We start from the raw sequence: 111,957 nt of genomic DNA, 5'->3' as shown, positions 1-111,957 counted from the left end.
ATCACCACCGAGAACTTCAGCGAGACCATCGAATCCAACGACATCGTGCTCGTGGACTTCTGGGCGGACTGGTGCGGACCGTGCAAACAGTTCGCTCCCATCTACGACAAGGTGTCCGAGGCGAACCCGGACGTGACGTTCGCCAAGGTCGACACCGAGGCTGAGCAAGCCCTGGCGGCACAGGCGCAGATCACCTCCATCCCCACCCTGATGGCCTTCCGCGAGGGCATCCTGGTGTTCAACCAGGCCGGCGCGCTACCGGAGAAGTCGCTGACCGAACTGGTCGGCGCCGTCAAGGACCTGGACATGGATGAGGTCAAAGCCAAGGTCGCCGAACAGCAGGGCAGCCAGCAGTCCTGATCCGGGGTGGTGCTGGGCGCGGTCCGTGCCGCGTGGCCGCACTAGCACCATGCGAGTAGCCGCAGTTTAGGCGGCGTGATCGCGGACCGACCCCCAGGGCGTTGCCGCAACTCGGCGCCATTGCCGGGTTGCGGCCTCGCGTCCCGGGGGGTGAATCCCCGGTGCGCCCGAGGGCGCATACCCATGCAGCCACGTTTCGGCCCCGGATTCCACCCTTAGCGACGTAGAGTTACAGATTCGTGATCTCCGGCACAGTACGCCGGCCCGACCAATCAAGGCCGCTGGGTTGGTTCAGGCAAGTACTGCCACCGGGCACGGGGCGTGGTGCAACACCCCGTGACTGATGGAACCGAGCAGCATCGATCGGGCGGTCGACCGTCCCCGCGAGCCCACCACCAGCATCGAGGCGTCCTTGCCGGCCTCGCGCAGCGCATCGGCCGGATGGCCCCGCATCACCGTGCGATGGACCTGCAGGTCGGGGTACTGGGTACGGATCGGGCCCACCTGCTTCTCCAGGTCGTTCTCGGCCTCGACCACAATCCCCTCCAACCAGGAGCCGTAGGTCTCGACCGGTCCGAACCACGGCGGCTCGGTCACCACCCGCACCGGCTTGAGCGCGACCCCCCGGGAGTGGGCCTGCGCCGCCGCGAAAGCCAGCGCGCGATCCGACTGCTCCGAGCCGTCGACTCCCACGACGACCGGACCCGAACCCGCACCCTGCTCGGGCACGATCACCAGTGGCGCACCGGAGGCGATGGTCAGGCTCCGGCTCGTCGACCCGAGCACCATACCGGCGAAACCGCCCCGGCCCCGCGAGCCGGTGACCACCAGGTGGGCGCCGATGGACTGATGGGTCAGTTCCTCGACCGCATCGCCCACCCGGAGCACCGCCTCCACCTCCAGGTCCGGATGCTGTGCCTGCGCCGCCTTCTTGGCGTCGGCCAGGACACCCATGGCGCGCTCCTCCTGCTCGGTGTGCACCTCGGCGTCGTGCGGGCGCACGTCCGCCCACTGCTCGAACACCGTCACGATCCGCAACGGCATACCCAGCCTGTGTGCCTCACCTGCCGCCCACGTCACCGCACTCGCCGCGTGGGGTGATCCGTCGGTCCCGACGACGATCTGTTTGCCAGCACTCATGATGGCCTCCCTCTCCCAAGGTCCTCGAGAAGTTCAGATGCTTCCATTGCATCGTGGCGGCAACGGCGGCGCCAGTGTCGAAGGTCCCGGTCGGTGATCGGGCAGCCCGGTTACTCCCCCGCCCGGCAGCGCTCCTTCAACTCCGCCACGCTCAGGTCCGGGGCGCTGAAGCCGAACACTCGCCGGGCCGGCTCCAGATCCATCGGGACCTGCCGACCGGTGAACTCACGCGTGCGCGGCACGTCCGGTAGATACGCGTCGAGCAGTTCGATGGTGTCCTGCGGCATGCACGTGGTCGGTGCCGCCACATAGGCCACGTGCACCCCGGGTTCGCGGGGTTGCAGGGCATCGACGGCGGCGCGAGCACCGTCCTCGGTGGTCAGGTAGGCCCACAGGTCCGCTGCGCCCTCGGCCGGATCGTCCCACTGCCCGGCAAAGGCGTCGGGCAGTCGATCGCCGAACCCCCCGGTGAGCGGGTACCGCAGTGCCACGATGTCCAGACCGTGACGCCGGTGAGCCGCCCGTGCGGTCTCCTCATCGACCCACTTCGACAGCGAGTACGGGTCGGCTGCCTGGGTGGGCGCCAGGTGGTCCACCGGAACATACGGCGGCTGCACCGGGTGTGGGCTGAACCGCACCCCCAGGGCGTTGATGCTGGAGGCGATCACGACCCGGGAGATGCCAGCCGCCGCTGCCGCCTCCAGGGTCACGTAGGTGCCCGAGACGTTGCCGGAGAAGACCACGTGGTCCTCGTCCACGTCCGGAGTGGGCGCGGCCGCCAGGTGGATCACCGCGTCGGCGCCCTCGATCGCCTCGGCGACAGCCTCCGGGTCCGCCGCCGAGCCGACCACCGCTCGGTCGGTGTCCAGATCCGGGTGCTCGCGTCGATTCAGGGACGTGGAGCCGATCCCCCGCCGTCGCAGTTCCGCCAGTACCCCGGTGCCGATCAGCCCGGAGGACCCGGTCACCAGGACATGACGCGGTTCGGGGTGTCGTGTGCCCATCAAGATTCACCTTCCTGCTCACTAGGGTCCTGGGAGGTCGCCCGGTGCGGGGTGACCGTGGAAGTCAGCAGCACCACCGCTTCCTCCAGCGCGCCCAGGTCATGCCGCACCGGCGGGATCACCACGTACTCACCGGTGCGCCCCACCCACACCTGCCGGTCGGTGCAGTGCAGGCGCACCTGTCCGCTCAGGACCTGCAAGGTGGCCTCCTCCGGGGTGTCGTGTTCACCCAGGTGTCGCCCGGCGGCCAGGGCGATCAGAGTCTGGCGCAGTACGTGCTCGCGACCACCGTGGATGGTCCGCGCCGCGCGGCCGGCCTTGTTGCTGCGGGCCTTCTGCAGCAGCGTGGTGCCCAGATCGGCCAGCGAAACACTGTCCATGGATCCTCCTCGGGCTCCATCATGCCTGCTAGCACAGTCCCTCGCCCGGGCAGGAGCCCGATCGGCGCCTACCCGCGGGAGGGACCCGGCGCCAACGGACGCAGGTGCGCCACGCACAGATCCGGCTGGGCGAACGGGACCAGCTCGGTGACCTCGGTGCCACTCTTCCACTCCCCCATGGCCCCCTGCATCAGGCCCAGATGCAGAGAACAGACCACGGTGGGGAACTCAGCAACCAGATCCAGGAACGGACAGTGCCGAAGGCCTACCGAACCGGGCTGTCCCGGTTGCAGGCCGGGATCGAAATCCATCTCCTCCATCAGGTGCATCAGGCGCTCGGTGCCGGGGGCAGCGCCCGCGCCAGGTTCCTCATCGGAGGCAGCCGGGCCCCCGAGTTCCTCCGCGTGCGCGGCACCCCACCGGCGCCCGGCCTCGATCGCCCGGGACCGAGGATCCGGCCCGGCCGCGATGTCTTGGGCCAGGATGCGCGCCAGTATCCGGTACTGGGTGGGCCCTGAGGGATCCATGCCCGGCACCGCGCGGAACAGTGCCGCGGGACGGCCGGGCCCGGTGGGCTTGCCCGCGACCTGCTCCACCTGGCCGGTTCGGCTCAATGCCTCGAGGTGGAACCGGACCGTGTTGGGATGGACGCTGAGTTGCTCGGCGATTCCGGCGATGCTCAGCGGTCCCTCGGCACTCTTCAACGCCCGGAGCACCTGCTCGCGCCGGCCGGGGCGGGCGGGTCGGGGACGCTGGATCGCCGCCCGGGCGGGCTCGGCCGGCTGGGCGGGCTCGGCCGGCTGGGTGGGCTCGGCCGGCTGGGTGGGCTTCATGACAGACCCCCCGGGGTCTGCGGGAGACTCCGGACCAACGCGGTGTCGCCGTCGAGCGCCCCAACTCGCGCGGCGCCGCCGGGTGAGTGCAGTGGCTCGGGCTGACCGGGCAGAGTCTCGGTGAAGAAGGCGGCGTTGTCCTCCAAGTAGGCGGCGAACGCGGACGGCAGATCGTCCTCGTAGTAGATCGCCTCAACCGGGCAGACCGGTTCACAAGCCCCACAGTCCACGCACTCGTCGGGCTGGATGTACAGGCTTCGGCCACCCTCGTAGATGCAGTCGACCGGACACTCGTCCACACACGAGCGGTCCATGACGTCCACACACGGCTGTGCGATCACGTACGTCATTGCCACAGTTTACACAATGATCCTTGGAGGAACTCGGGAGCGGCACCCCAACGGTGAGCCGGCTCACCGGCACTTGGCGTGGGCCGGGTTCAGCAGCCACAGTGGGGGCATGCCTGACGATCTGATACAACTGCTGACCTCCGCCGGCATTGCCCTGGCCATCGCGCTGGCGGTCGGCGTCGGCGTGCCCGCGCTGGCGTTGCGAATGGTGGGGCGATGGCCATCGGTGAAGTACCTGGTGCGGCGCACCCGAGTGCCGTTCCTGGTGCTGGCGCTGGTGATCGCCGCGAACGCCGTGGTAGCCGCGAACCGTCCTCGGGGGGAGGGGGCCGAACGGTGGGACCTGGTCGCCCACGTCCTGCAGGTGCTGTGGATCATCAACGTGGCCTGGCTGGTCACCGCGATCATCCTGTTCATCGTCGACGGTGTCGTGCACCGGGCCGGCAAGCGGATGGGAACCCGCGACGCGTTGCGGATGCAGACCCAGATGCACGTGACCCGCAGGGTGCTGCTGGTGCTGATGGTGGTCCTCACCGTGGCAGCAGTCCTGCTCACCTTCGAGGGCGTGCGTGCGGTCGGGGCGGGCCTGCTGGCCTCCGCGGGCCTGGCCTCGGTGGTGGCAGCGCTGGCGGCACAGTCCACGCTGGGCAACCTCTTCGCCGGCCTGCAACTGGCCTTCAGTGACGCCGTCCGACTCGATGACACGGTCATCGTCGAAGGCGAGTACGGCACGATCGAGGAGATCACCTTGACCTACGTGGTGGTCAAGATCTGGGACGAGCGCCGTCTGGTGCTGCCGTCCACCTACTTCACCGCCACCCCGTTCGAGAACTGGACCAGGCGCGATGACCGCATCACCGGCACGGTGTTCTTCGACCTCGATTGGCGGATCGACCTCGAAGGCCTGCGCGCGGAGTTCCACCGGGTGGTGAACGCCTCCGATCACTTCAACGGCCGCTCGGCGAACCTGGTCATCACCGATGCCAGCGCCGGCTACGTGCAGGTGCGCGCGAGCGTCAGCGCCGACGACCCCGACGCGGTGTGGTTCCTGCGGTTGGACGTCCGGGAATCCCTGGTGAAGTGGCTCCAGGAGCACAACCCCGAGGCGCTTCCACAGACCCGCGTGCGCATGCTCCCCGAACCCGGCCGCGCGACCGGCGCCAGGCAGGACGCCACCACTGCCGGAGCAGCCGGGAACACCGGTGGCCGCACGGGTGGGTCCATCACCCGGGGCTGAGTTCGACCCCGGGCTGAGGTCAGTGGCTCGCCTCCACGATGTAGCGCAGGAGCGCTGGATCGGTGGAGGTGATCCGCTCCACCTCCTCGCCCCCGTCGCATCGGCACAGCGCGATCCGCACCGATGTCTCTCCGCGAGCCACGACCTCCCAATCGCCGCCGGCGTTCTCCCAACGGCGCAGTACCGCCAGATCGTGGGAATCGCCGCTGGGTACCTGCGTCATCGCTGGTTCCTCCTGGACCGTCGCATCGTCGCTGTCGAACAGACCCGAGCCAACCGGGTATCGCACCACCTTACGCCCGCTGGGAGCCCAGGTCCCCCGAGTTGTCCCGAGCGTTCGGCCGGTCTGGCTGGATTGCCTCACTCTCGTCGTTCATCTTCACTGACCGCGCCCGGTGCGGGCGCATTTCACCGGGTCGGCTCGAGCCGGACCACCACCGACTTGTAGACCGGGGTGCCCGAGTCGATCGCGGTGTCATCCAGCGGCACCAGTACGTTCGTCTCGGGGAAGTAGGCTGCGGCGCACCCGCGCGGGGTGTCATAGACCACCACCCGGAACCCGGGGGCCCGGCGCTCCGAACCATCACGCCACTCCGAGACCAGGTCCACCAGGTCACCGTCGGCAAGTCCGAGTTCGGTCAGGTCGGCCTTGTTCACCATGACCACCCGTCGCCCTCCGGTGATCCCCCGGTAGCGATCATCCATCCCGTACACGGTGGTGTTGAACTGGTCGTGGGAGCGCAGCGTCTGCAGCAGCAGCCGCCCCGGTGGGACCTGCGGCCACCACAGGTCGTTGCGGCTGAATGTTGCCCTGGCGGTCTTGGTGTCGAAGGTGCGCACGTCGTGGGGACCGTGGGGCAGGCGGAATCCGCCGGGGTGGTCCAGCCTGGCCTCGAAATCGGTGAACCCGGGTACCACGGCCTCGATGTGGCGCCTGATCAGCCGGTAGTCAGCCGCCAGGCGCTCCCAGTCCGCCTCCGGCGCACCGGGAAGGGGACGGCCCCGGGAGTCGGTGAACAGCTCCCGGGCGATCCCGCACACGATGGCGATCTCCGAGCGCAACTGCTTCGACGGCGGCTGCAGGTGACCGGAGGAGGCGTGCACCATCGACATCGAGTCCTCCACGCTGACCCGCTGCCGCCCTCCGGCCCGGACGTCCAGGTCCGAGCGCGCCAGACAGGGCAGCAGCAGCGAGGCCCGTCCCGGCACCAGGTGGGTGTGGTTGAGCTTGGTGGCTACGTGCACCGTCATCGCACATGAGGCCAGCGCGGCCTCGGTGACGGCGGTGTCCGGGGCGGACTTGACGAAGTTTCCACCCATCGCCATGAAGAATCGGACCCGCCCGTCGCGCATCGCCCGCACCGCGTTCACGGTGTCCACCCCGTGCTCGATCGGTGGGGTGAAGGAGAACTCGGCGCCGAGTGCGTCCAGGAAGGGCTGGGGCATCTTCTCGTAGATCCCCATCGTGCGGTCCCCCTGCACGTTGGAATGCCCGCGCACCGGCAGCAGCCCGGCCCCGGCCTTGCCCAGGTTGCCCTGCAGCAGGGCTACGTTGACGATCTCGGTGATGGTGGGCACCGCGTGCCGGTGCTGGGTCAGGCCCATCGCCCAGGCGAAGACGGTGGCCTCGGAGGCCAGCAGCAACCCGCCCAGTTCTTCGATCTGGTCCCGGCTCAGGCCGCTGGCGGTCTCGATGTCCGCCCAGTCGGTTGCTGCCAGACCCGCGGCGTAGTCCTCGAAGCCGTGGGTGTGCTGCGCCAGGAACTCCTCATCGATCGCCCCGGCCCGGCCCGGGGTGCGCCGGCCGGCCCGGTGGGCGTCGAGTAGGAACTTGCCCAGCCCCTGGAACAGCGCCAGGTCACCGGCCAGGCGGACCGGGAGGTGCAGATCGGCCAACTGGGTACCCCGCCCGAGCAGGCCCCGGGCGCTCTGCGGGTTCTTGTACCGGCCCAGGCCGGCCTCACGCAGCGGGTTGATCGACACGATCGTGGCCCCGTTCCGCTTGGCCTTCTCCAGGGCGGTGAGCATCCGCGGGTGGTTGGTGCCGGCGTTCTGGCCGGCGATCACGATCAATTTGCTCACGTGCACGTCGTGCAGCGTGACCGACCCCTTACCGATCCCGATCGTGCGCCCCAGCGCCTCCCCGGAGGACTCGTGGCACATGTTCGAACAGTCCGGCAGATTGTTCGTGCCGAATCCGCGCACCATCAACTGGTACAGGAACGCTGCCTCGTTGGAGGTGCGCCCGGAGGTGTAGAACGCCGCCTGGTCCGGATGGGCGAGGGAGCGCAGTTCGGTGGCGATGCGCGTGAACGCCTGCTCCCACGTGGTGGGCCGGTAGTGCGTGTCCCCGGCCTCCTTGAGCATCGGGGTGGTCAGGCGGCCCTGGCGGTTCAGCCAATAGTCGTCGCGCCGGGCCAGATCGGCGATGGAGTGCTCGGCGAAGAACTCCGGGCGGACCCGTTTCCGGGTGGCCTCACTGGCCAGGGCCTTGGCGCCGTTCTCGCAGAACTCGGCATGACTTCGCTCCCCTGCCTCCGGGTCCGGCCACGCACAACTCATGCAGTCCACGCCGTCGGGCTGGTTGAGTTTCAACAGGCCGGCGGCGCCGCGCACCGGGCCCATCTCGCGCAGCACGTGCCGAAGTGCCGTGGTCACCCCCGCCGCCCCGACGGCGCTGTCCGGCGGCGTTGTGACCTTGAGCTCGTCCTCGGTCATGTCCGCACCGCCCTATCCTCGGGTGTGCGGTTCATCGTAGGCGCCTGCGCCTGCGCGGACCCGACGAAGCGGGAGGTGAGTTGCCGATGGCGCGGATCGTAAAACGATGGCCGGTGCTGCGCCTGGACGCCGACGGCGGGCGGCGGGAGCGGGCCGACCAGATCGCCGGTGAGGAACCGTTGGAGATCCGGGTGGGGGCCAGCGCATTCTCGGTGACGATGCGCACGCCGGGCTCCGACCTGGATCTGGTGATCGGGTTCCTGGTCTCCGAGGGCGTGATCCGGCGGTCGGACCAGGTGCGCCAGATCGCCTACGACGGCCTCACCCCGCAGGGAGAGCGTGACTACAACGTCGTCAGTGTGCACCTGAGCCAGGACGTGGTGCTGCCCGACCTGGCGCGGCACGTCTACACCACCTCCAGTTGCGGGGTGTGCGGGACCGCCTCGATCGAGGCGATCCGCAAGACCTCGGCGTACCCGGTAGCCGACGACGACGTCCGGTTCACCCTGGCCGACCTGCTGGCGCTGCCGCAGCGCCTGCGTGAGCGCCAGGAGGTCTTCGGGCGTACCGGTGGGGTCCATGCCGCGGCACTGTTCACCGCAGACGATGACGGTGCCCCGTCCGTGCTCTGCGTGCGGGAGGACGTGGGTCGCCACAACGCGGTGGACAAGGTGGTGGGCTGGGCGTTGCGAGAGGATCACCTTCCGCTGCGCGCCACGGTGCTGCAGGTCTCGGGGCGGGCCTCGTTCGAGTTGGTGCAGAAGGCAGCGATGGCAGGGGTCCCGGTGCTCTCGGCCGTCTCGGCACCCTCCGCCCTCGCGGTGGAACTGGCGCAGGAGGTGGGCCTGACCCTGGTCGCGTTCAACCGCGGTGACCGGCTGAACGTCTACACCGGAGCCCACCGGGTGGTGTCCGGCACGGACACCTGAGACAGCAGGTCAGGGCTGCTCGCGCATGCGCCTCAGTGGGCGATCCGTGTCCCTGGATCGCGTTCCTTCGCGCGCCGTAGCCGCCTGCGCCCGGCGCGGACGCTCACATCAGCGCATGCGCAACATCTCTTTCGCAATACCCCTTGCGCAATGCTCCTTTCGCAAGTAGTGTTGTGTTCACACCCACCGAAAGGACCAGCACCATGCGACGCATCGCCCCCACCTGCCTCCGCACCACTCGGCGCTCCCAGATCGCAGCCGAGGCCGCCCAGCACCGCCACGACCTGCACCGGGCCCAGGCCTCCCTGCACGCACGGCCGGTCTGATTCGGCGGCGAACCTGCCGGACTCGCCGGCAATGCGGAGCCCAGTCCGCGAGCGGCTCCCCCGCCCCACGCTCACAATGAACCTTTCGCAATACGTCTTGCGCAACGTCCCTTTCGCAAGTACTGTTGTGCATGAGCCACCAGAGAGGACGCAGATTATGCGCCGCACCACCCCGCACCTGAGCACCATCCGCCGCGCCACCACTCGACGCAGCCAGATCGCCGCCGAGATCGCCGAACGCCGGCAGGACCGCTTCCGCGCCCAGGCGACTCTGCACACCCGGGGTGCCTGAGGTGAGCGAAACGACCGCCTCCCCCGAGGACCAGGACCAACCCGGCCGGGCCGAGTACCGCAGCACCGACCCTGCGGTGATGCGGGCGCTGGCCCACCCGTTGCGGATCGAGATCATGGAGATCCTCGACGAGGTCACCGAGGCCACCGCAAGTGAGATCGCCGCCAAACTCGATCAGAGCGTGGCGAACTGCTCCTTCCACCTGCGGATCCTGGCTGGCGGCCGCTTCATCGAGCGGGCCGAACCCCGGGGCCGGGAGAAGCCGTGGCGTTCGATTCACAAGTCCCGCGACATGCGCCCTGATCGGGATGATCCCACCGGGATCGCAGAGTCGACCGAACTGGGCGCTCTCTACGTCCAGCGCGAGGCCGCCCGGGTGATCAAGTTCCTGCGCGAGGCGCCCGCCTATATGAAGGACCGCACGTGGGTGCCGGCGGTGACCGTGAACACCTCCACGTTCTGGGCCACCCCCGAGGAGATGGCCGAGCTCGCCGAGGACATCAAAGAACTGGTGGACCGGTTCGAGGGCCGCCGCGACCCTGCGAATCGGCCCGCCGGCGCCACCAAGGGTAGGTTCTTCGCCACCCTCAACCCGGACCTCGACGAGTTGCTGGCCCGAGCCCAGGACGTCGAAGCCGCCGGCGACAACGCCGACGGCAGCAGCGATCAGGCCCCTTGATCAGCACGGGCACCCACACCACACGCGACTTCCACCCGGCCCGCTCCGGATTCGGCTGACCCCATCGGATCCGCCCACGCCCGGCGCGCACCGGAGGTCGTCAATGCCGCCGACAGTTCCCCGAGGATGAGGACACCGATCCATGAGTACCCCACGCCCGGATGACGCCGAGACCGAGGCTCCGACCGCCGTCGCCGATCCCCCGATCGGCATCCAACCGGCTTCGCCCACGCCTGGTCAGCACCCCCCGGTGAAGCCGTCGCTGCGCGAGCGACTACCGCTGGCGATGCGCCACCAGTCCTTCCGGCGACTGACCCTGGCCTGGGTCAGCACGAACATCGGGGACAGTGCCCTGTTCCTGGTCCTGGCCATCTGGGTGCGGGAACTCACCGGCTCCGACAGCGCCGCCGGGCTGGTCTTCGCAGCACTCGGGTTGCCCGCTCTTCTCGCCCCCCTGGCTGGACAACTGGCCGATCGCGTCTCGCGGCGCCGGCTGCTGATCGCCACCAACGTGGGCGTCGGCCTGGTCGTGACCAGTCTGCTCACGGTGCAGGACGCCTCCGGCTTGTGGCTGATTTACGCGGTCACGTTCTGCTACGGTCTGGCCGCCTACCTGACCTCGGCTGCCCAGTCCGGACTGCTTCGCGACATGCTCAGCGATGACGAACTGCCCGGCGCGAACGGACTGTTCACCACGATCGACCAGGGCCTGCGGCTGATCAGTCCGCTGCTGGGCACCGGCCTGTTCGTCCTGACCGGCCCGCATGCCGTCGTGGTCCTGACCGCGACCTGCTTCCTGGTCACCGCCGCTGTGCTGACCACGGTACGCCTGAAAGAGTCGCCAGCACCGCAGGCCACCGATGCTCCCGGGGCGTTGCGACAACTCGGCGCTGGTTTCGGCGTGCTCTGGGGCGACCCCACCCTGCGCCTGATCACCATCGTGCTCGGGATCGCGGTGGGCATCACGGGATTTCTGAATGTGCTGGTCTTCCCTATCCTCGAGCAGGGGCTGGGGGTGGGCTCCCAGGCGCTGGGCATCGTCGTCACCGTCCAGGGTGTGGGCGCGGTGATCGGTGGGGCCACGAGCGCCGCGATCCTCAAACGCATCGGGGAGCGCCGCCTGGTCGGCGCGGGGCTGGGCGTGCTCAGCGGTGGGTTGGTCGGCTCCCTGGCGATCATCACGATCGTGCCCGCCGATGGCGCCTTCGGTCTGCTGCTGATAAGCCTCACCCTTGCCACCTCCGGGCTCGGCATCCCCTGGTTCGTGGTCGGGGCGTCGAACTACCGGATCCGGGTCACCCCTCCGGGCATCCAGGGCCGGGCGAGCGCGGCAATGAATATGGTCTTCAATGCGCCTCAGACCGCGGCCACGGTGGCCGGTGCGGGGATCATCCTGGTGATGGATTACCGGATCCTGCTCGCCCTCTGCGTGGTGGCCCTGATCGGGTGCGCGCTGGCCTGCCGGCCGTGGGCCGCAACGGCGCAGGTCATCGATAATTCCCGGTAGCAACGCTCACTCCTCCGTGGCGCGGTTGCGCCGGTAATGGCGCCGGACCTTGGAGCGGTTCCCGCACAGCGCCATCGAACACCACCGGGCGGTGTTGGCGTTGCTGCGATCCAGCAGGAACCGGCAGCACTCGGGGTTGGCACAGGGTCGCAGCCGCTCCGGGCTGCGCGCATGGATCGAGGCCCAGGCGAGCATCGCCCGGGCGGCGAGCACCTGGTCGGCAGGGACGCGTAGGTGCCAGCTCAGGCCGCTCTCGGACAACTGCGGATGGAGTCTGACCTGGCCCAGATCCGCCTGGAGAGCCTGCGCGGGTGAATCCCCGCGGGAGACTGCCTGGATGGCGTCGCGTACGCGGCGCAACTGCTCGGCCTCTGCGGCGGTGCCGACGCCTCCCCGGGCCACGGCCCAGTCCTGCGCCTGCGGGAGGCTCCCGAACTCGTCGACCCGCACGCCATCCACCACGGGGGTGGTGTTCAGCAAATCCAGCAGCAGGTCCTCATCAACGCGCGTCACGATCTCCATGCTAACCACCTTAATCGAGTTTGACAGGTTAGCACTCGACTGCTTGAGTGCCCTAACCACCTAAGCGCAATTGAGAGGGTTAGTACTATGGTCGCTGTCCACCACCGGTTCGCTGAAGTCGATGGGTACCGGATCTTCTACCGCGAGGCCGGCCACCGCGATGCCCCACCCGTTGTGCTGCTGCACGGCTACCCGACGAGTTCGCACATGTTCCGCCACCTCATTCCCCGCCTCGCCGACGAGTACCGGGTGGTGGCGCCGGATCACCTTGGCTTCGGGTTCTCCGATGCTCCCAGCGTGGAGGAGTTCGACTACACCTTCGACGCGCTGGCCGCCATCACGGCCAAACTGCTCGAGGACCTGGGCATCACCGAGTACGCCATGTACGTCATGGACTACGGGGCCCCGATCGGTTGGCGGCTCGCGTTGGCGAACCCGTCGGCGATCACGGCGATCGTCAGCCAGAGCGGCAACGCCTACCAGGAGGGTTTCGTCGAGGAGTTCTGGGCCGGACTGTGGGAGTACACGACGGATCAGAACAAGCAGACCGAGGCCGCGGCCCGGGAAGCACAGACGCTCGAGGCGATCAAGTGGCAGTACCTGAACGGTGAGGCCGATCCGACCCTGGTGGATCCGCTGACCTGGGTACATGATCACGCCCTGGTGTCCAGGCCGGGAAACGACTTGATCCAACTGCGCCTGTTCCGCGACTACGCCACCAACCCACCGCTGTATCCGGCGGTGCAGGAGTACTTTCGTTCCTCCCAGGTCCCGTTGCTGGCGGTATGGGGACGTGGCGATGAGATCTTCCGGCCCGAGGGGGCCAGAGCGTTCGCCAGGGACCTTCCTGACGCCCAGATCGAGTTGCTGCCCGGCGGACACTTCCTGCTGGAATCGGCCCTGGACGAGGTCACCGCACTGATCCGCGGCTTCCTCGCGCGGACACTGACCCGTGGCGCCGACCTGGCGCAGGAGGGCTCAGGACCAGTTCGCCAGGGCCGCGGTGCGGGACTCGATCACCCGGGCGCAACTGCGATCCCGGTCGCGCGGGAGTCGGAACACGCCGGTGCGGACCTTTCGTAAGGAGAACGCAAGTGACCACCATTGGCATCCTCGGCGCCGGGCAAGCCGGCGCTACCCTTGCCCGCTCGGCGATCGAAGCAGGCTATAGCGTCCTGATCGCCAACTCGCGTTCGCCCCAGACGATTGCGGATCTAGCGCGTTCTCTCGGTCCACGCGCCCGTGCCACATGGGCCGCCGACGCCGCTGCGGCGGCCGACTTCGCTGCCCTTGCCTTCCCCTACGTTCCCGGCCACGCACTTCCCGCGGAGGAGTTGGCCGGGAAGGTCGTGCTCGACAACAACAACTACATGCCCTGGCGGGATGGCACCTTCTCGGCTGTTGATGCCGGCACCAGGACCGTGCACGAACTGCGGCAGGAGCAACTGCCTGCTGCGAAACTCGCGAAGGCGCTCAGCCACATCCAGTTTCACGGGCGTGACCAGGTGCGGGTACCGGGCGATGAGGCGCCCGCGCTGGTGCGCCTCGCCCGCCCAGCCGGAGCGCCAGATCGCTCCGCCCTTGTCGTCTCGAGCAACTACCCCGAGGCGGTCGAACTCGTGAGAGGTTTCTACGATCGCCTCGGGTTCGACACGGTCGATAACAGCCCCCTGAACGAGTCGTGGCGCAGCACCCCTGGCACACCGATGTGGCAGGCATCCTTCGATGGACAGTCCCGGGAGGAACTCATCCGCAACCTGCAGCGCGCCGAGCGCACTCGGCCGTCATCGTCCAGGAGCCCTGCCGGATGACGGTCAGCGGGCCTTCGTCGTCGGTGGGTGGCTCGAAGTGATCGAAGTACGACGCGGCCCGCTCGTCGCTCAGCGTGCAGTCGTCACCGTGGGCGAGCCTGCGCGCGCGGATCCGCTCCAGGGCGACCTCGCGCGGAGTCGCCACGTAGATGGTTTCGGGCTCGACCCCGAGCGGTCGCAGCAGGTCGCGGTACTCATCTCGGGTGCGGCGCGACCAGAACGAGTAGTCCAGCACCACGTCGCTGCCGTCGGTCACCAGCTGGATGAGCCGGTCGCGCAGTTCGCTCTCGATCTCGGCGTGAACGTCCGGTGGTAGAGGCATCGAGGGGATGCCCCGTCGCCACGCCTCCTGATCGAACGACAGTCTGGACATGCCCTCGGCCTCGAGCCGGCCGGCGACGGTGGACTTGCCCGACCCGGCCGGACCGCACATGAACACGACCTTGACCACAGTCCCGACCCTACGAGCGCCTCCCGCACGACCGGCTCGCACCCGAGGATGCGATCGAGGTGCCATTTCTGGCGTACCGATGAGTCTGCCGGTGGACAGGTATCTACCTCTGTGACACCGATGGTCTGTGGAGGATGCCCGATGGTTCGCACGGAAGTGAAGACGGTACGGCGCTGGTGGGTGCTAGCCGTTGTGTGTATGGCGATGTTCATGGGGGTGCTGGATTCCACGAGCGTGTACGCAGCCCTGCCCGCGATCGCACGCGACCTCGGGTTCACTCCAGCGGAGGTCCAGTGGGTGATCACCGCTTATGGAGCCGCTATCGGCGGCCTGTTGCTGTTGGGAGGGCGGCTGGCCGACCGTCTGGGCCGGCGGATGGTGTTCATGGTCGCGGTCGCAGTGTTCGCGGCGGCCTCCCTGGCATGCGGACTGGCTGCCACCAGTGAACTCCTGATCGCCGCCAGGGTGCTCCAGGGCGCTGGCGCGGCGGTGATGACCCCGGCGGGGTTGTCGATCCTGATGAACGCCTTCCCCAATGGCCGGGAGCGACATCGGGCCCTGGGCATCTGGGGCGGTCTGGGCGGGACGGGGGCTTCGGCTGGGCTCCTGCTGGGCGGTGTGCTGACCGACTGGGTGGGCTGGGCCTGGGTCTTCTACACCAATGTCCCGGTGTGCCTGATGGTGTTGGTGCTGTGCCCGATCCTGCTGCCCGAGAGTCCTCGGAACAACCAGCGGCTCGATCTGCCTGGCTCGATCGTGGCCACCAGTGCGCTGGTGCTGCTGCTCCTGGGACTGTTCAGGATCACCGAGCACGGGGTCGACCTTCCTGCCGCGGTTCTCGGTACCGGCGCCGCCATCGCGGCAGTGCTGTTCGTGGTCGTGGAGCAACGCAGCCCGGCGCCGCTGGTGCCGATGCGGATCTTCGCCGGACGCACCCTGGTCGGTGGCAACCTGGTGATCGTGATCGCCGGTGTCTCGGTCGATGGTCTACTGATCGTCGTGACGCTGTACGCCCAGCAGGTCCTGGGCTTCTCCGCACTACAGTTCGGACTGACGATGGCGATCATGACCGTCACCTCGGTCCTCGGCGTCCTGGTCGGGCAGCACCTGGTCACCCGGTCCGGGTTCCGGAAAGTAGCTGGCGAGGGTATGGCCCTGTTGTCGGTCGCGTGCGTACTCCTGGCTCGTCTGCGGCCCGAGGGCGGCCTCGTCGAAGACCTGCTCGGCGGCTTGGTGATATTCGGTGCCGGTATGGGTGCGGCATTCGTCGCCGGTCAGATTGCCGCCTTGGCCGACGTCGCCGAGCACGACGCCGGGCTGGCAGCGGGCCTCGAGGAGACCTCCTTCGCGCTCGGGACCACGATCGGTGCGGCACTGGCCTCGGCGGCCGCCATCGGTTACGCGACACGCGCATCCGCCATCGAGGCACCAGTCGTTGCGCTGACCGAGGGGATCCAGTTCGCTCTGGCCGTGCTGGCTGGCGTCGCAGCACTCGGTGCCCTGCTCGCCGTGCTCCTGCTTCGGCCGCAGCAGGAGCAGAGCACCGGGGAAAGGATGTGGACTTCGTGAGTACGCAAGAACTCGGCCATGACTTCGATCGCCGGACCCGCCCATACCGGTCCGAACTGCTCGCCCACAGTTATCGGATGCTGGGCTCCATCCACGATGCCGACGACGCCGTCCAGGAGACCTACCTGCGCGCCTGGCGCGGCTACGCCGGTTTCGAGGAACGCTCATCGATCCGTACCTGGTTGTATCGGATCGCGACCAACACCTGCCTACGCGCCCTGGAGAACCGCGGGCGTCGCGCCCTGCCCTCCGCCCTGGGTGGCCCAGCACAAGACCCCACAGCGCAACTGGGGCAATGGCCCGAGATTCCGTGGCTGGAACCTCTTCCGGACACCATGCTCGGCGCCTCGGCCGCCGAGGATCCCCTCGCCGAAGTGACGCAACGTCACAGCGTCAGGCTGGCGTTCATCGCCGCGTTGCAGCGCCTTCCCCCGCGCCAGCGCGCCGTCCTGGTGCTGCGCGAGGTGCTCATGTTCAGCGCAGCCGAGGTTGCGGCCATGCTGGAGACCACCCCAGCCGCGGTGAACAGTCTGTTGCAACGTGCCCGTGCCCAACTCGATCATGATCGGGTCGACGAGGATCAGGTCACCGAGCCACCCACCCCACACCAGCGCGAACTTCTCGACCGCTACGTCACCGCGATGCACGCCAACGACATCGACGGACTCGTCGCGACCCTGGCCGCTGATGCCGTCTGGGAGATGCCGCCCTATCCGGCCTGGTTCCACGGCGCCTCCACGATCGGGCGGATGGTCGCTGCGCAGAGCCCCGCCCGCCGGTCGGGTGATCACCTGCTCGTGCCCACCAAGGCCAACGGGCAACCCGCCTTCGGCCTCTACCTCCCGGACGAGCGGGGTGTCCACCGTGCGTTCAACCTGCAGGTCCTCACCCTGACCCCGGCCCGGATCTCACACGTCGTCGCGTTCTTCGACCTACGCCTCTTCGGCCGGTTCGGCCTTCCGGAGACGAAAGTGCCGAACTGAGACAGCCCCGGACCGCCGGGATGGCTCCCTCCTGGTCAGTGCCGACGATGGATCAGGCGGCGCGGGGTCAGTACGTGGACTCGGTCACAACGCCCGGTTTCAAACCAGCGACCAGGTTGAATGCGCCGGTCAGGACGTTGAGGGAGACGACGCCGACGACATCGGCGATCTCCCGATCACGGTAACCGGCGCCACGGAGACGCTCGATCTGTTCATCGGTGATGGCGGTCGGCTCGCGGTAGACCTGCAGCCCGAGTTCGATGATGGCGGCAATCGCGGGATCTTCCGATGTCCCGGCGCGGGCGCGTTCGATCTCGTGGTCGTCGACGCCGAGCCCGCGCGCGGCGTCGATGTGCGCTTCGAGGCACAGGTCGCATCCTTGCTGTTCCTGGATTGCGATCGAGATCCGCTCACTGATCTTCCTGTCGAGCTTGGCTCTCTTCATCGCGCGGCTCAACTGCAGGTAGCCACCCAGGACTGCTGGCGAGTGCGCCATGGTGGCAACCATGTCGCTGACTCGGCCGTGCCGGGATACGAGGTCGCCCAACAGGTCGCGGGCTGCGCCAACCGCCGTGTCGGGGGCGAGACGGGTGAGTCGAGGCATGAGCGTGCTCCTTAGTTGTCCTTCCGGTGGCACTGGTCCCGCGCCGATGAGCCCGGGATCCAGTGCACGCTATACCCCCCTGGGGTATAAATCAAGTGCCTAGTGCCGGCGGTGGACGGGGGCCAAGCCCGAATCCGAAGCCTGGGAATACCAGCAGGCTCGATCGAATTACCCATACCCCCTACCCGTATGGAGTACACCATGACTACTACAGTCAAGAATCAGCGGAGCACCACCAGATGGTGGGCTCTGGCTCTGATTGCCACCGCACAGTTCATGGTCATCATGGACACCTCGATCATCGGCGTTGCCCTGCCACGCATGCAGGCCGACCTGGGATTCACCCAACACAACCTGTCCTGGGTATTCAACGCCTATGTCATCGCCCTGGGCGGGCTGCTGTTGCTCGGCGGCCGGCTGGCGGACCTCTTCGGCGCCCGTCGCATATTCGGCACCGGATGGTTCGTCCTACTCGCCGGTTCGCTCGTCGCGGGCCTCGCCGGCAGTGTCGGCGTCGAACTGACCGGTCGCGCCATCCAGGGTGTGGGTGCCGCACTCATCGCCCCATCTGCGCTGACCTTGCTGATGATGATCTTCGGGGCTAACCCCAAGGAACTCACCAAGGCTCTCGCGTTGTACGGGGCGGCAGCACCGGCCGGCGGTACTGCCGGCGTGTTCCTGGGCGGCGTGATCACCGAGTACATCTCGTGGCCCTGGGTCTTCTACATCAACATCCCCATCGCCATCATCGCCCTGATCGGTAACCGGGTCCTGATGCCGGGCGGTTCCTTGGGTTCCCGGGGATCGGTGGACGTCTTCGGCGCCCTCACCGTCACGCTCGGCCTGGCCGCCGCGGTCTACGGAATCGTCCGTGCGCCCGAGGCAGGCTGGGGCTCTGGTGAGACCTGGATCGCGTTGAGTATCGCCGCCGTGCTACTGGTGGCGTTCGTGATCTCTCAGGGTGTCCGCCGCGAGCCGCTGATGCGACTTTCGATCTTCCGCACCCCCAACCTCGGTGCCGCCAACCTCGCTCAGGTGCTGCTGGGTGGAGCGTGGATCCCGATGTGGTTCTTCCTCAACCTCTACCTGCAGCAGGTTCTCGAATACACCGCATTCCCGTCCGGCGCGGCACTACTGCCGATGACAGGCCTGATCATGCTCGGCATGATCGTGCTGGCACCGCGCGTAATAGGCAAGTTCGGTCCCAAGGTCCCCATCGTGGCCGGACTACTGACCCTCGCCGTCGGACTTGGCTGGCTGTCGCAAATTCGACCGGATGGCAACTACTGGGCAGACGTCCTGCCGGCATCGTTGGTGGCGGCGCTCGGTATGTCGCTGGCCTTCATCCCCTCGTTGGGAACGGCGATCTCCTCAGCCCGACCGGAGGAAGGCGGACTGGCCGCAGGCATCGTCAACACCAGTTACCAAGTCGGTTCCGCCCTCGGTCTGGCTGCGATGACAGCGGTAGCCGCCGTGTACGGGGCAGATCGACTCGGCAACGCCTCCGCGCTGACGAACGGCTTCTCGGCGGCATTCATCGGTGCGGCTGGGATCGCCCTGGCCGGGGCAATCCTGGCGTTCGTCACACTGCGTATGTCGGCCGCTGCCGGCGAGCCAGAGCCCGCCGGGGCGGGCAGCGCCGAGCCAGGTGGCAACTGACGTCAACCACTCGCCCGGCGGGAGGCGACTCCCGCCGGGCTCAACGCTCAGGAGTGCAGAACCATGATCAAGCAGAGTTCCCCCCTTCGCGCCGGTCTGGCCACGGTCGGAGGTTCCGCTATCACGCGCAGCATCGTGCGCTGTCTGATCGCGTGCGGCCTCACCGCACTGACGGATCCGTTGGAATCGCGCGAACGAAAGCAGCGAGCACTATGCGTCTCGGGGGGCGATTCACCTTGACGCGCACATCGGTCGCTCAGTCAACGTGAGTGGAGCTAGGGGGATTCGAACCCCCGACCTCTTCCATGCCATGGAAGCGCGCTACCAACTGCGCCATAGCCCCGGGTGCCTGTGCAGGCGAGAGATACTCTAGACGATCCTGGCCCCTTGGGGAAAATCGACCAGACCCCCGCCGGCGTTGTGCGCGGTCATCCGCCAGCCCGGCTCGGCGCCGTCGTTCGGGCGCACCACACTCCAGTGGCAGTTGCCGATTCCGGTGATGCCGTGCCAGGTCTCCGGATCGTGGCCCAGCAAAGCCACTAATCCCGCGCTAATCGCGGCCCCATGGGCCACCAACACGACCACCCCGCCTTCCTCGTAGCCCGCGGATGCCTCCGCGGCTGCCTGCGCCACACGCTGCCCGAGCGCCGAACGAGTCTCGGCCCCGATGCCCGCAGGGTGACCACCATCACGCCATACGGCGAAGGCGTCGGCCCACCCGGCGCGCATCTCCTCGTGCGTCAGACCCTCCCAGGCACCGAAGTTGCGTTCCCGCAACCGCGCGTCCGTGCTCACCGCCACCCCGGTCCGTTCAGCGAGGTACTCGGCGGTATCGCGCGCCCGCATCAGGTCCGAGGAGATGATCGCGACGGGTTCGATCTGGCTCAAAGCCGGCGCGGCCGCGAGCGCCTGGGCCCGGCCCACCTCGTTCAGAGGGATATCCACCTGGCCCTGCAGCCGCCCCTGGGCGTTGTAATCGGTCTGGCCGTGACGCCAGAACAGGATGGTGGCGCTCATGCCTGCCCGGCACCGTCACCCTGAGCGCCGGCCCGGACCTGCTCGGGCAGTTCGATGACCGGGCAGTCCTTCCAGAGCCGTTCCAGCGCGTAGTAGACCCGGTCCTCGGCGTGCTGGATGTGCACGACGATGTCGCCGAAGTCCAGCAGCACCCAGCGTGCCTCAGCCACACCCTCGCGGCGCACCGGTTTCGCGCCGTGGTCGGCCAGTGCCTCCTCCACCGCATCGACGATCGAGCGCACCTGCCGTTCACTGCTGCCCGAGGCCACCACGAAGACGTCGGTGAGCACGAGCCGCTCGGAGACGTCGAGGGCGATGATCTCCTCCGCCTTGAGGTTCGCGGCCGCGAGTGCGGCCACCTCGGTCAGTTCGATGGCTCGTTCGTCAGCGGGCACGGTTCTCCTCGGGTAGACGCCCTGGTCGAACCCAGTCTACGGCCCGGGCCGCCTCAGCGGCCCGTTGACCAGAGGACGGAACCGGACAGTCCGAGGACAGCGGCGTCGTCGTCCCCGAACAGGTCCCCGGTGGCGAACAGGTACACCAACGCCCCGAGGATCGCGATCACCAGAACCAACACCAGCATCTGCAGCGCGAACAGCCAGCCGGGCGTCTTGCGTGCCTCGGCCTCGTGGAGTTCGTCCTCGGGGGCCTCCTCCTCCGCAGGGCCCACCGGCTGTACCGGAGGTTCGCCGACTTCAGCCGAGCGCATCGCCGAGGTGCGCAACGGTGGCGTGGGGCGTGCCGCCGGCTCGGCGTCGGCCCTGGCCCGCAGGGCCGCGGCCCGCTGCAGCGACTCCCAGCGCGGCGTCATGTCGAAGGCGCCGTCGTCGTCCTCGGTGTCGGCGCTGGCTACCGAAGGGGCCGACGACGGCGAGTGCGGCTCCTGCGGTGAGGTCACCTCGGGCGCTCGGGACGGTGTCGGCGCGGAAGCCGCGGCCGGTCCGGAGTCTGCGCTCGGTGCGGAAACCGCGGTGGGACCGGAGTCGGTCGTGGGCGCGGAAGCCGCGCTCGAACCGGAGCCAGCCGTCGGTGCGGAAACTGCGGGAGGACCGGAGTCACCGCTCGGTGCGGAAACTGCGGGAGGACCGGAGTCACCGCTCGGTGCGGAAACTGCGGGAGGACCGGAGTCACCGCTCGGTGCGGAAACCGTGTCAGAGTCCGAACGGGCCGTCGGCGCGGAAGCGGCGGTGGCCCCGGGGCGCACCGTCTGCTGGCTCACCTCGTAACTGACCGCCGGGATGTCCACAGCCGAGTGCCAGGAGGTCGGGGACGAGGATTCACCCTGCTCCCCCACCGCGATGCCCTCGGCCGCGGTGTTCGCCTCGCGGACCGCGCGCTGGATGGCCGTCAGTTCCCCTGATCCGTCGACCCCGCGGCGGGCCCGCACCGAGGCCGGTGGCCGCACCACCGGACGCCGGCCGGTACTGGTGCGTTCGGCCGGCCGGGCATCCATCGTGGGCGGTGCCGGCGCCGCGGCTCGCTTGTCCCGCAGGGACTTGCGGGACACCGGCACCATCAGCGCCGTCGCCGGGCCGCCGTCGGGCGAGGGCGCGCTCGGCATCGCCGGACTCCCCTCCCGTTGCTCGGGCTCGGACCGGGTCTCCTGATCCTCGGAGGTACGCCCGGCCGCAGGCTCCTGCGGCTCACGCCGCTCCTCGGCCTCCTCCGAAGCCCGGTCAGCCGCGGCCTCCTCCGGCACGCTCCCCGCCGCAGGCTCCTCCGGCTCACGCTGGGCTGCCGTCTGCCCGGGATCGCTCCCGGCTGTGGGACCGTCAGGCTCACGTCGACGCACCGGTTCCTCGGTCCGGTCTGTCTTCGGCTGTGCGGGCGGCTCGGTCGCCGACGGCGCGGACAGTGCCGACACAGCCGAGGCCGCGGTGGCGGCCCGCTCGGCTTCCCGGCGCGCCCGTCTGCTGCGGGGCGGCGGATCCGTAGCCGAGGCCGCTGAAGCAGCGCTCGCCGGTTCGGCGGCCGAGGCGGCCGACAGGCTCTCGGCCTCGATCCGCTCGAACTCCGAGGTGGGTACCAGACCGTCGGGCCCATAGGTCAGGGCACCGCTGGCCAGCGCCTCATCACGGGCGCGCCGTTCGCGCCGTGTCAGGGGACGCTCCTCCGCCCGGCCCGCCGCGCGGGCGCGGGCCCGCTCGGCCTCACGCCGTCGGCGTCGCTCCCCCAGACCGGCCGTGGTGGTGTCCTCGTTCGGGTCGACAGGCTGGTTCACGCCGAGGTCACCGCCACCGCGTCACTGTCCCTCCCGTCAGTGCTGACACCCAACTCCGGCCGGTGGAACGTGGCTGGGTCGCGGTACAGGCCGTGCTTGGCGATGTACTGCACCACGCCGTCGGGTACCAGGTACCACACCGGCTTGTTCTCCGAGACCCGTGCGCGGCAGTCGGTCGAGGAAATCGCCATCGCGGGAATCTCCAGTAGGGAGTACTCACCATCGGGTAGGTCCTGACCGCTGAGTTCGTGCCCCGGGCGGGTGACTCCCACGAAGTGGGCCAACTCCCACAGTTCCGGGGAGTCCTTCCACTGCAGGATCTGGCCCAGCGCATCGGCGCCGGTGATGAAGAACAACTCCGCTTCCGGGAAGGTCTTGTGCAGGTCCCGCAACGTATCGACGGTGAAGGTCACCCCGCCGCGGTCGATGTCGACCCGCGAGACCGTGAACCGGGGGTTGGAGGCGGTAGCGATCACGGTCATCAGGTACCGGTGCTCGGCCAGGGTCACGTCGCGGTCCGACTTGAAGGGCTGCGCGCCGGTGGGCACGAAGATGACCTCGTCCAGATCGAACTCGTCGGCCACCTCGCTGGCGGCAACCAGGTGACCATGGTGGATCGGGTCGAACGTGCCGCCCATGATCCCGATCCGGGTGCGCGTGGGTGTGCTCACGTCAACTCCGACACTGTGTAATCGGGCAGTCTCACTTGTGACGCTGGCGGGTACCAACCGAGCGGAAGGCGAGCGTCACCAAGAGCAGGAACATCAAGATGGTGATGGACACTACTCCATACCCCACGGGCGGCATGGGCATGTTCGATGCCTCAGCGGCCAATGCGGTGAAGGTCAGCAGCGAACTGCTCATCGACTCCGGTCCTCTCTGTTCCTGGCTCTACAGCCACAGTTTCGCACGTTCCCGCCCGGGTTCCTACCACCCCGGTGACGCGCGCCATACCAGGGGCGCTGCGCCGTCGATCATCCGAGACACAACTCTACCGCCCAGCTGACGCCGACCACCTGCCGGGCCACGCCGCGGTCCGGGCAGGCCTGCGCGGATGCGCCTCACCGTCAGCCGCTCAGGTTCGGATGTGCCCGTCTCCCTCCACCACCCAGGTGGTGGTGGTCAACTCGGTCAGGCCCATCGGTCCGCGTGCGTGCAGTTTCTGGGTGGAGATCCCGATCTCCGCGCCGAGGCCGAGTTGGGCGCCGTCGGTGAACCGGGTGGAGGCATTAACCATCACGGCGGCTGAATCCACCTCGGTGGTGAACCGTGCCACACTCCGGGTGTCGGTGGTACAGATGGCGTCGGTGTGCCCGGAGGAGTAGGTGCGGATGTGCTCCAGGGCGGCATCGATGTCATCGACCACGGCCACGGCCAGGTCGGCGCTGAGGTACTCGGTGGACCAGTCCTGCTCGGTCGCCGGGAGCACCTCGACGTTGCCCGGGGCCAGGGTGCGGGTGCGCTCGTCACCGTGGATCCGCACCCCGGCGCCGTCCAGGGCGTCAAGGGCCGCGGGCATGAAGTCCGCAGCGGCTTCGGCGTGGACCAGCAGGGTCTCCAGGGCGTTGCACACCCCTAACCGGTGGGTCTTGGAGTTCAGCAACAGGGACAGCGCCTGATCCAGCGGCGCGCCGGCATCGACGTACAGGTGGCAGTTGCCCACCCCGGTCTCGATCACCGGCACCGTGGATTCGGTCACCACCGTCTGGATCAGTCCGGCCCCGCCGCGGGGGATCAGTACGTCGATGAGCCCACGGGCCCGCATCAGCGCCTGGGCGCCGGCGCGCCCGTAGGCGTCAATGGACTGCACCAGGTCAGCGGGCAGGCCGGCCTGCTCCAGTGCCTCACCCAGGACCGCCACGATCTCCTGGTTGGACTGCGCGGCGGCCGAACCCCCGCGCAGCACCACCGCGTTCCCGCTCTTGAGTGCCAGGCCGGCGGCATCGACTGTGACGTTCGGGCGTGCCTCGTAGATCATGCCCACCACGCCCATGGGTACCCGCACCTGCCGCACCCGCAACCCGTTGGGCAACGTGGAACCGTGCAACACCTCTCCCACCGGGTCCGGCAGGGCGGCCAGGTCCCGCAACGCCTCGGCGATCCCCTCGACGCGGCCGGCGTCCAGGGTGAGCCGGTCCAGCAGGCCCGGGCTCATCCCGCCGGCCTCCTCCCGGCGCACGTCCACATCGTTGGCAGCCACGATCCGTTCGGAGGCACCCACCAACGCATCGGCCATCCGGTGCAGCGCGGCGTCCTTGGTGGCCCGGGTGGCCCGCGCCAGGTCGCGGGCGGCCACCTTCGCGTCGGTGGCCACCTGCTGCACCTGCGCCGTCACGTCCGCAGCGGGCTGCGCCGTCGTCTGAGTCATGCAGCCAAGCCTACGCCGCCGCCGCGCTCCCAGGCCGCGGCCGGTGCGCTGCGGCCGTCGATCCGGGCCCGTCCGCCACGGGAACCGGCGAGGGCTGCCACACCGGTTCCCTCTAGGATCGTGCCTATGGACACCGCGTCGTTCTCCTCCCTGATCGCTTCGGCCCAGGAATACCTGAACCCCAGCGAGGCGGAGGACCGGAAGTCGGGTGATGTCGCAGCCACCCTGGTGACGGCCGCCGGAGCGCGGTACTCAGGGGTGTGCATCGACACCCCGTGCGGAACCGGCTTCTGCGCCGAACACGCCGCTATCGCCGCGATGGTGACGGCCGGAGAGTTCCGTATCGCCCAGATCGTGGCAGTGTGGCGCGATGAGGCCGGCACCCTGCACGTGGTCTCACCGTGCGGACGCTGCCGCGAGTTCATCCGACAGATCGACCCGGCGAACATCGACACCCAGGTGATCCTCGGCCCGGGGCGCTCGGCACCGCTACGCGACCTGTTGCCCGAGAACGACTGGCCGGCCGGACCGCCTGAGAAGGACGGCTCATCGCACCCGCACCGGGGCACGCCGGGAGCGAGCAGGCGTCGCCGCGGGCGTGACCGGAGCCGTCGCCGGCGTACGCAGCCCGAGTTCGGTCAGCGCCGGCAGCAGGTCCTGGGCCAGAGCCACCACATCGGTGGGTACCGAGGCCGGCACCACGGTGAACCCGTCGGCTCCGCCGGCCCGGACCCACGCGTTCCAGAGCGTGGCGAGGTCCTCGGCGGTCCCGATGGTGCGCAGAGCCGGCAGCCCGGAAGGCAATTCCAGTGAGGACAGCAGGTCCCAGCGTGCCTGTGCGCTGGCCCGATCGGCGGAGATCACCGTGTGCACATCGACCAACACCTTGACGTCACCGGGTGCCCGGCCCCACTCGATTGCCGCTTCACGGATCGCAGCCCGGGCGGCACGGGCCTCCTCCAGGGTTGCCACCGACAGCCGTGCCACGTCAGCGCGCGCCGCAGCCAGCTCGGCGTCCACACCGTTGCGCACCGGTACCACCACCAGTGGACGGACCGGTTCGCGAACCACATCATCCACGGTGCGCTTGCGGGGGGCGGCCACCGGCGCGTCCAGCACCGCATCCACCGTGCGCGCACCGGTGCCCTGGGCGGTGGCGCCCTGCTCGAGCTGCCAGCCCGCGCGCTGGGCACTGGCCCGGTGCACCGAGGCGATGGCACCAGCGACGTGTTCGGGGCGCGTGATGCCCAGCGGAACTGTGGCCACCAGGGCGGCCCGGGTGGTGTGCCGGGCAAGGCGGGAGGTAGCCAGCGCCCCGTCCAGCCAGGCGTCCCGGCGCCGCTTACCACCGAGCCGGAATGTCTCATCCAGCGAGATCAGGTCCACCCCGCCCCGGTCGGCGAGGGAGGCCAGGCCGGCCAGGCGGCCCATGATGAATTGCTCGGTCTCGGCGTTGCGCTCGCGCTGCCAGTCCCGGGGCGCGCCGGCATTGGACAGATCCAATCCGACCAGGGACGCGGTCTCGTTCACAGATGCAGGTACAGCAGACATGGGGTGCTCACTCTCGGTGCAAGAAAGGGCTCAACATTGCTGCCTCAGCGCGGGTCGCACGCCCGGTGTGTCACGCATCGGGCTCAGGTGCGCACCGACCGGCTGAGGGGTGGCGCCGAGGGGCCGTCAGAGGGCCCGAGGCTGCCGGTTGAGGTGTCGGCTCAGGCCGACATGAAGCAGCAACACATCGCACACATCACACAGGAGACGTGGCGTCGCTGGTACGCAAGGGTCCTGTCGGTGTGCATCGCTGTCTTCATCCTTCTGTCTGCACCGCGGGGAGCGGTGATGCGCTTGCCGGGGGCCATGTGGCCCGCGGCCAGGTCATCTCCCGGAGCACCCCGCCGCGCGGGGGGTTGCCGGTCAGCAAGCCGGGACTTGGCGCTGACGCTCTGAACCTGGGATCAACCTATGAGTCGGATAGTTGCCGTGTCAACTATCTTGCCGTGTCAACTACCTAAGGGCTGCGCATTCGGTCGCCACGACGCGGTCCCAGTCCGAGACGCCGGAGCGCGCCGTCGGCTGATGCGACCGCCTCGCCGGCCTCAGTCGGTGCGGTCCAGCACCACCAGGTCATCCCGGTGCACCACCGCGCGGGCACTATCCGGGCCGAACTGCTCCCGCATCTGCACCGAGGTGCGGCCCAGACGCGCAGGGAGTTCCTCAGCGCTGTAGGAGGCCAAGCCTCGAGCCACCACCCGGCCGGCTGGATCCAGCACGTCGATCGGGTCGCCGGCGTCGAACTCCCCCGTCACGTCCACCACGCCGGCCGCCAGCAGCGACTTCTTCCCGGCAGTGATCGCCTGCACCGCACCCTCGTCGACGCTGATCGAACCTCCGGTGTGCGCGGCGTGGGCCAGCCACAGCCGCCGGGCATTGGTGCGCCGTCGGGCCGGCTCGAACCAGGTGCCCACGTCCTCACCGGACAACACGGCCCCGGCATTGTGTGCCGCGGTCACCACCACCGGGATCCCGGCGCCGGAGGCGATCGCGGCGGACTCCAACTTCGAGACCATGCCCCCGGTGCCCACCGCCCCGCCTCGTGCGGTGACCTCGATGCCCTCCAGGTCTCGTCGGTCCCGCACGCGTGCGATCCGCCGGGCACCGGGCAGCCGGGGCGAGCGATCGTACAGGGCGTCGACGTCGGTGAGCAGCACCAGGGCGTCGGCTTTGGACAGGTGCGAGACCAGAGCGGCCAGCCGGTCATTGTCACCGAACTTGATCTCCTGGGTGGCCACGGCGTCGTTCTCGTTGATCACCGGCACCACTCCCAGCGCCAGCAGTCGTTCGACGTTGCGCTGGACGTTGCGGTGATGTGCCCGGCGCACCACGTCCTCCACGGTGAGCAGCACCTGGCCGACGGTGAGCCCGTGGGCACCGAACGCGCGCGTGTAGTGCGCCATCAAGAGCCCTTGCCCGACGCTGGCCGCGGCCTGGGCGGTTGCCAGGTCCCGGGGCCGGCCGCTGAGCCCGAGGACGCCCAGCGCTGAGGCGATGGCCCCGGAGGAGACCAGCACCACCTGCCCACCCGCGGCTCGGCGACCGGCCAGGACCTCGACGAGCGCGGTGAGCTTGTGTACATCCAGCCGCCCAGCCGCGTCGGTGAGCGAGGAGGAGCCGATCTTGACCACGACTCGTCGGGCGCGACCGGGGTCCCCCAGTTCACGCCGGTCCGTCACGGTCTTGGTCACGGCACCATTGTGGCGCACCCGATCACGATTCGGACGGGACCGTCCATGTACTGGGCGCCCCGGGCCCCGTTCGGTGCGCGCCGATGAGGTGACCTCACTGCTCCCGGTCGATCCACAACTCCTCGCGAGCGGCAGCCTTGGCGTCCATCCGGTTGTGGAACTCCTCGCGTTTCTCCGCCCGAGTAGGCCGCTGCCGCTCCTCCAGACGCACGTCGGAGCCGCGAGCGCCCAGGAGTTCGGGGCCGGTCATCATGGTCGGCTCCCAGTCGAAGACCACGCCCTCGGGGCCGTCACCGATCACGACCTCCGCACCCGGGGTGGCGCCCGCTTCGAACAGCGCCTCCTCCACTCCCAGGCGGGCCAGCCGGTCGGCGAGGTAACCCACGGCCTCATCGTTGGCGAAGTCGGTCTGGCGCACCCAACGCTCTGGTTTGGTTCCGGTGATCAGAAAGTACTCGTGGTCACTCCTGCGCCGGGTGACAGCGAACCCGGTTTCGTCCACCGCGCGGGGGCGCAGCACCGTCGGGGTTGGCTCCGGCGGTGGGGCGGCATCGCGGGCCTGTTGCACGATCTCGGCCAGTCTGAAGGACAGCGGCCGAAGGCCCTTGCGCGCTACCGCGGAGACCTCGAACACCTCCAGGCCACGGGCCTCCAGGTCGGGCCGCACCAGATCGGCCAGGTCCTGGGCCTCGGGCACGTCCACCTTGTTCAGCACCACCAACCGGGGGCGCTGCGCCAGCGGCACCCGGCCACCTTCGATTCCGACGTCGGCACTGTAGGCATCCAGTTCCGCCTCGATCGCGTCCAGATCGCTGATCGGGTCCCGGTTCGGCTCCAGGGTGGCGCAGTCCAGCACATGGACGATCACGGCACACCGCTCGATGTGTCGCAGGAACTCCAGGCCCAAGCCCCTGCCCTGGGAGGCGCCGGGGATCAACCCGGGCACGTCGGCCATCGTGAACCGGGCCTGTCCGGCCTGGACCACTCCCAGGTTCGGTACCAGAGTGGTGAACGGGTAGTCGGCGATCTTGGGCCGCGCCGCGCTCATCGCCGCGATCAGGGAGGACTTGCCCGCCGAGGGGAAGCCGACCAGAGCCACATCGGCCACGGTCTTGAGTTCCAGTACCAGGTCCCGCTCCTGCCCGGGTTCCCCGAGCAGGGCGAATCCGGGAGCCTTGCGTTTGCGCGAGGCCAGGGCGGCATTGCCGAGCCCGCCGTTACCCCCGGCCGCGGCGACGTACTCGGTGCCGTGGCCGACCAGGTCGGCCAGGATCTCGCCCTTGGCGGTCTTGACCACGGTGCCGTCGGGGACAGCGAGGACCAGGTGCTCACCCTTCTTGCCGGTGCGGTTGTCCCCCATCCCCTGGGTGCCGTTGCCGGCGCGGCGGTGCGGAGAGTGGTGGTAGTCCAGCAGCGTGGTGACCTGGCTGTCCACCCGCAGGATCACGTCACCGCCAGGTCCGCCGTTGGCGCCATCTGGGCCCCCCAGAGGCTTGAACTTCTCCCGGTGCACCGACACGCAGCCGTTGCCGCCGTCACCGCCGCGAACGTGCAGCATCACGTGGTCGACGAAACTGGCCATCACGACCCTCCTGGCGGTGGTTGTGGATCGGGCGCCGGAACCGGCTGGGAATACGAAAGCGGGGGCGCCCCGACTGCTAGCCGGTGCGCCCCCGCCGATGTCGAATCTCAGGCGTCCACAAGCGTGACGTCGACGACCTTGCGGCCCCGCCGGCTTCCGAACTGAACCTGTCCTGCGGACAGCGCGTAGAGGGTGTCGTCCCTACCGCGAGCCACGTTGATGCCGGGGTGGAACTTGGTGCCGCGCTGCCGCACCAGGATCTCACCGGCCTTGACGTCCTGCCCACCGAACCGCTTGACTCCCAGCCGCTGTGCGTTGGAGTCGCGGCCGTTCCGGGTAGAGCTCGCGCCCTTCTTCGTTGCCATGACGTACCTGCTTCCTGGGAGTGTTAGGCGATGCCGGTGACCTTCAGGCGGGTCAACTTCTGGCGATGACCGGCCCGACGGCGATAACGGGTCTTGTTCTTGTACTTACCGATCGTGATCTTCGGGCCCTTCTCGTCCCGGACGATCTCGGCGGAGACTGTCACCTTGGCCAGTGCGTCGGCGTCGGTGGTCACCTTCTCGCCGTCCACCACCAGCACGGGGGTGAGTTCCACGGAGTCGCCCGCGCCACCGGAGAGCCGGTCCACGACCACGATGTCACCCACGGACACCTTCTCCTGCCGGCCACCGGCCTTGACGATCGCGTACACCACGTTTGCTCATTCCTTCTCGCGGACAACATCTGAGGTCCTTCGAGGCTGGATATCTGCAGCCGGCCCCGGCACGAAGCGGGCGGGCACACGAGGATCACAGCGCATGCGAAGGGTTGCGGCGCACGAGGCACCGACGCCCAAGGTTACGCGAACGGGGCAGTGCGAGCAAACCCCACGCCCTGTGATGTGGGCCTCTGACTGTGAGGTTCACCGCTCCGGGCCCACCGGGCACCAGCACACGGGGCAGCGCCACGCAATGGGCTGGTCTGCCCTTTGCTGTGGGGCCGGTTCGGCACTGCCGGGCGCTAATCTTGGCGGGCGATGCCTGACTCAACGATGGATCCGCTGCGCCCTCCGGTGCTGCCGGCTCACTACCCGCGCACGACGACGCAACTGCTGTTGGCACTTCCCGGTGACCCCTTCGTGCACGCCCGGGAGCGGGTGGCACGGGCCTGGCAGGCCCTGTCCGAACTGATCGAGTTCCTCCCGGCCGAGCAGGGCAGACTCCGCGAGGAGTTCACCAATCTGAGGCGGCAGCTCGAGCAGTTCGAGATCCACGCCCGGAACTGGCGCATCGACGGGGACCAGTTGCGTACCGTGCGCCGCCACCCGCCGCCCCCCTGGGGTGAGGAACGGGTGCGGGGCGGAGCGCCGGTAGCATCCGAGCCGGCGCCGCACCATCACCAGGACGAGCCGGTGTTCGGTTTCGCCGCCACCCTGGTGACGGTGCGCGATCACCTGGCGGTCACCGCTGGGGCGCTGACCGGCACCAAGGTCGGAGCGATGGGCACCCTGCACGCGCTGTACCTGGCCGGCCGCGTCGTGTACGGCGCCGACGCCGCCTTCCATCTTGCCGCGATGTTCACCGCGGCCGTGTGGGACTTCGAGCGTCCGGGGATGCCACCGCTGCCCTCGGCTGCGGGCCGGATCGAGTTGCGCTCCTCGCCGCGGGCGATCCCGCAGACCCGCTGGGCCCGCTACGCCCGGTTGATGTTCCTGCAGAACCGGGTGGAACTGACCACTGACGCCGGTCACGAGGTGATCGGCGGGTCCGAACCGATCGCCTTCCTCATGCACGTGGCGCCACCGACGCCGGGCACCGCCGAGTTCCTGGCCGATCCGGCCCAGAGGTATCTGCCGGTCGACCGGTTCGAGGACCTGGGGATGATCCACTTCTGTAGCGCGGACGGCTACTCCCTGGGTGCGGTGGCTGTGGCGGATTGGCTGGCCCAGCCCGGCGTGGTGGTCGGCCAACCCGAATGGACGTCCCTGGCCCCGGTTGAGTTGTCGGTGCACTCCCAGGTGGTCTGGGCACTGGAGGCCGGCGGGTTCGTGGCCGGTGCTGCGGTGCTCAGGGCACCGATGCGTCGGGGCGTAACCCATCCCCCGCTCCACCCCAGTATCGCCGCACGCTCGCGCCGCTCACGGGCTGCTGCCAACGCTGCCGACGCCCCTGGGTCCGGCCCCACCGGGCCAGACCCGCACCCAGGGGTGCACCTGCTGCGTCCTGCCCCGCACCTGCAGCCCTACCTGGGGCAGGCTGCGAGCCGGAAGCAGGCCGCCCGGCGCCGCACGCGGAACCGGCTCGAGGTCGGGCCCGCCTCGCCGTTGCAGCCGTGGCTGCAGTATCTGGCCGCACCGGCGATCGTGATCGCCGGCCTGGGCTTGGCGTTGTCCGACTCGGCCGGTTGGGTGGTGACCATCAGCATGCTGGTCGCCATGCTGGCGGTGATCGAACCGTGGGCGTGGTGGGCCGGCCAGTGGCTGTTGGACCGCGACTGGCGACGGATGGTCGCGGTGTACAGGCCGGGTGGCTCCCCCGAGGCGACCAGGCAGTTCGCCCAGCGGGCAGAGTTGCGCTTCGACGGCGCGAACATCGGAGTGCGCGGAGCCGGTGGGCATGAGGCGTGGCTCGCCGCCGGTTCCGATCAGGACCTCGGCGTGGTCACGTTGGTGCGCCTCACACACGAAGGTCACACATGGGCTTTCGCCTTCGCCGATCGCTTGGAGCGGTGGCGCCTGGTGCTCCCCGCACCCGAGTGGGCCCCCGGCGGGGACGTGGAAGGCCTGGCAGCGTTCGCACGGCGCGCCGGGCTGGACCTGGCCGATGCGCACACACCACCGCGCCGGCTGGGCGAACCCACGTTCAGCGGTAGGGGTGCCGACTCCGTGCGCCGGTCCAGGGGCCCCTACACCCGGGCGATGCTGTGGCCGATGTGGTGGGCGCTGGGGGTCTTCCTGGTCACCATCGCCGCTTCCGGTTCCACGCACCAGGTGTTCCTGCTGACCGTGGCGCTACTGGCCGGTGGCCCGGTGGTGGTCCGTCGCGTGGCGCGCACCTGGTTACAGGGTCGATCCCGTGGGAGCGCGCCGGGGCGCATGAAGACGACGAACGGCTCGAGAGGCCGGTAACCCAGCCAGTCCGGACCCGATGGCGTGGGTCAGTCCCGGGCGATGGTCGTCATCGGCCGGGACTGCCCGGGTTCACACAGCCAGGCTGGTTCAGGTGCTCGGCGTCGGGTGAGCAGCCTCAGGCTCTGCGGCCGGTACCTCCGGTACCTGCGCTCCGTCCGACTCACTACCGCCGGCGGCCTGCTCACCCTTGTCCGCCTCGTCAGCGGAACCGCCGGGCTCGGCCGCGACGGACTCGGCGGTCGCTGCGGGCTGGCCAACCTCAGTGGGCTGGTCAGCCTCGTCGGGCTGGTCAACCTCAGTGGGCTGGTCAGCCTCGTCCGGTTGACCCGGTTCACCCGCGTGGCCCGCCTCGTCAGACCCACCCGACTCATCCGCTATGTCGGACGTCTCAGCCTTCTCGGACCCGTCATCGTCGGACTTCGCGGACTGGTCGGACTTGTGGTCATCGTCCTCAGCGGACTCGTCGGACTTGTCGTCGACGGACTCCGCGGACGCGCCGGCCTCATCGGTTCTCCCGGTCTCGGCCTCCTTGGCGTCCTGCTCGGCGTGAGCGGTCGCTGCTGCAGCGGCGATATTGGCCAGCGCAGCGCGCACCTGAGCCCGCTGCTGCTCGTCCGGAGCGGAATCCCCGCGGCCGCTCTTGCCCTTTCCGCCCCGCCGGGAACGCTCGTCGGGGTCCACGGGGTCAGCGTGTATCTGGTACCCGCGACCGTTGCAGTGCTCACAACTGTCGCTGAACGCCTCCAGCAGCCCCTGGCCGATCCGTTTGCGGGTCATCTGCACCAGGCCGAGCGAGGTCACCTCGGCCACCTGGTGTCGGGTGCGATCCCGACCCAGGCACTCCACCAGCCGGCGCAGCACCAGGTCCCGGTTGGCCTCGAGCACCATGTCGATGAAGTCGATCACGATGATCCCGCCGATATCGCGCAGCCGCAGTTGGCGCACGATCTCCTCGGCGGCCTCGAGGTTGTTGCGGGTGACCGTTTCCTCCAGGGTCCCGCCAGTACCGGTGAACTTGCCGGTGTTGACGTCCACCACGGTCATCGCCTCGGTGTCATCGATCACGAGGGAACCGCCCGAAGGCAACCAGACCTTGCGATCCAGGGCCTTGGCGATCTGCTCATCGATCCGTAACTCGGCGAACAAGTCCTTGTTGTCGGTCCAGTGGTAGACCCGCTTGCTCAGGTCCGGAGCCACCGCCTGGACATACTCCGAGATCGTCTTCCAGGCCTCATCACCAGAAATGGTCAGGGAGTTGAAGTCCTCGTTGAAGACATCGCGCACCACCCGCAGCGACAACTCGGGTTCACCCTTGAGCAAGGTCGGGGCGGTGAGCGACTTACGGGCGACCTTCTTCTCGATGTCGGCCCACTGCTTGCCCAGCCGTTCCACGTCCCGGCGCAACTCTTCCTCGCTGGCCCCCTCGGCCGCGGTGCGCACGATCACGCCCTGATCGTCCGGGACGATCTCCTTGAGCAGCTTCTTCAACCGGTTCCGCTCGGTGTCGGGAAGTTTCCGGGAGATCCCGGTCATCGCACCGGAGGGCACGAGCACCAGGTACCGGCCGGCCAGGGTGATCTGGGAGGTCAGCCGGGCGCCCTTGTGACCGACGGGGTCCTTAGTGACCTGCACCAGCACGCTGTCACCGGAGGAGAGCGCCTGTTCGATCCGGCGGGGCTGCCCTTCCAGACCTGCGGCGTCCCAGTTCACCTCACCGGCATAGAGCACGGCGTTACGGCCCTTGCCGATGTCGATGAAGGCGGCCTCCATCGAGGGCAGCACGTTCTGCACGCGGCCCAGATAGACGTTGCCGACCAGGGACACCTGCGTCTTGCGAGCGACGTAGTGCTCCACGAGCACCTCGTCCTCGAGCACCGCGACCTGAGTGCGCCCATCACGTTCGCGCACCACCATGTCCCGCTTGACCGACTCCCGGCGGGCCAGGAACTCGGCCTCGGTGATGATCGACCGGCGGCGCTGGGAATCCCTGCCGTCACGTCGACGCTGTCGCTTGGCCTCCAACCGGGTGGAGCCCTTCAGCGCGGTCACCTCATCGCGGCCGGAGTCATCCGAACCCGATCCGCGTGAGCCGCGGCTGCGCCGGCGACGCCGGCGCGAGGACGACGAACCGGACTGCTCGCCTCCACCTCCGCCGCCGTTGCCGCCGTTGCCATTCCCCTTATCGGCGTTCCCGTCGGTGTCGTCACCGGCCTGGTCGGACCCGCTGTCCGACTTCGCGGACGCGGCGTCCGACTTGCCCTGACCCTTCGATCGGCGGCCCGAATCCTTCGGGCCGCCGTCGGAAGCGGCGGAATCGGCCGTCTCATCGTCTTCGGAGTCACCGGACTGGCTGTCCGAACCACCGGACTGGCCCCGCCGGCGGCCACGGCCACCGCGACGCCGGCGCCGGCGCTTGGAGCCTCCACCCTGCTGGTCCGAGTCGTCCCCGGACCCGTCCTGGTCCTCATCCGAGCCGTCCTGGCTGCCGGAGTCCTCAGCGGTGCCAGCGGCCGGCCCGTCCTGCCCGGCCCCCTTGGTGCCACCACCGGACTCAGTGCTGCCGGTGTCGCTGCGGCCACCGCCACGACGGCCGCGTCCGCGTCCCCCACCCCGGGAGCCCCGCTGGGCATTCTCGCCATCCTGGTCGTCCTGGTCATCGCCCTCGCTGCCATCGGCCGGTGCCGAGTCCGACTCATCGCTGATCAGCGGCGGTCCGGCAGGTGCGGCGGCTCGACGGCTGCGGCGTGCACGGGAGGGATCAGGCGGCTGGAACAGCAAGGCGGTCGCCGGCAGACGGGGCGAGTTCTCGTCGTCACTCGACCCGGCGCCCTCCGCCTCCGAGCCGGTCTGGTCGGCACCATCCGGTTGCTCGGGTTGGTCCGATCGCTCGGGCTGGTCTGCCTGCTCCGGGCGGTTCGCCTGCTTGGCCTGGGCCGTTTGCTCCGGCCCCGGGTCGCTGGTCGGCCCGGCGCCGGACTTGCGGCGGCTCCTGCGCGAGCGGCTGGGCCGGTCATCCCGCTCAGGCAGGGTCACATCGACCGTGGCCGCGCTGGTCGTGGTCTCGGCCGGAGCCGCGTCCGGGTCCACACCCAGCGCAGCAAAGACATCGAACGCGCCGTCCCCGCGGTCGGTGTTCGCCTCGTTCTCCCCGTCGGTCGTCTCGGCCGCATTCTCGCCGTCGGTCGTCTCGGCCGCAGGGGCCTCCTCGCCGGCCTCCTCGCCGTCGGTATCCTCGGCGCTCTCGCCCCCGGGATCCCCGGCGTCGGCAGCGTCCGGCGCGGTCACCTCGACCGCGGCGGCCTTGTCGGCCTCGGGTGTTGCGCCGTCCTCCGCGGCGCCGGCAGCACCGGCTGCCTGCTCCCGCTCGGCCGCTTCGCGCTCCGCTGGTGTCATCACCGGCCTGGTTGCCCGCCGCGGCCTGCGCCGGCCCGATGCGGCGGGCGTGGATTCTTCTTCGTTGGTGGTCTCGTTACTGGTGGGCTGATCGCTCACGAGGTACGCTCCGGCCCGGCGCCGCCACCCATATCTGGCGTTCCGGGCTGCTCGGTGGTACCGGCCGGAGCCGGTACCGGGTAGGAAAAAGTCTGTCGGTTCGAGAAGTTTCGCGATCTCTCGCGGGGAACTCTCGCGGCGCCATCTTCCGTGCCATGTGGGCCGGTGCCGGGTGGTCGGTCCGGGTCCCTGCGCCTGGCCGGTCTGGCGGCGCATGAAGACTCGAACCCCAACTACCTATGCCGATGTCGTCGGGTCCTGCGGCTGGTATGGGTTCCACCCGCAGTACCACGGCGAGTATCGCACACAACCTCTCGATGGTGGGCCATACCGGGCGCTGCGTCCGAACCATCACACGTACGGCACCGGCTTCGCGCCGCGCCGGTCGCGGCCGGTAGCCGGCGTTTCCCGAGGACGCCACATGCCGGCGCCGCGTACGTTGTGAGCCATGGAACCGATCCTGCGGGCAGTCCTGTCGCTGACCTCCCACCTCGAACTCGATCAGGTGCTGCAGGAACTGGTCGACACCGCCGCACAGATCACCGGAGCCCGCTACGCCGCCATCGGTGTACTGGACTCGGCCGGCGTGAACGAGACGTTCATCTACACCGGCATGCCTCGGTCCTTCACCGACACCCACGACCCACCCCGGGGCCACGGCGTCCTCGGTGCCATCCCCGCCGAGGGTGCGCTGATCCTGGACGACCTCACCACCCATGAGGCATTCGGGGGGTTCCCGGCGGACCATCCGCCGATGCGCTCCTTTCTGGGCCTGCCCCTGCTGATCGGTGGCCAGGTGTACGGGCGCATCTACCTGTCGGAGAAGCCCGGCGGTTTCAGCCAGGGGGACGCCGATCAGGTCAAGGTGCTGGCCGCCGGCGCGGCGATCGCGGTGCAGAACGCCCGGCTCTACTCCGACATCCGGACCCGGGAGCGGTGGGTGGCGGCCGGGCAGGAGATCACCACCGCGATGCTGCAGGGCATCGATGTGGAGGAGGCCCTGGAGATGATCGCGCAGCGGGCCCGCACGATCGCCAGGGCTGATACCGCCGTGCTGGTGCTACCGGGTCTGTCCAAGGACTGGGTTATCGAGATCGTCGACGGCGACCTCCACGGTGACCTGCTCGGGGCGACCATGCCCGCGAACGGTCGCGCGGTCCAGGTGATCGAGAGCGGCAGCGGGATGATCGTGGACTCCTTCGCCCGGGCCGAGGTGGTGCGCCTGGCGCAGTTCAGCCGGTACGGGCCCTCGCTGTACGCCCCGCTGACCGGTGGCCAGGCGGTGATGGGCGTGATCGTGCTGCTGCGCCGCAAGAGCGCGCCGGAGTTCACCGACACCGATCTGGCCATCGCCGAGTCCTTCGCCCGGCAGGCTGCCCTGACGTTGGAACTGGCCGAGGCGCGCGACGCCCAGGACCGTGCCTCGGTGCTGGACGAGCGCGCCCGGATCTCCCGTGATCTGCACGATCTGGCCATCCAGCAGTTGTTCGCATCCGGGCTGCAGTTGACCCAGGCGCGGGAGCAGATCCCCGCGGATGAGCCGCGGCTGCTCGAAGTCCTCGATGAGGCGCTGACGGGGGTGGATGAATCGGTGCGCCAGATCCGCTCGATCGTGCACGCGTTGCGCTCACCGGACGAGCGGGCCGGGCTGGTGGACCGGTTGGAGCGGGAGGTCTCCCTGGCCCGTACCGGGCTGGGCTTCGCCCCCTCCCTGATCCTGGAGCGCGAGCCGAAGGATGCGCCGCTGGCCTCGGATGAGGTGGATGCGCGCATCGAGGACGATCTGGCCGATGATGTGGTCGCGGTGGTCCGGGAGGGGCTGGCCAATGCGGCCCGGCACGCGCGCGCGTCCTCGCTGCACGTGCGGCTGCGGTTGAGCACGGAGGAGCTGCAGGTGCAGATCCAGGATGACGGCGTGGGGCTGAGGGCCACCTCGGTGCGCTCCTCGGGCTTGGCGAACCTCGGGCAGCGCGCCCGCCAGCACGGTGGGACCTTCACCTGGGACAACAGCGGCGACGGCGGGCTGTGCCTGAGTTGGACGGTACCGCTGCGTCGAGCGCAGTCGGGTCCGTGAACTCCGTCCGGTCCGGGCGGTTCACCCGCTCTGGTTCGTGACGCGCTCGTCCGGGTAGGCGCTGACGCGGCCGTCGGAGATGGTGTCGATCACGACGTCCTGGGTCGGCAGCAGACCAGGCTCAGGCAGCCGGTCGGCGGCAACGGCGAGCACCATGCGGTACGGGTTGTAGTCATCGGTGCACGCGTCCTGCGGAACATACTCGCCCCGTTCGATCGCGACCGCCGCACCGTCACTTTCGATTCCGGCCAGCCAACTCGGACAACTGCCGGACTGGCCCGAGTGCCACACCACCAGCACCTGAGCAGAGAAGTCGACACCGTCCAATGAGCCGTAGCGCCCCGGCTCCCCCTCCGCGCTGTCGCCCTCCCCGAGATCCTCCGGCACGTTCTCCCGCCACGCCTGCTCGGCGGTGTCGCGGTCGTAGGCAACCTCCACGAGCCCGAAGGGCACGTCGGGGTGAAACGGCTCGACGCGCCATCCTTCGACCTTCGCCAACGGCTGCACGCCGGGTGCGTACCCGGGCACTGCACCGGAACAGCCGGCCAGCACCCCCATCGCCACCAGCAGGAACACTGCCCGAAGCATCGCCCGCACCATGACCGTTCCCTCCAGTTCGGCTCGTGCCGGCTCTATGTCGCACCGACCCGCGGTGTTGCGCAGCCGTGGATCGGCGTCGCACCGACCTCGGTCGCTCGGCCAGCAGCCCGTGGGTCAGCCACGCCCACCCAGCCGGCGCATGAACAGCGCCGTGCCCAGCGCGATGTGCTCGATCTCCCCGGGGTGCACGCTCTCGTCGGGGGCGTGCATCCGTGACTCCGGTTCGGACAGGCCGAGCATGACGATCGCGGCCTGCGGGTGCGCCTCGGCCAGCGCTGCGGTCAACGGGATGGCTCCGCCCTGACCGTTCGTCACCGTGGCCCGGCCGTAGGACTGGGCCAGCGCGTTGCTGAGTTCGGCGAAGGCAGGGGTGTCGGTGCGCGCGGCGAAGGGCCGGCCGCGTCCGGTCACCTCCACCGCCACCTCGACACCCCACGGGGCGTGCGACCGAAGGTGCTCCACCAGGGCGGTCTCGGCCTCGGCCAGATCGACCGAGGGCGGGATACGCAGGTTCACCCGGGCCGCGGCTCGGGGCTGGATCGCCGCCACCGCACCCTCCACCGCCGGAGCGTCGATACCCAGCACGGTCGCGGCCGGCCGCGCCCAGATCTGGTCCGCCACGGTGCCCGAACCGATCACCTGGGCCCCGTCCACCAATCCGGCGTCGCGGGCGAACTGCTCGGTGTCATACCCCATCCCGTCCCAGGTGCCGGTGGCCGGCAGCCCATCGATCACGGTGTCACCGTCGGCGTTGCGCAGGCTGGCCAGGATGGCGATCAGCGCCGCCAGGGCGTCGGGGGCCGCTCCACCGAAGGCACCCGAGTGCAGGGATGTGCTCAGGGACTGCACCCGCACCGTCGCATCGACCACACCACGCAGCGCGACGGTGAGGGTCGGCACCCCCACCGCGGCGTTCCCGGTGTCCTGGATCAGGATCACGTCGGCAGCGAAGCTGTCGGGATCGGCCAGGACGAGTTGTTCCAGCCCGCCGGTGCCCTGCTCCTCCGACCCCTCCACCACAACGGTCAGGGAGACCGGATAGTCGCCGTCGGCCCGCAACGCCCGCAGGGCGGTCAGGTGGGTGATCACCGATCCCTTGCAGTCCGCGGCCCCCCGACCGTAGTAGCGCCCCTCCCGCTCGGTCAGCGTCCAGGGATCGCCAGTCCACTGGGCAGGGGTGGCGGGCTGGACGTCGTAGTGGGCGTACAGCAGCACCCGGGGGGCTCCCGGTGGCCCCTGGTAGTGCCCGATCACCGCATCGCTGCCGTCAGGGGTGGGCACCAGGTCCGCGGTCAGACCCTCGTCGATGAGGGCTCGGCGCACCCAGTGCGCTGCTGCGATGCACTGAGCCGGGTCCTCCACCTCGGCGTCGGCGACGGAGCGGAAGGCGACCAGGTCACCCAGGTCCGCCAGCGCTCGGGGCATCAGGCCCGCAACGCGCTCGCGCAGCGCGGCGTCGGCCGGAGAGTCTGGTGGGATGGAACCTGGGGCGCCGGTGTGCTCGGAGGAGGTCATGGCTCCATCCTTGCAGCCCCGGGGCTGTGGTGGCCCGGGAGGGGCAGGGTCTCCTCAGGGGTGCCGGCCGGGCTGAGCCGCGCTCTCCTGGGCGCCCCGCCACCCGGATGAGCGTTGCCCGGCCACCCATGCGGCCACCTGCGTCCGGCGCTGCAGGCCCATCTTCGCCAGCACCGCGGTGACGTGGTTCTTCACGGTCTTCTCCGCCACCCCGAGGACCTCGGCGATCTGCCGGTTGGCCAGCCCCTCACCGATGAGTTCGACGATCCGCAGTTCGGAGGCGGTCAGATCCGCTGTCGGGTCCTCGACGTGGGCCTTGCGGCGCGTCACGGTGCGTTCATCGAGCAGGGTTCGACCGGCCGCGACCGAGCGGATCACGTCGGCGATCTCGGCCCCGCGGACGGTCTTGAGCACGAACGCCTTGGCGCCGGCCGCCAGGGAGGCGGCCACCGCGTCGTCGTCGTCGAACGAGGTCAGCACGATGCACCCGGCCTCGGGCACATGCCGGCCGGCGGCGTTGATGATCTCGATCCCGGTACCATCGGGCAGTTGCAGGTCCACCAGCAGCACATCCGGACGCACCAGCACGAGCCGGCGCGTCGCCTCGGCCACCGAACTGGCCTCGGCCACCACCTCCAGGCCCTCGGCTCGCTGGACCACCTCGAGCAGGCCACGACGGACCACCTCGTGATCGTCGATGATCATGACGCGGATGTCCTCGGTCATGCGGATGCCTTGCTCATGCCGGTCACTCTACTGGGGCGCTGCCGGCGCCCGCTGGCGGTTGGAACGGTTCCGCGGTGGAGGCCCGGACCTGAAGTTCCACCGCTTCCACCGACTGGACCGGACTGGGCCGGAACCGGCGGGCCGGGGCGTGCGTGGCCAGCAGGAGGTCCACGGCCCGGGCTCCCATCCGCTTCGCCGGCACCGCCACGGTGGTCAGCGCCGGAGCCAGCAGGGCGGCCACCTGCACGTCGTCGAACCCGACCACCGAGATCTGCTCCGGCACGGCCACGCGGCGAGCGGCGAAGCGGCCCAGCATGCCGATGGCGAGTTGGTCGTTGAAGGCCAGCACCGCGCTGACCCCCGTGGCGATCGCCTCATCCGCCGCGGTGACACCCCCGGCCTGCCCGGGCCGAAAGGCCCCCAGGTCCACGATCTGCACACCTTGGGAATCGGCTCGGTAGGCGGCGCGGCGCCGCGCATCCGACCAGGAGGTACCGGGCCCGCCGGCATAGCCGATCCGGCGGTGGCCGAGGTTGCGCAGGTGTCGGATCGATTGGGCGATCCCGCTGGCGTTGTCCGGCACCACACTGGCGATGCCGTCCCGGACCACGTGGCCGTCCCCGGCGCCCGCCGCCCCGGCGCCGGGCCGGGCCGGAACCTGCCGGTTGATCAGCACCAGGTCCGCCCGGGTGGACAACTCGAGCAGGTCCTCATCGGGCACCCGGGGGGAGGCGAGGATCAGCCGATCGATCCCGGCCGCCAACTGTTCCAGGACCGCTCGCTCGGTCTCGACGTCCTCATCGGTGTCGGCCACCACCGCGGTGAAGCCCGCGGCCCGCACCCGCTGCTGCACACCCTTGGTCACCGAGGAGTAGAAGGAGTTCTCCAGGTCCGGTAGCACCAGACCGACCGAGTAGCCCCGGCCGGTGACCAGCTGCCGGGCGGCACGGTTGGGCACGTAGCCGAGCTCCCGGGCGGCCCGGGCCACCCGGGCCCGGGTGGCGGCGGCCACGCCGGGTGATCCGGCCAGCGCCCGCGAGACGGTGGCGGTTGAGACCCCGCTGGTGCGGGCCACGTCATGAATGGTCGTGCTCATGCCCCACCTTCCCGCCGCGTGCGTGGCAGACTTACGCCCCGCTCACTTCGCTGCGGGCGACCACACCCCGAGAGGACGGGGCGGATCGACCACAACGCTGCGGACGGTCGAGGCTGCAAACGTTTCCGGTCACTCTTGTAGCCCTTATCCTGTCCGTGCTAGCGTTCCCCGTCAAGGCTTGCTGTAAACGTTTGCGATCAGGAGATGCCGATGTCCACTGAACTTCTCGAGCAACTGGGCGCCGCGCGGCTGGTGCCCGTGGTGGTGCTCGACGACGCCCGCTCCGCCGATCCCCTGGCCCAGGCCCTGGTCGCCGGTGGCCTCCCGGTGGCGGAGGTGACCTTCCGCACCAGCGCCGCGGCCGAGGCGATCAAGGCCTTCGCCGCCCGCGGTGACGTGCTGGTCGGGGCGGGCACCGTCCTCACCCCGGAACAGGTGGACGCCGCCGTGGACGCGGGGGCGCGGTACATCGTCTCCCCCGGCTTCCACGCTCCCGTGGTGGCCCGGGCCCAGGAGCGCGGCGTGCTGCCGCTACCCGGCGCCGTGACCGCCTCCGAGGTCCAGGCCGCGCTCGCGGCCGGCCTGGAGGTGGTGAAGTTCTTCCCCGCCGAGACCTCCGGGGGCGCCAAGGCGATCAAGGCCCTGTCCGCCCCGTTCGGCGGGCTGCGGTTCGTGCCCACCGGCGGGATAGGCCCGTCCAACCTCGCCGAGTACCTGGACCTGCCGAGCGTGCTGGCCGTGGGCGGATCCTGGATGGTGCCGCGGGACAAGGTCGCTGCAGGCGCGTTCGACGAGATCAGCGGCCTGACCGCCGAGGCCGTGCGCCTGGCCGCCCGCTGACCTGGCGCCGGCTGGCCTTGGGCCCGCCGGCGACGCGCCGGGCGGCGCCACAGCCCCCGGACGGTCCCCCACGGCCACCCCATGGTTGTGCCACCACCACCCAACCTTCCGGCCTGACCACCGGCCGATCCGAACCACATCCCCGATCTCGAAGGAGCAGCCACGATGGCTCTGAACATCCGCCCCGCTGAGGAAACCCGCTACGACGTGCTGTCCCTGGGCGAGGTGATGCTGCGGCTGGACCCCGGCGATGGACGCATCCGCACCACGCGGCAGTTCCGGGTCTGGGAAGGTGGTGGCGAGTACAACGTGGCCCGGGGCCTGCGCCGCGCCTTCGGCCTGCGTGCCGCCGTGGTGACGGCCTTGGTGGACAACGAGGTGGGCCGCCTGGTGGAGGACTTCATCCTCACCGGTGGGGTGGACCCCTCCTTCATCAAGTGGACCCCCTTCGACGGTCTGGGCCGCGAGGCCCGCAACGGGCTGAACTTCACCGAGCGCGGTTTCGGCGTGCGCGGGGCGGTCGGTGTCTCAGACCGCGGGCACACCGCCGCCAGCCGGCTCGCACCCGGCGATGTGGACTGGGACCACATCTTCGGCGACCTGGGCGTGCGCTGGTTGCACACCGGCGGGATCTTCGCCGCACTGAGCGAGACCACCGCCGAGGTCGTGGTCGAGGCCGTGACCGCGGCGAAGAAGCACGGCACGATCGTCTCCTACGACCTGAACTACCGCCCGAGCCTGTGGAAGTCGATCGGCGGGGTGGACAAGGCCCGGGAGGTCAACTCCCGGATCGCCCCGCACATCGACGTGATGATCGGTAACGAGGAGGACTTCACCGCCTCCCTCGGGTTCGAGGTGGAGGGCGTGGACGAGAATCTCGCCGACCTGGACATCTCCAGTTTCAAGTCCATGATCGCCACCGCCTCGAAGACGTTCCCGAACTTCCAGGTGATCGGCAACACGCTGCGCACCGTGCACACCGCCTCGGACAACGACTGGGGCGCGATCGCCTGGTCCGCCGACGAGGGCTTCGCCGAGGCGACCCACCGCAAGAACATGGAGATCATGGACCGTGTGGGCGGCGGCGACTCCTTCGCCTCCGGCCTCATCTACGGCCTGATCACAGGTGAGCCGCTGGCCACCGCGGTGGAGTACGGCGCCGCCCACGGCCTGCTGGCGATGACCACCCCGGGTGACACCTCCATGGTCACCAAGGACCAGGTGGTCAAACTCGCCGGTGGGGGCAGCGCCCGCGTGGACCGCTGATCACCGCCGTGCCGCACCGGGTCGCGCTGCGTCGTCGTCGGCCCTGACGAAGGGCCCGACGACGACGGTGCGCACCTGAGGCATCTGCGCCCACCGCGGCGCGGGCGCGGCGCCGCACCGACCCACGGCGCACGCAGCGGTTAAGGTTGCGCCGTGTCCCTCCTTCGTAGCGTCTACACCGTGATCCGCGGTGGTCTGATCGGCACCGCGGAAGTGATGCCCGGGGTCAGCGGCGGCACGATCGCCCTGGTCACCGGGGTGTACGAGACGATCATCACCTCCGCCGGCCACTTCCTCAGCGGCGTCAAGGCCCTGATCACCGACCGCGCCCGCGCCCGGATGGAGTTCGGACGGGTGAACTGGAAGGTGATCCTGGCGCTGCTGGCCGGGATGGTACCGGCGGTGCTGCTGGGCGCGCGGTTCCTGGCTCCACTGGTCGAGGACCACCCGATCCCGATGCTGGCGCTGTTCATGGGCATGACGGCCACCGCGATCATCGTGCCGATCACCATGAAGGGCACCCGCTGGTCCGCCGGCCAGGTGCTCCTGGGCGTCGCGGTGGCCGTCGGTGTGTTCTTCCTGGTGGGCCTGCCACCAGGGAACCTCGATCCGGTCGCGCCACTGATCTTCGCCGCCGCCGCGGTGGCGGTGTGCGCCCTGGTACTGCCCGGCACCTCCGGGGCATTCATCCTGCTCACCCTCGGCCTGTACGAGCCGACCCTGGAGGCGCTGAACTCCCGGGACCTGACCTACCTGGGCATCTTCGTGGCCGGCCTGATCACGGGTCTCGCACTGTTCGTCAAGGGCCTGCAATGGTTGCTGGCGCACCGGCGTGAGGTCACGCTCGTGGTACTCACCGGCGTGGTGGCCGGGGCGCTGCGGGCGCTGTGGCCCTGGCAGGGCGACGGGCGCGAGCTGCTCGCACCGGATGAGCAGGTGGGCCTGGCGGTGGCCGTCTTCCTGCTCGGTTCGGCCCTGGTGCTGGGCCTGTTCCTGCTCGGGCGCAAGGTGGACCGTGAGCACACGGCGCTGTCCCGGGTTCACCCGGACGAGGAGGACGTGCGCTCGGACCCGCATACCTGACACCGGCGCACGGTCAGGGGACTCGGTGCCGCCCGGGGGGCGTTAACAGCCGCGGCGAAAGCCTCCCAGCCCGGCTCAGAGCCGGCGCGGGCGGCGCTGACACCGGGGGCAGAAGTAGGACGACCGGTTCATGAACGACTCCCGCACGATGATGGCCCCGCATCGCGGGCACGGCTGCCCCGCCCTTCCGTACACCGCGAGGGCCCGGTCGAAGTAGCCGGCCGTCCCGTCGACGTTGACGTACAGCGCATCGAAACTCGTGCCGCCTGCCACCAGCGCCTCCTGCATCACCTCGGTGGCGGCGTCGAGCAGTTCATCGACGACGGCTGGGCGCAGCCGGTCGGTGCGGCGCTGATAGTGCAGCCGCGCCCGCCACAGTGCCTCGTCGGCGTAGATATTGCCGATACCGGAGGTCAGTTCCTGATCCAGCAGGGCCCGTTTGAGGTCCCGTCGGCCCAACCGCAGGCGACGGTTCAAGCCCGCTCGCCCGGGCATGCCCGGGGCCAGCAGCGGATCGAGCAGGTCCCGCCCGATGTGTTCCACCGACCGTGGCAGCATCGAACCGGCCCCGGCGGCCTGTCCGTCGCTGGGCACGCCCGGGTCCGGGGTGATCGGGTCGGCTGCGGACCGGACGGACTGCTCGGGGCCCGGAGCCGGACCGGCGAAACCTCCCGGGCCCCCGTCGCGGGTGGGGACCAGATCATCCACGGAGAGGTAGCCGAAGGTGCGCTGGTCCACGAACCAGACCTCGCCGTCGTCGTGCATCGATATCCGGATCCGCAGGTGCGGGTGCTCCCCGCCGGGCGCCGAGCGCACCAGCAGTTGCCCGCTCATACCCAGGTGGGCCAGCAGCGCGTAATCCTCCCCGGCCCCGTCCGGGCCGCTGAGCAACAACCAGCAGAACTTGCCGCGACGCACCACCGCGGTGATGGTCCGCCCGATCAGCATCGACTCGAACTGGGCCGCTCCCCCCGCCTGGCGGCGCACGGCACGGTCCCGGTAGACCGTCACCGCGGTGATGGTGCGGCCCGGCACGTGCGCCGCCAGTCCCGCCCGAACGGTTTCCACCTCGGGGAGTTCAGGCACCGCGTGGTACCTCCGGGTGGGCCTGGTGGAGCGCGGCGTGCGCCCTCTCGGCGGCGTCCTGTTCGGCGACCTTCTTGGACCGGCCGTGACCCCGGCCCCACTCGGTCCCGTCCAGTAGCAACATCGCGGTGAAACTGCGGGCGTGGTCCGGGCCGGTGCCCTCGACCTCGTACCGGGGCGTGCCCAGGCCCAACCGGGCCGAGAGCTCCTGCACGGAGGTCTTCCAGTCCAGGCCCGCGCCCAGACCGGCAGCCTGCTCCAGGGACTCGCCCACCACCCGGTGCACCACCTCCCGGGTGGTCTCCAAACCGTGGGTGAGGTAGACGGCGCCGAAAACCGCCTCGATGGTGTCGGCCAGGATGGAGTCCTTGTCCCGCCCACCGGTAGCCAGTTCGCCCTTGCCGAGCAGCAGGTACTCCCCCAGGTTCAACGCCCGTGCGCTGCGGGCCAGGGCCCGCTGGGACACGGTTGCCGCACGCATCTTCGCCAAGCCGCCCTCGGGGACGGTTTCGTGGCTGCGGTAGAGGTACTCGGTCACGATCACCCCGAGCACGGCGTCGCCGAGGAACTCCAGGCGCTCATTGGTGGGGATGCCGCCGGCCTCATGGGCGAAGGAGCGGTGCGTGAGCGACAGGACCAACAACTCCGGTGAGATCTGCACGCCGAGGGCGTCCAACAGCACCGCAGCATCGCCGGGATCAGACACGAGGGGCATCCCCGCCGTCGGGCTCGTGGGCATCCTCGGGAGTACCGCCACCGGGACTGCGGTCCGCGGCACCTTCGTCATCCGCATCACGGTCCGGCTCGCCCTCCTGCTGCGGACCGGCCAGGGCAGCCAGGGCCGCCCACCGCGGATCGATCTTCTCGTGGGCGTGGCCGGGCTCGGCGTCCTCCATCCGGATCCCGCACTCGGGACAAAGTCCCGGGCAACCGGGATCGCACAGCGGCCGCAGTGGCAAGGAGGTGACCAGGGCATCGATGACCGTGCCCTCCAGGTCCACCGTGTCGGCGTGCACCTGGGGCACCGGCTCCTCGTCCGCGTCGTCCTCGGTCTTGACGTGCCGGGCGCCCATGTAGGCGAACAACTCGGTGATGTCCACTGCCAGGTCCGCGGTCACCGGACGCAAGCAGCGCACGCACTCCCCGCGGGCCTCGGCCCGGGCGAATCCGGTCACCAGCACGCCGTCCATCACCGACTCCAACCGCAGATCGAGTGCGATCGGGCTTTGGGCCGGAACCGAGATCACCTGGTTTCCCAGGTCGGTCTCGCTGCTGGCGGTCGCCTCAACCTCGATCATCGCCCCGGGTGAGCGGCGCAGTTCGTAGGTACTGATCACGAATGGGGAATCGGTCACTCTCGTCCTTCCTTGCCACCTGGCCCGGCACGGTGGGTACCCGCGCCGCTGTCACCCGGTCCGCGGGTGCGGGCGCGCTCCTCCAGGCGCGCCCTTCCGGCGCTGACCTGGGCGGCTACGGCATTCAGATCGATCTCGAACTGGGCCAGTTGGCGGTCACAGTAGTCATCGGCGTCCCGGGCGAGTCTCTCCGCGGTCACCTCGGCCTCGGCCACGATCCGTGCTGCCTTCGCCTCGGCCTCGGCCACCACGTGTTGCTCGGAGATCAACTCCTCGGCCCGGGTATGGGCGCGTTCCAGGATGTCCTCGGCCTGGCTGCGTGCCTCGGCGAGCACGGCGTCGGCGTCGGCCACCACCCGGTCGGCACGGGAGATCTGGCCGGGCAGTACCTCCTTGGCGGCCTCGATCAGTTCGGTCACCTGGGCGCGGTTGATGATCGCCGAGGCGGACATCGGCATGGACCGGGCGCTGGTGACGAGTTCATCCAGTTCGTCCAGGATCGCCACGAGGGACGAACCTGCATCGGATTCGCGTGTCATCGCCTGCCTTCCTTCGGTGGGCGGGTGCCCAGGGCCTGATAGACCGCATCAGCGGCCGTGGCCGGAACCAGATCGGTGATGTCGCCCCCGTAGCGGGCCACATCCTTGACCAATGAGGAGGAGATGTGGCTCAGGGAGGCATCCGGGATGACGAACACCGTCTCCACCCCCGCCAGGTGCCGGTTCATCGCGGCCATCGGGTGCTCGTCGTCGAAGTCGGCCCCGCCCCGAAGGCCCTTGACGATCACGTCCGCACCGTGTTCGCGGCACAGGTCCACCAGCAACCCGTCCATCCGCTCCACCCGCACACCCGCCAGATCGGCGACCGCGCCGGCGAACAGGTCCACGCGCTGCTCGGGGTCCAGGAGGGCGGACTTACCAGCGTTGATGCCCACGGCCACGATCACCTCATCGAACAGGCTCCGGGCCCGGTGCACCACATCCAGGTGCCCGAAAGTCACCGGGTCGAACGAACCGGGGCAGACGGCGATACGAGAACTCACGTCAATAACGTACATTCGAAAGCACCTCCCCCGCCCGATCCGGTACCGGTGCGCCGATCGCGGAGCCCGAGGTGGGGCTGGCCGCGGAGCCGAGGTGCACCGACCGGGTATGATGAAAGCGTTTTCGCACCCGTCCGGAGGCAGCCGTGCCGCATTCCCCGCTCCCCTTCTCCCAGACCGCGCTGCTGTTGGCCGATCAGGACCACGTGGCCGTGGCCACCAGGGAACTCAGCCCGGGCGCAGTCCTGGACCTGGCCGGCACCCCCCTCGCCGAACGCGGAACCCTGGAGGTGACCCAGGCGGTGCCGATGGGACACAAGCTCGCGGTCCGCGACGCCGTCCAGGGCGAGCAGGTCCGCAAGTACGGGCAGTCGATCGGGTTGGCGCTGAGCCCGATCGCTGCCGGTCAGCACGTGCACTCCCACAACCTGGGCATGGACCCCGCCGAGCGCGAGCACGAGTTCGGCACCGACCGGATCCGTCCGGAGGCGCCAGCGGACCTGCCCCGCACGTTCCTGGGCTACCACCGGCCCGACGGGCGCGTCGCCACCCGCAATTTCATCGGCGTCATCACCTCGGTGAACTGCTCGGTCTCGACCGCCAAGATGATCGCCGACCAGTTCCGCGGCATCGGTGCGCTCGACGGGTACGAGAACATCGACGGCGTCATGGCGATCACCCACCAGAGCGGGTGCGGGCTGGTTCCGGACTCCGAGGGCGGGCAGATGCTGCTGCGCACCCTGCGCGGGTATGCCAACCATCCCAACTTCGGTGGCCTGCTGGTGCTCGGACTCGGCTGCGAGATGATCCCGGTGGAGTCCCTGGCCGGAAACCTGGGGCTACCCACCGGGACCTACGTGGAGACGATGACCATCCAGGACATGGGCGGGATCCGTGCCACCGTGCGTGCCGGGGTGGAACGGATCCGGCAGATGCTGCCCGAGGTGAACAAGGTGCAGCGCGAACCCGCGGACGTGTCCCGCCTGACCCTGGGTCTGAACTGTGGCGGCTCGGACGGCTACTCCGGCATCACCGCGAACCCCGCGCTGGGGCTGGCCTCGGACATGCTGGTGGCCGCCGGCGGCACCTCGGTGCTGGCCGAGACCCCGGAGGTCTACGGGGCCGAGCACCTGCTCACCCGACGGGCGGTCTCCCCGGAGGTGGGCACCAAACTCCTGGACCGGATCGAGTGGTGGAAGAACTACACCGCTGCCGGTGCGGGCACCCTGGACAACAACCCCTCGCCGGGCAACAAGGCCGGGGGGCTGACCACCATCCTGGAGAAGTCCCTCGGTGCGGTGGCCAAGGGGGGCTCAGCGGAGATGACGGCGGTCTACGAGTACGCCGAACCGATCACCGACACCGGATTCACGTTCATGGACACCCCCGGCTACGACCCGGTCTCGGTGACCGGGTTGGTGGCCGGCGGCGCCACCGTGGTGTGTTTCACCACCGGACGCGGCTCGGTGCTGGGCTGCAAACCCACGCCGTCGATCAAACTGGCCACGAACACCGCCATGTACGAGCGCATGCACGAGGACATGGACATCAACTGCGGCGGGATCGTCGACGGCACCACCACCCTGGAGCAGAAGGGCCGGGAGATCTACGAGCAGATCATCGCGGTGGCCTCCGGGCAGCGGACCGTCAGCGAGGAACTGGACCTGGGTCAGGACGAGTTCATCCCGTGGCACGTCGGCGCGGTCACCTGAGGCCGACGGCGCCCCGGGGCTACCCGGTCGTCCGGTCCAGCAGCCACGCCACCTCCCGGCGCAGCAGTTCGCGCCGGTCCGCTCCGGCGTAGGCCGCCTCGTCATGGCCGAGGGCGTCGTAGACCACCCGCACGCCCTCGTGGGTGTGCACCCACACCAGTGCGTGTTCGGCGTCGTCGTGCCGGTGGGTGATGAGCACCCGGGCGGTGGGGGCCACCCGCAGGAAGCTGTACCGCTCGTCGCGGATGCGCAGTTCGCTCAAGCCGGTGCTGATCGGATGATCGGCATCGACCACCTGCACCACGTCCTCGCCCAACGGCGGATGCATCGAGACGCCCGTCACCCAGGCCCCGCCGAGCAACTCCGACCAGCGAGCGGACTCATAGAAGGTGTTGGATCCGGTGTGCACCACCAGGGTGGGCCCGCCGGCTGCGGTGAAGTCGAGCACCGACCGGCGCAACGCGACCGGATCGGAGGCGGCGGCGTCGTCATCCGTGGTGGACCCGCCCCCCGCGTTCACCACCAGCAGGTCGACCCCGGCCAGGTCCACGTCCCCGGCGTCGCTGGGATGAATGTGCGCGGTGACGCCGTTCTCGGCCAGCAGCCGGGCCAGCGCGGCGGACGTCTGCTCGAACGGGTGCCACGGGTCGGCGTAGCGCCCGGCTCCGGAGATGATGACGGCGCGAGGAGAAGTCATGCCACGATCCTGCCAGATACGCCACGGCCCAGCGCGACCCGGGTCGGTCGGCACGAGTCCGGGGGCGCCGTGGGTCGGCGCGCCCCTGTTCGGGGAGCCCGGGTTCGGCGCTACCCTGGGTGGCGGTTCTTTGCCAGCGACGCCCTCGGCCCGTGCCCGGGCATCGTTCCCATCCAGTAAGGAAGAGATGCATCCCGCGTGACTGCTCACGCCACCGCAATCCGAGCCCAGACTCTGATCGTGGCCGGGAGACCCGTAGCCGACTACTGCGACGGCACCTCGATGGATCCCGACCACTCCCCCCGGCCTTACCTGCACCCGGTGCGCACTCTGGACGGGGTGGAGATGACCGAGGCCGAACCGGCCGATCACCCGCACCATTACGGGATGTCCAACGCGATCGCGGACGTGGACTCCAGCAACTACTGGGGCGGGCCCAGTTACGTGGAATCCCGCGGGTACCAGATGCTGCCCGACCAGGGTCGGCAGCAGGTCCTGCACACCCACGCCAGCACCACCACGATCGAGCAGCAGGTGCAGTGGCTGGATGCCGCGGGGACCCATCACCTCAGTGAGCAGCGGCATCTGCGCGCAGTGCATCTTCCCCAGGCCCAGGGTTGGGCGCTGCACTGGCATTCGGTGCTGCACGCCGACGCCACCGCGCTCGCACTGGGGTCGCCGGCCACCCGCGGGCGCATCGGAGCCGGGTACGGCGGGCTGTTCTGGCGGCTGTCGGACACCTCCTGGCCGACCACCGTCACCGTCGTCGACGGCGGTGGCACGAAGCGGGCGCTCGGCTCGCGCAGTCCGTGGCTACTGGTGCAGCAGGAGCGCGAACGAGGCACCGTGAGCCTGCTGCTGGTCCAACCGGCGCCGACGCTGCGGTGGTTCGTGCGCACGCAGGGGTACGTGGGCGCCGGGCCTGCCGTGACCTGGCGCGACCAGCGGCACCTCGGACTCGGGCAGCACTACCGGATGAGCCTGGCCGCGGTCCTCACGGACCGGGCCATCACCCCAGATGAGGCGGCCGTGCTGGCCGCCGACCAGACCAGCATCCTGCAGGAGGACATGTGACCAGATCCGTCGCCGTCGTCGGTGCCCGGGGGTACGGACGTCAGCACCTTCGAGCGCTCAGCGCCCTGAGCGCCCAGGGCCTCACCGAGGTCGTGGCCGTGGTGGACACCCACGGGACCGAGGGGCTGCCGGACATCCCGGACTCGGCGGTCTCCCTCACCTCCCTCGATGACCTGTTCGACCGGACCGTGCCGGACATCGTGGTGCTGGCCACCCCGATCCATACCCACGGTGCGCTGGCCGAGCAGGCGCTCCGCGCCGGATCGAACGTGCTGGTGGAGAAGCCCACCACCGCCACGTTGGCGGAGTTCCACGGTCTGGTCCAGGTCGCAGATGAGACCGGCCTGGCCTGCCAGGTGGGATTCCAGTCCTTCGGGTCGCACGCGCTGCCCGAGATCGCCCGGCGCATCACCTCCGGCGAGATCGGCGAACTGCGCGGCATCGGCGGGGTGGGGACCTGGCTGCGCAGCACCGACTACTACGCTCGCGCACCGTGGGCCGGCCGGCGCCGGATGGATGGCCGCGAGGTGGTCGACGGTGTGGTGACCAACCCGTTGGCGCACGCGGTGGCCACCGGGCTGCGGATCGCCGGGGCACTGCGCGCCGACCACGTCGACGAGGTGGTGACCGACCTGTTCCGCGCGCACCACATCGAGGCCGATGACACCTCCGCTGTGCGTGTGCGCACCGTCAACGGACTCAGCCTCAGTTTCGGGCTGGCCCTGACCGCACCCGGGCACTCCTCCCCGCGGGTGACCGTGTTCGGCAGCGAGGGGGAGCTCGACTTCTCCTACACCGACGACACGCTGACCGTGCGCAACGGTTTCGACCCGGTGGACCTGACCTTCGGACGCACCGGTTTGCTGCACAACCTCTGTGATCACCTCAACTCCGGGGTCCCGTTGCTCTCCGACGTGCGTGAGACCGGGGCCTTCATGCGAGTGCTCGAGGCCGTCCGCACCGCGCCGGACCCGACCCCGATCGCCCCGGAGCACGTGACCTGGTTGGACGACGAGCACGGGTACCACCCGGTGGTCACCGACATCGAGGACTGGTGCGAGCGCGTGGCGGTCCAGGGCCGCACGTTCACCGAGCTGGGCGCACCCTTCACCCAGCCGGCCACCACGTAGGCAGGGTCTGTCTCAGTCCGACCCGGTGTCGGCGAACCAGAGGACCGAGTCACCGTACCGGCGCACGTCCATAGGCGTCAGCGGCGGCGGCCAGTCCACGTCTGCCGCACGGGCCCCCCGCTCCAGCACCACCACCGCCCGGGCCGCCAACCAGTCCCGGGCGAGGGCCTCGAGCACGCCGTCCAGGTCCACCACGTCATAGGGCGGGTCGGCCAGCACCAGGTCGAATCCGGCCGCCGGTGCCGACCGGCCCAGGTACCGCTCGACCGGGACGGTGATCACCTGCACCCGATCGGCCACGCCCAGGGTTCGAGCATTGGCGTGGCAGACGGCCGCTGCCGGGCGTGCGGACTCCACCATCACCACCTCGCGTGCGCCACGGCTGAGCGCCTCCAGGCCCAGCGCACCGGAGCCGGCGTACAGGTCCAGGACCCGCGCGCCGTCCAGGGCGCCCAGATGCTCCAACCGGGAGAAGAGGGCTTCCCGGGCCCGGTCACTGGTGGGGCGGGTGCCCTGGGCGGGGACCCGTAACCGCCGCCCGCCGAACTCCCCTGCGATGATGCGCGACATCCTCAACCTCTCCGTTGCGCAGCCACGCCACCCTCGCCGCCGGGGCTCCGGTCCGGTGCGGGCAGGTAGCACGCGATCGACAGCGCCACCGCGGAGGTGGCCATCTGGATGAACAGCACCGTGGTGCCCGGACCGGTGGCCAGGGCCGCCACCAGCAGCGGGATCAGGCACAGCACCACCACATCGGGCCCCCGGGAGAACGCCGTGACCACGCCCGGGGCCATCGGGCCGGCCGGCCCGGGCACCAACGGCATCCCCCAGTCCGGAGGTTTGCGGTAGGCGGCCCGCAACACCCCTGCGGCCAGCGTGGGTGCGGCGACCAGGCCGAGCGGCACCCATTGCCAGTCCTCGTAGGCCAGCGCCCACCCGGTGGTCACCACCAGGCACCACAGCCCCAGGACCAGCACCGGCCAGACCACCCGGACCCGGCGCACCATCGCCGCACCGAGCGGATAGGTGCGGTCCAGCACCGGCGCCACCTCCGCCAGCCTGGCGCCCTCCCCGGTGGCGAGCGCGGCCAGGTACCCGGCGATCACGAAGGCCACCACCGCCAGCGCCAGCGGGGCTCCGGCCACCAGCGGTACCAAGGCGATCGCCACCGCCATGCCCGCCTGGATCAGATGCCGGGGGTTGCGCAGCATCGTGATCGCATCACCGGTGATGAGGGCCAGGACGGGCCCGCGCACCCAACCGAAGGAGGCCGACCTGCGCCGGGTCCGGGGCAGACCCGGCACCGACAGCGCCCGCCCCAGTTCCCTGGTGTCCAGGGAGAGCACCGACCCGGCGGCGGCCCCGGTCACGGCCCCGCGCTGGCGCAACTCACTGCCACCCACCTGGGACAACCGGCGCCAACACCACCACAGCAGCAGCACCGCGGCCACGCCGAGGATCGCGGTGGCCGGCGGCAGGGCCCCGACGAGGTTCAACGGTGGTGGCCGCAGCAGCGCCGCGACCAGCGCGAGCATCGGTCCGGCGGCCACCAGGGCATCACCGGTCACCACCAACGGGCGGACCCGCCGTGGGCGCTCGACACCCAGCCGGATCTGCCCGGCGACGCAGACCAGCACCGCCACGATGCCCGCGACCCCACCGGAGACCATGGACCAGACCACCGACCGGAACAGGTCCCCGGGGTCCGCGAGCACCCCGACGACGGCCCCCAGAGCCACTCCGAGGACCATGCCCGCCGCGGGCATGGCCAACAGCCGGGGGTGCAGCATCCCGGATCGGTCGGCGGGCATCGGCAGCCACCAGGTGGCGTGACCGGCCCCCATCGCCATCGGGCCCAACCGGGCGAACAGGCTGACCACGACGCCGGCGGCCAGCGTCGCCGCGGCCAGAGCCAACCAGCCCGGTTCGATCAGGGCTGGTGCCTGGCCGGTATCGGCCTCCATTCCGAGCGCCTGCACGGCACCGATCACCACCAGCCAGGCGATCGCCCCGGCTACCAGGACGGAGTAGACCTCTCCGACCAGTTCACTGATCCGGCCACCGCCGTGCGCCTCGGTGGCCTGACGGGTCAGCCGCCGAAGGTCGACGCCGGACAGCGCCTCCTGGGGCGGCGGTGGCCACTGCCCACCCTCGGGAGCCTCGGTCCCGTTACTCGCGGCGCCTCGGCTCACAGCGCCTCGATCGCCCGGGCACCGTCCTCCGGTGAGAGCCGGGTGACCCCGTCCTCGGTGAGCAGCACCGCCGCAGTAGCGGACCGGCGCACCAGGACCGGGTCATGGGTGGCCATCACCACGCCACCGCCGGCAGCCCGTTCGGCAACCAGGCGCTGCGCGAGGCGGTCCCGCATGCCCGAGTCCAGGCGCTGCTCCGGCTCGTCCAACAGGAGCAGTTTGCGCGGCCGCACGAACACCGCCGAGAGCAGCAGCCGGCGCCGCTGTCCCGAGGACAGCGCGGTGGGGATGGCGTGCTGACGGTCGGTGAGTCCGAACTCCTCGACCAGGTCGGTGACCAGGTCCGACACCCCTTTCACGCCGTGACCACGGGCGGTCAGCAGCAGGTGCTCGCGCACGGTCAGGGCTGGCAGGTAGGAGTCCTCATCGAGCAGCATCGCGGTGTAGGCCCGGAACCACGCGGCGCGTTCGTCCACCGGGCGCCCGAAGGTCTGCACCGACCCGGCCAGCGGGGGCAGCAGCCCGGCCACCGCCCGCAGGAAGGTGGACTTGCCGGTGCCGTTCGCGCCGATCACCGCCAGCACCTGGCCGGGGGCGACCGAGACCGAGACCGGTGGGCAGACCCGGCTGGCCAGGTCCGCTCCGTACCCCAGGGTGAGGCCCTTGGTCCGTACCAGGGGGGTGGGCTCAGGCACGGTCCAGGTACTCCTCGTGTTCGGGGTCGACCATCGTGGTGATCGCGGTCAGCAGTTCGGGATGATGCACCAGGTTAGGGTCTTGCTCGATCAGGGCCCGCGCGTCCTCGCGGGCCCGGGCGATGATGTCGCGGTCGGTGACCACCCGCAGCAGGCGCAGCGAGCGGGACCGGCCGGACTGGGCCGAGCCGAGCACATCACCCTCCTTGCGGGTCTTCAGGTCTTCCTCGGCCAGCACGAAACCGTCGTTGGTGCGTTCCAGGATCGCCAGGCGCTCGTGCGCCGGGCTGCCCGGTTCGGCCGCCGTGACCAGCAGGCACAACCCCGGCTCGCTGCCGCGTCCGACCCGGCCCCGCAACTGGTGCAACTGGGACAGCCCGAACCGCTCGGCGTCCAGGATCACCATCACGGTGGCCTCGGGCACGTCCACCCCGACCTCCACCACCGTGGTGGTGACCAACAAAGGGGCGCGCCCGTCGGCGAAGGAGGCCATCACGACATCCTTCTCCTCCGCCGGCAACCGGCCGTGCAGCATGCCCTGGGGGATATGGGCCAACAACTCGTGCCGGGCGAGCATCTGCGCCACGTCGGTGACGTTGCTCATCGGCGCCGGAGCACCTGAGGGCCCGCCGCCCGGGCCGGCTGCCCTCCCGGCCCGGGCGGAACGGGACGCGGCCGCGGCCGGGCCTGCGTCGTCGTCATCGACCAGGTCGGCGCTCTCCTCGGCGGTGCCCGAGGAGATCCTCGGAGCGACGACGTAGGCACGGTTGCCGCGGTCGATCTCCTCGGCGATCTTGGTCCAGGCCCGGGCGAGCCATCGCTCGTTGGCTGCCGGAACGATGTGGGTGGTGACCGGCGCCCGACCGGCGGGGATCTCGCGGAGTGTGGAGACCTCCACGTCGCCGAAGAACGTCATCGCGACCGACCGCGGGATAGGGGTGGCGGTCATGTACAGCTGGTGTGGCATCACGTTGCTCTTGGCCCGCAGGGCCTCGCGCTGCTGCACCCCGAAGCGGTGCTGCTCATCGATCACCGTCAAGCCCAGGTCGGCGAACTGGACCTGCTCCTGCAGGAGGGCGTGCGTGCCGATGACGATGCCGGCTGCCCCGGAGGCGATCTCGGCCAGGACCTGCCGGCGCCGAGCACCGGTGATCGACCCGGTCAACAGCACGATGCGGGTTCCGGCGTCGTCGCCGTCGAGCATCCCGGCGCGCCCCAGCGGGCCGAGCAGGTCGGCGATCGAGCGGGCGTGCTGCTGGGCGAGCACCTCGGTGGGTGCCAGCAGCGCGGCCTGCCCGCCGGACTCGACCACCTGCAGCATCGCCCGCACGGCCACGACCGTCTTGCCCGAGCCGACCTCGCCCTGCAGCAGCCGTTGCATGGGGTGAGGGTCGGCCAGGTCGGCGGCGATCTCGGCCGCGACCTCGCGCTGGCCCTGGGTCAGCTCGAACGGCAACGCCGCGTCGAGGGCCTCGACCAGGCCGCCGGAGCGGCCCGGGCGCGCCCGGGCATCGTAGGCGGCGATATCGGCGCGCCGGCGGGCCAGCGCCGTCTGCAGCAGGAATGCTTCCTCGAACCGGAAGCGGTGCTGGGCAGCCTCGTACTCCGTCATCGTGGGCGGGTTGTGGATGGTCTCCAGGGCGCTGGCCAGCGGCATCAGGTCGCGGGCACGCAGCACCTCGGCCGGGATCGGGTCGTGCAAGCCGGCGCTGTCCAGGTGGGCCATGGCCACCTCGATCGACGCGCGCACCAGGTCCAAGGGCACCTCGGCGGTGGCGGGATAGACCGGGCGGAGCTCCCGCCGCTTCGGCTGGCGCTGCCCGGTCTCCAGCTCGGCGAGGTCGGCATGCAGGTTCCGCACGTCCTCGGTCAGTGCCTCATCCGGATCGATCGGGGCGTAGGTGACGTTCTTGAACTGGATCCGCCCGCCACGCCAGTCCACATCACCGGACAGTTCCACCCGGCTACCCGGCGGGACCGCCTTGCGGAGGGCGAACTCCATTCCCTTGCCGCGTCCGAAGAAGACCGCATCGGCGGTCTCGACCCCATCGGTGACCACCAGCGTGGTCAGGTGCAGGCCGTGCCGACGGGTGGGCCTGCCGTGGATCTGCTGCACCTCGACGATCACGGTGCCGTACTCCCCCGGCGTCACCTCGGCCAGGGAGGAGTAGTGGGAGACCGGGATGATCTTGCGCGGGAAGTGATAGAGCAGGTCCGGCAGGGAGTGGATGCCCAACGAGGCGAGACGCTCCGCGGCGCGTCCGACCACGCGTTCGAGGGCCCTGCCCGGGCTGACCTGTCCCGGCATACCTGAGCCTCCTCGTGGATGTGCTGGGCTGGCGCCATGCTATCGGCGCCCACCGACCGATCGGTGCCCACCGACGTCGCAGGCATCCACCCGCCCTGCGCCGTGGGTAGCGGGTGACGGCGGTAGTGCGGCCGGGCGGGTTGATTACGGGGCCGGGCGAGTTGGCTACGATGAGCCCCGGGCCGGCCCCATGGTGTCCTCACCACGAAGCTGTCCGCACCGCTGTCCTGACCCGGCGAGGTGAAGGTGACCATTCTCACCCACGCACCCGGTCCGGATGGCGTTGTGACCAGTCGCCGGGGCCGGTATCCTGTACCGGTTGCCCGAATGGGCGCGCGGGCCCCCGGGAACATCCGATGGCCTGCCGATATCAGGCCTGTCGCCGATGAGTAGGTGACGAGCACACGACCAACCAAGGAGATTCCCGTGGCTGCCACGTGCGACGTCTGCGCCAAGTCACCGAGCTTCGGCCACTCCATTTCGCACTCCCACCGCCGGACCAAGCGGCGCTGGAACCCGAACATTCAGAAGGTCCGCACTGTCCAGAACGGCACCCCGAAGCGGCTGAACGTGTGCACGTCCTGCCTCAAGGCCGGCAAGGTCGTCCGCGCGGTCTGAGTCCCGTCCTCGAGGTGCCGCGAGCGTCCTGAGTCCTCTGCCGCGCGCACCTTCTCGCCGAAGCCGTCCACCTGCGGGTGGGCGGCTTCGTCGCGTCCGAGGGCGGCCCCGCTGAGTCCGGGCCTCTCGAACGCTGACTACGCGGCGGTGAGACTCGGATGCCCAGCCGGTGACCGCTCAGCGGCGCACGTAGTCGACCAACTGATCGCGTTCGGCCTGCAGTTCGTCGATGCGATGCTTGACGATGTCACCGATGGAGACCAGGGCCTTGAGCCGGCCCTCCACCACGACCGGGAGGTGGCGGACACGCCGCTCGGTCATCACCCGGGCGAGCGACTCCAGATCGTCCTCGGGCAGGCAGGTGGCCACCTCGGCGGTCATCAACGCACTCACCTGAGCCTCCAGCACCGACTCCCCGTCGCGATGCAACGCACGCACCACATCCCGCTCGGAGACGATCCCCACCAAGGTTGCGCCCTCATCCTCGGAGACCACGACCGCCCCGATCCCGTTCTCCTCCAGCACCCTGAGCAGGTCGCGCACGGTGGCGTCGGGCCGGATGGTGATCACGGCCGCGCCCTTACGACGGATTACCTCTGAGATACGCATACCACACGATATCTCACTGTGAGCAGAATCACACCTGAACGGCCCGTATCTCAGCGCCCGAAGTGATCCCACCCCTCGGTGCCCGGTGGCAGGTCCGCACCGCCCCAGCGCACACCCGGTGCGAGGCCCGGCGGCACCGCGTGTACCCGCCCGATCGGACGGAACTGCTCGGGAAGGGCCGACGACGGCGCAGCGCCCTCGCCACGGGGATGCGCCGACGGGGTGCGCACCGCAGGTGCGGACGAACTCCCCCGCGCGCCCGCTGCCGCCGGCGCGAAGGTGGCCAGTGCCCCGTGGTCCTCACCACCGCCGAGCACCCAGGCCGTCGCGTCGGCACCGACCTGAGCGGCGACCGGGTCCAGTGCTGCGATATCGGCGGCCAACGCGGCCGGGTCCAGATCCACCAGCACCCCGGAGGCCACGGCAATCCGGCCGGCATCCCGGGCCAGCCCGTCAGAGATGTCCATCAACGCGTGCGCGCCCGCGCGCGCCGCAACCGGACCGGCACTCAGGGGCGGGGTGGGGCGCAGGAAGGCTCCCACCAGATCCGCCGGCTCCGCCCGCTCTGCTTCCAACAGCGCCAGCCCGGCCCTGGCATGGCCCAGGACACCGCTCACGGCGATCACATCACCGGGGCGGGCTCCGCTGCGCAGCACCGGTTCGCCGTCGTCGATCACACCGAGGGCGGTGACCGCGATCGCGATCTGTTCCCCGCTGGTCAGGTCCCCACCGACCACCCCGACGTGATGCGGTGCGCAGGCCTGGGCGAACCCCTCGGCCAGGTCCTCAACCCAACGGACCGGAACGTGCCCGGGCAGTACCAGTGCCATCACCAAGGAGTTGGGAACCGCCCCCATGGCGGCCACGTCGGCCAGGTTCTGCATCGCCGCGCGCCACCCCAGGTCTGCGCCGGTGCCCCAGCCCAGCCGGAAGTGGCGGTCCTGCACGAGGACGTCGGTGGTGACCACCTGCGGTGCTGCGGACCCGGCCAGGACGGCCGCGTCGTCGCCGGGGCCCACCAGGGTGGTCCGTCCACGGGGCAGCCGCGGGATTATCCGGGCGAGCAGATCGGTCTCGCTGATCTCACCCACGCGCATCCGGCCAGGGTATCGCCCACCGTGATCCGGACCAGCAAGTGCACCGCTGGTCACCGATACGGTGGGGACATGGGTGTGCTGCGGCGAGTACTGGGTGTCGCCGGGGGCCTGGCGGCGGGTGCGGTGGTGCTGGCCGGGTGCACCCCGGTCGCAACCGTGGCCCCGGGCCCGCACGCCTCGGACCCGATGTGTGCCGAGGTGCTGCGCGCCACCCCGCACGAGTTGGGTGGGCTGGAACGGCGCTCCACCACCTCCCAGTCCACCCGCGCCTGGGGCGACCCGCCGATCACGCTGCGCTGCGGGGTGGAGGTGCTGGGCCCCACCACCGAGCACTGCGTCACCGTCACCAGCCCGGACGGGCCGGCCGTGGACTGGGTGATGCGCGAACCCGAGGACGGGCAGGCCGACGTGCTCACGCTCACCACGTTCGGGCGCTCACCCGCGGTGGAGGTGCAGGTCCCGCAACAGTGGGAGGGGCAGGGTCACGACGCGATCCTGTCCGACCTGGCGCCGGCGATCACGCTGGTGCCCCAGACCAGGGAGTGCCTGAGCCTGGAGGAGGACCTGCTGTGAGTGGCGGTGCGAGCGCGCCGGATCCGGGGTGGCCGCGACGTGAGTGGAGGGACGGGACGTGACCATGATGCGACGACGGGTGCCGGCGGTGTGTTCGGCCATCGTGCTGGCGGTGGCCGTCGGTGTGATCGCCGCCGGGGCCAACCCCGGGGCCTACCTGCTCACGCTGGCCGTCGTGGCGGGCGTGCTCGCGGTCCCGCTGACGGTGCTGGGTTGGATCCTGTTCGGCTCCGCGCCGACCGGCGGCGGTGCCGGTACGCGTGCCACGGGCGCGGGCTCGGCCAAGGGTGCTGCACGCGGCGCCGGTTCCCGGCCCGGAGGCGGGCCACGCGGGTCGGCCGACGACCCGGGCTGGAGCGACCGGGCCACCGCGGCAGCGTGGCGCGACACCGTGATCGCCACGAGCGTGGTCCTGGTGGTGGTGGCCTTCCTCGGGGTCCAGTGGCGCACTAGTTACGTGCTGCTGGGGGTGGTGGTGCTGGCGTTGCTGGCCCAGGCGGTGCGTCAGGTGCAGATCGGCCGGGAGCGGGGCTGACCGGCGATCGCTCAGCGAAGGCCGACCGGGCGCTGCAGGGCGAGGTCGAGCAGTTCGGTGATCAACTCGGGGTAGGTCATCCCGGAGCGCTGCCAGAGCATCGGGAACATCGAGAACGGGGTGAACCCGGGCATGGTGTTGATCTCGTTGACCAACAACGTCCCCTCGGTGGTGTAGAAGAAGTCCACCCGGGCCAGGCCCTCGCACCCCAGCGCCTCATAGGTGCGCGCGGCCAGGTCCCGCGCCTGGTCCACCACGACCTCGGGCACGTCGGCGGGGAAGAGGAGTTCGGCCGCGCCGGGGTCGAAGTACTTGGTCTCGAAGTCGTAGAACCCGCCGTCCGAACCCACCACGATCTCCCCGGGCACGGTGGTGCGCGGCGGGCCACCATCGCGTCCGCCCAGTACCGCGCACTCGATCTCCCGGCCGGCTATCGCCGCCTCGATCAACACCTTCGGGTCACTGGCCTGGGCCAGCGTGATCGCCTCGGCCAGCCCCTGGGGTCCCTCGACCTTCGACACCCCCACGCTCGATCCGGCCCGGGCAGGTTTGACGAACACCGGCCAGCCCAGCTCCCCCGCGGCGGCGGTCACCTCATCGGGGTGCTCGGCCCATCGCCGCGGGGTGACCGTCAGCCACGGTCCCACCGGTAGGCCGGCGTCGCGCAGCACCACCTTCATGTAGTGCTTGTCCATCCCCACCGCCGAGGCCAGGACACCCGAGCCGACGTAGGGCAGGCCGGCCAGTTCCAGCAGACCCTGCACGGTGCCGTCCTCCCCGAACGGGCCGTGCAGGAGCGGGAACACCACATCGACGGCGGCCAGTTCCCTGGGCACCTGACCCGGCGCGGTCACGGTCGGCCCCTGCGTGCCGTCCCCCAGCGGGAGCGTGACCAGTCCGTGCTCGGCCCCCACCACCGGGCCGCGCGGCGCGCCCGCCCCGGGGGCCTGCGGGCCCGGGTCGGTCCGGACGTCACCGGGGTTGCCATCACTGGCCTCGCCCTCACTGGCCTCGCCCGCACCGGGGTTGCCGCCGTCGGGCACCGCCGCATCGGTGGCGGGCTGCCCGGTCCCACCGGAGTCCAGCGCCCACCGCTGCGGATCATCAGCGGCCAACACCCACTCCCCCTTGGGTGAGATCCCGATCGGCACCACCTCGAAACGGTCCCGATCGATCGCGCCCAGCACCCCTGCAGCGGTCGCACAACTGATCGCATGCTCGCTACTGGCGCCCCCGAAGACCACGGCCACTCGAATCCTGGAATCACTCATCACCGTTGAGCGTAATACCCTTCGACACTCCTAGTCTGGCCCGATGGACAACGACACGCCCGCCCGCCCCGGTTCCGGCTGGCGCCCCGATACCCAGGTGGTCGCAGCCGGCCGACCGGCGCGCACCGAGCAGGCCCCGGTCAACCCCCCGGTGGTGCTGTCCTCCACCTACGTCAGCACCGCCGCGCAACTCGGGTCCGGTCAGCGGGTCTACACCCGCCACGGCACCGAGACATGGGAGCCGCTGGAGGAGGCACTCGCCCTGCTCGAGGGCGCCGCCGAACCCGCCGTGGTGTTCTCCTCCGGGATGGGTGCGATCGACGCCGCGCTGACCCTGGTGGCCCCGGGCGGGCACCTGGTGCTGCCGACCCACGCCTACAACGCCACCATCGAGGCGGGTCACGACCTCACCCGGCGCAGCCGGGTGCGGGTGCACCAGGTTCCGATCGCGCGGACCGAGACAGTGCTCGCGGCGCTGCGGGAGGCGGCCGACGACGACGCCACCGCCCCGGCCGACCTGGGCCCCGGGGCGCCGGTGGTGCTGTGGGTGGAGTCTCCGACGAACCCGATGCTGGAGGTGGCCGACCTACCGGTGCTGATCGAGGGCGCCCACACGCTGGGCGCCCTGGTGGTGGTGGACAACACCTTCGCCACGCCGTTGGGGCAGCGGCCCCTGGCCCACGGGGCCGATGTGGTGGTCCACTCGGTCACCAAGCACCTGGCCGGCCACTCCGACGTGCTGATCGGGGCGGCACTGAGCAACAACGCGGACGTCGCCGCGGCCATCCGTGCCCGCCGCACCCTCGGCGGAGCGATCCCCGGGCCGTGGGAGGCCTGGCTGGCCCTGCGTGGCTTGCGCACCCTGGCGCTGCGGCTGGAGCGCGCCAGCGCGAACGCAGCCGAACTGGCGGCCCGGCTGGAAGGTCATGAGCACGTGGTCGAGGTGGGCTACCCGGGGCTGGCCTCCCACCCCCAGCATCAGCGCGCCGCCGCGCAGCTGGACACCTTCGGGTCGGTCATCACGGTGCGCCCGCGTGGCGGCCGGGCGGGAGCACAGGCGCTGGTGGAGTCGGTGCGGCTGTGGATGCCCGGGACCAGCCTGGGCGGGGTGGAGTCGCTGCTGGAGCGCCGTCGCCGCATCCCCACCGAGCCCGACGGGGTGCCGGAGAACCTGGTGCGCCTGAGCGTGGGTATCGAGAACGTCGAGGATCTCGCTGCCGACCTGTTCCAGGCTCTGGCCGTCGCCGCCGCGCAGGACGGCTGAGACCCGCCGGCACGCCCGAGCCGGTGCGGCCACGTCCGTGCCCGGCGCGCCTGGGCTTGCCCACCCTCAGTGCTGCGGAACCGCCAGGTGGGTGCGCAGGAAGTCCAGCGCCGCGGGATAGGCGTCCAGCCGGTTGGACCGCTTGGACAGCCCGTGGCCTTCGTCGTGATAAACACGCAGATCGTTGGGCACTCCGGAGGCCTCCAGGGCCTCCTGGATCTGCTCGGCCTCACTCAGCGGTACCCGGGGGTCGTTGGCGCCGTGGATGATGAACAACGGTGCCCTGATCTGGTTCAGATAGGTGATCGGGGATGCCTTCTCCAGGAACGCCCGGTGCTGTTCGAGCGTGCCGTACTCCCGCTCCCGGTAGGCCCGGCGGTAGTCGGAGGTGTTCTCCAGGAAGGTCACCAGGGAACTCATCCCGACGATGTCCACCCCGGCGGCCCATAACTGCGGCTGCATCGAGAGCCCGGCGAGCACCATGTAGCCGCCGTAGGAACCACCCCACAGCGCCGACCTGCCCGGGTCCAGGCCCAGGTCGGGCAGCCAGGCGTGCAGCGCGGCCAGATCGGCGACGGAGTCCAGCCGCAGTTCGACGTCGTCCAGGGAGATCCACCGCTTGCCGTATCCGGCCGAGCCCCGCACGTTCGGCACCAGCACGGTCAGTCCGGTGGCCGCGAGCGCCTGGATCACCGGCGCGAAGATCAGGTCGGCCGAGGCCTCCGGGCCGCCGTGGATGTGGATCACCGACGCCCCGCTCAGTGCCGAGCGGGCCTGGTTCTGGCCCGTTGCGGCGTCATCGGTCACCGTCGCCCCGGCGTAGACGAAGCAGGGCACCTGCTCGCCGTCGGGGGTCGGCACCCGGTGCACGCTGGGCGTGATCAGCCGATCGCGCAGACCCTCGCCGAGTTCGGCGGCGGAGGAGGCGATCAGGTCCACCTGCCCGCTCACGGCCCGCACCCGGTGGATCGCTCCCGGTTCGGTGGGCGTCGATCCGGAGATCACCACGTTGGCGGAGTCGGTCGACCAGGTCACCGATGCGCTCCCCAGCCCGGGGATGTCCAAGTCGCGCTCGTGAGTGCCGTCGGTGCGGTAAAGGGACAGGGCGATGACGCCGTCGCGCTGCCGGCCCACCACCATGCGCGTCGCATCGGGACTCACCCAGCAGTCCAGGTCGGCCGCCTCGTCGCCGACCAGGAGGCGCCAACCGTCCTCGTCCACCCGCCACAGCGCGTGGAACTCCCGGCCGTGGTTGCTGGACAGGATCAGCCCGTCGCCCTCGGCGCCCCAATGCACCTGGCGGTGCGAGGCGTGCTCGCCGGGGTCGGTGACGGTCCGCGACGTCCCGGCCTTCTCCGCTGCACCGCCGGTCCCGGCCGTGTCGGTTGCCCCAAAGGTCCCGCTCGAGGCATCGGCCGGTCCGGCGGCACCGAACGCGTGGGGACCGACGGTCTCCACCACCGTGGAGGCCGGCTGCAGACTCAGGCGCACCACCGCGGCGCTCGTGCCGTCATGCGAGGCACGCACCGCGACGACGTACCCACCGCCGTCATAGGCCACCTGTTCGGTGCCGTCATCGTGGGACCGCACCACCACGTCCATGTCCACGCCGTTGCGCCGGTTGGTGGAGTAGACCAGGCCGGCCTCGGTCACGTCCTGCAGCACGTGCATGTAGCGCTCATGGCGAACCAGGGGCCTGAGGTCCTCCAGGCGCGCCGGGGTGGCGGGCGTGGTCTCCAGGTCCAGGGCGGACAGTTGCCAGTTCTCGTCACCACCGGCGTCGTGCTGGACGACGACGGCCCGCTTGCCGGGCATGTAACGGCCGGTGCAGCGCCCGGGCAGGTCGGTGAGCGCTGTCCGGGAGCCGTCGGTACCGATCTCGACCAACTGCATCGAGCCGAGTTCGTCATGACCGGCCAGGACGCGGCCCTCGCCGTCGATATCGAACGCGGTCCAGGTGCGGATGCTGAGCAGGTCGTTGATCAATCGGGTGCTCTGGTTCATCCCGGCCACGCTACCGCGCGCCCAGCCGGCCCTGCGGCGGGCACCACCCGCCCCGGCACCACCGGCGGCCGGTCATGTCCTCATCGGGCCCGGGTAGGTCAGCACCTCCTTCATCAGAACCGCTGGACCGGCGCCGCCACATCCGCCGGCTGGAGGCTCAGACCGGGCCGGTGCGCGGATCGAACGGTGTGGCCGGTGGTGTCTCCACCCGGGCGCGGGCCACCAGCGCGGTGATGGCCGCCATCAGCCGGGCCGAGCCCTCGCGCAGCACCTCGGCGTCCAGGGGCAGGTCGTAGAGGTCGCTCAGGTCCACCGCCTCCCCGGCGAACACCGTGACCGGCTTGCGGGGGATCGCCCGTGGAATACGGCGTCCCCGGGGCAGCAGTGCCTGCGCCCCCCACTGCCCCACCGGGATCAGTGGGGCCCGGGTGGCCAGGGCGAGGCGGATCACACCGGTCGTGGCCACCATCGGCCACAGGTCCGGATCCTTGGTCAGGGTGCCCTCCGGGAACACCGCCACCGCCTCCCCGACCGCCAGTCGCGCCCGGGCCTCGTGCAGCGCGCCCGCCGCCCGCTCGGTGCCACGGTAGACCGGGATCATCCCGGTGGAACGAAACAGGTGACCGAGCACCGGAATCGTGAACAGGGAGTGCTTGGCCAGGACCTTGGCGTAACGGCCGTGGTCGATCAGGAAGTGCAGGAACGTGAACGGGTCCACATGGCTCAGGTGGTTGGCCGCGGCGATGAAGCCACCCTGCGGGAGGTTCTCCCCACCCTCCCACCGTCTCCTGGTCATCGCGCGCATCACCGGGCGGGCCACGGCGACGGCAGCCCGGTAGGAACGCGGTACCGGAGGGTGGATCACGAGGTGATGCTACGCGCCGCAGCACCACTCCTTCACCGCGCCTGACCTGGATTGACGCCGGGACGGCGCAACCCGCAGGTCAGTACGGCATCACGATTGCGCCACTTCGACGCCATAAAGCCTTGCGCTGACGTCATTCTGATGTCATAGTGGCGTCATGGATCTCGATCGGTACCTCCAGGCGCTCCAGGAAGCACTGGGCGCGGCCGCACAAACCTCCTCCGCCGAGGTGCAGGAGGCGGCCGAACGGTTGGGCCGCACCATGGAGTCGGCCCTGCGCCTGACGCTGACGGAGTTCGCTGCCGACCTATCCGACCAGATCACGCTGCAACTCGACGGCGACACCGTCGAGGTCCGCTTCCGCGGCGGCGGCCCGGACGTCGTCGTCACCCCCGGCCCGGACGTCGAACCACCAACCCCGCCCGAGCCGCCTGTCCCGCCGGCCCCGGCGGAGGATGGCGACATCTCCCGTATCTCCCTACGCCTGCCCGAGTCCCTCAAGTCACAGGTGGAACAAGCCGCCGCCACCGAGGGCCTGTCCACCAACGCCTGGCTGGTGCGCGCCGCGCAACACGCACTCCACCCGGCACCGTCCAGCACCCGCACCACCAGCACCGGCCGGCGGATGACCGGCTGGGTGCGCTGAAGGAGCCCCTCGATGGAACTGATTCCCACATCCAACTTCGGATTCCACATCGTACGCAATGCCGATGACCCACCACCGTTCCACCTGCGCAAGCCCAAGCGTCGCAGGGAGCGCACCACCCGGCCCGCCGGTCGGCGCCGGGACAATACCCGGCCGAAGCGTTGAGCACCCGAAGCGAGAACGAGGCCATCGACATGACGCAGTACGCCTTTGCCGTGACCGGGCCGGTCCGCGTGCACGCCGGCACCCGCAGCAGTGACCTGACCATCACCGCTGCCGATACCGCGGAAGCGACCGTGCGGCTGAAGCCCCACCGGGAGAACTCCACCGGTCGCGCCTACGCCGAGGACACCCTGGTCGAGTTCAACGGTGACGTCTTGAACATCACCGTCCCGCGCGCGGGTGGACTGTTCTTCGGGTCCACCCCGCGGCTGGACATCGAGGTTCAGGTGCCGCCCGGGTCCGACATCGAGGTCTTCAGCGGCTCGGGGGATCTCACCGCCCGCGGCACGGTCGGCAGCGTGCAGGTGCGCACGGGCTCCGGTGACGTGTATCTGGAGCAGGCGGGTGCAGTCAAGGTGTCCAGCGGATCAGGGGATGTGGTGGTCGACTCGTTGACCGACGGCGGCTTCAAGTCCGGCTCCGGGGACCTGCGGCTGGGCCGGGCCAGCGGGCACATCGAGTTCAACAGCGGCTCCGGGGACCTGATCATCGAGTCGGCGACCGACGTCGTCTCCACCACCGCCTCTGGAGACAGCCGGATCGGCGAGCTGGCGGGAACGGCACGGATTCGCTCGGCCTCCGGCGACCTGGAGGTACGCAAGGCCACCCACGGAACGATCAATGCCAGCAGCGCCTCGGGGGACGTCACCGTCGCCGTCCCGGCCGGAACCCCCGTCTTCCTGGACTGCTCCAGCACCTCCGGTCACACCAAGTCCACCCTGGCTGCCACCAGGGCTCCCGACAGCGATGAGCAGGTGCTGACGGTCGAGGCGAGGTCGATCAGCGGTGACATCCACATCACGAACAGTCGCTGACCTCGGTCCGGGGATACTGCGTCGCTGCGAACGCTCGGTGCGGCCCGCCGGCGGTGGGCGGTGCAGGTCTCAGGAGTTCGACACCCGGCCTCAGAGCCAGCCCTGGGCTCGGGCCCTGGCCACCGCCTCGTGACGGTTGGCGACTCCGAGTTTGGACACCACCGCCGACAGGTAGTTGCGCACCGTCCCGGCCGAGAGGTGTGCGCGTGCGGCGATCTCCTCAACCGGGGCGCCGTCGGCCGCCAACTCCAGCACGTCCGATTCCCGCGGGGTCAGCGGGCTCGCGCCGGAGGCGATCGCGTCGGCGGCGAGTTCGGGGTCCACGTAGCGACCGCCCTGATGGACCTGCCGGACCACATCGGCCAGCACGCTCGCCGAGACCGTCTTGGGCACGAACCCGCGCACCCCGACCTCGAGGGCCTTGCGCAGATAGCCGGGCCGGCCGTGACTGGTGACGATGACCGCTGCGCAGCCCGGGACCTCCCGACCCAGGTGCTCGGCCACCTCGATCCCGTCCGCTCCGGGCATCTGCAGGTCCAGCACGGCCACGTCCGGCCGGTGCTTGGTCGCTGCCGCGATCGCCTCGGTCCCCGAGGCGGCCTGCGCCACCACCTCCAGGTCCTCCTGCAGACCCAGCAGGCTCGCCAGCGCATCCCGGATGAGGTTCTCATCGTCGGCGAGCAGGATCTTGATCGTCATGGTGACTCCGTGGGATGCGAAGGGTGGTCGGACGTGCCGTGAGCGGGGCGCGGCACCTCGGCGTGGCCGGGAACCCAGGCGCACAGCACGAAGTGTTCCGGCGGGGCCGGTGGTATCTGCAGCGTCCCGCCGAGGGCACCCAACCGCTCGGTCAGGCCGCGCAGACCGCTACCGCCGGCCGGCCGGGCGGTCATCGGGGCGCCGGTCGCGGCGACGCCGTCATTGGTGATCTGCAGCAGGTAGCCCTCGTCCCGTTCGCTCAGTTCGAGGGTGCACTCGGTGGCGCGCGAGTGCCGCACGACGTTGGTCACGCCCTCGCGAACCACCCAGGCCAGGGCCCGCTGGGCGCCGGCGGGCAGGTGCAGGTGCTCCCCGGCCACCCGGACCTCGATCCCCGACGCGGTCAGGATCGCCCGGGCACCGGCCATCTCGGTCGGCAGGTCGGCGGCCCGGTAGCCCTGCACCACCTCACGGACCTCCTTCAGCGCGTCCTCTGCGAGGGAGCGGACCTGCTCCATCTCCTCGATCCCCCGCGAGTCGCCGCGCTCGGTCAAGGCGGCGGCCAGTTCGCTCTTCACCGCCACCGTGGACAGGGTCCTCCCGAACACATCGTGCAGGTCCCGGGAGAATCGCAACCGCTCCTCGGCCACGGCCAGCCTGGCGTCGACCTCCCGGCGCCGGTCCAGGTCCCACATCACCAGCACCATCCACACCGCGATCCGCATCGATAGCGCCATCGACAACGACAGCGCCAGCCCGACGAACCCAGCCACCGGGATGTAGTTCAGGGCCCCGGCCATGGCAGCGAATGTGGCCGCGACCAGCGCGGTCAGGCCACTCCCGATCGCCACGTACGGGGCCTTGATCAGCGGGCAGACCGCCAACAGCGCCGAGACGAGCAGGATGAGGACCGCATAGAGCAACGCCCTCGGGTCCTCGGCGCGGCCGACCCCGGGGTACACGGCGGCGATCACCACAAGGCCGGCCGACACCGTCCCGGCCAGCCCGACCAGCATTCGGCGGGGCAGGGGCATCCGCCCGAGGATGTGGTCGAAGGACCTCGATGCCACCACCAGGCACACCACGGTGTGCGCCATCATCACACCCAGGTAGGTCAGTCCTTGCGCGTCCGTCCACGGCGTGGGGCCGGCCAGCTGCGCCAGGGAGAGCAGCGGCACGGCGGCCAGGAAACTGTAGAAGGACCACCGGTTGTAGGCCTCGAACCGCTGGGGGTTGCTCAGTGCGGACCAGCGGAAGAGACTGGCGCTCGCGCTGGTGGTCACCGACGCCACGGTAGCGCCTCCCGGCGGACCGGCGGGCCCTGGGGTCTCACTCACGGGGCTCCCACCGCATCCACTTCTTGATCGCCTGCGCGCCCAGCACGCACCATGCCACCAGGACCACCATCGGAACCAGCCCCGCGCCGAAACTCTCGGCGAACGTATGGATCTGGCCGTCGGGCCCGATGCCGGTCAGCCCCAGTTGGATCAACGTGACCACCGGTGCCAGCGGGGTGAACTCCGCGATGCGCTGCACGGTGTCGGGAAGTGCTGTCAAGGGGAACACGAGTCCGCTGGCCAGCAGCGTCCCGAAGATCACCGGCAACGTGGTCAGCTGGGCCGACTCCACCGTCTTGGTCAACCCGGATGAGGCGTAGCCGAACAGGGAGAAGGCGATGAGGCCACCGACGATCGCGACCAGCACGAGCACCGCGTTCGTCGGTGCGGGCATCTCGAAGACGAAGGCGACGACGACGGTGACCAGCACGAGTTGAGCACCGACGATCAGCACAGCCGGGACCGCCATCCCGGCCAGCACCTCCGCCGAGGAGATCTCTCCGGTGATGAGCCGTTTGAGCGTCAACTCCTCCCGGCGGGCCACTGCCGTGGTGGTCAGGTTGTAGTAGGCGATGAACAGCAGACCGAAGGTGGCCATCATGGCGATGATCAGCGCCGCGAATACGCCCTCGGTGTCGGCGAGGGAGTCCACCATCGGGATGAAGAGCAGCACCATCAGCGGCGGTGCCGCGATCGCGGTCGCCAGCGCGGTCGTGTTGCGCACGAGCAGCGTTGCTTCCATGCGTGCCAGCGCCCCGACGCGCCGTAGGGTTGCCGCCCCGCGGCCGAGCAGCGTGCTGCTGGTCGCTGTCGTGGTCACACTCATACTCCTACCTCCTGATTCGTGCCGGACCCGCCAGGTCCGGCACCGCCCGGCTCACGGCCGGCCGTGCTCGCGTCGGGTTCGGGACCCTCCCGGCCGGCGATCGCCAGGAATGCCTGCTCCAGCGATGCGGCCCTTGCGTTGAGTTCAGCCAGTTCGACGCCGGCCTGCTCGGCCCAGTTCAGCAACAGGCGCAGGTCCGTTTGCAGCCGGTGGGTGCTGATGGTGTGCCGCACCGTCCGACCGGTGCGCACCCGGTGCCGTCCGTAGAGGGCTGGAAGGGCCGGTGCGGACTCGGGTAGGACGAAGGAGATCCGGGCGGGTTCGTCGGCCACGATCTGCGCGGCGGTGCCCTCCCGGACCAGCCGGCCCTCATGCATGATGCCGATCCGGTCGGCCAGTTCCTCGGCCTCCTCCAGGTAGTGGGTAGTGAGCACCACGGTGACACCGTCGTCGACCATCGACCGGATCAGGTCCCAACTGGCCCGCCGGCTCTCCGGGTCCAGGCCGGTGGTCGGCTCATCCAGGAACAGCACGGTGGGACTGCCCAGAATGGCCAGCGCCAGATCCAACCGTCGCCGCTCCCCACCGGACAGGCTCTTGACCGCGACACCGGCCCGGTGGGACAAGCCCACCTCACCGAGCACTTCTCCGACGTCCCGGGGCCGGGAGAGGGTACGGGACCAGGCACGGGCCAACTCGGCCACCTTCAGTTGGGGAGGGAACCCTGCCTCCTGCAGCATGATGCCGGTGTGCGGTCGTACCGCGGCCCGCTCGCGGTGCGGATCCCTACCCAGCACCCGCGCTCGCCCGGCGGTGGCCGGGGCGATGCCCTCGATCACCTCCAGCAACGAGGTCTTCCCCGCACCGTTGGTCCCCAGGAGGGCGTACAGCTCCCCACGGCCCACCTGCAGGCTCACCCCGCGCACGGCGTCGAATCCGGGGGCCGACCGGGTCCGGCCATAGGTTCGGCGCAGCGCTTCGACAGTGATGATCTCCTCGTCCATACCCCTCAGTCTGGGCCGGTCCGCGCGGCGGCACAGGTGCGCTCTCGCACTGAATCCGAGCCCGGACGCACGCCTCGCCCGTGACATTCGTCATGGGCGGACGACGCCCACGGCACGGGCGGACCGCCATCCTCGGCACGGGCGGCCGCGATCCGGGAACGGACGGCCGCCGCCCGCGACACGGGCGGACCGCGACGAGCGGGCACCGGCTATAACTACAACTACACCATGTAATAATTGCCCTCGACCGCCTCGCACCATCAGCCTTAGCCAGTACGGTGTGAGGAGAACTACCCACCGTCGTCAACGAACGACACGACCCAACATCAATGGAGGCCGGCATGGACGGCGGCGATTTTCCGCTCTGGTTGCGCGCGTCGCACCTGATCAACTTCGTACTCATCGGGATCCTGATTCGCAGTGGTTGGGAGATCATCTCCTCGCTGCCCCGCTTCTGGTGGCGCAACGACTGCAAGCCGGGAACCGAGTGGCTGAAGTTCACCCGCCGCACACTGCCCAAGGAAGAGGGCGTCTACACCTCGCTCATGGACGAGCGCAGCCTGCACCCGCTGATCGGGCTGCCGGGCCGTAAGAACATCGGGCTGGGCCGGCACTGGCACGGCCTGGGCACCTCGCTGTGGCTGCTCAACGGCCTCGTCTACGTCGCCCTGCTCTTCGGGACCGGCCTGTGGCGGCGCATCATCCCGACCTCCTGGGACGTCTTCGGCGAGGCCTGGGACTCCCTGGTGATCTACCTCGGGTTCGGCGTGCCCAGCATCGAGCACTTCCAGCCCTACGACGCCCTGCAGATGCTCGGCTACACCTTCATCATCTTCATCGTCGCGCCGTTCATGATTCTCACCGGCCTCGGCATGGCCCCGGCGGTGCGCTCGCGCTTCCCCTGGTTCGTCAAGGCGCTCGGAGGTCATCAGGGCGCGCGTTCGCTGCATTTCGTCGGCATGGTCATCATGACCCTGTTCATCATCATGCACGTGGGCCTGGTGTTCCTGGTCCACCCCGAGTACAACCTCGCGCACATGGTCTTCGGCGTCACCGACACCTCCCGGTACGCACAGGCCTTCACCATCGTCATCGCCACCATCGTGGTGGTCTTCGCCTTCTGGATCGCGCTGAGTTACTGGTCCCTCTCGGACCGTGCCCGGGCCCAGCGGTTCCTGGTCGCCGCGACCGAGCCGGTGCGCAAACTGACCCTGAACTGGATGAAGCCGCGGATGGGCAAGCAGAACACCTACACCACCGAGGACCTCTCCGAGTTCCACTGGACCAACGGCCTGCCGCCCACCAAGGACGAATCCACCGAGTGGCTGACCCACCGCGACAACGAGTGGAAGGACTGGCGCCTGAGAGTCGGCGGGGAGGTCGACGGCAAGGTCCTCGAGCTCAGCCTCGATGACCTCAAGGCACTGCCGAAGACCGAGTACATCGCCATCCACACCTGTATGCAGGGGTGGTCGGCCACCTCCAAGTGGGGCGGGGTGCGTGTCCGGGACGTGCTGGACCTGCTCGGCCCCCGCCCGGCCGAGGCCAACTACGTGATGATCGAGTCCCACGGGCTGGCCCAGGAGATGTACGATCACCGGCCACGCGAACCCTTCTACGCGGTGCTGGACCTGGAGATGCTGGCTGAGGACGACACCATCCTGGCCTATGAGCGCAACGATCAGCCTCTGGAGATCCACCTGGGTGCACCCTTGCGTCTGCGGGTGGAGTCCAACCACGGCTACAAGATGGTGAAGTGGGTCAAGTCCGTTGAGTGGATCACCGACTACGCCGAGTACGGTGACGGACGTGGCGGCACCCGTGAGGACTCCGCCATGCAAGCGTTCAACGGCCGCATCTAGAGGCAAGGACCAGCCATGACAGCCATGATCTCCACCATTTACACCCTGAGTGGCATCACCTCCAACGACGACGTGCTGGCCGTGCGCATGTCGGTCAGCAATGTCCAGGACGTGGGAGCCGTCGCTTTCGAGCGGCTCTCCGGCGATGAGACGAGAATGATCATCAAGCACAAGGACGACGTCGAGATCGACAAGGCCGCCCTGGCCAAGGCGGTCAAGGATGCCGGTCAGTACGGCTTGTCCTGACACCAGCGGGCCGGGCGTGGCCACAACCGCAGCACGCCCGGCCCCGCCCGGTTCCGAACCCGCTGCCCGCCCGTGATCGACGTGGGCCCGTCCATCGACATCCCGTCCCGAACGAGGAAGTTCTGCGATGAATGACTCCTACGGCATCCTCACCCCGGCCCAGATGGCCCGGGCCGCCGAGGACGCCGCCTACTCCAAAGCGGTCAACCGACCGCTGGCCTCGTTCCTGCTCGGGCTGACCGCCGGGGGTTATATCGCCCTGGGCTTCGTCTTCTTCGTCACCAGCCAGGTCGGCGCGGAGGCACTGCCCTGGGGCGTGGCCCGGGTGCTGGGCGGGTTGGTGTTCACCACCGGCCTGGTGCTGGTGGTGCTCACCGGTGCGGAACTGTTCACCTCCAACACCCTGACCCTGACCGCCCGCGCCTCCGGGCGCATCACGTGGTGGCAGCTGCTGCGCAACTGGGGCGTGGTCTACGTGGCGAACTTCCTCGGCGCGTTGACGATGGTGGTGCTGGTGTACGTGGCGGGCACCTGGCGGATGGTCGACGGCGGCTGGGGCACCGTGGTGCTGAACAGCGCCACCACCAAAGTCAGCCACTCCTTCCTGGAGGCGTTCGCCCTGGGGGTGCTGTGCAACCTGCTGGTCTGCCTGGCGATCTGGGCGGCCTACTCCGGGCGCACCACCACCGACAAGGTGGTCGCGGTGACGATGCCGATCGCGCTGTTCGTGGCGAGCGGCTTCGAGCACTCGGTAGCCAACATGTTCCTGATCCCGCTGGGCGTCATCATCAAGACCACCGCCGATGACGCCTTCTGGGCAGATACGGGCCTGGCGGCGGAGGACTTCGCCGAGTTGACCTGGGGCGCCTTCTACGTGGACAACTTGTTACCGGTGACACTTGGCAACATCGTCGGTGGCGGGGTGATGATCGGTGTGATGTACTGGACGATCTTCCACCGGCTGGTGCGGCGCTCGGGTAAGCAACTGACGGTCGACGGCGAGTAGTCACCGCGAGTAGTCACCGCACGTAGGCGCTGCTCAAGGAGGACTCATGGCGGAGATCGAACCGAAGGCGCGAACCGGGCTGCCCGCCGCTCGCGGTCCGATCAGCGGTGGAGCGGTTCGGTTCCTCTGGCTGCTCGGCGGGTTTCTTCTCGTCTTCGGCGTCGTCTCACTGCCCAGCATCGGCATGTTCGTGCTGCCTGGGGCGGTGGTGGTGATGATCCTGACGGGTGTGTTGAGCCGAGGCCAGGGCTGGCCGCTGTTCCTCATCGGGGCCGCTCTCCCGATGTTCTGGGTGGCCTGGCTCCATCGAGGCGGTCCCGGGATCCGGCGTTGGCAGGGTCAGACGTCCTCCGGGGCGTCAGAATTGTTGAACCCGTGGCCGTTCGCGATCGCGGGTGTTGTGCTCCTGACCCTGGCGGTGTTGCTCATCCTGCGCCGTCGAGCGCTCCGTCGATGAACGTGGTGACCAGGACGAGCACCTCATCGCGGTTGATCTCGTTGAACACCTCATGCCGGGCCCCGGGCAGCACCTGTTCGGTCAGGTTCGCAGCCCCCAGCCCCTCGATCCCGAGACGGCTGTCGGCTACCGGGACCAGTGCGTCCTCGGCTCCGTGCACCCACAGCGTCGGCAACGTCCCGAGCGCTCCGCCGGCGTCGATCTGCTCGAGGGTGTCCAGGATGGCCTGAACCGTGGCGCGTTTGAACGGTCCGTGCCACACCAACGGGTCGGCGGCATAGTCGAGACCGACCTGCTCATCGCGCGAGAGTGTGGCCGGATCCAGCGGCTCGTCGGGGATCTGCTCAGCCGCTACGAGTTGCTCGGCGGCCCTCCAGCGGCCCAGTACCGGCCCGGACAGCACCAGGGCGCTGAGTTCACTGCCGTGCACCTGGGCGTAGCGAGCGGCGATCATGCCGCCCATCGAGTGGCCGATGAGAACCAACGGGATACCCGGGTTCTCCCGCGCGGCGTGCCGGATCACGATGTGCAGGTCGGCCACGACGTCCTCGAAATCGGTGATGAGCACCCGCTCCCCGCTGCTGCGGCCGTGACCGGTGTGATCCAGGCCGTAGACCTCGGCACCGGCGTTCACCAACGCACCGGCGACGTGTCCGTAGCGTCCGATGTGCTCGCCGTAGCCGTGGCACAGCACCGCGACGTAGCGGGTCGGGCGGCCCTCGACATCCCATGCCTCGGCATGGATACGACCGCTCGTTCCGGTGAAGGACCAGGTCCGGGTGGGTTGCATCGGTGTGCTCCTTCGCGCGCGAGACCCGCAGACCCGCGGGTCTACCATCCTACCGGCCCGGGCGCACGGGGGTGAGGGGGTGCACCACGGCGGGTTCCGCCGTCGGCCTTCCGCGGAGTGGCCTCAGCCGGACTCGACCTTGGCGCCGAGGGCGTCGAGTTTGCCGCGGAAGTCCTCGTACCCGCGGTCGATGAGTTCGATCCCGCGCACCTGGGAGACCCCGTCCGCAGCCAGGGCGGCGATCAGGTGGGAGAACCCGCCGCGCAGGTCGGGCACCTCGATGTCGGCGGCCCGCAGCGGCGCGGGTCCGGAGATCACCGCGGAGTGGTGGAAGTTGCGCTGCCCGAACCGGCACGGTCCCCCGCCCAGGCACTCGCGGTAGACCTGGATCGTGGCGCCCATCCGCCGCAACGCCTGGGTGAAGCCGAACCGGTTCTCATACACCGTCTCGTGCACGATCGACAGTCCCGAGGCCTGGGTCAGCGCGACCACCAAGGGCTGTTGCCAGTCGGTCATGAAGCCCGGGTGCACGTCGGTCTCCAGCACGATCGACTTCAGCCCGGTGCCGGGGTGGTGGAACCTGATGCCCTCGTCGCGGATGTCGAACTCCCCGCCCACCTTGCGGAAGGTGTTCAGGAAGGTCATCATGTCCGGCTGGCGAGCGCCACGGACGAACACGTCGCCGCGGGTGGCCAGAGCGGCGGCGGCCCAGGATGCCGCCTCGATCCGGTCCGGAAGCGCCGTGTGGGTGAAACCGCCCAGGCGCGGAACCCCCTCGATCCGGATCACCCGGTCGGTGTCCACCGAGATGATGGCGCCCATGCGCTGCAGCACCGCGATCAGATCCATGATCTCCGGCTCGATGGCGGCGTTCCGCAACTCGGTCAGGCCGTAGGCGCGCACGCTGGTCAGCAGCAACTGTTCGGTGGCACCCACGCTGGGATAGGGCAGTTCGATCTTGGTGCCGTGCAGCCCCCGGGGGGCGGTGATCAGGATGCCGGAGTCCAGTTTGTCCACCTGAGCGCCGAACTGGCGCAGGATCTCCAGGTGGTAGTCGATCGGACGATCCCCGATGTGGCAGCCGCCCAGGTCCGGGATGAACGCCTCCCCCAGGCGGTGCAGCAACGGACCGCACAACAGGATCGGGATCCGTGAGGTACCGGCGTGGGTGTCGATGTCGGCCTTGTGCGCGGTCTCGACATTGCCCGGGTCCAGGCGCACGATCCCGTCCTCGACGTCCCACTCCACCACCACGCCGTGCAGTTTGAGCAGATTGCCCACGATGTTGACGTCCCGGATGTTGGGCACGTTGCGCAGTTCGCTGGTGCCCTCGCCGAGCAGCGCGGCCACCATCGCCTTGGAGACGAAGTTCTTCGCTCCGCGCACCGTGATCTCCCCGTGCAGCGGTGTGCCGCCGTGTACCTTCATCAGGCTCATCGGTACTCCTGGTCGTGTCCTGGTCGTGTCCGTGTCGTGGTGGGCAACGCGCGTGCCCGATCGATGCCCGTGGGGCACCCCTAGCGTACGGCGCCGGGCCGAGATCGGCCGTGCGGGAGACGGCGGCGTGGGCTTCGACGCAGAACGATCACGAACTCTTCGCAGGACCGCCGTGACCGCTCAGCGTCCGGACGGTCCGCCGCGACGGGGCCGTCGCAGCAGTTCACCCGGCGTGGGTCGGCTGCAGTGCGCCGGGTACGCATCCGGCACCGCATCCACCGGGCCCGTACTCGCGGCCAGGTCATGCCGGCACGTCTTGCCGGCCCGCTCACTGCAGCAGGGCGGCCGCCTCGTCGATCGTCCTCAGGATCTCCCCGACGGGTACCGGCGCGTGCCGGTCCCGGCGGTGGCCGCCACCGGGAAGCAGCACCACCCGTGCCACACCCGCATCCCTGTAGGCATCCCGGGTGCGCTGGTCGAACGGGACCTTCGGGGTGATGGTCACCTCCAGCGGGCCCAGGTGCGCGGGCCGGTCCACCTCGCCTGCCTCGGTCCGGATCAGCGTCGTCGCCTCGCGGGCCAGGTCCGCGTCGACGTTGAACACGTACCACCCCTGCCCCTTGGTCAATGCCCTCCGGCGGGCCGGCGCGCTGGCTCCGCCGATGATGATCGGCGGCCCGCCGCCCTGGTGCGGGCGTGGCCGGGCCTGGACTCCCGAGAAGGTGGTGAACGTGCCGTGGTACTCGGGATGATCGGCGGTCCACAACTCGCGCAGCACCTCCAGGTGCGCATCGACCCGGGCACCCCGGTCCGATATCGGCACGCCGGTGGCCCGGAATCCGGCCGGCAGGTACCCACCGCCCACACCGAGCATGAACCTCCCGCCGCTGACCACATCGAGGCTGGCCGCCTGCTTGGCCAGCAGCACCGGTTCGTGCTGGGGCAGGATCAGCACCCCGGTGGCCAGGCGGATGTGCTCGGTGTGCGCCGCGATCCAACTCAGGCCCACCAGCGGGTCGAGGAACGGCAGGTACGGGTCGAAATGCACGCTCCCGGGTGCGGGATCGGGCAGCACCAGGTGCTCGCCGGTCCAAACCGACTCCAAGCCCGCGGCCTCCGCGTGGCGGGCCACGCGCACCGCCGCCCGCGGGTCGGCGCAGGTACCGTAGGTGGCGGCAAAGATCCCCAGTTTCATCTCGTGCTCCGTGCTGTCAGTGCAATCCGGTCGGGCTGAGTGCGCAACGGCTGACTCGCTTCGTGGCTGAGCGTGCGGTCACTGCGGGAACACGCAGAACTCATTGCCTTCCGGGTCGGCCATCACGGTCCACGCCGGTAACTCCTGCACGATCCGGGCACCCCGCTCGGTCAGGGTGGCCACCGCGGCAGTCCGGTCGCGGACCTCGATGTCCATGTGCATCCGGTTCTTGGTGACCTTGCCCTCGGGGACGCGGGTGAAGAAGAAGCCGGGGCCGGGGCCATCGACCGCGACACTCGGATCGGATTCCGGAGTGTGGCCGAGCGCCGCGAGCCTGTCGATCTCCGCACGGTCGTAGTCGCGGACCCGGTATCCGTCGAGTACACCGGCCCAGAACCGGGCGAGAGCGGCAGGGTGGGCACAGTCGATCACGAGGCTACGTAGCACGGCCATCACCTCAGGCTAGCCAGCCGCCGGATCCGCGGACAGGTGATTCCTCCGCCGGCTCGATCGCCGGGCCGGCGCAAACCTGTGGCGCGATCTGCTCCGGTGCGGCACGGTGAGGACAGAGCCGACGCCGACCGAACCGAGGAGCCCCATGGTCACCATCGCCCAGAACATCGTGGACAACCTGGCTGCCAACGGTGTGCAGCGCATCTACGGCATCGCCGGGGACTCCCTGAACGGGATCACCGAGGCGATGCGCACCTCCGAGATGGACTGGATCACGGTCCGGCACGAGGAGGCCGGGGCGTTGGCCGCCGCCGCCGAGGCCGCCACGACCGGTGAGTTGGCGGTGTGCGCCGGATCGGCCGGACCGGGGAACCTGCACCTGGTGAACGGGTTGTACGACGCCCAGCGCTCGCGCGTGCCGGTGCTGGCGCTGGCCGCACACATCCCCAGCAGTGAGATCGGCTCGGGCTACTTCCAGGAGACCACCCCCACCGACTTGTTCGCTGAGTGCAGCGTGTGGACCGAGACGGTCACCAGCACCGAGCAGATGCCCCGGGCGTTACGGATCGCGATGCAGGAGGCGGTCTCGCGCCGGGGCGTGGCGGTGCTGGTGATCCCCGGGGACGTGGCCCTGCTCGAGGCCGCGGACGAGGCGATCACCAAGGTGCAGCACGCCCGGCCCCGGGTCCTGCCCACCGAGGACGACCTGGGCCGGGCGGTACATCTGCTGAACAACTGCGACAAGGTGACGATCCTGGCCGGCGCCGGTACCGCCGGCGCGCACGCGGAGGTGCTCGCCCTGGCCGACACCCTCGCCGCGCCGATCGTGCACGCGATGCGCGGTAAGGAACACATCGCCTGGGACAACCCCTTCGACGTCGGTATGACCGGACTGCTCGGGTTCGCCTCGGGGTACCGCGCGATGGCGGAGGCGGACACGCTTCTCATGCTCGGCACCGACCTGCCCTACCAGCAGTTCTATCCAGAGGACGCCACCATCATCCAGGTCGACATCCGGGGGGAGCAGCTGGGCCGGCGGACCCGACTGGATCTGGGCCTGGTGGGCGACGTGGGTGAGACGGCCCGCGCCCTGCTCCCGCTGCTGCGGTCCAAGGACCGGCGCCACCTGGAGTCCTCGGTCAAGCATTACCAGCGCACCCGCGAGCGCCTGGACGATCTGGCGACGCCGACCCGCGGCCGCAGGGCGATCCGGCCGCAGTACCTGACCCGGCTGCTCGATGAACAGGCCTCCGAGGACGCGGTGTTCATTCCCGACGTCGGCTCCCCGGTGGTCTGGGCGGCGCGGTACCTGAGCATGAACGGGCGGCGGCGGTTGATCGGCTCCTTCACGCACGGCACCATGGCCAACGCGCTGTCACAGGCAATCGGGGTTCAGTTCGCCCATCCCGATCGCCAGGTGGTGGCGATGGCCGGTGACGGTGGCCTGGCGATGCTGCTGGGTGAGCTCCTCACCGTGGCCCAGCACCGGTTGCCGGTGAAGATCGTGGTGTTCAACAACTCCTCGCTGAACTTCATCGATCTGGAGATGAAGGCGGCCGGCTTCCCGCCGTTCGGCACCGAGCTGATGAACCCGGACTTCGCGGTGGTGGCCGAATCGATGGGCATCCGGGGGTTCCGGGTGGAGAAGTCCGCCGATCTGTCCGGTGCCATCGATGAGGCCTTCGCCCATGACGGCCCGGCGTTGCTGGATGTGGTCACCGAACCCAACGAACTGACGATGCCACCGGCGGTGACCGCTGAGCAGGTCAAGGGCTTCACCCTGTACATGATCCGCACGGTGATGTCCGGTCGCGGTGATGAGTTGATCGACCTGGCCCGGGCAAACCTGCGCCAGGTGTTCTGAGGCCATGCGCGCCGCGGCAGCGGCCACGCCGCGCTTTCGCTGTGCTCAGGCCAGCGGCAGGTCCCCGTGGCCGAGCACGAACTGGTCGTGTCGCTGCAGGAGTTGCCGCTCCTGCGCTGACGGCGCTGTGCGGCCCGCGCGCAGGAGCCGGCAGACGGCGTAGTGGCCGGTGCGCTCCCGGTACCGGTCCAGCCACTGGGCGGCCGTGCCGGCCGCGCGCTCATCGAGCCAGGGCCAGCGCGGTTTGAGGGCCCGCATGCCGCACCGCCACGGTTTGGGAGTCAGCCGAGCGCGGTAGTTGCCGTGCACAGTGCACAACCGGACGTAGATCGGGTCGGACGCGAGGGCGGTGAGGATCTCGCCGGCCTCGGCCGAATCCGGTGCCGCGTGCACGCCGGTGATGAGCACCCGGAAGCCCGCGGCGGTCCGGTAGACGTACACCCCCAGGTGCGGCCGGACCCGGGCGAACTCCTCGATCCGCGCCAGCACCGGGTTGTCCTCCGGTCCGGCCGGCTGGTCCCGCTTGCCACGGCCGAAGAGCCGGCCGAGGGCGCTCAGCAGCCCGGGCGAGGCCTGCGCGGCCGGATCGTCGACGTCGGCGATCAGGATCCGATCGGTGTTGAGGATGGCGGCGCCGTAGGCATTGCGCGTGATCACCCCGATCAGGTCGCCGCCTGCGTCGCGGATCTCCTCAAGCACCTCCTCCCGCAAGGGCGTGCGCGGGTAGTAACCACCGCCGAGCGGCCGGCCCGTCCGGATCTTCTGCAGCACCTCCCCCAGTCGGCGGGCGGCGACCACGGCGGCATGGCTGGGCGAGGTGACCGACCACCCCCACAGGCGCAGCACGTAGGTCTTGCCCGCGGGGTCCTGGACCCGGTCCTCCGCCGGGCTCCAGTACTTCGGCAACGGTTCCATGCCAGGCATCCTGGCACGGCTGCTGCGCCACATCGCCGATCACCGCACGCCACTCAGGGTGGGCCGGGCCCAGCGCGTCGTCGGGCGATACCCGGCCGCCGGGTCTGCCAGGTACCTCCGCCCCTTGCGCACCGCGGGTAATAGGCGCACTCTGTGCAGTAGGACGGGGACTGACCCGGAGGTGCGTCATGTCGCAGGAGCGGAAGCGATCGCATTTCGGAGCGGGTCCCATCGGAGCCCTGGCCCTGTTCGTGGGTCTGGCGGTGCTGTCGGTCGACTTCCTCGGACCGAGCGCCCAACCGGTGATGGCGGAGCCGGAGACGAAGATCACCTATCCTGACGGTTCCTCGGCCACCAGGGCCGACGCCTCGGGCTTCGACACCTGTGCGGCGCCGCCCCTGTCCACCCTCCGGGCCTGGCGCCAGAGTTCCCCGTACCGCGTGGTGAACATCTACTTCGGCGGCCGCAACCGTGGCTGCGACCAGCCCAACCTCACCAGGGCGTGGGTGCGGGACGCCCACGCGATGGGCTGGCGACTGCTGCCCACCTACATGGGTGACCAACCCAGTTGCATGCACGGTGACAAGCCCTACCGTTACACCGCCTCGAACGCGACCTCGCGCGGCAACGCCGACGCCAAGGATGCGCTGGCCCGGGCACGGTCGCTCGGTCTGCTTCCGGGCAGCGCGCTGTACGCCGATGTCGAGCACTACAACCGCGCCGACGCCTCCTGCCGTACTGCCGTGCGCAGGTACGTGTCGGCGTGGACCAAGACCCTGCACGCCTCGGGCTACCTTGCCGGTGTCTACGTACACCAGGACTCCGGCCTGCGGGACCTGGCGGCCAGTTACACCTCCTCGACCTACGCGCGTCCCGATGCGGTCTGGATAGCCCGGTGGGACGGCAACTCCTCGCTGACCGGGTGGCCGACGGCGTCCAACTCCCAGTGGGCGGTGTGGCAGCGGGCCAAGCAGTACCGCGGTGACCACAACGAGACCTGGGGCGGGGTGCGGCTCAACATCGACAATGACCGCGTCCGGGGACCGGTGGCCACCGTGGCTCGGACATACCGGGTCACCAGCACCACCCCGCTCAACGCCCGCACCGGACCGAGCACGTCTTCTTCGGTGGTGCGCACCTACAACCCCGGTGCGACCCTGTCGGTGGTGTGCCAGGGCAGTGGGAGCAGGGTGGGCACCACCTCGGTGTGGAACCGGCTGACGTCCGGGGCGTGGGTCAGCGATCGGTGGGTCTCGACCGCCTCCAACACCGGCTTCACCTCCGCGCTGCCCAGGTGCATGTACCCGGGCCAGGTCACTACGGCCTCACTGAACGCTCGCACCGGCCCGGGTGTCACCTACCGGACGACCGGCAGCCCGCTGCCCCGTGGTGCCTTGGCCTACGTGACCTGCCAGAGGGCGGGCTCCCGGGTAGGCACCACCACGGTGTGGAACCGGCTGCGGGACGGCCGGTGGGTGAGCGACTACTACGTCTCGAACCGGTCGAACACCGGTTACAGCGCTCCCATCCCCCGGTGCCCGTAGTGGTCCGTGGCAGTCCGTCCTCCTCGACCGTCCGTACTCCCATACATGGCCAGCGCGAGCAGGTCCTGCGTCACGTGCGCGTGAGCGGGGCGGAAGGCGTACTGGCACGCCAGTCGTAGCAGGAGGAGACGGCGATAGGCGGTGGCCCGGTCCAGTTCCGCGGGGGCCGGGTCCCAATGCTCGACGACGGTGGTCCAGAAGTCCGTGGCCCAGTCGGCAGGCCAGTGGCCCAGCAGGCGCCGCAGGTCGGTGTGCGCCCACACGTTGGCGGCATCCAGCGCCCCCTCCCCGACCGCGACGGTATCCCAGTCCAGCACACCCACCGAGGCGGTGGCGTCATCGAGTGCCGGGCCGGTGGGTGTCCGGCCGGTGGGTGTCCGGCTGATGAGGACCTGTCCGTCATGCAGGTCGCCGTGGATGATTCCGGTGCCGGTCGCGGGCCTGCGGTCCAGGTGATCGGCGATGAGTTCCAGCCCAGCCGGGAGCCGGGGGTGGACCCGGGGAAGGTGTTGCCGCACGCGCTCGATCCACACCCCGACCCAGGCCAGTTCGGCCGCCGCGTCGCGCACCGGGAGGTCCCCGGGGACCGGGGCCCGAGCCAGGTGGCGCAACAGATGGCCCAGACCAGCGGCCCCGGCGCGGACCATCGCAGCGGCTTGTTCGGTGCCGAGCAGGGCGCGCAGGCTCTCGCCGGGCAGGGCGGAGGTGACCACCACGCCGCCACCCTCCCGGTGCTCCACCACCCCCGGGGCGGCGAAGCCTGGCAGGCCACCGAGCACATGCACCCCCAACCGGGCGCTACGCACGACCGCGGCGGTGCGCCCGGGCCGGAACACCCGCGCGTAGGTTCCCGCGCCCGACGCCTGGTCCGGTGCTCCGGCACCGGCAACCACCTCGGGGCCACCCGGCAGGTAGACCACCGCGCGCCGCTCCGGACGGTGCACCAACAGGTGCGACCCCGGCTCGGTCAGCAGGTGCGGCAGCGCCTGCAGTCGCCGATCCGCGCCGCGAGCCTGCACCAGGACCGTGCCGACGGTCGCGCCACGCCCATCCAGAGCCGGCGCGAGCACCACGTCGCCGCCGGCCCGGGCCCTGCCCGAGGTGGCGGCCATGACGCGGCGCCGGTCGCCGTCGTCCTCGATCATCTGCCCGGCCAGCAACTCCCCCGCCGGGCCGAGCAGTTCCAGGCTCACCCGCCCCGCGCCCCGTGGCCAGATTCGGCTCACCGAGAGGTCGCCGCTGATCCCCAACCCCTCAGCGTCTGGGTGCGTCGGTCTCACCAACTCCGGCAGCATGCGCTCCTCGGCCCCTCCTCAGGTCCGCGGTCCTGAGGATTCGGCCTCATCGACCCGGATCGGCTCGCGTGCGGCGACTGTCGATGCGATCACGCCCCGTGGGGTGGCACCGCTTCAGGTCGTGCCATTTCGTATCCCGGGCTGCGATCAGCCGACCGAGCGGGCCGCCTCGATCGGCACGCTCGGCAGGTGCTTGGCCGGCAGCGTCTTGGGACGCCAGTCCGCGCGCTCGGCCTCGAACGCGGCGATGTCATCCTCGCGCTCCATGGTCAGGCCGATGTCATCGAGCCCCTCCATCAGGCGCCAGCGGGTGTATTCATCGATGGCGAAGGACGCCACGATGTCGCCACAGATCACGGTGCGTTGCTCCAGGTCCACCGTGATCTCCAGGCCGGGCTGGGCCTCGAGGGCCTTCCAGATCAGTTCGATGTCCTCCTGGGCGACCTCGGCGGCCAGCAGGCCCTGCTTGCCGGAGTTGCCGCGGAAGATGTCGGCGAACCTGGCCGCCAGCACCACCCGGAAGCCGTAGTCCTTCAGCGCCCACACCGCGTGCTCGCGGGAGGAGCCGGTGCCGAAGTCCGGACCGGCCACCAGCACGGAGCCGGAGCGGTAGACCTCGTGGTTGAGCACGAACTCGGGGTCATTGCGCCACGCGGCGAACAAGGCGTCCTCGAATCCCGTGCGGGTCACGCGCTTGAGGTAGACCGCCGGGATGATCTGGTCGGTGTCGATGTTGCTGCGCCGCAGGGGAACACCGATCCCGATGTGCGTCGTGAACTTCTCCATCGTTCTCCCTCTCAGACGTGCATCAACGCGTTGGGGTCCAACGGCGCCAGTGGGGTGCCGTCGAAACTGGTCAGATCCACCTCGGTATCCCACTCCAGGTCGGCCACCGCAGACAGGGTGCCGCGTACCGCGGTCGCCGCGGCCACGAGCGGGGAGACCAGATGGGTGCGCCCACCCTTGCCCTGGCGGCCCTCGAAGTTGCGGTTGGAGGTGGAGGCCGCCCGCTCACCGGGGGCGAGCTGGTCGGGGTTCATGCCCAGGCACATCGAGCAACCGGCGTTGCGCCACTCGGCTCCGAAGTCGGTGAAGATCTGATCCAGACCCTCGGCCTCGGCCTGCAGCCGGACGCGGGCCGAGGCAGGGACGACCAGGACGCGCACGTCGTCGGCCTTCTTGCGGCCCTTGACCACCTTGGCCACCGAGCGCAGGTCCTCGATCCGGCCGTTGGTGCACGAGCCGATGAACACCGTGTCCACCGGGATTTCCCGCAGCGGGCGACCGGGCACCAGGTCCATGTACTCGATCGCCCGCTCGGCGGCGGTGCGCTCGTTGTCCTCGGCGATCTCCTCCGGCACCGGCACCGACGCGGACAGTGGCAGACCCTGGCCCGGGTTGGTGCCCCAGGTCACGAACGGCTCCAGATCCGCTGCCTCGAGCACCACCTCGGCGTCGAAAGTCGCGTCGTCATCGCTGCGCAGCGTCTTCCAGTACTCCACCGCGGCGTCCCAGTCCGCACCCTCGGGGGCGTGCGGGCGGCCCTTGAGGTAGGCGAACGTGGTCTCATCCGGGGCGATCATGCCCGCCCGTGCGCCGGCCTCGATCGACATGTTGCAGACCGTCATCCGCGCTTCCATGGACAGGTTGCGGATCGCCTCACCGCGGTACTCCAGCACGTAGCCCTGACCGCCGCCGGTGCCGATCTTGGCGATGATCGCCAGGATGATGTCCTTGGACGTGGTGCCCGGGGGAAGTTCGCCGTTGACGGTGATCGACATCGTCTTGAACGGCGTCAGTGGCAGGGTCTGGGTGGCCAGCACGTGCTCCACCTCGGAGGTACCGATGCCGAAGGCCAGCGCCCCGAAGGCACCGTGGGTGGAGGTGTGGGAGTCACCGCAGACCACCGTCATGCCCGGCTGGGTCAGACCGAGCTGGGGCCCCACGGCGTGCACGATGCCCTGATCGGCATCGCCCAGGGAGTGCAGCCGGATCCCGAACTCCTCGGCGTTGTTGCGCAGCGTCTGGATCTGGGTGCGCGAGGTGGGGTCGGCGATCGGCAGGTCGATGTCGAGGGTGGGGGTGTTGTGGTCCTCGGTCGCCAGGGTCAGGTCCGGGCGCCGTACCTGACGCCCGGCCAGGCGCAGGCCCTCGAACGCCTGCGGGCTGGTCACCTCGTGCACCAGGTGCAGGTCGATGTAGAGCAGGTCCGGTGCCCCTGCATCGCCGCGGCGCACCACATGGTCACGCCAGACCTTCTCAGCCAGAGTTCCGGCCATCGCCATCACCTTCCACTTCTTCCAGCGGGCGGTTCCGCCCGGTTCACCACAGGATCCTCGCCCTGCCGCGCAGCGGGACTTGCGTCTCACGTCCCGAGACGGCAGTATCGTCCTATGGACAACTCTAGCGGAGTCGGCGTGCTGGATAAAGCCGCCACCGTGCTCGGTGCCCTGGAGGCCGGGCCCGCCACCCTGGCGCAACTGGTCGCTTCCACCCATCTGGCCCGCCCCACCGCGCACCGCCTGGCGGTCGCCCTGGAGCACCACCGGCTGGTGGCGCGGGACATGCAGGGCCGCTTCATCCTGGGCCCCCGGTTGGCCGAACTGGCCTCGGCCGCGGGCGAGGACCGGCTGCTCGCCGCAGCCGGATCGGTGCTGACCGCCCTACGTGACCACAGCGGCGAGAGCGCGCAACTGTTCCGCCGCCAGGGTGATCAACGCATCTGCGTGGCCGCGGCGGAGAAGCAGATGGGGTTGCGCGACTCCATCCCGGTGGGGGCCACGCTGACGATGGAGGCCGGCTCGGCCGCCCAGGTCCTGCTGGCCTGGGAGGAACCGGATCGGTTGCACCGAGGTCTGCACGGCGCCAAGTTCACCGCCACGGTGCTCTCCGGGGTCCGACGACGTGGCTGGGCACAGTCGGTTGCCGAACGTGACGCCGGGGTCGCCTCGGTCTCCGCGCCGGTGCGCGGACCGTCGGGCCGGGTGATCGCCGCGGTGTCCATCTCCGGGCCGGTGGAGCGGATGACGCGCATGCCCGGCCGGCTGCACGCCAACGCGGTGATGGCAGCCGCAAACCGCCTCACCGACGTGCTGCGCTCCACCCCGGAGGACTGAACCGTGGCGGGCGGGATCGCCGCTACGGCCTCCTGAGGTCCGAACTCAGCCGCGCTTCGAGCGGGGATGCTCGATCCGGGTGGTGTCGAACAACTCGGCCACGGCATCCTTGATGGGCTGCTGACCGCCGACGACCTCCAGCACCATCCCGGCGGTGGCCGGGCTGTCCAGCAACGCGACGATCACTGCGGCCACATCGGCACGGGATACCTCGCCCCGGGCCACCGCGGACCCAAGTTCCACCAGGCCGGTGGCCTCATTGTTGGTCAGCATGCCCGGACGCAGGATGGTCCAGTCCAGATCCATCGCCTGGACCGCCTCCTCCGCGGCGCCCTTGGCGCGCAGGTAGGCGGCGAAGACCTCCTCCACGTCCGGTCCGGGGTCCCTCGTGGCCCGCATCGCCGAGATCAGCACGTGCCGGCGCACGCCGGCCCGGACGGCGGCCCTGGCGAACAACTCCGCCCCGGCCCGGTCCATCGTGTCCTTGCGGGCCGCCCCGCTCCCGGGGCCCGCCCCGGCGGCGAAAACCGCAGCATCGGCGCCGGCGAGAGCGTCGGCCACCAAGGCCTCATCGGTCTGCTCCAGGTCCAGCACCTGCGCCTGCGCCTGCGCGCCGATTCTCTCCAGGTCGCCGACATGATCGGGATTGCGAACCAGGCCAACTGGCGCATCACCGCGCTCGACGAGGCGGCGCAGTAGATGCATGGCGATCTGTCCGTGCCCTCCTGCAATGACTACTCGCATGTTCGCCACCGTAGGCACACCGGGCGCCGGGCGCTCGTTGAACCACCCCGGAGCCTCGGTCTCGCCGAGATCTCCGGGGTGGTCCCCTCACACGTGATCAAGCCAGATCACGCACGATCAACTGCGGTTCAGCCCCCCACCACACTGTCGGACAGTTCGGCGTAGGCCGATTCGGCGGCCTCCTCCGGAGTGGACTGGCCGAAGACCACCTCAAGACCGATCCGCTGGATCAGTTCCTGGGCCACGCTGCCGCCCTCGGGCGGGATCGGCGGCGGGGAGTCCACGACGTCGGCGATGTCATCGATGTACTCCGACACCCGCACGTCGGCCTCGGTGAGGTCATCAAGCATCGCCTCACGCACCGTCAGATTCGGCGCGATGCCCCGCTCGGCGAGGACGATCGGAGCCGCCTCCTCGCTGTTGAGCATGAAATCCAGGAACGCGGCAGCCTCCTCCTGATGCGGGCTGGTCTCGGCGATGGAGAAGAACATCGAGGCCTTGTAGTACGTCCCGCTGGGTGAGTCCCCGGCGTTGGAACTGGGCCGCAGCGCGATCTCGATATCGGTCCCGGAGGCGTCCTCCACCGCGGCCAACTGGTTACTCCACCAGAAGCTCATCGCACTCTGCCCGGTGCCGAACAGGGACTGGTCCAAGGGTGCCGAGATGTCATCGGCCTGGGTCGCCGGGTCCGGTGCTGCGCCGCTCTCGGTGAGTTCCTCGATGTAGGCGTAGTACTCGGCCAGGTCGGCGGCCTCGAACCCGAGCCCGCCGTCGTCAGTGAACAGACTGAGCCCGCGCTGGTTGAGCCACGCCTCGGCAGCGTGGTCGGAGATGATCGGAGACGTGCCGTACCCGACTCCCGAGTCACTGATCTGCTGGCCGATCTCGAGGTAGTCGTCCCACGTCCAGGTGGTGTCATCGGGCAGGTCCACGCCGGCCTCCTCGAACACCGCCGGGTTGAGCAGGGCGACCTGGGCGTTGATCCCCGCGACCGCAGCGAACAGCCCGTCGGGCGTGCGCCCGTTGTCCACCGTGCCCTCATCCCATTCGCTGAAGTCGATCGGGAGGTTCTCCAGATCGGCCAGGCTTCCACGGGCGGCGTACTCGGACAGGAACTGCAGGTCCATCTGGATGATGTCGGGCATGTCCCCGCCGGCGGTCATCGTGGCCAAGCGGTCCCAGTAGGCCGACCAGTCGGCGTACTCAGCCTGAACCGTGACACCGGGGTTCTCGGCCTCATAGGCCTGGATGGCCTCCTCGGTGATCCGGTGCCGCAGGTCCGAGCCCCACCAGTACATCCGCAGTTCGACGTCCTCACCGGAGGTTTCCTCACCGTCGGCCGCACCGTCCTCGGCGCCACTGTCCGGTTCCGGTTCATCCGAGGGCGCATCCTGGGCGCACCCTGCCACGACCAACCCGGCCCCGAGCACGAGCGCGGTGGCAAGCCGTAGCCGTCGTCTGCTTCTCACTGCTGTCATGACTCCATCGTCCTCTCGAAGGTCACGCTTTCATGCGGGCTGGGCGTGGCGCCGGGGTCGGTCGAGACCCAAGCCGCCGGAGCGCCCCACGTCACTGCTTCTGTTGCACCACGGGGTGTGTGGTGCTCCGCAGCATAAGCGGCTATGCACACACGCGGTAACGCTTTCGCAATCTGTGTCCGGATCGTGATGCACGGGACCGGCTGCGCGGACACCTCGAGGTGGGGGATGCGTTGACGTCGCTTTAGTTGATGCCGTCGAGGAACTCTGCGACCAGCGGACCGGAGGTGGCCGCCCCGTACTCCCCGTCCTCGACGAAGGCCGCCACGGCCAGGTCGCCCTGGATGGCGATTACCCAGGTACGGATGGCTTCGTCGCTGCCGTGCTCGGCGGTGCCGCTCTTGGCCACCACCGGAGGGCCGTCGACATCGGCGAGCATCGGCGTGGTGCCATCGACGACGACGGCGCGCATCGCCTGGCGCAGCACAGCGGCTTCCTCATGAGTCAGCGGGGAGATCTCGGTGGCCTGGGCACCCTCGCCGCCGTCGGTTCCGTCACCGTCGTCGCCGGGAACCCCGGTGGCTCCGTCCTCCTCGGACTCCCCGGCCGCTCCGTCGTCGTCGCCGGTGGCACCGGCCTGGTCCCCGGTGGCGCCGTCGTCGTCCCCGGTGGTGCCGTCCTCGTCGTCAGCACCGCCGTCGTCGCCGTCGGTACTCGAATCCTGGGTGTCGCCCCCTTCGGGAACGTCATCGCCCTCGGCACCCTCAGCAGGGTCGGCGGTGAGGTCGGCAAGGTTGCGGATCAGGGTGGGACGCACCGTCTGCCCGGCGGACAAGGACGCGGCGACCACCGCCATGCCCATCGGGGAAGCGAGCACCTGGCCCTGACCCATCATGGCCGCCGCGTGGTTGGTGGCTCCCACCTCCTGTGACACCGAACCCAGGAACAGCGGATACCCGAACTCCCCGGAGTCCAGCAGTCCCAGCGCCGTGGCGGCCGAGGCGAGATCGGCCGGACCGATCCGGTCGTGCTGGGCCAGGAACGTGGTGTTGCACGAGTGCGCGATCGCCTCGGTCACGGTGATGTCACCGAGCATCTCGTCCGGATAGCCCGGGTTGTTGGAGAACGTGCGCCCGTCCACCGTGAGCGTCTCGGGGCACTGCACGGTGTCCTCCAGTTCCATCCCCTCGCGCAGCATGGCCAGAGCGGTGACCATCTTGAAGGTCGAGCCGGGGGCGTACTGGCCCAGGGTCGCGGTGGACCAGCCCTGCGATCCCGGGCCGCTGGCCACCGCCAGGACGTGGCCGTCGGAGGGCCGCAGCGCCACCAGGGCACTGGCCGGCTCCACCTCGGCGAGGATCTTCTCGGCCAGGACCTGCATGTCGGCGTCCAGGGTGGTCTCAAGATCGATGCCGTCGCCCGCGTCGAAGGTGAACACCTGCGTGGGCTCGGCGCCCTCGGGCTGCCCGTCGCCGGCGGCTTCGGCGCCTGTTCCCCCGCCATCGGTCTCGCCACCGGCGCCGTCGTCGTCCTCGCCGGCACCCTCGCCGTCATCGGCACCCTCGCCGGCGTCGGAGACCGGGGCGCCGTCGACGACGGAGATGGCCACGGCAGGTCTGCCGCGCAGGACCTCCTCGTACTGGGCCTGCAGGCCGGACAGTCCGATGATGTCACCGGCCTCGATGCTTCCCTCGGAGTTCTCGATGATCTCGGCGGTGGCCTCCCCCACCCGGCCCAGCACCGGGCGGGCGAAGGACTCGGTGGGGCCCTGGATGCGTACCCCGGAGACGAAGTGCACTCCGTCCAGGGCGCGCAGGGTGTCCAGGTCCAGGCCCTCAGGGTTGTCCTGGGGGATCACCACCGCGTCCACGAACGCCCGCGGGCCGTAGGCCAGGACCCGGTCGGCGTAGGCCTGCGGGTTGGAGAAGTCCAGTTCCTCGGCCAGTGCCAGCGCGGCGTCGGCCCAGTCGTCGGACTCGATGAACGTCTTGTCGATCCCGATCCGGAAGACCGGTCGCTCCGCCACCAGGATCTCCCCGTCACCATCGAGAATGGCACCCCGGTCGGCATCGGTTCGCTCGACCACGAACACCCCGTTCTCACCGAGTTCACGGGCGATCAGGTCCCGGGACCAGGTGGCGTGCCAGGTCTCGGAGTCCTCGGCGGACAAGTGCACCGAGATCGGGTAGGACCAGGTCTGCTCCGAGCCGGGCATGCTCCAGTGCCAGCGCATCGCCGCATCGGCGGCCAGGCCCTCATCCTCCTCGTACGGGCTGGAGACCCAACTGACCTCCACCTCCCGGTCGATGCCCTCCATCTGCGCAAGGGCCGCATCGACGTCAGCCTGGGCGATCTCGCGCTCCTCGGCGCCCATCGGGGCCTCGGAGAAGTCCCCGCCGGCCATCGCCTCGGCCAGCGCCTCGGCGGCGGTCAACTCCGGGGCAGGGGCGTCGGCGTCGGCGTCCTCGCCGTCGGTCGGAGACGAGCAACCGGCCAGGAAGAGCCCGACGGCGGTCAGGGTGGCCACGAGAACCGATGCCGTTCTCCTGGGGTGCTGCTGGACCATCACTGCGTCCTCCTCCCGACCGCACAGTGCTCGCGGGCAGGCGCCGGCGAAACCATGATCCGAGGGTAGCCCGGTGCCGGCGCGGGTTTGCGGGGCACGCGCCGGAGTGGGTCACAGCCGTACCCCGCTGGGACTCCGGCAGGAGCGCCGTGAATCATCGGAGGCATGGACGCCGTCGGCCCCGAGCCGGCCACAAAGCAGAGAACCCCCGGCTTTCGCCAGGGGTTCTCGCGTGTAGCCCCGACCGGATTCGAACCGGCGTTACCGCCTTGAGAGGGCGGCGTCCTAGGCCACTAGACGACGGGGCCGAGCAGCCCGACGATCATACCGGAGCACACGGGGTGCTCTGCACATCGTCGGCGCTGGGGTACCAGGACTCGAACCTAGACTAACTGAACCAGAATCAGTCGTGCTGCCGATTACACCATACCCCAAGGGGGTATGACGTCAGAGTGTCCCGCGCGCACCGAAACAACCCCGGACGTCCTACCAGCCGGTAACTCTACCCGAGCCCGGTGGCCGCGCCCAAACCCGTGGGGGTGGGAGATCTCACATGCCCGACGGCGACTGCGTCCTGGAGCCTGTCGGCGGCGTGCGCAGGTGCTCGGGCAGCCGGGATGGGTCAGGATGGGCGAATGAATCAGATCGCCCGTCACCTGATGATCCGCGGCCACGTTCAGGGCGTGGTGTACCGCCAGAACTGCCGGCGCCGGGCCGAACAACTCGGTGTGGACGGATGGGTGCGAAACACCCCGGACGGCAACGTCGAGGCACACGTGCAGGGTCCGGCCGAGGCCGTGCAGACGTTGATCGACTGGGCCCACGAGGGACCCCGGCACGCCCAGGTGACCGAGGTGGAGACGCAGGAGGCCGAGGCCCAGAACCTGCATGGATTCGAGGTGCGCTGACCGACCGAGCAGCGCCCTGCCCGGGCGGCAAGTGCCGGACGAGCCACGAACCGAGTGCATCGGCCCGGACGCGTCCAGCCGGTCGTGGACCGCGCTCGCTCTGCGTCCGGGTTCCTGCGGTCAGGGTTCCAGCAACACCGTGAGTTCGGACAGGCCGGAGATCACCTCGATGCCCTCCGCGCGTGCCGCCTCGGGATCCTCGGCGAAGGCTCCCCCACGCCGTCGACCGGGGCGGTCCAACCACACTCCACGCAGGCCCGCGGCGCGGGCGGCACGAGCGTCGAGGTCCAGTTCGTCGCCGACGTAGACCGTGGCGGCCGCGTCGGTGCCGAGCAGCCGGCAGGCCTCGGTGAAGACCCGCGGGTCGGGCTTTCCCACACCGAAGGTGTCCAGGGTGACCAGCAGGGGCACGTCATCGGCCAGGCCGCACCGACGCAGTTTCTGCTCCTGCGTCGCCCGCTGCGCGTTGGTCACCGCGCCGACGGCCAGGCCACGGCCGGACACCTCGCGCACGCAGGCCAGGGCGTCGTCGAACGGGCGCCAGGCCGCCGCGAAGGCCTCGTTGTAGCGGGCATCCCACCGCGCGAACAGGTCATCATCGTCGTGCAAGGGCGGACCGCCGAATGCCTCGTGAAGCTCGGCGGCACGCGCCCGGCGCTGCTCGGTGTGCGTGATCTCGCCGCGGGTGAAGCGCCGGTAGTAGCCGCGGGCGTCGGCACGCCACAGGGCCAGCATCTCGGCGTGCTCCTCAACACCGACGTGGGGCAGGTACTCCTGTGCGACGGCCTCGATCGCCGCCGCGAACGCCCCGGCGGTGTCCACCAGGGTGTCATCGACGTCGAACAGCACGGCCTCGACGCCGGGTCGGTCTGCTGCAGCCACCGCAGGCTCCCGGTCTCCCCGGCTTCCCCGGTCTCCCCGGTCTCCCTGGTCTCCCCGGTCTCCCTGGTCTGGCCGGTCTCCCTGGTCTCCCCGGTCTGGGTCACCCGCCCGGAACGACCCAACACCCGCGGCACCGAACGCGGGATCCGCGCGCACGCCGTCGGGCCTGCTAGTCATCCAGGTCGGCGCGCAGGGAGCGCAACCGCGCGAGCGACTCATCCTTGCCGAGGATCTCCATGGACTCGAACAGCGGCGGGGAGACCCGCCGGCCGGACAACGCCACCCGCAACGGGGTGAAGGCGAACCGCGGCTTGATCCCCATGCCCTCCACGATCGCCTCGCGCAGGAGGTGCTGGGTGTGGCCGGCACCGAAGTCCTGGCTCGGCTCCAGCGCGGCGACGGCAGCATCGAGCACGTCAGCGGCCTCGGGACGCAAGGCGTTGATCGCATCCTCCTCCCGGGGCAGGTCGGCGTGCGTGCGGAAGAGGAACCCGAGCATCCCCACCGACTCCCCCAGCAGCACCATGCGCTCCTGGATCAGCGGAACAGCCTGGGTGAGCAGGTGCTGTTCAGCCTCGTCGAGGCCATCCCAGGTCTCCGCGCCGACCAAGCCGGCCTCGTGCAGGTAGGGCACCACCCGGGCGCCGAGCTCGGTCACGTCGAGCAACCGCAGGTGGGAGGCGTTGATGGCCTCGGCCTTCTTCACATCGAACCGCGCCGGGTTGGGGTTGACGTCGGCGATGTCGAACGCGGTCACCAGTTCCTCGCGGGTGAAGATGTCCCGGTCCGGTGCGATCGACCAGCCCAGCAGGGCCAGGTAGTTCAGCAACCCCTCGGGCAGGAAGCCCCGCTCACGATGGGTGAACAGGTTGGACTCGGGATCGCGTTTGGACAGTTTGCGGTTGCCCTCACCGCGCACCAGCGGCATGTGCCCGAACGCCGGCACCGCCTGCGCCAGCCCCAGGTCGATCAGCGCCCGCCACAGCACCACCTGGCGCGGGGTGGAGGAGAGCAGGTCCTCACCGCGCAACACGTGGGTGATGCCCATCAGGGCGTCGTCGAGGGGGTTGACCAGGGTGTACAACGGCTGACCGTTGCCGCGCACGATCACGAAGTCCGGGACCGAGCCGGCCGCGAAGGTGATCTGCCCGCGAATGAGGTCGTCCACCACGATGTCGGTTTCGGGCATCCGGATCCGCAGCACCGGGGTGCGGCCGGCGTCGCGGTAGGACTGCTTCTGCTCCTCGGTCAGGTCGCGGTCGAATCCGTCATAGCCGAGTTTGGGGTCCCGCCCGGCCGCCCGGTGGCGCTCCTCGATCTCCTCCGCGGTGGAGAAGGACTCATAGGCGTGCCCGGCGGCAAGCAGTTGGGCGGCAACGTCGGAGTAGATGTCCATCCGCTGCGACTGCCGGTAGGGCCCGTGCGGTCCGCCGACCTCCACGCCCTCATCCCAATCCAGGCCCAGCCAGCCCAAGGCGTCGAGCAGCTGGCGGTAGGACTCCTCGCTGTCCCGGGCGGCGTCGGTGTCCTCGATCCGGAACACGATCCTGCCGCCGTGGTGGCGGGCGTAGGCCCAGTTGAACAGGGCGGTGCGGATCAGGCCGACGTGCGGGGTGCCGGTGGGTGAGGGGCAGAACCGCACACGCACATCGGCGCCGGTTGCGAAGTCTGGGGTAGCCATGATCCCCCACCCTATCGAGCAACTCGCCCCGCCTAGATCCTCATCTCAGCGCCCAGATCGGACGCCTCGTGACGACACCGGCAGCACGCCGGCGACGTCCACAGGCGAGGTGGCAGGACCGCGACTAGCGCCGCATCACCGGGTTTGCCAGGGTCCCGATGCCCTCGACCTCCACCTCCACGCGCTGACCGGCCTCGATCGGGCCGACCCCCGCGGGGGTTCCGGTGAGCAGGACGTCGCCGGGCAGCAGGGTGAACAGCGAGGAGGCGTAGGCAATCAGCTCCGGCACCTTGTGCACCATCTGGGCGGTGGAGCCGTCCTGCCGCAACTCACCGTCCACCCGGGCCTGCACCCGCAGGTCTGCCACGTCCAGGTCCATCGTGATGACCGGGCCGAGGGGGCAGGAGGTATCGAACATCTTGCCCCGGGTCCAGGTCTTGTCCTCGGACTGCACATCGCGCGCGGTGACGTCGTTGGCCACCGTGTAGCCGAAGATCACATCGCCTGCGCGCTCGGCCGGCACGTCCTTGCAGATCCGGGAGATGACGACGGCGAGCTCGGCCTCGTGATGCACCTCGCTGGAGTAGGACGGCAGCAGGATCGGGTCATCTGGTCCGATAACCGCGGTGTTCGGCTTGAGGAACACCAGCGGCCGCTGCGGCACCTCGTTGCCCAGTTCGGCGGCGTGCTCGGCGTAGTTGCGCCCGATCCCCACCACCTTCGACCGGGGGATCACCGGGGCGAGCAGCCGTACCGAGTCGATCGGCACCCGCTGGCCAGTGGGGTCGATCGGGGTGTACAGCGGGTCGCCGGAGAGCACCACCAGGTCGTTGTCGTCGACCACGCCATAGCGCGGGTCATCACCGAGGGCGAACCGTGCGATCTGCATGATCCTCACCCTACTGCCACCGCCCGCGCCCCTCACCAGCCCGTATGCGGCCACACGACCCGCCGGTTCCGTGGGATCGCCGGGCTCACGGGCGCATGCCCGGTCTCGCCGCGCCATGCGCAGTCGGTACCGTGGGCGGATGCAGACGAGAGCGCGCACGCGCATCGTAGGGGTCGACACCGCCCGCGGGCTGGCGGTGCTGGGCATGTTCGTGGCGCACCTGGGGATGGAGCGCCACAGCGAGATCTGGACCACCACCGGCTGGTTCTCCCTGGGCGATGGGCGGCCCTCGGCGCTGTTCGCGATGCTGGCCGGGATCGGACTGGTCTTCATGACCCGCCGCGCCCAGGACGACCCGGCCAGGTTCGCCTTCCAGCGCGGTCGGATCCTGCGCCGGGCCCTGATCCTGTACCTCCTCGGCTACGGCCTGGTGTTCCTGGGCACCCCGGTGGCGGTGATCCTGCCCGCCTACGCGGTGTTGTTCGTCGTGGCTGTGCCGTTCCTACGAATGAGCGCCGTGGCGGTGCTCGGGTGCGCCGGCATCGTGCTAGCGATCGGACCGCAGGTCCTGGTCCTGACCCGGCACGCCTTCCACGGTGAAGCCGGCCCGGTGCACGAACTGGCGCTGCTGCCCGGCTTGGCCGAGGTGTGGTCCGGCTACTACCCGGCGATCACCTGGTTGGCCTACATCCTGGTGGGCGTAGCGGTGGGCAAGGCCGACCTGCGCTCCCCGAGGGTGGCTACCGCCCTCCTTGGTATCGGGTCCGTGGTGGCCGCGCTGGGCTACGGCGCCGGAGCGTTCGCCGAAGGCGCTCTGGTCGGACGGGAGGGCACGATCGCCTTCGACCTGATCACCATCGAGCCGCATGCCAACTCGACCCCGGAGATGCTGGGCAACGCAGGCTTCGCCGTGGCCCTGCTGGGCCTCTGCCTGCTCGCGATGTCCCTGGCACCGCTGCGCGTGATCGCCGCTCCCCTGAACGCCGTCGGGGCGATGTCGCTGACGATCTACAGCCTGCACATCGTCTATATCGCCATCCTCGGCACCGACGCGGTCTGGTACCCGGTCTCGAACTGGCCGCTGATCTGGTTGGTGCTGGCCAGCCTGGCATTCGCCATCATCTGGCAGAAGACCTTGGGCCAAGGACCGCTGGAACGCCTGCTCGCCCGATTGATGGGTTCCCGCCGCCCCCCGGCGTCCGGACCGGGACCCACGCCCCCCGGATCGCACCATCAGGTTTCGCCGCAGTACCCGGCACCGGGGCAGCACCACGTTCCCCCTCCACCAGGGTCCGCCCAGTACCAGCCGCCGCAACGGCCCAGAGCATCGACGACGCCACCACCTGCCCCTGGCCCCCACTACCAACCCCCGCAGGCAGCGCCGGTGCAGCACCCGCCCAACCAGCAGCCCTACTATCCTGCGAGCCCCGACCCGCAGACCCCAGCAACACACCAGGTCCCCGTGCAGCACCAGGGTCCACCGCCATACCCACCGGCCGCACCGGCACCGCCATACCCACCGGCCGCACCGGCGCCGCCACCGCAACCCCGGGCCTAGCCGCACCGGGCAGGCCTGGGACCCAGCCGCGGGCGGCCGGGTGCGGGGCGGGGTAGTCAGGTGTGCCAGGTGACCCCGGCGGACGTCACGGTGGCCGTGACATCGTTCGCGTGCACATAGGTGTGGTGGCGCCCGCAGAGGAGCGCGCCGTTGTCCATGTCGGTCGGGCCGCCATCGGCCCAATGCCGGACGTGGTGAGCATCGCACCATTGCGGAGGAATCGTGCAACCCGGGTACGAGCAATGCTTGTCACGATGCCACAGCGCCCGATGCTGTCCAGGGGTGAACAACCTCTTGTCGTGCCCCATCTCGAGGATCTGACCCTCGGTGCCGAGCACGGCCGGAATGATGGAACCATCGCAGGCCAGCCGTCGCACCGTCGTCGGGGAGAGCACTTGTCCGGTCATGGTGATACCCGCACCATCGACGCACTCGGTCAGCGCGGTGAGCGGAATCGTCACCATCACCTGCGCCTTGGTGGTCTGCGAGACGCCCTCCGGAGCGGAGACACCGCGCCGGACGATCGTCAGGAGCGCGTCGGCTCGCCGTTGGGCGGGCGTTCGCGGATCGGCGGCGCCGTCGTCGTCCTTCTCGGGTGCCGACAACGCAGAGATCGCCGCATCCACAACGGCCGCGCCTTCGGGCTCGACGACGAGTCGGTACTCCGTCAGGTCCTCACCCACCGGGAGGGAGTGCAGGGAGCGGAAGGTTCGCCCACGCCGTTCGGACTCCTCCTTCTCCCGGGCAGGTTTGATGATCTTGCGCGAGGTCCCCAGGACTACGCGCAGCTGTCGGTCGGTCCAGCCGTGCTTGCGGATCACCGACTCCGGATCCCGGTCGATCCCCAACGCATCCCGGGCCAGCCCACGTGGGCCGAAAGTGTCGGTGGCGCCCTGATTGATCGTCGTCATCGCCGCGGCCAGCGCGTCCGGGGGTGAGTGCGGAGCCACCTCGTCGTGGAACTGCACGATCGCCGCCGCCCGCGAGGGGCCCAACTCCGCCCGATCGAATGCGGCCAGCGTGCCGCGCAGGGGCGCGTCCTGCCTTGCCTGCCCGCCGTCCTGCTCGGCCCGCCCGTCGTCCTGCTCGGCCCGCCCGTCGTCGGCGGCGCCGCCCTGCGCTGGATCAAGCTGGGCGACGGCGCCACCCTCCTCCACGGCGCCACCCTCCTCCTGGGCGCCACCTGGCCCCGTGCCCAACCCGGGCCCACCGTTCAGCGTCCGGACCGCCTCGGCCAGTCGCACGGTCATCAGGGCGTGCCCCACCGGGGGCATCGGCGCTTGCCGACCTTGAGCCTGGGTCAGGTAATCCACTGGTGTCAGGCAGCGGTCGCGCGGAATCCCTCGGTCGATCACCTCAGCCGTGGCGCGCACCTCGGCCCGCGACAACTGGTGCCGTACCCGGCCCAGTGCACCCAACACCTCCACCAGGTCACCTTCGGGAACACGCCACCACTCCCCCTGGGCCAGCGCGTCCAGGGTCAGGGCCATCTGCGCCAGCAGCGACGGCGCTTGCGTCACCGTACCGACGTCGATGGTCTGGTCGTTGGCCATGGAACAACCGTACTAACGACCACCGACATTCGGTCGCCGAAGGGTCCCGGGCGACGGCAGGCGGTCTCACCCTGGAGGACCCCCGATGAGGCCGGTATCCTCGGTATCCTCGGTATCCTCAAGAAACCATGCACCTCAGCCAGAGCCGAGGAGGCGACCATGGCCAAGGATCGCAAGGCGAAGCGTGCTGAACGCCGGCGTGTGCGCGCCGCCCGCAGGATGTGGGACCAGGACCCGCGGAACCGGGCGCGGGAACGAGAACACCTGGCCGTCACGTGCGGGGAGCGGGTGTGGTCGCACCTGCGGAGTCAGGCGGCCCTCGGGCCCCGCGCGAACCTCAGTTCGCCGAACCCGCCCGGTGGGATCCTGATCGGGCGTTACTGACCACTGCGCCCTGCGACCACCGCCGGCGGCGTGACCAATCCCACCACCCCGGCCCCACCGTGAGGCCTGGGGTTCGGTGATCTGTGCGTGTTACGGTGCCCGGTCCGTCCTCTCTGAAAGGAACTCGCACTGTGACGAGGAAACTGCTGGCCACCGCCGCCACCGCCGCCGCCCTGATCGCCCTGGCCGCGTGCAGCGAATCCGCCCCGCAGGACCCCGGTCCCGAGGACGCCGAGGCACCGGGGATGGAAGAGCAGGACGGCATGCCCGAGATGCCGGAGATGCCCGAACCCGATGTCGAGGACGTCCCCGACGTGGTCGCCACGGTGAACGGCACCGACATCGCCGGCGACGAGTTCGTCACGCTGTACCAGATGCAGTTCCAGCAGATGGCGATGGAGTCCCAGGCGTCCGGGCAGGAGGTCGACCAGAACGAGTTGAAGTCCCAGACGTTGAACTCCATGGTCGACAGTGAGCTGCTGGTCCAGGACGCCCATCAGCGCGGATACGAGGCCAGCGAGGAGGACGTCGAGGCCCTCCTGGAGCAGACCGCCACATCCAACCAGATGGAGTCGGTGGAGGAGTTGCTGGGCGTCTACGCCGAACAGGGCGTCACCGAGGAACAGGTCCGGGACGATGCCCAGACCCAGTTGCTGGTCCAGGAACTGGTCGAGAACGACATCGAGGTCGACGAACCCACCGACGAGGAGGTCGTCGAACTCTACGAGTCCATGGGTCTGGGTGAGGACGAGGAGAACGGCTACGAACTGGAGGAGATCCGCCCGGAACTGGAGGCCCAGGTGCGTAACCAGAACCGCTCCGAGGCGGTCGGAGCCCACGTGGATGATCTTCGCAGCGACGCCGAGGTGCAGACCTACCTGTGACGCGGTCCCGGGCAACACGCCACGGGCACGATCGACACGCGGCCGACCCCGCTCGGTAGGGGCACCCGCATGGGACCAAGGCCCCCTGCCGGCGCCGGAATACCTCCATAGGCTGGTGCCATGCCCACGTGGGTGACGCGCACGCCCCATTCCGTCCCAGTCAAGGAGGAGGCCCCATGGCCCTGCACACCGACATCCCCACCTCGGCCGACATCGAGCGGCTCGCCGCCGTACGCGACGAGCCCTGTGTGTCGATCTACCTGCAGACCTCACCGGTCAGCGCGGACAACGAGGCGGCTCGCATCGAGTTGCGCAACGCGATCAGCGACGCCGCCAACCAGTTGACCGAAGCAGGGGTGGAGCGTCGCCTGATCGAGGCGATCACCGAGCACGCCGAGGCGCTGCGCGCCGATGCGTCGTTCTGGAACTACCTGTCGAACTCCCTGGCGATCTTCCTCACTGCCTCCGAGACGCACACCTTCCGCCTGCCGAGCACGTTGACGAGCGTGCACGAGGTCTCCGACCGCTTCCACATCAAGCCGATCCTGCGCGCAGTCACCTTCCCGCACACTGCGTTCGTGCTGGCGTTGTCGGCGAACGCCGCCCGGTTGGTGGAGATCACCGCGGACTCCCCCGCGTTCGAGGTCTCGGTGGACGAGTTGCCCGAGAGCCTCGAGGACGCCGTCGGCGGCACCGATGACCCGAACCGCCAATCCTTCGCCCGGATGTCCTCCGGGGACACCGAGCGGGTCCGGCTCACCCAGTACGCCCGCATGGTCGATCGCGCTCTGCGCCCGCTGCTTCCCGACGTGCGCGTGCCGTTGATCCTGGCCGCGGCCGAACCGCTGGCCAGCATCTACCGGTCGGTCTCCAGCTCCACGAACCTGGCCGGCCAGGGCATCGAAGGGAACCCGGATCAGCTCGACGACGCCGCCCTTGCGGAGGCGGCGCGGACGATCATGGACCGGCTCTACGCTGACGAGATCGCCGCCGTCGCGCAGGATCTGAACGAGGACTACCCGCGCGAGCGCGTGGCGCTGGACACCCAGCAGGTGGCCCGGGCCGCCACGTTCGGGGCCGTGGACACCCTGCTGGTGGACATCGACAGCCACCAGGGCGGGTTCCTGGACGAGGCCGACGGCGCGCTGACGCTCTCCGCCTCCCCCGATGCCCTGGACTACGGCGTGGCGGACGAGATCGCCCGGCGCGCCCTACGCACCGGCGCCAGGGTGCTGGCGGTACGGGCCGAGGACATCCCCGGGGACGGACCCGTCGCGGCGCTGCTGCGCTACCCGATGTGAGGCCCACCAGGGCCTGCGTGCACCCGCCAGTGCGTGCGCACCCACCCGGGTGAGCCTCCCCCCACCGAAGGTGAGGCCCGACGACGGCGGGCCGGGGTGGCCGGAGAAGCGGAACCGCCCCGCCCGCTCACCTGGTGAACGCGGCGCGCGGGATCACCGGGCCGCGGCGTAGCATGCCCTGGACGTCACGCCTGCAAGAGAGGATCCATGCCCACGCCCCGGACCCCACGAGCCCGCGGCGGGCAGCCACCGATCTGGACGCGCGACTTCACCCTGGCCACAAGCACGAACCTGCTGCTGGCGATGGTGTTCATGGCCTCCATCGTCACGATGGCCCCCTACGCCGTCCGGGAACTGGGCGCGACCGAACCGCAGGCGGGCGCGGTGGCGAGCATCTTCGTGGTCGGCGCGCTGCTCACCCGGCCCTTTGCGGGGCGATACCTGGACGTGCTCGGACGGCGGCGCATCGTCGTCGTCGGGATCGGTCTGCAGGTGGGCGCACTGGCGCTGTACTTCCTCGCCGACACCCTGGCCCTGCTGCTGGTGGTGCGGGTGCTGCACGGGATGGCCTTCGGGCTGGTCAACACCGCGATGGCGGCCTCGGTCATTTCCCTGCTGCCGCCACGGCGCCGCTCCGAGGGCACCGGCTACTTCGGGATGAGCGGCGTGATCGCCGGCGCGGTCGGCCCGCTGTACGGGGTACCGGTGCTGATGGGACCGGGCCCACAGGTCCTGTTCGCCGTCTTCACCGGGCTGGCGGTGCTGGCATTCAGCCTCTCGTTGCTGCTGCGGCTGCCCAGTCCGGCCGCCCCAGCCCCTCGCCCGCGCCCGCGGGCACGGCGACGCTCGGTAGGCCCGGTGCTACGGTCCCTGCTGGAGCCGACCGTGATCCCGGTGGCCTCGGTGATGCTGGTGGCCGGGGCGGCCTTCTCCTCGGTGATAACGTACATGAGCCTGTACACCCCATCGCTGGGGATGGAGGAGATGACCACGGTGTTCTTCGTGGTCTACTCCGCGTCGGTGCTCCTGGTGCGGCCCTTCGCCGGACGCCTGCACGATTCCCGCGGGGACAACACCATCATCTACCCGTCGCTGCTCTCCCTCGCGGTAGCCCTGGCCGTGATCAGCGTCGCGCGCACGCCGGCGGTGCTACTGCTCGGTGCGGTGTTCCTCGCGCTCGGATTCGGCACCCTGATGAGTTCGATGCAGGCCATCGCGGTGACGCTGGCCCCACGGGACCGGGTGGGGGTCGCCACCGCGACGTTCTTCCTGATGCTGGACATCGGCACCGGCCTGGGCCCGATCCTGCTGGGCTTCGCGGTGGCCTACCTGGGGTATTCACCGATGTACCTGGTGATGGCGGCGATCACGCTGGTGGCGGTGGGACTGTACTACCTGACGCACGGTGGCACCCCCAACCGTCGGAGCGGACCGCTGCCGGACGATCCGCCCGAAGTCACCGACCAATAGGGTCGCACGCGCGCTCATCCGATCAGCAGCGTCGCGGCCCCCAGGATCGCCACGGCCACCGTGATCGCCCCTGCCAGCACCGCGACGTAGCGCGCGGGGAACCGCTCCCCGGCAGGCAGCGCAACCGCCGTGGCGAGCGCGATCCGTGCGGGTGAGGCGTTCATCCCGAAAGACGCGGCCACGTTCTGGGCCGCCAGGGGGACTATCGGGCTGGTGTCCAGCCCGAGGGCGGCCGTGGTGGTGGCGGTGGAGAACATGGCGGCCGAACCGGTGTTGGAGCCGGTCAGGTAACCACCCAGGGCCCCGATGGCGGGGATCGTCGCGAGAAATCCGATCCCCATCTGTGCGGCAGTGACCGCCAGGTAGTCGGCCATCCCGGTGACAGCCATCACGATGCCCAACGCCAGGAACATCACCGCCGTGCCACCGGGGCGCAGCCAGCGCCTCAGCACCTGGATCGCCATCGCCGGGCGCTCCACCCTCGGGATCCCGAGCAGCACCGGAGCCAGCATCGCGGAGGCCACCAGCCACAGCGCCGGACTGGCCAGCCACGCCAGTCCCGCCGGATCCCCCGCGATCGCCAGCGCGGCGGTGGTCACCAGGATCCCGCCGACCAGCAGCAGGTAGGGCCGCACGCCCCTGCGCAGCCGGGTGGTGATCGCCGGGAGCGGCCCGTAGCTGATGCGGGTCAGGACAAGCAGCACCACGATCACCACCAGCGCGGTCAGCACACCGGTCAGCGGCGGACCCACCAGCAGGCTCGCCCCGATCAGGCCCGCCCACTGAAGCGCCACCACGACGGCGGCGAGCACCACCCGCCGTGCACCGACCCGACCACCGGCCAGGGCCAGCACCCCGACCATGCTCACCACCAGCACCGGAAGGCTCAGCAGGGCCGACCACACACCGAGGTCGGCGAAGTCCACCCCACCCAGTCGGGAGGCCACCAGCATGCCCGGGGCCAGCGATCCCCAGGGCGCGGTGACCATGCCGAGCAGCCCCACCGTCACCGCCCGCACCGGTGCCAGTCCGTGCCTGATCAGCAGCGGTGCGGAGATCACCAGCCCGATCCCGAACCCCGTGACGGCCTCCAGGAACGGGGTGAGCCCGTAGACCAGGAGCAGCAGCGACACGGTGCGGTCCTGGCCGGCCTCCGCGCGATCGAGCCAGTCGGCGATGGCGTCCTGCCCGCCGCTGCGGGCCATCGCCTCGGCCAGCCCCAACCCGCCCAGGATGATCAGCGCCACCGCGAGCACGGTCGGGCCCATCTGGGCCGCCGTCGCCGCCACCGCCTCACCCGTGGGCGCGAAGACGGTGGAACCGCCGAGCAGGGCGACCGCGAGCCCGGCGACACCGGCCCAGAGGGCGGGGATCCGGACGGCGCGCATCCCGAGGACGACGGCGAAGGGCGCCAGGGCAAGGATGAGTTCAGTCATGTTGTGGCTCGGCAGGTGCCGGGCCAGATGTCGGTGACCACGGTGATCACCGGCCCGGACGGCCCGGTCAGTATCGCCCGGCGCCGCAAACACCGGCAAATAGCGGTTGTCCACCACCGCACCGCCCGCCCCCGGTCATCCACCAACGCCGTGCCCGCCCCCGGTCATCCACCAACGCCGTGCCCGGCCCCGGTCATCCACCAACGCCCTGACCCGCTCCTGCTGTCCACCGCTGCCGCAGGCGCCGAGGTGAGATGTGGGTGGCACCATCTAACGTGGACGGCGTGGACACCGGCATCGAGCTGATCGGGATCGTGGGCCCCAACACGTTCACCCGGGGCCGGGCCTACGCACGCCAGGGCCGGGCCGAGGTCCTGGAGCACGACCAGAACCGGTACGTGGCCGGCACCTGCCAGGGATCGGGCGGACGCACCTATCACGTGCGCGCGGAGTACCAGGTCACCTCGCACGGGCACGTCGATGAGATCGAGGGACAGTGCACCTGCCCGGTGCAGTTCGACTGCAAGCACGCCGTGGCCCTGCTGTTGACCGCGCGGCACCACACCCGCGAGCCCGCCCGCTCGCCCGCGCACTGGCAGAGCGTGCTCACCGAGGTCTTCGGTGAGCCGCAGCCCGCCACCTCCCCTCTGGCCCTGGCGGTGGAGTTCGACCCGCCGGATGCGGGAGCGCCTCCTCACTTCTCCTGGGCGGGCCGGGCCGAGGACGGCGCCTTGCGGGTACGACCGATGAGGCCGGGAAAGCGCAAGGCGTGGGTGAACGCCGGGGCCACCTGGTCGAGCGTGCGCGGTGGCCACATCAATGGTGCCGCCCGATCCCAGGTGGACGCCCTGGACGCGCTGCGCCGGATGGCCAACCAATCCAACCCGTGGTCGATGGGTGAGCCGGCCTGGATCAGCCTGGACCGCATCGACAACCCCGGCGTGTGGCCGATCCTGGAGCAGATCGTGGCCTCCGGTGTGGAACTGGTTGCCACCGACTACCGCGCCGTCATGATCGAGTCCGCCCCGGGTACGGCGCCGATCACCCTGACCGAGCACGACGGTGAGATCCGGGTCGGCGCTGTGCTCACCCACCCGAACGCGCCGGGAGCCGGGCAGAGTCTGACGGCGATCGGCACCCCGCCCCACGGCCTGATCTGGACCGATGATGCAGGTCTGCACCTGGCTCCCCTGCCCCGCCCGGCGAGCTCGGCCTGGTCCGCCCTGCGCCGCACCGGCGCCCCGGTGCGCGTCCCACCGGCCGATCGTCGCCAGTTCCAGCGGGAGGTGCTGCCGCAGATCCTCCGGGAGACCTGGATCAGCCCCGATGACAGTTACATCCCGCCGCCGCCTCCTACCCCGGTGCTGCACCTGGAGGTTCAGGTCGTCACCGGCGCCGACGGCGTGGCTTCCGGCCCGAACGAACCGGCCACACCGCAGGCGGTGCTGGCCTGGACGGTGCACTACCGGGACGAGCACGGAGAGGGGTACGGCCCGCTCGACCTGCCCGGCGAGCAGACTGATCCGCGGCGCGACGCCGAGGCCGAGCGGGCCCTGTGCACCCGGGCCGCGGCGCTGCTGCGACCACTGCCCGGCACGGTCGACGACGAGCGGCCACGTCCGCGCGCGCAGGTGCACGGGCTGGCCGTGGTCACCCTGATCGATAACGTCCTTCCGCAGTTGCAGGAGGCAGGGGTGATCGTCACCGCCCGCGCGCTGCCGTCGTTCGCCCACGCCGGCGACCCGACGGTGCAGGTCTCGGTCACCGAGTCCGGGCGGGACTGGCTCGATCTGGACGTCACCATGACCGTGGCCGGGCGTGAGGTGCCGATCAGTCACGTCATCACAGCCCTGACCCGCGAACTCGACGCCCTCTTCCTTCCCGATGGCACCTATGTGCTCCTGGACGACCCCGAACTGGAACAACTCCGGGCGCTGCTGGCCGAGTCCCGCGAGATGGGCGACCAGCGTCGCAAGGCACTACGGGTTCCGCGCGTGCAAGTGTCCTGGTGGGAGGAGTTGCTGGCCCTCGGTCTGGTCTCTGCCTCGGAGCACGAGTGGTTCCGGGCGTTGCGGCATGCGGCGCAGCACCCGCCCGAACCCCCGCCGCTTCCGGCCGGTCTGCACGCCACGCTGCGGCCCTATCAACAGTCGGGCTATGAGTGGTTGGCCACCTTGCGCCGCAGCGGGCTGGGCGGGATCCTCGCCGATGACATGGGGCTCGGGAAGACGGTGCAGGTGCTGGCAATGATCCTGGATGAGCGCGCCCAGGCAGCCAACGTCGCAGCGATCACCGGGGGCGAGGAACCTGCCGGCACCGAGATCGTCCCCTCCTCGCTGGTAGTGCAGAACCCTCCAGCACCCGAAGCCACCGCCCCGAGTGGGCCGTGGCTCGTGGTCGCGCCGACGTCGGTGGTACCGAACTGGGTCGCCGAGGCCGCCAAGTTCACCCCGGATCTGCGCGTGGCACAGGTCAGCGCAACCGGGGCCCGCCGCGGGCGGACACTCGCCGAGGTGGCCGCTGAGACCGACGTCATCGTCACCTCCTACGCACTGCTGCGCCTGGAGGCGACCGAGTACGCCGAACTGGACGTGGCCGGCCTGGTGCTCGATGAGGCCCAACACGCCAAGAACCACACATCCAAGGCGTTCGCGAGCGCCAAGAAGGTCGCCGCCCCGCTCACCTTCGCCGTCACCGGCACACCCCTGGAGAACACCTTGGAGGAGTTGTGGGCGATGTCGGCGCTGGCCGCACCCGGCTTGTTGGGTAGCCCCGCACAGTTCCGAGCGGTCTACCGCCGGCCGATCGAGAGCGGGCAGGCGCAGGCACCGGACCTGATGTCCCGGCTGCGCCGCCGGATCGCCCCGTTCCTGTTGCGCCGCACCAAGGACCAGGTCGCCACCGATCTGCCCACCAAGCAGGAACAGGTGGTGCCGGTGGAACTGAACCCGGCACACCGGCGGCTCTACGACAAGCACCTGCAACTCGAGCGCCAGCGGGTGCTGCGCCTGGTGGAGGATCTGGACCGCAACCGGGTGGAGGTCCTGGCCGCTCTCACCCGGCTGCGACAACTGGCCATCGACGCGACCCTGGTGGAACCGGAGGCCACGGCGCAGAGTTCGAAACTCGAGGTGTTGCTCCCGCTGCTGCGCGAGGCGGCTGCGGAAGGGCACCGGGTGCTGGTGTTCTCCCAGTTCACCCGTTACCTCGGCCGGATCGCCGAGCGGTTGCGGGCCGAGGGCGTGGGGTATGCCTACCTGGACGGGTCCACCAAGCGCCGGGCTGCAGTGATCGAGGGCTTCGCCAAGGGCGATGATCCGGTGTTCCTGATCAGCCTCAAGGCCGGCGGGGTCGGCCTGAACCTGACCATGGCCGACTACGCCGTCCTGGCCGATCCGTGGTGGAACCCTGCGGTGGAGGCCCAGGCGGTGGATCGCACGCACAGGATCGGGCAGCGCCGGCCGGTGATGGTCTACCGGCTGGTGGCCACCAACACCATCGAGGAGAAGGTCCTGGCCCTGCAGGAATCCAAACGCGAACTCGTGGCCGGGGTGCTGGCAGAGGACGGTGCAGCCGGTGGAGGCGGCGCAGCCGAAACCACCGCCGAAGCCGAGGCCACGTTCTCGACCGCACCGAGCCCGGGGCGTACCACCGGGTCCGGCGCGCTCAGCGCCGCGGAGCTGCGCGAACTGCTCGCCTGAGCAGGTGCCGGATGCGGCTCAGGCGCGTAGCGCGGCGACCAGGAACTCTCGCCCGTGAGCGGTGGGGGTCCAGAGCAGGTCCCCGCGATAGCGCGGGAGCACATCACAGCGTCGCAGCACCGTCCGGGTCAGGTAACCACCCAGGCGCACGTCGAGCCCGTCGACCAGACCTTCATCGGTGCGCCAGCCCAGCGCCGAGACCGCATCGGCCAGTCTGTGGTCAACCCGGGACCGCTCCCTGCGCAGCCGGTCGGATTGCTCCGCCGGTTCCAGGACATCGACGTGCGTCACCACGTCCGGCTCCGCCACGGGTTGCCCGGCCAGGTCGAGCATCATCACGATGGCGCAGGCCCGGTCGAACTCGGTGCGGCCCAGCGGCAGCCGGCCCACCACGTGCTGCCACAGCGCCACCGGGTCGGCCATGAGACGCTTGCCGGCAGCGGTCACCGACAGCGTGCCCTTGGCCTTGCGCGCCAACCCGAGGGCCTGGATCATCTCGCGGAATTCGGTCACCCGGGGCGAGTGGGACTCCCGCTTGTGGGTGCCGGGACCCTCCCGCTGCAACTGCAGCCGCTGTGCCACGGCCGCCACATCGGCCGGCCGGAGGAGTCCGGCGGAGGTCAGCCGCAGACCGTCGGTGCCCACGTGCCGCAGGAACCAGATGAGCGGGTCCATCATCGCCGCGCAGGCATCCGGGTCAAGCCGGTTGGTGTGATCCAGACGCGCCAGGTGGGCCATCCGGGTCAGCAGCACCGAGCCACGGGCCTCCGCCTCGGCCATCACCTGCGACAACGGTGCACCGATGGGGGGAAGGGGGGTGGTGACGGCACGGACCCGGGCGTCTGCGGTGCGGACGTCGAAACGGTCCAGCAGGGCGAGGATCCGGGCCGGTTCCCGGGAGCCGAAGGTGAGGTGGATGACCTCTCGGTCCGCCTCCTCCAGATCGGCATCGGGGTCCTGGGCCAGTGCGGTCAGGTTCCGCCGTATGTGCATGTAGCCAGGGGCTCCGCCGCAGTCCTCCGGTGGACCGGCGCGCTCTCCGCCCAAGACGTGCGCCGCGTCGTCGGCGGGTGCCTCC

104 protein-coding genes, 3 tRNA genes, 1 pseudogene and 1 riboswitch (2 of these 109 only partly in view) are annotated in these 111,957 nt (G+C 70.0%); of the genes and pseudogenes, 42 read left to right on the top strand and 66 right to left on the bottom strand.

The annotated features are described in order from the left end of the window. Positions 1 to 360 carry the 3' portion of a thioredoxin gene (gene trxA / locus ACPL7H_RS04645; protein ID WP_424795924.1) on the top strand. 15 nt of this gene lie to the left of the window's left edge, so only the last 360 of its 375 coding nucleotides appear in the window; the start codon falls outside the window, past its left edge; the stop codon is at positions 358 to 360. 291 nt (positions 361 to 651) lie between these two features. Here trxA and ACPL7H_RS04640 read toward each other — a convergent pair whose 3' ends face one another. From ACPL7H_RS04640 to fdxA, 5 genes are all read right to left on the bottom strand, one after another. Further along, the gene (locus ACPL7H_RS04640) at positions 652 to 1,500 is read right to left on the bottom strand and encodes a universal stress protein (RefSeq protein ID WP_424795923.1); all 849 of its coding nucleotides are present in this window, start codon (positions 1,498 to 1,500) and stop codon (positions 652 to 654) included. Positions 1,501 to 1,610: 110 nt separating this feature from the next. Continuing rightward, on the bottom strand, positions 1,611 to 2,504 hold the full coding sequence (locus ACPL7H_RS04635; protein WP_424795922.1) for an NAD-dependent epimerase/dehydratase family protein: 894 nt from the start codon (positions 2,502 to 2,504) through the stop codon (positions 1,611 to 1,613). Beyond that, a complete protein-coding gene (locus ACPL7H_RS04630; protein ID WP_424795921.1) occupies positions 2,504 to 2,884 on the bottom strand; it encodes a LuxR family transcriptional regulator in 381 nt (126 codons plus the stop codon). The genes ACPL7H_RS04635 and ACPL7H_RS04630 overlap by 1 nt, the downstream gene beginning before the upstream one ends. A 68-nt stretch (positions 2,885 to 2,952) precedes the next feature. After that, positions 2,953 to 3,717, bottom strand: a complete 765-nt coding sequence (locus ACPL7H_RS04625) for a helix-turn-helix transcriptional regulator (RefSeq protein ID WP_424795920.1) — start codon at positions 3,715 to 3,717, stop codon at positions 2,953 to 2,955. Then, a complete protein-coding gene (gene fdxA, locus ACPL7H_RS04620; protein ID WP_424795919.1) occupies positions 3,714 to 4,067 on the bottom strand; it encodes a ferredoxin in 354 nt (117 codons plus the stop codon). Before fdxA ends, ACPL7H_RS04625 begins: the two co-directional genes overlap by 4 nt. 109 nt (positions 4,068 to 4,176) lie before the next feature. On the opposite strand from fdxA, the gene ACPL7H_RS04615 reads away from it, so the two are divergent. Next, positions 4,177 to 5,304, top strand: coding sequence for a mechanosensitive ion channel family protein (locus tag ACPL7H_RS04615; protein ID WP_424795918.1), 1,128 nt, complete (start codon positions 4,177 to 4,179; stop codon positions 5,302 to 5,304). A 19-nt stretch (positions 5,305 to 5,323) separates the two neighbouring features. On the opposite strand, the gene ACPL7H_RS04610 is transcribed toward ACPL7H_RS04615, so the two are convergent. Beyond that, entirely contained in the window at positions 5,324 to 5,527 is a 204-nt protein-coding gene (locus tag ACPL7H_RS04610; protein ID WP_424786265.1) for a hypothetical protein, read from the bottom strand. Positions 5,528 to 5,712: 185 nt separating this feature from the next. Beyond that, entirely contained in the window at positions 5,713 to 8,022 is a 2,310-nt protein-coding gene (locus tag ACPL7H_RS04605) for an FdhF/YdeP family oxidoreductase (protein ID WP_424795917.1), read from the bottom strand. Between the two features lie 86 nt (positions 8,023 to 8,108). Between ACPL7H_RS04605 and fdhD the strand changes: the two genes are divergently transcribed. The 5 genes from fdhD to ACPL7H_RS04580 all read left to right on the top strand — a co-directional run bounded on the left by fdhD (position 8,109) and on the right by ACPL7H_RS04580 (position 11,755). Beyond that, positions 8,109 to 8,951 (top strand): formate dehydrogenase accessory sulfurtransferase FdhD, encoded by an 843-nt coding sequence (gene fdhD, locus ACPL7H_RS04600; protein WP_424789274.1) that lies wholly within the window; start codon positions 8,109 to 8,111, stop codon positions 8,949 to 8,951. 203 nt (positions 8,952 to 9,154) lie between these two features. Then, entirely contained in the window at positions 9,155 to 9,277 is a 123-nt protein-coding gene (locus tag ACPL7H_RS04595) for a hypothetical protein (protein ID WP_424795916.1), read from the top strand. Between the two features lie 157 nt (positions 9,278 to 9,434). Then, the gene (locus tag ACPL7H_RS04590) at positions 9,435 to 9,569 is read left to right on the top strand and encodes a hypothetical protein (RefSeq protein ID WP_424789276.1); all 135 of its coding nucleotides are present in this window, start codon (positions 9,435 to 9,437) and stop codon (positions 9,567 to 9,569) included. A gap of 1 nt (position 9,570) precedes the next feature. Further along, positions 9,571 to 10,248, top strand: coding sequence for an ArsR/SmtB family transcription factor (locus tag ACPL7H_RS04585; RefSeq protein WP_424795915.1), 678 nt, complete (start codon positions 9,571 to 9,573; stop codon positions 10,246 to 10,248). Positions 10,249 to 10,390: 142 nt separating this feature from the next. Next, positions 10,391 to 11,755: an MFS transporter gene (locus ACPL7H_RS04580; protein WP_424789278.1), complete on the top strand. Its 1,365-nt coding sequence runs from the start codon at positions 10,391 to 10,393 to the stop codon at positions 11,753 to 11,755. A 6-nt stretch (positions 11,756 to 11,761) separates the two neighbouring features. Here the strand turns inward: ACPL7H_RS04580 and ACPL7H_RS04575 are convergent, their stop codons facing one another. After that, the gene (locus ACPL7H_RS04575) at positions 11,762 to 12,277 is read right to left on the bottom strand and encodes a CGNR zinc finger domain-containing protein (RefSeq protein ID WP_424795914.1); all 516 of its coding nucleotides are present in this window, start codon (positions 12,275 to 12,277) and stop codon (positions 11,762 to 11,764) included. An 87-nt stretch (positions 12,278 to 12,364) separates the two neighbouring features. On the opposite strand from ACPL7H_RS04575, the gene ACPL7H_RS04570 reads away from it, so the two are divergent. Further along, a complete protein-coding gene (locus ACPL7H_RS04570; protein WP_424795913.1) occupies positions 12,365 to 13,360 on the top strand; it encodes an alpha/beta fold hydrolase in 996 nt (331 codons plus the stop codon). Between the two features lie 11 nt (positions 13,361 to 13,371). Continuing rightward, positions 13,372 to 14,088, top strand: a complete 717-nt coding sequence (locus tag ACPL7H_RS04565) for an NADPH-dependent F420 reductase (protein WP_424795912.1) — start codon at positions 13,372 to 13,374, stop codon at positions 14,086 to 14,088. On the opposite strand, the gene ACPL7H_RS04560 is transcribed toward ACPL7H_RS04565, so the two are convergent. Beyond that, positions 14,024 to 14,539, bottom strand: a complete 516-nt coding sequence (locus ACPL7H_RS04560) for an AAA family ATPase (protein ID WP_424795911.1) — start codon at positions 14,537 to 14,539, stop codon at positions 14,024 to 14,026. The genes ACPL7H_RS04565 and ACPL7H_RS04560 overlap by 65 nt on opposite strands. A 141-nt stretch (positions 14,540 to 14,680) precedes the next feature. On the opposite strand from ACPL7H_RS04560, the gene ACPL7H_RS04555 reads away from it, so the two are divergent. Beyond that, positions 14,681 to 16,108 (top strand): MFS transporter, encoded by a 1,428-nt coding sequence (locus ACPL7H_RS04555; protein WP_424795910.1) that lies wholly within the window; start codon positions 14,681 to 14,683, stop codon positions 16,106 to 16,108. Further along, entirely contained in the window at positions 16,105 to 17,091 is a 987-nt protein-coding gene (locus ACPL7H_RS04550) for a sigma-70 family RNA polymerase sigma factor (protein WP_424795909.1), read from the top strand. Before ACPL7H_RS04555 ends, ACPL7H_RS04550 begins: the two co-directional genes overlap by 4 nt. Positions 17,092 to 17,158: 67 nt before the next feature. Here ACPL7H_RS04550 and ACPL7H_RS04545 read toward each other — a convergent pair whose 3' ends face one another. Next, positions 17,159 to 17,695, bottom strand: a complete 537-nt coding sequence (locus ACPL7H_RS04545; protein WP_424795908.1) for a carboxymuconolactone decarboxylase family protein — start codon at positions 17,693 to 17,695, stop codon at positions 17,159 to 17,161. Positions 17,696 to 17,896: 201 nt separating this feature from the next. Here ACPL7H_RS04545 and ACPL7H_RS04540 point away from each other — a divergent pair, with 201 nt between their 5' ends. After that, the gene (locus ACPL7H_RS04540) at positions 17,897 to 19,354 is read left to right on the top strand and encodes a DHA2 family efflux MFS transporter permease subunit (protein WP_424795907.1); all 1,458 of its coding nucleotides are present in this window, start codon (positions 17,897 to 17,899) and stop codon (positions 19,352 to 19,354) included. A gap of 270 nt (positions 19,355 to 19,624) precedes the next feature. Here the strand turns inward: ACPL7H_RS04540 and ACPL7H_RS04535 are convergent. The 8 genes from ACPL7H_RS04535 to ACPL7H_RS04500 all read right to left on the bottom strand — a co-directional run bounded on the left by ACPL7H_RS04535 (position 19,625) and on the right by ACPL7H_RS04500 (position 25,226). Beyond that, positions 19,625 to 19,697, bottom strand: a tRNA-Ala gene (locus tag ACPL7H_RS04535). Positions 19,698 to 19,723: 26 nt separating this feature from the next. Beyond that, complete coding sequence (locus ACPL7H_RS04530) at positions 19,724 to 20,371, bottom strand: histidine phosphatase family protein (protein ID WP_424795906.1); 648 nt, start codon at positions 20,369 to 20,371, stop codon at positions 19,724 to 19,726. Beyond that, a complete protein-coding gene (gene rsfS / locus ACPL7H_RS04525) occupies positions 20,368 to 20,766 on the bottom strand; it encodes a ribosome silencing factor (RefSeq protein WP_424795905.1) in 399 nt (132 codons plus the stop codon). The genes ACPL7H_RS04530 and rsfS overlap by 4 nt, the downstream gene beginning before the upstream one ends. Before the next feature lie 53 nt (positions 20,767 to 20,819). Continuing rightward, a complete protein-coding gene (locus ACPL7H_RS04520) occupies positions 20,820 to 22,592 on the bottom strand; it encodes a hypothetical protein (RefSeq protein WP_424795904.1) in 1,773 nt (590 codons plus the stop codon). After that, a complete protein-coding gene (gene nadD, locus ACPL7H_RS04515) occupies positions 22,589 to 23,263 on the bottom strand; it encodes a nicotinate-nucleotide adenylyltransferase (protein WP_424795903.1) in 675 nt (224 codons plus the stop codon). Before nadD ends, ACPL7H_RS04520 begins: the two co-directional genes overlap by 4 nt. 31 nt (positions 23,264 to 23,294) lie before the next feature. Then, positions 23,295 to 23,456, bottom strand: coding sequence for a hypothetical protein (locus tag ACPL7H_RS04510; RefSeq protein WP_424795902.1), 162 nt, complete (start codon positions 23,454 to 23,456; stop codon positions 23,295 to 23,297). Between the two features lie 211 nt (positions 23,457 to 23,667). Further along, the gene (locus tag ACPL7H_RS04505; RefSeq protein WP_424795901.1) at positions 23,668 to 24,960 is read right to left on the bottom strand and encodes a glutamate-5-semialdehyde dehydrogenase; all 1,293 of its coding nucleotides are present in this window, start codon (positions 24,958 to 24,960) and stop codon (positions 23,668 to 23,670) included. Further along, positions 24,957 to 25,226: a hypothetical protein gene (locus tag ACPL7H_RS04500; protein ID WP_424796341.1), complete on the bottom strand. Its 270-nt coding sequence runs from the start codon at positions 25,224 to 25,226 to the stop codon at positions 24,957 to 24,959. Before ACPL7H_RS04500 ends, ACPL7H_RS04505 begins: the two co-directional genes overlap by 4 nt. On the opposite strand from ACPL7H_RS04500, the pseudogene ACPL7H_RS04495 reads away from it, so the two are divergent. Continuing rightward, a pseudogene (locus ACPL7H_RS04495) lies at positions 25,189 to 25,344 on the top strand (cytidine deaminase family protein); the annotation flags it as partial. The gene ACPL7H_RS04500 and the pseudogene ACPL7H_RS04495 sit on opposite strands and share 38 nt — an antisense overlap. A gap of 162 nt (positions 25,345 to 25,506) precedes the next feature. On the opposite strand, the gene ACPL7H_RS04490 reads toward ACPL7H_RS04495, so the two are convergent. From ACPL7H_RS04490 to rplU, 5 genes are all read right to left on the bottom strand, one after another. Further along, positions 25,507 to 26,511: a hypothetical protein gene (locus tag ACPL7H_RS04490; protein ID WP_424788806.1), complete on the bottom strand. Its 1,005-nt coding sequence runs from the start codon at positions 26,509 to 26,511 to the stop codon at positions 25,507 to 25,509. Between the two features lie 285 nt (positions 26,512 to 26,796). Then, positions 26,797 to 26,910, bottom strand: a riboswitch (SAM riboswitch). A gap of 146 nt (positions 26,911 to 27,056) precedes the next feature. Next, the gene (gene proB, locus ACPL7H_RS04485) at positions 27,057 to 28,202 is read right to left on the bottom strand and encodes a glutamate 5-kinase (RefSeq protein WP_424795899.1); all 1,146 of its coding nucleotides are present in this window, start codon (positions 28,200 to 28,202) and stop codon (positions 27,057 to 27,059) included. Between the two features lie 94 nt (positions 28,203 to 28,296). Then, a complete protein-coding gene (gene obgE, locus ACPL7H_RS04480) occupies positions 28,297 to 29,784 on the bottom strand; it encodes a GTPase ObgE (protein ID WP_424795898.1) in 1,488 nt (495 codons plus the stop codon). A 107-nt stretch (positions 29,785 to 29,891) separates the two neighbouring features. Then, positions 29,892 to 30,149 (bottom strand): 50S ribosomal protein L27, encoded by a 258-nt coding sequence (rpmA, locus tag ACPL7H_RS04475; RefSeq protein WP_424788809.1) that lies wholly within the window; start codon positions 30,147 to 30,149, stop codon positions 29,892 to 29,894. 23 nt (positions 30,150 to 30,172) lie between these two features. After that, complete coding sequence (gene rplU / locus ACPL7H_RS04470; RefSeq protein ID WP_424795897.1) at positions 30,173 to 30,481, bottom strand: 50S ribosomal protein L21; 309 nt, start codon at positions 30,479 to 30,481, stop codon at positions 30,173 to 30,175. Between the two features lie 321 nt (positions 30,482 to 30,802). On the opposite strand from rplU, the gene ACPL7H_RS04465 reads away from it, so the two are divergent. Further along, on the top strand, positions 30,803 to 32,893 hold the full coding sequence (locus ACPL7H_RS04465) for a hypothetical protein (protein ID WP_424795896.1): 2,091 nt from the start codon (positions 30,803 to 30,805) through the stop codon (positions 32,891 to 32,893). A 90-nt stretch (positions 32,894 to 32,983) separates the two neighbouring features. Here the strand turns inward: ACPL7H_RS04465 and ACPL7H_RS04460 are convergent, their stop codons facing one another. Next, positions 32,984 to 36,388 carry an Rne/Rng family ribonuclease gene (locus ACPL7H_RS04460; protein WP_424795895.1) on the bottom strand — a complete coding sequence of 1,135 codons (3,405 nt, stop codon included), beginning with the start codon at positions 36,386 to 36,388 and terminating at the stop codon, positions 32,984 to 32,986. A gap of 448 nt (positions 36,389 to 36,836) precedes the next feature. Here ACPL7H_RS04460 and ACPL7H_RS04455 point away from each other — a divergent pair, with 448 nt between their 5' ends. Then, on the top strand, positions 36,837 to 38,462 hold the full coding sequence (locus tag ACPL7H_RS04455; protein ID WP_424788813.1) for a GAF domain-containing protein: 1,626 nt from the start codon (positions 36,837 to 36,839) through the stop codon (positions 38,460 to 38,462). A gap of 21 nt (positions 38,463 to 38,483) precedes the next feature. Here ACPL7H_RS04455 and ACPL7H_RS04450 read toward each other — a convergent pair whose 3' ends face one another. From ACPL7H_RS04450 to ACPL7H_RS04435, 4 genes are all read right to left on the bottom strand, one after another. Beyond that, positions 38,484 to 39,050 carry a hypothetical protein gene (locus ACPL7H_RS04450; protein ID WP_424788814.1) on the bottom strand — a complete coding sequence of 189 codons (567 nt, stop codon included), beginning with the start codon at positions 39,048 to 39,050 and terminating at the stop codon, positions 38,484 to 38,486. 126 nt (positions 39,051 to 39,176) lie between these two features. Then, entirely contained in the window at positions 39,177 to 40,577 is a 1,401-nt protein-coding gene (locus ACPL7H_RS04445) for a M20/M25/M40 family metallo-hydrolase (RefSeq protein ID WP_424788815.1), read from the bottom strand. Positions 40,578 to 40,631: 54 nt separating this feature from the next. Beyond that, positions 40,632 to 41,282, bottom strand: a complete 651-nt coding sequence (locus ACPL7H_RS04440; protein ID WP_424788914.1) for a response regulator — start codon at positions 41,280 to 41,282, stop codon at positions 40,632 to 40,634. 43 nt (positions 41,283 to 41,325) lie between these two features. Further along, entirely contained in the window at positions 41,326 to 42,399 is a 1,074-nt protein-coding gene (locus tag ACPL7H_RS04435; protein WP_424788816.1) for a LacI family DNA-binding transcriptional regulator, read from the bottom strand. A 210-nt stretch (positions 42,400 to 42,609) separates the two neighbouring features. On the opposite strand from ACPL7H_RS04435, the gene eda reads away from it, so the two are divergent. The 3 genes from eda to ACPL7H_RS04420 all read left to right on the top strand — a co-directional run bounded on the left by eda (position 42,610) and on the right by ACPL7H_RS04420 (position 45,588). Then, positions 42,610 to 43,239, top strand: coding sequence for a bifunctional 4-hydroxy-2-oxoglutarate aldolase/2-dehydro-3-deoxy-phosphogluconate aldolase (eda, locus tag ACPL7H_RS04430; protein ID WP_424788817.1), 630 nt, complete (start codon positions 42,610 to 42,612; stop codon positions 43,237 to 43,239). A 165-nt stretch (positions 43,240 to 43,404) separates the two neighbouring features. After that, positions 43,405 to 44,505, top strand: coding sequence for a sugar kinase (locus ACPL7H_RS04425; protein WP_424788818.1), 1,101 nt, complete (start codon positions 43,405 to 43,407; stop codon positions 44,503 to 44,505). Between the two features lie 153 nt (positions 44,506 to 44,658). Beyond that, a complete protein-coding gene (locus tag ACPL7H_RS04420) occupies positions 44,659 to 45,588 on the top strand; it encodes a DUF368 domain-containing protein (protein WP_424788819.1) in 930 nt (309 codons plus the stop codon). Positions 45,589 to 45,663: 75 nt separating this feature from the next. Here ACPL7H_RS04420 and ACPL7H_RS04415 read toward each other — a convergent pair whose 3' ends face one another. Genes ACPL7H_RS04415 through coaD form a run of 5 tightly spaced genes read right to left on the bottom strand, consistent with a single transcriptional unit; the run spans position 45,664 to position 49,086 of the window. Further along, positions 45,664 to 46,674, bottom strand: coding sequence for a DNA-formamidopyrimidine glycosylase family protein (locus tag ACPL7H_RS04415; RefSeq protein ID WP_424795894.1), 1,011 nt, complete (start codon positions 46,672 to 46,674; stop codon positions 45,664 to 45,666). Continuing rightward, positions 46,667 to 47,389, bottom strand: coding sequence for a ribonuclease III (rnc, locus tag ACPL7H_RS04410; protein WP_424795893.1), 723 nt, complete (start codon positions 47,387 to 47,389; stop codon positions 46,667 to 46,669). The genes ACPL7H_RS04415 and rnc overlap by 8 nt, the downstream gene beginning before the upstream one ends. Then, positions 47,373 to 48,029: a YceD family protein gene (locus tag ACPL7H_RS04405; RefSeq protein ID WP_424795892.1), complete on the bottom strand. Its 657-nt coding sequence runs from the start codon at positions 48,027 to 48,029 to the stop codon at positions 47,373 to 47,375. Before ACPL7H_RS04405 ends, rnc begins: the two co-directional genes overlap by 17 nt. Further along, entirely contained in the window at positions 48,026 to 48,568 is a 543-nt protein-coding gene (locus ACPL7H_RS04400; protein WP_424788823.1) for a hypothetical protein, read from the bottom strand. The genes ACPL7H_RS04405 and ACPL7H_RS04400 overlap by 4 nt, the downstream gene beginning before the upstream one ends. Continuing rightward, on the bottom strand, positions 48,565 to 49,086 hold the full coding sequence (gene coaD / locus ACPL7H_RS04395) for a pantetheine-phosphate adenylyltransferase (protein WP_424788824.1): 522 nt from the start codon (positions 49,084 to 49,086) through the stop codon (positions 48,565 to 48,567). Before coaD ends, ACPL7H_RS04400 begins: the two co-directional genes overlap by 4 nt. Positions 49,087 to 49,217: 131 nt before the next feature. On the opposite strand from coaD, the gene ACPL7H_RS04390 reads away from it, so the two are divergent. Continuing rightward, positions 49,218 to 50,783: a UxaA family hydrolase gene (locus tag ACPL7H_RS04390; protein ID WP_424795891.1), complete on the top strand. Its 1,566-nt coding sequence runs from the start codon at positions 49,218 to 49,220 to the stop codon at positions 50,781 to 50,783. A gap of 19 nt (positions 50,784 to 50,802) precedes the next feature. Here the strand turns inward: ACPL7H_RS04390 and ACPL7H_RS04385 are convergent, their stop codons facing one another. Then, positions 50,803 to 51,480 carry a ThuA domain-containing protein gene (locus ACPL7H_RS04385; protein ID WP_424788826.1) on the bottom strand — a complete coding sequence of 226 codons (678 nt, stop codon included), beginning with the start codon at positions 51,478 to 51,480 and terminating at the stop codon, positions 50,803 to 50,805. Between the two features lie 240 nt (positions 51,481 to 51,720). On the opposite strand from ACPL7H_RS04385, the gene ACPL7H_RS04380 reads away from it, so the two are divergent. After that, entirely contained in the window at positions 51,721 to 52,554 is an 834-nt protein-coding gene (locus tag ACPL7H_RS04380; RefSeq protein ID WP_424795890.1) for a PmoA family protein, read from the top strand. Then, entirely contained in the window at positions 52,551 to 53,684 is a 1,134-nt protein-coding gene (locus ACPL7H_RS04375) for a Gfo/Idh/MocA family protein (RefSeq protein WP_424788828.1), read from the top strand. The genes ACPL7H_RS04380 and ACPL7H_RS04375 overlap by 4 nt, the downstream gene beginning before the upstream one ends. 12 nt (positions 53,685 to 53,696) lie before the next feature. Here the strand turns inward: ACPL7H_RS04375 and rsmD are convergent, their stop codons facing one another. From rsmD to ACPL7H_RS04355, 4 genes are read right to left on the bottom strand one after another with little or no spacing between them, the layout of a single operon-like run. Next, entirely contained in the window at positions 53,697 to 54,254 is a 558-nt protein-coding gene (rsmD, locus tag ACPL7H_RS04370) for a 16S rRNA (guanine(966)-N(2))-methyltransferase RsmD (protein WP_424788829.1), read from the bottom strand. A gap of 2 nt (positions 54,255 to 54,256) precedes the next feature. Beyond that, positions 54,257 to 55,876 (bottom strand): DUF6297 family protein, encoded by a 1,620-nt coding sequence (locus ACPL7H_RS04365; RefSeq protein ID WP_424788830.1) that lies wholly within the window; start codon positions 55,874 to 55,876, stop codon positions 54,257 to 54,259. Further along, positions 55,873 to 56,571: an ABC transporter ATP-binding protein gene (locus ACPL7H_RS04360; protein WP_424788831.1), complete on the bottom strand. Its 699-nt coding sequence runs from the start codon at positions 56,569 to 56,571 to the stop codon at positions 55,873 to 55,875. The genes ACPL7H_RS04365 and ACPL7H_RS04360 overlap by 4 nt, the downstream gene beginning before the upstream one ends. Further along, positions 56,564 to 58,879, bottom strand: coding sequence for an ATP-dependent DNA helicase RecG (locus ACPL7H_RS04355; RefSeq protein ID WP_424795889.1), 2,316 nt, complete (start codon positions 58,877 to 58,879; stop codon positions 56,564 to 56,566). Before ACPL7H_RS04355 ends, ACPL7H_RS04360 begins: the two co-directional genes overlap by 8 nt. Positions 58,880 to 59,305: 426 nt before the next feature. On the opposite strand from ACPL7H_RS04355, the gene rpmB reads away from it, so the two are divergent. Next, the gene (rpmB, locus tag ACPL7H_RS04350; RefSeq protein ID WP_424788833.1) at positions 59,306 to 59,497 is read left to right on the top strand and encodes a 50S ribosomal protein L28; all 192 of its coding nucleotides are present in this window, start codon (positions 59,306 to 59,308) and stop codon (positions 59,495 to 59,497) included. A 177-nt stretch (positions 59,498 to 59,674) separates the two neighbouring features. Here rpmB and ACPL7H_RS04345 read toward each other — a convergent pair whose 3' ends face one another. Beyond that, positions 59,675 to 60,106, bottom strand: coding sequence for a CBS domain-containing protein (locus tag ACPL7H_RS04345; RefSeq protein ID WP_424788834.1), 432 nt, complete (start codon positions 60,104 to 60,106; stop codon positions 59,675 to 59,677). A gap of 50 nt (positions 60,107 to 60,156) precedes the next feature. Beyond that, on the bottom strand, positions 60,157 to 61,203 hold the full coding sequence (thiL, locus tag ACPL7H_RS04340; protein WP_424795888.1) for a thiamine-phosphate kinase: 1,047 nt from the start codon (positions 61,201 to 61,203) through the stop codon (positions 60,157 to 60,159). A 69-nt stretch (positions 61,204 to 61,272) separates the two neighbouring features. Here thiL and ACPL7H_RS04335 point away from each other — a divergent pair, with 69 nt between their 5' ends. Together ACPL7H_RS04335 and ACPL7H_RS04330 are read left to right on the top strand one after the other, a co-directional pair. Then, positions 61,273 to 61,776 (top strand): DUF3515 domain-containing protein, encoded by a 504-nt coding sequence (locus ACPL7H_RS04335; protein WP_424795887.1) that lies wholly within the window; start codon positions 61,273 to 61,275, stop codon positions 61,774 to 61,776. Positions 61,777 to 61,834: 58 nt separating this feature from the next. Further along, on the top strand, positions 61,835 to 62,311 hold the full coding sequence (locus tag ACPL7H_RS04330) for a hypothetical protein (RefSeq protein WP_424795886.1): 477 nt from the start codon (positions 61,835 to 61,837) through the stop codon (positions 62,309 to 62,311). Positions 62,312 to 62,322: 11 nt separating this feature from the next. Here the strand turns inward: ACPL7H_RS04330 and ACPL7H_RS04325 are convergent, their stop codons facing one another. Continuing rightward, entirely contained in the window at positions 62,323 to 63,582 is a 1,260-nt protein-coding gene (locus ACPL7H_RS04325) for a D-alanine--D-alanine ligase family protein (RefSeq protein WP_424795885.1), read from the bottom strand. Positions 63,583 to 63,625: 43 nt separating this feature from the next. On the opposite strand from ACPL7H_RS04325, the gene ACPL7H_RS04320 reads away from it, so the two are divergent. Beyond that, entirely contained in the window at positions 63,626 to 64,846 is a 1,221-nt protein-coding gene (locus ACPL7H_RS04320; protein WP_424795884.1) for a trans-sulfuration enzyme family protein, read from the top strand. Between the two features lie 66 nt (positions 64,847 to 64,912). Here the strand turns inward: ACPL7H_RS04320 and ACPL7H_RS04315 are convergent, their stop codons facing one another. Next, the gene (locus ACPL7H_RS04315) at positions 64,913 to 66,850 is read right to left on the bottom strand and encodes an alpha/beta hydrolase family protein (RefSeq protein ID WP_424795883.1); all 1,938 of its coding nucleotides are present in this window, start codon (positions 66,848 to 66,850) and stop codon (positions 64,913 to 64,915) included. A 157-nt stretch (positions 66,851 to 67,007) separates the two neighbouring features. Next, on the bottom strand, positions 67,008 to 67,715 hold the full coding sequence (locus ACPL7H_RS04310; protein ID WP_424795882.1) for a lysophospholipid acyltransferase family protein: 708 nt from the start codon (positions 67,713 to 67,715) through the stop codon (positions 67,008 to 67,010). A gap of 157 nt (positions 67,716 to 67,872) precedes the next feature. On the opposite strand from ACPL7H_RS04310, the gene ACPL7H_RS04305 reads away from it, so the two are divergent. From ACPL7H_RS04305 to ACPL7H_RS04295, 3 genes are read left to right on the top strand one after another with little or no spacing between them, the layout of a single operon-like run. Then, a complete protein-coding gene (locus ACPL7H_RS04305) occupies positions 67,873 to 68,361 on the top strand; it encodes a toxin-antitoxin system HicB family antitoxin (RefSeq protein ID WP_424795881.1) in 489 nt (162 codons plus the stop codon). Between the two features lie 12 nt (positions 68,362 to 68,373). Then, positions 68,374 to 68,526, top strand: a complete 153-nt coding sequence (locus tag ACPL7H_RS04300; RefSeq protein WP_424788843.1) for a hypothetical protein — start codon at positions 68,374 to 68,376, stop codon at positions 68,524 to 68,526. After that, on the top strand, positions 68,523 to 69,398 hold the full coding sequence (locus ACPL7H_RS04295; protein ID WP_424788844.1) for a DUF4097 family beta strand repeat-containing protein: 876 nt from the start codon (positions 68,523 to 68,525) through the stop codon (positions 69,396 to 69,398). The genes ACPL7H_RS04300 and ACPL7H_RS04295 overlap by 4 nt, the downstream gene beginning before the upstream one ends. 90 nt (positions 69,399 to 69,488) lie before the next feature. On the opposite strand, the gene ACPL7H_RS04290 is transcribed toward ACPL7H_RS04295, so the two are convergent. From ACPL7H_RS04290 to ACPL7H_RS04275, 4 genes are read right to left on the bottom strand one after another with little or no spacing between them, the layout of a single operon-like run. Beyond that, positions 69,489 to 70,097 carry a response regulator transcription factor gene (locus tag ACPL7H_RS04290; protein ID WP_424795880.1) on the bottom strand — a complete coding sequence of 203 codons (609 nt, stop codon included), beginning with the start codon at positions 70,095 to 70,097 and terminating at the stop codon, positions 69,489 to 69,491. Next, a complete protein-coding gene (locus ACPL7H_RS04285; RefSeq protein ID WP_424795879.1) occupies positions 70,094 to 71,380 on the bottom strand; it encodes a sensor histidine kinase in 1,287 nt (428 codons plus the stop codon). The genes ACPL7H_RS04290 and ACPL7H_RS04285 overlap by 4 nt, the downstream gene beginning before the upstream one ends. 46 nt (positions 71,381 to 71,426) lie before the next feature. Further along, positions 71,427 to 72,254 carry an ABC transporter permease gene (locus tag ACPL7H_RS04280; RefSeq protein ID WP_424795878.1) on the bottom strand — a complete coding sequence of 276 codons (828 nt, stop codon included), beginning with the start codon at positions 72,252 to 72,254 and terminating at the stop codon, positions 71,427 to 71,429. Positions 72,255 to 72,256: 2 nt separating this feature from the next. Beyond that, positions 72,257 to 73,264, bottom strand: coding sequence for an ABC transporter ATP-binding protein (locus ACPL7H_RS04275; RefSeq protein ID WP_424795877.1), 1,008 nt, complete (start codon positions 73,262 to 73,264; stop codon positions 72,257 to 72,259). Positions 73,265 to 73,605: 341 nt separating this feature from the next. Between ACPL7H_RS04275 and ACPL7H_RS04270 the strand changes: the two genes are divergently transcribed. From ACPL7H_RS04270 to ACPL7H_RS04255, 4 genes are all read left to right on the top strand, one after another. Beyond that, a complete protein-coding gene (locus ACPL7H_RS04270; protein WP_424795876.1) occupies positions 73,606 to 75,126 on the top strand; it encodes a molybdopterin-dependent oxidoreductase in 1,521 nt (506 codons plus the stop codon). Positions 75,127 to 75,141: 15 nt separating this feature from the next. Beyond that, the gene (locus ACPL7H_RS04265) at positions 75,142 to 75,372 is read left to right on the top strand and encodes a hypothetical protein (protein WP_424788850.1); all 231 of its coding nucleotides are present in this window, start codon (positions 75,142 to 75,144) and stop codon (positions 75,370 to 75,372) included. A gap of 127 nt (positions 75,373 to 75,499) precedes the next feature. After that, positions 75,500 to 76,378: a formate transporter FocA gene (focA, locus tag ACPL7H_RS04260; RefSeq protein ID WP_424795875.1), complete on the top strand. Its 879-nt coding sequence runs from the start codon at positions 75,500 to 75,502 to the stop codon at positions 76,376 to 76,378. A gap of 46 nt (positions 76,379 to 76,424) precedes the next feature. Continuing rightward, positions 76,425 to 76,835, top strand: a complete 411-nt coding sequence (locus ACPL7H_RS04255) for a hypothetical protein (protein ID WP_424795874.1) — start codon at positions 76,425 to 76,427, stop codon at positions 76,833 to 76,835. Here the strand turns inward: ACPL7H_RS04255 and ACPL7H_RS04250 are convergent. From ACPL7H_RS04250 to ACPL7H_RS04235, 4 genes are all read right to left on the bottom strand, one after another. Then, complete coding sequence (locus ACPL7H_RS04250; RefSeq protein ID WP_424795873.1) at positions 76,804 to 77,625, bottom strand: lysophospholipase; 822 nt, start codon at positions 77,623 to 77,625, stop codon at positions 76,804 to 76,806. The two genes, ACPL7H_RS04255 and ACPL7H_RS04250, sit on opposite strands and share 32 nt — an antisense overlap. 123 nt (positions 77,626 to 77,748) lie before the next feature. Next, the gene (gene murA, locus ACPL7H_RS04245; protein WP_424795872.1) at positions 77,749 to 79,062 is read right to left on the bottom strand and encodes a UDP-N-acetylglucosamine 1-carboxyvinyltransferase; all 1,314 of its coding nucleotides are present in this window, start codon (positions 79,060 to 79,062) and stop codon (positions 77,749 to 77,751) included. 328 nt (positions 79,063 to 79,390) lie between these two features. Further along, on the bottom strand, positions 79,391 to 80,257 hold the full coding sequence (locus ACPL7H_RS04240; protein WP_424795871.1) for a TIGR03619 family F420-dependent LLM class oxidoreductase: 867 nt from the start codon (positions 80,255 to 80,257) through the stop codon (positions 79,391 to 79,393). A 78-nt stretch (positions 80,258 to 80,335) separates the two neighbouring features. Then, positions 80,336 to 80,710, bottom strand: a complete 375-nt coding sequence (locus ACPL7H_RS04235; protein ID WP_424795870.1) for a VOC family protein — start codon at positions 80,708 to 80,710, stop codon at positions 80,336 to 80,338. 145 nt (positions 80,711 to 80,855) lie between these two features. Between ACPL7H_RS04235 and poxB the strand changes: the two genes are divergently transcribed. Then, positions 80,856 to 82,574, top strand: coding sequence for a ubiquinone-dependent pyruvate dehydrogenase (poxB, locus tag ACPL7H_RS04230; RefSeq protein ID WP_424795869.1), 1,719 nt, complete (start codon positions 80,856 to 80,858; stop codon positions 82,572 to 82,574). 45 nt (positions 82,575 to 82,619) lie between these two features. On the opposite strand, the gene ACPL7H_RS04225 is transcribed toward poxB, so the two are convergent. Next, on the bottom strand, positions 82,620 to 83,489 hold the full coding sequence (locus ACPL7H_RS04225) for a hypothetical protein (RefSeq protein ID WP_424795868.1): 870 nt from the start codon (positions 83,487 to 83,489) through the stop codon (positions 82,620 to 82,622). Between the two features lie 188 nt (positions 83,490 to 83,677). Here ACPL7H_RS04225 and ACPL7H_RS04220 point away from each other — a divergent pair, with 188 nt between their 5' ends. Next, the gene (locus ACPL7H_RS04220) at positions 83,678 to 85,033 is read left to right on the top strand and encodes a glycoside hydrolase domain-containing protein (protein WP_424795867.1); all 1,356 of its coding nucleotides are present in this window, start codon (positions 83,678 to 83,680) and stop codon (positions 85,031 to 85,033) included. Here the strand turns inward: ACPL7H_RS04220 and ACPL7H_RS04215 are convergent. From ACPL7H_RS04215 to leuC, 3 genes are all read right to left on the bottom strand, one after another. Next, the gene (locus tag ACPL7H_RS04215; RefSeq protein ID WP_424795866.1) at positions 85,003 to 86,313 is read right to left on the bottom strand and encodes a phosphotransferase; all 1,311 of its coding nucleotides are present in this window, start codon (positions 86,311 to 86,313) and stop codon (positions 85,003 to 85,005) included. The genes ACPL7H_RS04220 and ACPL7H_RS04215 overlap by 31 nt on opposite strands. A gap of 162 nt (positions 86,314 to 86,475) precedes the next feature. Further along, positions 86,476 to 87,114: a 3-isopropylmalate dehydratase small subunit gene (gene leuD, locus ACPL7H_RS04210; RefSeq protein ID WP_424795865.1), complete on the bottom strand. Its 639-nt coding sequence runs from the start codon at positions 87,112 to 87,114 to the stop codon at positions 86,476 to 86,478. Between the two features lie 11 nt (positions 87,115 to 87,125). Next, positions 87,126 to 88,607, bottom strand: coding sequence for a 3-isopropylmalate dehydratase large subunit (gene leuC / locus ACPL7H_RS04205; protein ID WP_424795864.1), 1,482 nt, complete (start codon positions 88,605 to 88,607; stop codon positions 87,126 to 87,128). 114 nt (positions 88,608 to 88,721) lie between these two features. Here leuC and ACPL7H_RS04200 point away from each other — a divergent pair, with 114 nt between their 5' ends. Further along, positions 88,722 to 89,444, top strand: a complete 723-nt coding sequence (locus ACPL7H_RS04200; protein WP_424788861.1) for an IclR family transcriptional regulator — start codon at positions 88,722 to 88,724, stop codon at positions 89,442 to 89,444. Between the two features lie 45 nt (positions 89,445 to 89,489). Here the strand turns inward: ACPL7H_RS04200 and ACPL7H_RS04195 are convergent, their stop codons facing one another. The 5 genes from ACPL7H_RS04195 to ACPL7H_RS04175 all read right to left on the bottom strand — a co-directional run bounded on the left by ACPL7H_RS04195 (position 89,490) and on the right by ACPL7H_RS04175 (position 94,666). Beyond that, complete coding sequence (locus ACPL7H_RS04195) at positions 89,490 to 90,188, bottom strand: NAD(P)-binding oxidoreductase (protein WP_424795863.1); 699 nt, start codon at positions 90,186 to 90,188, stop codon at positions 89,490 to 89,492. 128 nt (positions 90,189 to 90,316) lie between these two features. Continuing rightward, the gene (locus ACPL7H_RS04190) at positions 90,317 to 91,666 is read right to left on the bottom strand and encodes an ABC transporter substrate-binding protein (RefSeq protein ID WP_424795862.1); all 1,350 of its coding nucleotides are present in this window, start codon (positions 91,664 to 91,666) and stop codon (positions 90,317 to 90,319) included. 244 nt (positions 91,667 to 91,910) lie between these two features. Continuing rightward, entirely contained in the window at positions 91,911 to 94,232 is a 2,322-nt protein-coding gene (locus tag ACPL7H_RS04185; RefSeq protein WP_424795861.1) for a penicillin-binding transpeptidase domain-containing protein, read from the bottom strand. A gap of 235 nt (positions 94,233 to 94,467) precedes the next feature. Continuing rightward, positions 94,468 to 94,540 (bottom strand) — tRNA-Glu (locus ACPL7H_RS04180). A 54-nt stretch (positions 94,541 to 94,594) separates the two neighbouring features. Then, positions 94,595 to 94,666: transfer RNA gene (locus ACPL7H_RS04175), tRNA-Gln, on the bottom strand. A gap of 201 nt (positions 94,667 to 94,867) precedes the next feature. On the opposite strand from ACPL7H_RS04175, the gene ACPL7H_RS04170 reads away from it, so the two are divergent. Continuing rightward, entirely contained in the window at positions 94,868 to 95,140 is a 273-nt protein-coding gene (locus ACPL7H_RS04170) for an acylphosphatase (RefSeq protein ID WP_424795860.1), read from the top strand. 120 nt (positions 95,141 to 95,260) lie between these two features. Here ACPL7H_RS04170 and ACPL7H_RS04165 read toward each other — a convergent pair whose 3' ends face one another. From ACPL7H_RS04165 to ACPL7H_RS04155, 3 genes are all read right to left on the bottom strand, one after another. Beyond that, the gene (locus ACPL7H_RS04165; RefSeq protein ID WP_424795859.1) at positions 95,261 to 96,022 is read right to left on the bottom strand and encodes an HAD family hydrolase; all 762 of its coding nucleotides are present in this window, start codon (positions 96,020 to 96,022) and stop codon (positions 95,261 to 95,263) included. Between the two features lie 169 nt (positions 96,023 to 96,191). Further along, positions 96,192 to 97,703: a glutamate--tRNA ligase gene (gene gltX / locus ACPL7H_RS04160; protein ID WP_424795858.1), complete on the bottom strand. Its 1,512-nt coding sequence runs from the start codon at positions 97,701 to 97,703 to the stop codon at positions 96,192 to 96,194. A 124-nt stretch (positions 97,704 to 97,827) separates the two neighbouring features. Then, entirely contained in the window at positions 97,828 to 98,592 is a 765-nt protein-coding gene (locus ACPL7H_RS04155; RefSeq protein ID WP_424788868.1) for a fumarylacetoacetate hydrolase family protein, read from the bottom strand. A 139-nt stretch (positions 98,593 to 98,731) separates the two neighbouring features. On the opposite strand from ACPL7H_RS04155, the gene ACPL7H_RS04150 reads away from it, so the two are divergent. Then, a complete protein-coding gene (locus ACPL7H_RS04150; protein ID WP_424795857.1) occupies positions 98,732 to 100,150 on the top strand; it encodes a heparan-alpha-glucosaminide N-acetyltransferase domain-containing protein in 1,419 nt (472 codons plus the stop codon). Between the two features lie 56 nt (positions 100,151 to 100,206). On the opposite strand, the gene ACPL7H_RS04145 is transcribed toward ACPL7H_RS04150, so the two are convergent. Continuing rightward, positions 100,207 to 101,703 carry a DUF222 domain-containing protein gene (locus ACPL7H_RS04145; RefSeq protein ID WP_424795856.1) on the bottom strand — a complete coding sequence of 499 codons (1,497 nt, stop codon included), beginning with the start codon at positions 101,701 to 101,703 and terminating at the stop codon, positions 100,207 to 100,209. A gap of 159 nt (positions 101,704 to 101,862) precedes the next feature. On the opposite strand from ACPL7H_RS04145, the gene ACPL7H_RS04140 reads away from it, so the two are divergent. The 4 genes from ACPL7H_RS04140 (at position 101,863) to ACPL7H_RS04125 (ending at position 105,742) form a co-directional block, all read left to right on the top strand. Beyond that, positions 101,863 to 102,087, top strand: coding sequence for a hypothetical protein (locus ACPL7H_RS04140; protein ID WP_424795855.1), 225 nt, complete (start codon positions 101,863 to 101,865; stop codon positions 102,085 to 102,087). A gap of 131 nt (positions 102,088 to 102,218) precedes the next feature. Next, on the top strand, positions 102,219 to 102,971 hold the full coding sequence (locus ACPL7H_RS04135; RefSeq protein ID WP_424795854.1) for a SurA N-terminal domain-containing protein: 753 nt from the start codon (positions 102,219 to 102,221) through the stop codon (positions 102,969 to 102,971). Between the two features lie 176 nt (positions 102,972 to 103,147). Continuing rightward, positions 103,148 to 104,272: a hypothetical protein gene (locus ACPL7H_RS04130; RefSeq protein WP_424795853.1), complete on the top strand. Its 1,125-nt coding sequence runs from the start codon at positions 103,148 to 103,150 to the stop codon at positions 104,270 to 104,272. A gap of 207 nt (positions 104,273 to 104,479) precedes the next feature. Further along, the gene (locus tag ACPL7H_RS04125) at positions 104,480 to 105,742 is read left to right on the top strand and encodes an MFS transporter (RefSeq protein ID WP_424795852.1); all 1,263 of its coding nucleotides are present in this window, start codon (positions 104,480 to 104,482) and stop codon (positions 105,740 to 105,742) included. 14 nt (positions 105,743 to 105,756) lie between these two features. Here the strand turns inward: ACPL7H_RS04125 and ACPL7H_RS04120 are convergent, their stop codons facing one another. Beyond that, entirely contained in the window at positions 105,757 to 107,178 is a 1,422-nt protein-coding gene (locus ACPL7H_RS04120; RefSeq protein WP_424795851.1) for an L-lactate permease, read from the bottom strand. Between the two features lie 260 nt (positions 107,179 to 107,438). Here ACPL7H_RS04120 and ACPL7H_RS04115 point away from each other — a divergent pair, with 260 nt between their 5' ends. Continuing rightward, positions 107,439 to 110,879, top strand: coding sequence for an SNF2-related protein (locus ACPL7H_RS04115; RefSeq protein ID WP_424795850.1), 3,441 nt, complete (start codon positions 107,439 to 107,441; stop codon positions 110,877 to 110,879). An 18-nt stretch (positions 110,880 to 110,897) separates the two neighbouring features. On the opposite strand, the gene ACPL7H_RS04110 is transcribed toward ACPL7H_RS04115, so the two are convergent. Further along, positions 110,898 to 111,957: the 3' portion of a plasmid pRiA4b ORF-3 family protein gene (locus ACPL7H_RS04110; RefSeq protein WP_424795849.1), read on the bottom strand. It continues 359 nt past the right edge of the window; the window shows 1,060 of its 1,419 coding nt (coding positions 360-1,419); the start codon falls outside the window, past its right edge; its stop codon occupies positions 110,898 to 110,900.

Origin of the sequence: Pseudactinotalea sp. Z1732, from assembly GCF_049724975.1 — a bacterium.
Lineage (GTDB): Bacteria > Actinomycetota > Actinomycetes > Actinomycetales > Beutenbergiaceae > CALKWS01.
Note: the sequence above shows the minus strand (reverse complement) of the source record. Positions and strands in the feature narration are given on the sequence as shown.

Bases quoted from the DNA above. Each gene is read 5' to 3' on its own strand.
- ACPL7H_RS04640 (WP_424795923.1), bottom strand. From the start codon at position 1,500: ATGAGTGCTGGCAAACAGATCGTCGTCGGGACCGACGGATCACCCCAC.
- ACPL7H_RS04635 (WP_424795922.1), bottom strand. From the start codon at position 2,504: ATGGGCACACGACACCCCGAACCGCGTCATGTCCTGGTGACCGGGTCC.
- ACPL7H_RS04630 (WP_424795921.1), bottom strand. From the start codon at position 2,884: ATGGACAGTGTTTCGCTGGCCGATCTGGGCACCACGCTGCTGCAGAAG.
- ACPL7H_RS04625 (WP_424795920.1), bottom strand. From the start codon at position 3,717: ATGAAGCCCACCCAGCCGGCCGAGCCCACCCAGCCGGCCGAGCCCGCC.
- fdxA (WP_424795919.1), bottom strand. From the start codon at position 4,067: ATGACGTACGTGATCGCACAGCCGTGTGTGGACGTCATGGACCGCTCG.
- ACPL7H_RS04615 (WP_424795918.1), top strand. From the start codon at position 4,177: ATGCCTGACGATCTGATACAACTGCTGACCTCCGCCGGCATTGCCCTG.
- ACPL7H_RS04610 (WP_424786265.1), bottom strand. From the start codon at position 5,527: ATGACGCAGGTACCCAGCGGCGATTCCCACGATCTGGCGGTACTGCGC.
- ACPL7H_RS04605 (WP_424795917.1), bottom strand. From the start codon at position 8,022: ATGACCGAGGACGAGCTCAAGGTCACAACGCCGCCGGACAGCGCCGTC.
- fdhD (WP_424789274.1), top strand. From the start codon at position 8,109: ATGGCGCGGATCGTAAAACGATGGCCGGTGCTGCGCCTGGACGCCGAC.
- ACPL7H_RS04595 (WP_424795916.1), top strand. From the start codon at position 9,155: ATGCGACGCATCGCCCCCACCTGCCTCCGCACCACTCGGCGCTCCCAG.
- ACPL7H_RS04590 (WP_424789276.1), top strand. From the start codon at position 9,435: ATGCGCCGCACCACCCCGCACCTGAGCACCATCCGCCGCGCCACCACT.
- ACPL7H_RS04580 (WP_424789278.1), top strand. From the start codon at position 10,391: ATGAGTACCCCACGCCCGGATGACGCCGAGACCGAGGCTCCGACCGCC.
- ACPL7H_RS04575 (WP_424795914.1), bottom strand. From the start codon at position 12,277: ATGGAGATCGTGACGCGCGTTGATGAGGACCTGCTGCTGGATTTGCTG.
- ACPL7H_RS04570 (WP_424795913.1), top strand. From the start codon at position 12,365: ATGGTCGCTGTCCACCACCGGTTCGCTGAAGTCGATGGGTACCGGATC.
- ACPL7H_RS04555 (WP_424795910.1), top strand. From the start codon at position 14,681: ATGGTTCGCACGGAAGTGAAGACGGTACGGCGCTGGTGGGTGCTAGCC.
- ACPL7H_RS04545 (WP_424795908.1), bottom strand. From the start codon at position 17,695: ATGCCTCGACTCACCCGTCTCGCCCCCGACACGGCGGTTGGCGCAGCC.
- ACPL7H_RS04540 (WP_424795907.1), top strand. From the start codon at position 17,897: ATGACTACTACAGTCAAGAATCAGCGGAGCACCACCAGATGGTGGGCT.
- ACPL7H_RS04530 (WP_424795906.1), bottom strand. From the start codon at position 20,371: ATGAGCGCCACCATCCTGTTCTGGCGTCACGGCCAGACCGATTACAAC.
- ACPL7H_RS04510 (WP_424795902.1), bottom strand. From the start codon at position 23,456: ATGAGCAGTTCGCTGCTGACCTTCACCGCATTGGCCGCTGAGGCATCG.
- ACPL7H_RS04505 (WP_424795901.1), bottom strand. From the start codon at position 24,960: ATGACTCAGACGACGGCGCAGCCCGCTGCGGACGTGACGGCGCAGGTG.
- ACPL7H_RS04500 (WP_424796341.1), bottom strand. From the start codon at position 25,226: ATGCACACCCCTGAGTACCGCGCTCCGGCGGCCGTCACCAGGGTGGCT.
- ACPL7H_RS04490 (WP_424788806.1), bottom strand. From the start codon at position 26,511: ATGTCTGCTGTACCTGCATCTGTGAACGAGACCGCGTCCCTGGTCGGA.
- obgE (WP_424795898.1), bottom strand. From the start codon at position 29,784: ATGGCCAGTTTCGTCGACCACGTGATGCTGCACGTTCGCGGCGGTGAC.
- rpmA (WP_424788809.1), bottom strand. From the start codon at position 30,149: ATGGCAACGAAGAAGGGCGCGAGCTCTACCCGGAACGGCCGCGACTCC.
- ACPL7H_RS04465 (WP_424795896.1), top strand. From the start codon at position 30,803: ATGCCTGACTCAACGATGGATCCGCTGCGCCCTCCGGTGCTGCCGGCT.
- ACPL7H_RS04455 (WP_424788813.1), top strand. From the start codon at position 36,837: ATGGAACCGATCCTGCGGGCAGTCCTGTCGCTGACCTCCCACCTCGAA.
- ACPL7H_RS04450 (WP_424788814.1), bottom strand. From the start codon at position 39,050: ATGCTTCGGGCAGTGTTCCTGCTGGTGGCGATGGGGGTGCTGGCCGGC.
- ACPL7H_RS04445 (WP_424788815.1), bottom strand. From the start codon at position 40,577: ATGACCTCCTCCGAGCACACCGGCGCCCCAGGTTCCATCCCACCAGAC.
- ACPL7H_RS04440 (WP_424788914.1), bottom strand. From the start codon at position 41,282: ATGATCATCGACGATCACGAGGTGGTCCGTCGTGGCCTGCTCGAGGTG.
- ACPL7H_RS04435 (WP_424788816.1), bottom strand. From the start codon at position 42,399: ATGAGCACGACCATTCATGACGTGGCCCGCACCAGCGGGGTCTCAACC.
- eda (WP_424788817.1), top strand. From the start codon at position 42,610: ATGTCCACTGAACTTCTCGAGCAACTGGGCGCCGCGCGGCTGGTGCCC.
- ACPL7H_RS04425 (WP_424788818.1), top strand. From the start codon at position 43,405: ATGGCTCTGAACATCCGCCCCGCTGAGGAAACCCGCTACGACGTGCTG.
- rnc (WP_424795893.1), bottom strand. From the start codon at position 47,389: ATGCCCCTCGTGTCTGATCCCGGCGATGCTGCGGTGCTGTTGGACGCC.
- ACPL7H_RS04400 (WP_424788823.1), bottom strand. From the start codon at position 48,568: ATGACACGCGAATCCGATGCAGGTTCGTCCCTCGTGGCGATCCTGGAC.
- coaD (WP_424788824.1), bottom strand. From the start codon at position 49,086: ATGTACGTTATTGACGTGAGTTCTCGTATCGCCGTCTGCCCCGGTTCG.
- ACPL7H_RS04385 (WP_424788826.1), bottom strand. From the start codon at position 51,480: ATGACTTCTCCTCGCGCCGTCATCATCTCCGGAGCCGGGCGCTACGCC.
- rsmD (WP_424788829.1), bottom strand. From the start codon at position 54,254: ATGTCGCGCATCATCGCAGGGGAGTTCGGCGGGCGGCGGTTACGGGTC.
- ACPL7H_RS04355 (WP_424795889.1), bottom strand. From the start codon at position 58,879: ATGCCGGGACAGGTCAGCCCGGGCAGGGCCCTCGAACGCGTGGTCGGA.
- ACPL7H_RS04345 (WP_424788834.1), bottom strand. From the start codon at position 60,106: ATGCGTATCTCAGAGGTAATCCGTCGTAAGGGCGCGGCCGTGATCACC.
- thiL (WP_424795888.1), bottom strand. From the start codon at position 61,203: ATGCGCGTGGGTGAGATCAGCGAGACCGATCTGCTCGCCCGGATAATC.
- ACPL7H_RS04335 (WP_424795887.1), top strand. From the start codon at position 61,273: ATGGGTGTGCTGCGGCGAGTACTGGGTGTCGCCGGGGGCCTGGCGGCG.
- ACPL7H_RS04325 (WP_424795885.1), bottom strand. From the start codon at position 63,582: ATGAGTGATTCCAGGATTCGAGTGGCCGTGGTCTTCGGGGGCGCCAGT.
- ACPL7H_RS04320 (WP_424795884.1), top strand. From the start codon at position 63,626: ATGGACAACGACACGCCCGCCCGCCCCGGTTCCGGCTGGCGCCCCGAT.
- ACPL7H_RS04315 (WP_424795883.1), bottom strand. From the start codon at position 66,850: ATGAACCAGAGCACCCGATTGATCAACGACCTGCTCAGCATCCGCACC.
- ACPL7H_RS04305 (WP_424795881.1), top strand. From the start codon at position 67,873: ATGGATCTCGATCGGTACCTCCAGGCGCTCCAGGAAGCACTGGGCGCG.
- ACPL7H_RS04300 (WP_424788843.1), top strand. From the start codon at position 68,374: ATGGAACTGATTCCCACATCCAACTTCGGATTCCACATCGTACGCAAT.
- ACPL7H_RS04290 (WP_424795880.1), bottom strand. From the start codon at position 70,097: ATGACGATCAAGATCCTGCTCGCCGACGATGAGAACCTCATCCGGGAT.
- ACPL7H_RS04275 (WP_424795877.1), bottom strand. From the start codon at position 73,264: ATGGACGAGGAGATCATCACTGTCGAAGCGCTGCGCCGAACCTATGGC.
- ACPL7H_RS04270 (WP_424795876.1), top strand. From the start codon at position 73,606: ATGGACGGCGGCGATTTTCCGCTCTGGTTGCGCGCGTCGCACCTGATC.
- ACPL7H_RS04265 (WP_424788850.1), top strand. From the start codon at position 75,142: ATGACAGCCATGATCTCCACCATTTACACCCTGAGTGGCATCACCTCC.
- focA (WP_424795875.1), top strand. From the start codon at position 75,500: ATGAATGACTCCTACGGCATCCTCACCCCGGCCCAGATGGCCCGGGCC.
- ACPL7H_RS04255 (WP_424795874.1), top strand. From the start codon at position 76,425: ATGGCGGAGATCGAACCGAAGGCGCGAACCGGGCTGCCCGCCGCTCGC.
- ACPL7H_RS04250 (WP_424795873.1), bottom strand. From the start codon at position 77,625: ATGCAACCCACCCGGACCTGGTCCTTCACCGGAACGAGCGGTCGTATC.
- murA (WP_424795872.1), bottom strand. From the start codon at position 79,062: ATGAGCCTGATGAAGGTACACGGCGGCACACCGCTGCACGGGGAGATC.
- ACPL7H_RS04240 (WP_424795871.1), bottom strand. From the start codon at position 80,257: ATGAAACTGGGGATCTTTGCCGCCACCTACGGTACCTGCGCCGACCCG.
- ACPL7H_RS04235 (WP_424795870.1), bottom strand. From the start codon at position 80,710: ATGGCCGTGCTACGTAGCCTCGTGATCGACTGTGCCCACCCTGCCGCT.
- poxB (WP_424795869.1), top strand. From the start codon at position 80,856: ATGGTCACCATCGCCCAGAACATCGTGGACAACCTGGCTGCCAACGGT.
- ACPL7H_RS04225 (WP_424795868.1), bottom strand. From the start codon at position 83,489: ATGGAACCGTTGCCGAAGTACTGGAGCCCGGCGGAGGACCGGGTCCAG.
- ACPL7H_RS04220 (WP_424795867.1), top strand. From the start codon at position 83,678: ATGTCGCAGGAGCGGAAGCGATCGCATTTCGGAGCGGGTCCCATCGGA.
- leuD (WP_424795865.1), bottom strand. From the start codon at position 87,114: ATGGAGAAGTTCACGACGCACATCGGGATCGGTGTTCCCCTGCGGCGC.
- leuC (WP_424795864.1), bottom strand. From the start codon at position 88,607: ATGGCCGGAACTCTGGCTGAGAAGGTCTGGCGTGACCATGTGGTGCGC.
- ACPL7H_RS04200 (WP_424788861.1), top strand. From the start codon at position 88,722: ATGGACAACTCTAGCGGAGTCGGCGTGCTGGATAAAGCCGCCACCGTG.
- ACPL7H_RS04195 (WP_424795863.1), bottom strand. From the start codon at position 90,188: ATGCGAGTAGTCATTGCAGGAGGGCACGGACAGATCGCCATGCATCTA.
- ACPL7H_RS04190 (WP_424795862.1), bottom strand. From the start codon at position 91,666: ATGACAGCAGTGAGAAGCAGACGACGGCTACGGCTTGCCACCGCGCTC.
- ACPL7H_RS04185 (WP_424795861.1), bottom strand. From the start codon at position 94,232: ATGGTCCAGCAGCACCCCAGGAGAACGGCATCGGTTCTCGTGGCCACC.
- ACPL7H_RS04170 (WP_424795860.1), top strand. From the start codon at position 94,868: ATGAATCAGATCGCCCGTCACCTGATGATCCGCGGCCACGTTCAGGGC.
- gltX (WP_424795858.1), bottom strand. From the start codon at position 97,703: ATGGCTACCCCAGACTTCGCAACCGGCGCCGATGTGCGTGTGCGGTTC.
- ACPL7H_RS04155 (WP_424788868.1), bottom strand. From the start codon at position 98,592: ATGCAGATCGCACGGTTCGCCCTCGGTGATGACCCGCGCTATGGCGTG.
- ACPL7H_RS04150 (WP_424795857.1), top strand. From the start codon at position 98,732: ATGCAGACGAGAGCGCGCACGCGCATCGTAGGGGTCGACACCGCCCGC.
- ACPL7H_RS04145 (WP_424795856.1), bottom strand. From the start codon at position 101,703: ATGGCCAACGACCAGACCATCGACGTCGGTACGGTGACGCAAGCGCCG.
- ACPL7H_RS04140 (WP_424795855.1), top strand. From the start codon at position 101,863: ATGGCCAAGGATCGCAAGGCGAAGCGTGCTGAACGCCGGCGTGTGCGC.
- ACPL7H_RS04130 (WP_424795853.1), top strand. From the start codon at position 103,148: ATGGCCCTGCACACCGACATCCCCACCTCGGCCGACATCGAGCGGCTC.
- ACPL7H_RS04125 (WP_424795852.1), top strand. From the start codon at position 104,480: ATGCCCACGCCCCGGACCCCACGAGCCCGCGGCGGGCAGCCACCGATC.
- ACPL7H_RS04120 (WP_424795851.1), bottom strand. From the start codon at position 107,178: ATGACTGAACTCATCCTTGCCCTGGCGCCCTTCGCCGTCGTCCTCGGG.